Raw genomic sequence first — 113,031 nt, forward strand, 5'->3', positions numbered from 1 at the left:
CGGTGTGGCGAAGCTGAGAACTTAAGCGCCAGTAAACGGCGGTGGTAACTATAACCATCCTAAGGTAGCGAAATTCCTTGTCGGGTAAGTTCCGACCTGCACGAATGGCGTAACGACTTCTCGACTGTCTCAACCATAGGCCCGGTGAAATTGCACTACGAGTAAAGATGCTCGTTTCGCGCAGCAGGACGGAAAGACCCCGGGACCTTTACTATAGCTTGATATTGGTGTTCGGTTCGGCTTGTGTAGGATAGGTGGGAGACTTTGAAGCGGCAGCGCCAGCTGTTGTGGAGTCGTCGTTGAAATACCACTCTGGTCGTGCTGGATGTCTAACCTCGGTCCGTGATCCGGATCAGGGACAGTGTCTGGTGGGTAGTTTAACTGGGGCGGTTGCCTCCTAAAGAGTAACGGAGGCGCCCAAAGGTTCCCTCAGCCTGGTTGGCAATCAGGTGTTGAGTGTAAGTGCACAAGGGAGCTTGACTGTGAGACTGACGGGTCGAGCAGGGACGAAAGTCGGGACTAGTGATCCGGCGGTGGCTTGTGGAAGCGCCGTCGCTCAACGGATAAAAGGTACCCCGGGGATAACAGGCTGATCTTCCCCAAGAGTCCATATCGACGGGATGGTTTGGCACCTCGATGTCGGCTCGTCGCATCCTGGGGCTGGAGTCGGTCCCAAGGGTTGGGCTGTTCGCCCATTAAAGCGGTACGCGAGCTGGGTTTAGAACGTCGTGAGACAGTTCGGTCCCTATCCGCTGCGCGCGTAGGAATATTGAGAAGGGCTGTCCCTAGTACGAGAGGACCGGGACGGACGAACCTCTGGTGTGCCAGTTGTCCTGCCAAGGGCATGGCTGGTTGGCTACGTTCGGAAAGGATAACCGCTGAAAGCATCTAAGCGGGAAGCCTGCTTCGAGATGAGTATTCCCACCCCCTTTGAGGGGTTAAGGCTCCCAGTAGACGACTGGGTTGATAGGCCAGATGTGGAAGCCCGGTAACGGGTGGAGCTGACTGGTACTAATAGGCCGAGGGCTTGTCTAACTATTTTTGCTTCGCGTCCACTGTGTAGTTCTGAAGTAACGAACCGTGATAATACCCGGTTGGTTAATTTCATAGTGTTTCGGTGGTCATAGCGTTAGGGAAACGCCCGGTTACATTCCGAACCCGGAAGCTAAGCCTTTCAGCGCCGATGGTACTGCAGGGGGGACCCTGTGGGAGAGTAGGACGCCGCCGAACAATTTTTGAGAAGAAGCCCCCAGGCTATTGCCTGGGGGCTTCTTTGCGTTGTCGATACCGGCGTTCCCTACAGTGGTGCCATGCGCTACGACCTGATCATCTTCGACAACGACGGCGTCCTCGTGGACAGTGAGCCGATCTCCAACCGGATCCTCGCCGGCCATCTCACGGAACTCGGCCACCCCACGTCGTACGAGGAGTCGATCCGCGACTACATGGGCTCCGCGATGCACCGGGTCCACGAGCTGGTGTTGGAGCAGTCCGGGCAGAAGTTGCCGGCGGACTTCAACGACGTCTTCCATGCTCGGGTGTTCGAGGCGTTCCGGCGGGACCTCCAGCCGGTGCCCGGGGTCGGGGACGTCCTGGGGAAGCTGACGGCGGAGGGGGTGCCGTACTGTCTCGCCTCGTCGGGGAGCCATGAGCGGATCCGGGTGGCGCTGCACAAGACCGGGCTCTTCGAGCACTTCGGTGAGGAGCGCATCTTCAGCTCGCAGGACGTCGGGCGCGGGAAGCCGGCACCGGACCTCTTCCTGCACGCGGCACAGGTGATGGGAATCGCTCCCGGGCGGTGCGCGGTCGTCGAGGACAGCCCGCTGGGAGTGCAGGCGGCCGTGGCGGCCGGGATGGACGTGTACGGGTTCACCGCGATGACTCCCGTGGCCAAGCTCGGGGACGCCAATGCCCTGTTCAGCGAGATGCACGAGCTCCTGGATCTGATCGTCTAACTTGTGACCCGCAACACCTACTCATCCGTAGCTTCGGGATCTACGCTGCTCGCTCATGGACGCATCTCTGCGGCATGGCCGGGCCTCGCTGGCGGTCAGCTTCTTCAGCCAGGGCGTGGTTTTCGCTCTGCTCGTGACCCGTATCCCGGCGATCCAGGATCGCTACGGCATCAGTGACGGGCTGCTGCCGGTCTTCCTCGCCGCGGTGCCGATCCTGGCCGGGGCGGGCAGCGTTGCGACCGAGCACCTGGTGAAGCGGGTGCGGCCCAGTGTCGTACTGCGGTGGGTCCAGCCGTTGGTCGCGCTGGTCCTGGTCGCGGCGGGTTCCGGGAACGCCATGTGGCAGATAGCCGTGGCGCTGGGCCTGTTCGGCATCTGTGTCGGCGGGCTCGACGCCTCCATGAACATGCTGGGTGTGAGCCTGCAGCGCACCTACGGCCGGAGCATCATGCTCGGCTTCCACGCCGCCTACAGCCTCGGCGGCATCACCGGCGCCTCGCTGGCGTGGGCCGGGGCGCACTGGCATCTGTCGCTCGCGGTGCTCTACGCGCCGGTCGCCGTCGTGCTGATCCCGCTCGTTCTCATCGGGAGCCGCTGGTACGTGGACCAGCGGCCGGAACCGGTGGCCGAGGGCGCGGCGGCTCCCGTGGCGACACCCGTGGTGATGCGGCTGCTGCTGCCGCTCTGCCTGGTGATGGCCTTCGCGTACATCGGGGACTCGACGGTCTCCAACTGGAGCGCGAAGTACCTGCAGGACACGCTCGGGAGCTCGGAGCAGCTGTCCACCGTTCCGTACAACATCTACATGGTGACGACGCTGCTCGGCCGGGCGGCCGGGGACCTCGGGGTGCGGCGCTTCGGCGGGGCCGCCGTGGTGCGGGCCGGTACGGTGCTCGCCGCGGTCGGGTTCGGGGTGGTCGCGGCGGCGCCGGGCCCGTGGGCCGGGATGCTCGGGTTCACGCTGCTGGGGTTCGGGCTGTGCGTCATCGTGCCGACGACGTTCGCGGCGGCGGGACGGCTGTTCCCCGGCGCCTCGGACACGGCCATCGCGCGGCTGAACATCTTCAACTACGTCGGTTTCCTGATCGGCGCCCCGCTCGTGGGTGCGATCGGTGACGCGTGGAGCTACCGGGGCGCGATGCTGATCCCCATGGTGCTGGTGCTGGCGACTCTGCTCTATGCCAAGTCGTTCGACACCGGCGAGGCCCGATACCGTGTCGGCCATGAGCGGCCGCGCACAGCTGATGTGGGATGAGCAGGTAACAGGTTACGACTTCGGCCCCGGGCATCCGATGGACCCGGTGCGGCTGTCGCTCACGATGCGGCTGGTCGAGGCTTTCGGGCTGGACCAGGCGCTCAAGGTGACCTCCGCGCCGGCCGCCGGGGACTCCACGCTGGGGTTGGTGCACCGCGCCGACTACGTGGCCGCGGTGCGGCGGGTCTCCGCCGATCCGCACTCGGTGGAGCTGGACTACGGCCTCGGTACCGAGGACAACCCGGCCTTCGCGGGCATGCACCGGGCCTCCGCGCTGATCGCCGGGCAGTCCGTCGGGGCGGCCGAGGCGGTGTGGAGCGGTGACGTTGCTCACGCGGTGAACTTCGCCGGCGGCCTGCATCATGCGATGCCGGGCTCCGCCGCGGGCTTCTGCGTCTACAACGACGCGGCGCTGGCGGTGGCGCGGCTGCTGGAGCTCGGTGCGGAGCGCGTGGTCTACGTGGATGTCGATGTGCACCACGGGGACGGGGTGCAGGCCGTCTTCTGGGACGATCCACGCGTTCTGACGATCTCGCTGCACGAGCACCCGCGGACGCTGTTCCCGCAGACCGGCTGGCCGGAGGAGACCGGTGGCGCCGGCGCGGAGGGCGGGGCGGTGAACATCGCGCTGCCGGCCGGGACGGGCGACGCGGGGTGGCTGCGGGCGTTCCACGCCGTCGTACCGGAGCTGATCGCGGCCTTCCGGCCGCAGGTCGTCGTCTCGCAGCATGGCGCGGACACCCATTTCGAGGACCCGCTGGCGCATCTCGCGGTGAGTCTGGACGCGCAGCGCGCGGTCGCCGAGGCGTGTCACGAGCTGGCGCACGAGCACGCGGAGGGCCGCTGGGTGGCGCTCGGCGGGGGCGGCTACGCGGTGACGGACGTCGTACCGCGCTCCTGGACGCATCTGGTGGCGATCGCCGCGGGCACGCCGATCGATCCCGCCGCCGAGACGCCGGAGGCGTGGCGGCACGAGGTGTACCGGGCGGCGCGGGCCGTGGCGCCCGCGCGGATGACGGACGGCCGTCACCCGGTCGTCTGGCGGAGTTTCGAGGAGGCGGGGTACGACCCGGCGGACCGCCTCGACCAGGCGGTTCTGGCGACCCGGCGCGCGGTGTTCCCGCTGCACGGCCTGCTGGCCTGAGCCGGCCGAACGGGCGGGCAGGAGAAGCGAGCGGGATGGGTGGTATTGAGCACCAATCACCCGCAAGGGGTGCGTTTTCCGGTTTCGGGTGGATGACGGCGGCATGGACGGCAGTATCGAAGGCGTGCTGAGTGTCGGCGCGCTGCGCGCGCATCTGCTGGCGGCCCGGCTGGCCGGTCCCGTGGCGACGCCCCGGGAGAAAAGTCTGCTCAGTTATCGGATGTTCGCGGCACGCGATCCGCGCCAGACGCTCGGCCTCGACCCCGAAGGGGCGTGGGGTACCGCGGAGTTGTTGCGGCTGATGGCCGAAAGATGCGGGGTTTCCCCGGATCCCGGACACACTTCGGGGCAGGATGTGATCGACCCCGACTGCACGGTGGCGGCACTCGACGCTTTTGCGGAACGATTGGCGCGGGCGGCTGTTGACCGGGTTCCGGTGCTGATCGGAACAGGTCATCCGCACCGACTCCTGGGCTTCTACGCCGGATTGGCTGCCGCGTTGTCGGCGGCGGGATGTCCTGTCCTCACCTCCGCGCATGGTCGACGTATCGACATTCTGACCCGATTCGGGCTACGCCAGCACAACCTTTGGTACGTAGGCGGAGTCGCGATGGTCCGCACCGTGGACGCGCTCCCCACCTCGGGTGAGCCCGGGGCGCACACGCACTCCCCCCTCCCGGTTCGTACCGCACTGGCCGCCGCGGCCGGCCGTGGGGGGCAGCTGCCGGGACTGGTGGTCGGTGATCACGGGTGGGTCTGCGGGGCTGGTCAGCTGGGCATCGAGGCGATCGGGCTGGCGGACGCCGACGATCCGGCGGTCTTCGTGGCCGAGGCGGAGGGGCGGGTTTCCGTCGCCGTTCCGCTTGATGACGCTGTGCGGTCCGATTACTACCGGCCGCTTACACGCTATGTACTCAATCGAGCGTGTCTGTCACAGTAGTCAACCGATCGCAACTCCTCTTCCCCACTTGCATCACCCGCACCTAATCTGGGGAGGAGCGCACGTGCCTGCTGGAGTCACCGGAGGGGAAGCCGGTGGCCGTCATGTGCGGAAGGTTCAGGTGTGTCATGGCTGCTAGCGACAGGCCTCTCAACGAGGTCGTTTTCCTGACTGTGGCGGAGGTCGCCTCAGTGATGCGTGTGTCCAAGATGACCGTGTACCGACTGGTACACAGCGGCCATCTGCCGGCGATCCGGGTGGGCAGGTCCTTCCGGGTGCCAGAACAAGCCGTCCACGACTATCTGCGTGAGTCCTACGTGGGGGTGGGGGAATCTGCTTGACGGCCTTCTCGGTCGCCTCGGTTCTACCCGCCCCCTCGGGGCGGGTAGGCTTGGCCGACGTAGGTCGTGTGGGCTCGGACGCCCCGCACCGAGTGAAAACGAAGCGAGGGTAGTCGTGGGCTCTGTCATCAAGAAGCGGCGCAAGCGTATGGCCAAGAAGAAGCACCGCAAGCTGCTGAAGCGTACGCGTGTGCAGCGTCGCAACAAGAAGTAAGCGAGCCACTCGCTGCACTTCCTGCCCTCCCACCACCGTGCTCCGCACGGCGGTGGGAGGGCAGCTGCGTTTCCGGGGTACCTCGGCTACCCGGGGGTAGCCGAAGGGGCGGGGCGCCCGCCGTACGGGGGTCGTTCCGGTGCGGCCGCCGTGGCCAACGGCCCGGAGGCCGTCATCACAGCGCAACATCGAACCGATACGGTGCGTACATCCCTGACGGAAGGCGCTGAATCGTGGGCAAGGTGGTGCTCGTCACCGGAGTCGCGCGAAAGCTCGGCAGCCGGTTCGTCCGCCGGATCCAGCATGATCCGGAGGTCGACCGGGTGATCGGCGTGGACGCCGAGGTGCCCGAGCACCAGCTGGGCAACGCGGAATTCGTCAGGGCGGACATCCGGCACCCGATGATCGCCAAGGTGCTGGCCCAGCACGCCGTCGACACCGTCGTCCATATGGACGTCAGCGGCACCCCGCTGGGCTCCGGCGGCCGGGCGCAGGTCAAGGAGACCAACGTCATCGGCACGATGCAGCTGCTGGGGGCGTGCCAGAAGGCCCCGACGGTGCGCCGCCTCGTGGTGAAGTCGACGACCAGCGTCTACGGCTCCGCGCCCCGCGACCCGGCGGTGTTCACCGAGACCATGCCGCCGAAGTCGCTGCCCAGCGGTGGCTTCGCCAAGGACGCGGTCGAGGTCGAGGGCTATGTGCGCGGCTTCGCGCGCCGCCGGCCGGACGTGGCGGTGGCCGTCCTGCGGTTCGCCAACATCCTCGGCCCGCAGGCCGACTCCCCGCTCGCGGAGTACTTCTCGCTGCCGGCGCTGCCGACCGTGTTCGGCTACGACCCGCGGCTGCAGTTCGTGCATGAGGACGATGTGACCGACGTACTGGTCCTCGCCTCCCTCGACGCCCGCCGTGGGACGCTCAACAGCGGCACGTTCAACATCGCGGGCGACGGCGTCCTGCTGCTGTCGCAGACCGCCAGGCGGCTCGGCCGCCCCACCGTCCCGGTGCTGCTGCCCGCCGTCACCTGGGTCGGACAGATGCTGCGCACGGCGGGGGTCACCGACTTCTCGCCGGAACAGATCCGGCTGCTGACGCACGGCAGAGTGGTGGACACCACACAGATGCGTGAGACGCTCGGTTTTGCGCCGCGCTACTCGACGGCCGAGACCTTCTGCGACTTCGCCCGCAGCCGTGGCCCCGGCCTGCTGCCGCCCGACCGGCTCGCCCGCACGGTCGACGCGATCGCCGCCGCACTTCCCGCGGGCGCCAACCGGACGTGAGAGCACCGACGAGGAGGAGCCGCAGCATGGCGGACGCCAAGGTCATCCCGTTCGACGAGGACACCCGTGCCCGTCGGGGGCCGGGTCGGCCGCGCGGACGGGCGGGGTCCCGCAAGAAGAACGAAGGGGCCGCGTCGGCGACACCGCTGTCCGCCGTCCCGGCGGAGTTCCCGAACGAACCGGCCGGCGCACCGGAGCCGCGCGCTCCGCGCGACGACGCCGACCCCGCGGGCGCTCCCGCGACCGCCCCTGAGGGCGTGCAGCAGGGCCAGGACGGCCCCGCGGGCGACCCGGGGGCAACGGGAGGCACCGGAGTCGCCGACGGCGGTGGCGCGCCGCGCACGGCGCCCGCCTCGGGAGTCGCCGAGGCCCTGGCCGACGCGCTCGGCGGTGCGGCCGAGCGGCTGATGGGCGCCCGCTGGGACCGGAAGGTCGCGCACGGGCTGTCGTTCCTGCGGCGCCGGATCACCGGCGACTACGAGGTCGACGAGTTCGGTTACGACGAGCAGCTCACCGACCAGGTGCTCATGTCGGTGCTCCGGCCGTTCTTCGACCAGTACTTCCGGGTCGAGGTCAAGGGCATCGAGAACATCCCGGCCGAGGGCGGGGCCCTGGTGGTCGCGAACCACTCCGGGACGTTGCCGCTGGACGGGCTGATGGCGCAGGTCGCCGTCCACGACCACCACCCGGCCGGCCGGCATCTGCGGCTGCTCGCCGCCGACCTGGTCTTCGTGCTGCCCGTGGTGAACGAGCTGGCCCGCAAGGCGGGCCACACGCTGGCCTGCACCGAAGACGCGCAGCTGCTGCTGGAGCGCGGTGAGGTCGTCGGGGTGATGCCGGAGGGCTTCAAGGGTCTCGGCAAGCCCTTCGCCGACCGCTACAAGCTGCAGCGCTTCGGGCGCGGCGGCTTCGTCGCGACGGCGCTGAAGACCGGGGCGCCGATCATTCCGTGCTCGATCGTGGGCGCGGAGGAGATCTACCCCATGGTCGGCAACTCCAAGACGCTGGCACGGCTGCTGGGCGTGCCGTACTTCCCGGTCACACCGACGTTCCCCTGGCTGGGGCCGCTGGGCCTGGTGCCGCTGCCGACGAAGTGGACGATCCAGTTCGGCGAGCCGATCAGGACCGACCACTACCCGCCGGAGGCGGCGGAGGACCCGATGCTGGTCTTCAACCTGACGGACCAGGTCCGGGAGACCATCCAGCACACGCTGTACAAGCTGCTGGTGCAGCGGCGGTCCGTGTTCTTCTGAGTTCTCGCGGGACGTCAAAGGGGTGGGTCCTGGCCGATGGCCAGGACCCACCCCTTTCACCTGCACGACCGCCGGTTACTCCTTGGCGTCCTCCGCCCCGAGGCCGAGGCCCGGGAGCAGGCCGGGGAGCAGCGGGGGCAGGTTGACGGACGGCGGCGTGGAGGCCGCCGGATCGGACGGGTTCTCGCCGCCGGTGCCCGGTGACGGGGGCAGCAGTCCGTCCGTACCGCCGAGCAGATGGTCCTTGCCGGCGCCGGCGCTCGGGCTGTCGGTGGTGCCCGGTGTGCCGCTGTGGCCTTCCGCGGTGGCGGGGGCGTGCGGCGCCGGCGTCGCTGTGCCGCTGTGACCGGTACCGACCGAGCCGGGTTTGCCGGCCTGACGGTGCGCGGGGCCTTCGCTGCCCTGGGGTTTGGGGAGCTTGCCGGCCAGCGGCGCGACATCGTGCTCTATGGCGTCGAAGACCGACGTGACCTGGCTGCTCACATCACCGAGCTGGCTGGGCAGCCGGTCGCGCAGCTGGCTCCAGCCTTCGCGGTGCGAGGCGTTGAACTCGTTCAGCAGCTCCATCGGCTGCAGCGAGCCGTCGCGCTGGTACGCCTCGGTGAGCAGCCGGTGGCCTTCCGCGGCCTCCTGGTGCATACCGGAGAGCGCCCGGCGGACCTCGCCGACCGATTCGCTGTCGAGCTCGCCGGAGCGACCCCGCTCCATGAGGCGCCGGGCCTCCTGCATGCGGGTCGCGGCCATGTCCAGATAGACGCTTCCCCGGGAGGCGTCGTTGTTGGCCATGTCCAGCTTGAGATCCTCCATGCCCCGTTTGAGGCCGTAGAGGGTGTCCCCTGGCAGTGCGTTCGTACTGGCCGCCGCGACGCCGCCGAGGGCCCCGGCCGCGACGCCCACGGAGAGCCCGCCGGCGGCGAGCCGGCGGGACCAGCGGGATCGTGGCCTGAGCTTCCCGAGCCCGGTGGCGCGGTGCGCGCCGCCGGTGCGTTGCTCGGGGACCTTGGGGGAGACCTCAAGGCTGCCGTCGGCAAGCGCGGTCTCCATCGCGGCGATCAGTTGGGCACGTTGCACCGTCTTCGCCTCGGCGCTCAGCACCGGCGGCTGCCGGTTGCCGATGGCGCCGACCAGTGCCAGCAGCCGCCCCTGATCGGGGTCGGCGTGCCGGTCCGTGGCATGGGCGCCGTGTTCGCCGGTGGGCTCCTGGGGTGCGCTGTCGGAGTTCCGGGGGTCTTTCCCCGGAAAACCGGCAGTCTCAAGGGCCTGGGCGAAGGCGTTCGCCCGACGGTGTGCCGTTGCTTGTCCGATCATGGGCGGCACCTCCTCTCGTCATCCACACTCGACTCCCGAAGCCGCCCGGAAGGTTGCATTCCTTGTTTCTGTCCACCCAATCGAGTGACTGGAAGCGGCCAGAGCGCGGCAGAGAGGTGTCTGCATGTGGTGCAACGAGCGCCGCGCCAGTTGGGTTACGCGGTCATGATGATCGGACCGGAGCGGCCGGAAAAAAGGCCGGAGAGGGTGGGGAAAAAGGGACAACTCAGTCTCACCGGGCGTCTTCGGGGAGAAGCCTGGCCAGGGTTCGCACGGCTCGGTACTGAAGGGTCTTGATCGCCCCTTCGTTCTTGCCCATGATGCGTGCGGTCTCGGCGACCGACAGGCCCTGCAGGAAGCGCAGCGTCACGCACTCCTGCTGCTGGGGGTTGAGCTTCCTGACGGCGACGAGAAGCGCCTCGTTGGACAGCGATTCCAGCACCGAGTCCTCGGGGCTGCGCTCGACCTCGTTGGCGTCGAGCATCTCGCCGGTGGTGACCTCGAGCCGGAAGCGGCTGGACTTGAAGTGGTCGGCGACCAGGTTGCGGGCGATGGTGACGAGCCACGCGCCGAAGTCGCGGCCCTGCCAGGTGAAGGTGCCGATCCGGCGCAGGGCGCGCAGGAACGTCTCACTGGTCAGGTCCTCGGCGGTCGCCTTGCCGCCGACGCGGTAGTAGATGTAGCGGTAGACGGTGTCGGAGTAGTGGTCGTAGAGCCGGCCGAAGGCCTCGGTCTCGCCGGCCTGGGCCCGCTCGACGAGGTCCATCATCCGGCCGCTGTCACTGTCCGCGGCGGGACGTCGAGCGGTGGGGCCTCCGGCAGCGTTGCTGCCCGAGCCGCTCTGCGGGTTGTTCCGGGTGCGTCTGCCTGCGGCGGTGCTGACTTCGGCCAGTGCGTACGCGGGGCCGGCGGGAAAGGGCGTGGCGAGGGCGGGCTCGGCGAACGCGGGGACGACACGCAGGCAGTCGTTCACCAATGCGCGCAGCGTTGCCAGGCCGGAGGTGTCAACCCCGTCGTGTGGGTACACGGGACTCCCAGAGGCAGAACTTCCATCACGTGCAGTACGGGACCGTGCACCCGCCGTGGTCGACGTGTGGGTTCCGATTGCGTCTGAGGAGAATAACGCTTCGTACAGGCGGCGCTACACCGTGTTGCCTAAATCGCCGGTTACGTCGGTTCCTTGGTGCATTGGTGATCGATCAATTATCGAACACTGAACCGAAGTTGACCGCATCTGTTCGTGAATTGCTCGCGGGGAGTGCGTGTTGTGGCTGTGTGGCAGTGCTGCGACTGCGGTGGGTCCAGAGGGGGGTACGACGGGCCGTCGGCGTGCCGGATCTAGGGCGTGTTGCGGAAAGTGGCGCCGTTCGCCCGTGGGCCAGGCGGGACTTTCGCAACACGCCTTAGCGGCGGCGTCGGTGGATCGCGACCGCGGCGACCGCGCCACCCGCGACGGCGCCGACCCCGGCCGCGGCCGGGATGCCGATCTTCGCGGCCTTGCGGCCGGTGCGGTAGTCGCGCAGCCGCCAGCCGTGGGCGCGGGCGTGCTTGCGCAGCCGGGTGTCGGGGTTGATCGCGTACGGGTGTCCGACCAGCGACAGCATCGGGATGTCGTTCGCCGAGTCGCTGTACGCGGCGCAGCGGGACAGCTGAAGTCCCTCGGCGCCGGCGAGCGCCCGGACCGCCTCGGCCTTGGACGGGCCGTGCAGCGGTTCTCCGACCAGCCGGCCGGTGTAGACACCGCCGACGGATTCGGCGACGGTGCCCAGCGCGCCGGTCAGGCCGAGCCGGCGGGCGATGATCGTCGCGGTCTCCACGGGCGCGGCCGTGACCAGCCAGACCCGCTGGCCCGCGTCGAGGTGGGCCTGGGCGAGTGCCCGGGTGCCCGGCCAGATCTTCTCGGCCATGTACTCGTCGTAGATCTCCTCGCCGATCGCCATGAGCTCCTCGACGCGGTGCCCCTTGACGATCGACAGCGCGCTGTCCCGCGCGTCCTGCATGTGCTCGGGGTCCTCGGACCCGGCGAGCCGGAACCAGGCCTGCTGCCAGGCGAAGCGGGCGAGCTCGCGCTTGTGGAAGAACTTCCGCTTGTACAGGCCGCGGCCGAAGTGGAAGATCGCGGCGCCCTGCATCACGGTGTTGTCGAGGTCGAAGAAGGCGGCGGCGTGCGGATCCCCCACGACGGGGAACTCGGGCGCGGCGGATTCCTTCTCCGCTTCCTTCTCCGGCGCCGCGAGTGCGGCCTCGGCCGCGGCCTCGCCTGCCAGCACGCTGCGCGCGGTGGCGGAGCGCCTACGGGGGGTGAGCCATTGCAGAGCGGCCATGCGGCGAGCATAGCCATTTTGTTCGGCCGGTCCGCGCCGCGTAAGGAGCGAAGGCGTGAACTCCTCGCGACGTACGTGTTACCCGCCGGCCGGCTGCGCCGGTGGCGGTCGGGGGCACAATGTCTCGAATGAGTCCTCTCCTGCGCCGTAGCGCCCGCAAGGATCCCGCCGACCGCACCGTGACGCTGATCGGCAAGCCCGGCTGCCATCTGTGCGACGACGCCCGTGCCGTGATCGAGAAGGTCGCGGGGGAGCTCGGTTCCCGGGTCGAGGAACGGGACATCACGCAGGACGAGGAGCTGTACCGCAAGTACTGGGAGCAGATTCCGGTGGTGCTGGTCGACGGCGAGCAGCACGACTTCTGGCGGGTCGACGAGCAGCGGCTGCGTACCGCGCTCACCGGCTGAGGCCGGGTCGACACGGATCCGGCTGCGTCGCAGGTGGGAGGCGTTCCTGGCCGACGGGTGATTTGAGCGCGTTACTCGTGGTGCGCGTATTCGATTACCATCGAGTTCGTTTTGTACACCCGGGGGCTAGGCGTGAGGAGTGTGGGCGCGTGCTCTCCGGACGGTTCCAGGGGTCTGGCGGCTATGCCGTCGTGGACCTGGAGGCCACCGGGTCCAGTTCACGACGGCACCGGGTGATCGAGGTGGCGGTCGTGCTGCTCGACCGGGAGTGCGTCCCGCAGGGTGAGTTCAGCACGTTGATCGATCCCGAGGGGCTGGTCGGCCCGACCCACATCCATGGCATCGAGGGGCCCGACCTCGGCGGTGCCCCGACGTTCGCGGGCATCGCGCCGAAACTGCTGGGGCTGCTGCGCGGCAGGGTGCTGGTGGGGCACAACGTGGGCTGTGACCGGGCATTCCTGGTCGCGGAGTACGCGCGGCTCGGGGTGACGCTGCCGGCCGTGCCGGAGTTGTGCACCATGCGGATGGCCATCTCCCGGGTGCCCGCTCCGCGCGGATTCTCGCTGGGGGCTTGCGTAGCGGACGCCGGACTGGGTGACTGGGCGGCGCACACGGCGCTGGGTGACGCGCGGGCCACCGCGCGGCTGTTCGCCCATTACGCGGCGGACGCACCGGACCGGGCCGGCGTGCCCGGAGCGGTGGAGGCGGCGGCGGGAGTGGAGTGGCCGGTGATCGCGCATATGCCGGAGGCCGACGCGCTCTGGCTGGGGCGGCGTTCCGTTGATCGTCCGGTGGTTCGGTCGGCGGAAATACCGAACGACCCGAAGGGGTGGAACGATTCGGCACAGCAAATGGTTCCTAATGTCCGGAATGGGAGTGCGTGATGCCGGTCACTTCCCCTGGACAAAGCGGACACTATCTTTGTGCACGCGTTCACAAAGACATAGCCTGGCAAGCACGGGGCGGCCCCGGGGACTGTGGTCCCTGGACGTCTACGCTCTATCCGCAGGAGCATCGTGGCAACTAGCCGTTCTCACCGACCGGCGACCCGCAGCCGAGGTATCCCCGAGGCCACCGTCGCCAGGCTTCCGCTGTACCTGCGGGCTCTCACCACGCTCTCCGAGCGTTCGGTGCCCACGGTGTCGTCGGAGGAACTCGCGACCGCCGCGGGCGTCAACTCCGCGAAGCTGCGCAAGGACTTCTCCTACCTGGGCTCCTACGGGACCCGCGGCGTCGGCTACGACGTCGAGTACCTCGTCTACCAGATCTCCCGTGAGCTGGGCCTCACCCAGGACTGGCCGGTAGTGATCGTCGGTATCGGTAACCTCGGCGCCGCGCTCGCCAACTACGGCGGCTTCGCCTCCCGCGGTTTCCGCGTCGCGGCCCTCATGGACGCCGACGCCGCCCTCGCCGGGAAGCTGGTGGCCGGACTCCCGGTCCGGCACATCGACGAGCTGGAAGCGATCGTCGAGGACAACCAGGTGTCGATCGGTGTCATCGCGACCCCGGCCGGCGCCGCGCAGGAGGTCTGCGACCGCCTCGTCACCGCGGGCGTCACCTCCATCCTGAACTTCGCGCCGACCGTGCTGCAGGTCCCCGAGGGCGTCGACGTCCGCAAGGTCGACCTCTCCATCGAGCTGCAGATCCTCGCGTTCCACGAGCAGCGCAAGGCCGGCGAGCAGGGCCAGGGCCCGGACGGGGACGTGCCCGCCGTGATGCCGGCATGAGTGTTCTCGTCGTCGGCCTGAGCCACCGCAGCGCCCCGGTCAGCTTGCTGGAGCGGGCCGCGCTCACGGATGAGGCCAAGGCCAAGCTGCTGCAGGACGCGCTGGCCGCCGAGCCCGCGACCGAAGCGGCGGTGCTCGCCACCTGCAACCGCATCGAGCTGTACGCGGACGTGGACAAGTTCCACGCGGGCGTCGCCGAGCTGTCGATGCTGCTGTCGCTGCACAGCGGCGTCGGCCTCGAAGAGCTCACTCCCTATCTTTATGTGCACTACGAGGACCGGGCGGTCCACCATCTGTTCTCGGTCGCCTGCGGCCTGGACTCCATGGTGGTCGGCGAGGGCCAGATCCTCGGCCAGATCAAGGACGCGCTCGCCCTCGGCCAGGAGCTGCACACCGCGGGACGGCTGCTCAACGACCTGTTCCAGCAGGCCCTGCGGGTCGGTAAGCGCGCCCACAGCGAGACCGGCATCGACCGGGCCGGGCAGTCCCTCGTCACCTTCGGCCTCGACCAACTGGCCGCCACCACCGGCCCGCTGGCCGGCAAGCGCGTGCTGGTGGTCGGCGCGGGCTCGATGTCCTCGCTCGCCGCCGCGACCCTGGCCCGCGCGGGCGTCACCGAACTCGTCATCGCCAACCGCACCGCCGACCGCGCGGAGCGGCTCGCGGCGCAGCTCGGCGGCCGGGCCGCCGACTTCGACGCCGTCGCCGGCGAACTGGCCTCGGCCGACCTCGTCGTGTCGTGTACCGGCGCGACCGGGCTGGTCCTGGACCATGCCACCGTCGCCGCCGCCGTCGCCACCCGCACCGCGACCGGCGCCGACGCCGCACCGCTGGCCCTGCTCGACCTGGCCATGCCGCGCGACGTCGACGCCGCCGTGCACGGCCTCGAAGGCGCTCACCTGGTCGACATAGAGTCGCTCGCCGAGGCCTCCGCGGACGCCCCGATGGCCGCCGACGTCGACGAGGTCCGCAAGATCGTCGCCGCCGAGGTCGGTGCCTTCGGCGCCGCCCAGCGCGCCGCCCGCATCACCCCCACCGTCGTCGCGCTGCGCGCGATGGCCGCCGACGTCGTCACCGGTGAACTCACCCGGCTCGACGGCCGGCTCCCCGACCTGGACGACAAGCTGCGCTCGGAGATCACCCAGACCGTGCGCCGCGTCGTCGACAAGCTCCTGCACGCGCCCACCGTGCGGGTCAAGCAGCTCGCGGGCGAACCCGGCGGCGCCGGGTACGCCGACGCGCTGCGTGAACTCTTCGACCTCGACCCGCAGGCGGTCGCCGCCGTCAGCAGGGCCGACGACCCGAATCGAGGGCGGCCATGAACGGCCCCACCGCATTGAAACTGGGCACCCGGCGCAGCAAGCTGGCCATGGCGCAGTCCGGCATGGTGGCGGAGCAGGTGCGCCAACTGACCGGCCGGCCGGTCGAACTCGTCGAGATCACCACGTTCGGGGATGTCTCCCGCGAGCAGCTCGCGCAGATCGGCGGCACCGGAGTCTTCGTCTCCGCGCTGCGGGACGCGCTGCTCGCCGGTGAGATCGACTTCGCCGTGCACTCGCTCAAGGACCTGCCGACGACTCCCGCCGAGGGCCTCACGCTCGCTGCGATCCCGGTCCGCGAGGACCCGCGCGACGCGCTCGTGGCCCGCGATGGGCTGACGTTCGAGGAGCTCGTGGCGGCCGCCGCCGCGCTGGGCCGGCCGGCCCGCGTCGGCACCGGATCGCCGCGCAGGATGGCACAGTTGAACGCCTGGGCCCGCAGCCTGGGCGGAGCGGTCGAGACGGTGCCGATCCGTGGCAACGTCGACACCCGCATCGGCTTCGTCACCTCTGGCGAACTCGACGCCGTCGTCCTGGCCGCCGCCGGGCTCAGCCGTCTCGGCCGCCTCGCCGAGGCGACCCAGCTGATCCCCGTCGAAGCCGTCCTGCCCGCCCCCGGACAGGGGGCGCTGGCCGTCGAATGTGCCGCCGGTAACGCGGCGGGACCGGCACTGGCCGCACAGCTCGCGGAGCTCGACGACCCGTTCACCCGGGCCGCCGTCACCGCGGAACGATCACTGCTCGCCGCCCTTGAGGCCGGCTGCTCCGCCCCTGTGGGCGCGCTCGCCGACCTGGTGGCCGACGGGCAGATTTCCGAGCTGCGCCTGCGGGGGGTCGTCGGCACGACCGACGGCACCCAGCTGGTGCAGATGTCCATCACTGGTGCAACCCCTGAGTCCGCGGATGACGCCGCGGTTCTCGGTCGCGAACTCGCGGCCGAGATGCTCGCCAAGGGCGCAGCCGGTCTTATGGGGGAGCGCGTACTTTGAGCCCCACCGCCGTCAATCACTCCGGCCTCGGCCACGTCACCTTCCTCGGTGCCGGGCCCGGTGATCCCGGGCTGTTGACCCTGCGCGCCGTCGAGGCGCTGGCTCATGCCGACATGCTGGTCGGCGAGCCGCACGTGCTGGAGGTCGTGCGTACGCACGCCCGAGCAGATGTGGGCACGGCTGAACCAGCGGTAGGCGAGGGCGCGTTGGACGCCTCCGCTGCCGCCACCCAGCTTGTCATGACGTCCGCACGCACCGGCAAGCGGGTCGTCCGTGCGGTAGCGGGTGATCCCGGCCTGGACAACTGCACGGCGAGCGAGATGCTCGCCTGCGCGGCGGCCGGCATCCCCTTCGAGGTCGTACCGGGCGTCTCCGCGGCGATGGGCGTACCCGCCTACGCCGGGGTCCCGCTCAGCGCCGACGTCCGTTTCGTCGACGCCGCCACCGCGTCCGACCGCTGCTGGAGCGAGGTCGGGGCGAGCGATGCCACGCTGGTCCTCACCACCACGCTGCAGACCGTGGTCGCCACCGCCGCCGAACTGATGGCGGCGGGCCGCAAGCCCGACACCCCGCTGTCGGTCACGGTCGCCGGTACGACGACCCGGCAGCGCACGTGGACCGCGACACTGGCCACGATCGCCTCCGAGCTCAAGGCCACCAAGGCCCTGCCGACCCCGGAGGGCCCGATCGCGGCGATAGCCGTGGTGGGCCAGCGCAGTCTCCAGCGCGCCCAGCTGTCCTGGTTCGAGACCAAGCCGCTGTTCGGCTGGCGCGTCCTGGTGCCGCGCACCAAGGAGCAGGCCGCCTCGCTGTCGGACCAGCTGCGCTCGTACGGCGCGGTCCCGCACGAGGTGCCGACGATCGCCGTCGAGCCGCCGCGCACCCCGCAGCAGATGGAGCGGGCCGTGAAGGGCCTGGTCACCGGACGCTACGAATGGATCGCCTTCACCTCCGTGAACGCGGTCAAGGCGGTGCGGGAGAAGTTCGAGGAGTACGGGCTCGATGCCCGCGCCTTCGCGGGGATCAAGGTCGCAGCGGTCGGCGAGCAGACCGCCCAGTCGCTGGTCGAGTTCGGCGTGAAGCCGGATCTCGTGCCGAGCGGTGAGCAGTCCGCGGCCGGACTGCTGGAGGACTGGCCGCCGTACGATCCGGTCTTCGACCCGATCGACCGGGTCTTCCTGCCGCGCGCCGACATCGCCACGGAGACGCTGGTGGCGGGCTTGGTGGAGCTCGGGTGGGAGGTTGACGACGTCACCGCCTACCGGACGGTGCGCGCCTCGCCTCCGCCTGCGGATACTCGGGAAGCGATCAAGGGCGGCGGGTTCGACGCGGTGCTCTTCACGTCGTCGTCGACGGTGCGGAATCTGGTGGGGATCGCCGGTAAGCCGCACAACGTGACCGTGATCGCCTGTATCGGGCCGGCCACGGCGAAGACCGCCGAGGAGCACGGGCTGCGGGTCGACGTGATGTCGCCGGAGCCGTCCGTGCATGCGTTGGCGCAGGCGCTGGCCGATTTCGGTACGGCGCGGCGGGTGGCGGCGGAGGACGCGGGCGATCCTGTGACGCGGCCCAGCGAGCGGCGGCCGGGGTCGCGGCGGCGGGCGCGCGTCTGACGCGTTTTTTTGGGACGAGGGGTACGGTGCGGTCCGCTCTGACAGGGCGGGGCCGCGCCGGGGTATCTCCTCGGACGACGAACGCTCGTGTCCGTTGCAAGGTGACGGCCCGATTCGTTCGTCGTCCTGCGGGGACACCCCGCCACGTCCCCTCCGGTCGGTGGGTGGGTGTGCCCCACGTCCCCCCTCCGTTCGCTCCGGCCGACTTTTAGTCGGGAAGAGCATGCTGGGACCAGGCGTAGCGTGGACGTCTGGAATGGCTCCGGTGTTGGAGGAAGGCACGGACATGACTGGCTACGGTGATTTTCCCGGAGCGCGCCCCCGCAGGCTGCGCACCAGTCCGGCGATGCGGCGCCTGGTCGCCGAGACCCGGCTGAACCCCGCTGAGCTGATCCTGCCGATGTTCGTCCGTGAGGGCATCAGTGAGCCGGTGGCGGTCTCCTCCATGCCCGGCGTGTTCCAGCACACCCGCGACACGCTCCGTAAGGCGGCCCTGGAGGCGGCCGAGGCGGGCGTCGGCGGGATCATGCTGTTCGGTGTGCCGGCGGTGAAGGACGCGCTCGGCACGCAGGGCACCGAGCCGGACGGCATTCTCCAGGTCGCCATCCGTGACGTGGTGGGTGAGGTCGGGGACGCGGTGGTGGTGATGTCCGACCTGTGTCTGGACGAATTCACCGACCACGGCCATTGCGGGGTGCTCGACGCGCAGGGCCGGGTCGACAACGACGCGACGCTGGAGCGCTACGCCGAGATGGCGCAGGTGCAGGCCGACGCGGGCGTTCATGTGGTGGGGCCGTCCGGGATGATGGACGGTCAGGTCGGCATCGTGCGCGACGCGTTGGACGCGGTCGGGTTCGAGGACGTGTCCATCCTGGCGTACACGGCGAAGTACGCGTCGGCCTTCTACGGGCCCTTCCGCGAGGCCGTCGACTCGTCGCTGACCGGCGACCGCAAGACCTATCAGCAGGACCCGGCGAACTTCCGCGAGTCGCTGCGCGAGCTGGCGCTCGACCTGGCGGAGGGCGCCGACATGGTGATGGTCAAGCCCGCGCTGCCGTATCTGGACGTGCTGCGGAAGGTCGCCGACACGGTCGACGTACCCGTGGCGGCCTACCAGGTCAGCGGCGAGTTCGCGATGGTCGAGGCGGCGGCGGCGAACGGCTGGATCGACCGCGACCGCACCATCATGGAGACCCTGACGTGCGTGCGGCGGGCGGGCGCGAACATGATCCTCACGTACTGGGCGACCGAGGTCGCCCAGAAGCTTTCGCGCTAGCGCTGGGCCGAGTGGCTTGCCGCGAAGGCGGCGAAGTCCGCCCAGGCGGCGGGCGTGAACGTGAGCGCGGGTCCGTCCGGGTCCTTGGAGTCCCGGACGTGGACTGCGGCCGGGTGGGCGGCGACTTCTACGCAGTTGCCGCCCTCGTCGCTGCTGTGACTGGACTTGCGCCAGGCGTAGGCGATCTCGACGCAGTTGCCGCCTTCTTCACTGCTGTAGCTGGATGTGAACCACGTCAGGTTGTTGGTGGCGGAGGTGGTGGTCGGTGCGCCGTTCATGCGTCTCCTAGCAGCCGATCCAGCAGGCTCCTGGTGTCCTCAGGATTGAGAGCCTGGGTTCGCAGCATCGCATATTTCCGAGCGAGGATGCTGACCTCATCGGGGTTGGAGACCAGGTGACTGCCGCGCTGGGCCTCGGTGTAGGCGAGGTGGTCGTGGTCGGGTGTCTCCAACAGGACGAAGGGGCCCGCGAGCGCGGCATGGGTTCTGCGGCCGAACGGCATCACCTGGAGCGAGGCACCGGGGAGGTCCGTCAACTCCCCTAACCACCGAAGCTGTTCGCGGAACACCGCTGCACTTCCCAGCCGGTCCATGAGAACGGCCTCGGAGATGATGAAGCTGGCGCTCGGTGGGTCTGTGCGGTGCAGGACCGCCTGACGTTCGATCCGCGACGTGACGCGTTCCTCGATCGCATCCTCACTGAGCGAGGGGACGTTGCTCCGGAAGGTCGCGCGGGCGTAGTCCTCGGTCTGGAGCAGCCCGGGCAGAACCTGGTTCTCGTATGACGAGAGGGTGATGGCCTCCCGCTCGTACGTGATGAACTCCGCCGCCCAGACCGGGTACTTGTCCCGCTCCGGCAGGTGTTCCACCGCTACCGCGAGGGCGCCCTTGGTGTCGAGGGCGCGGTCCATGTCGGTGGCGAGGTCGGGTTGGAGGGCGCGTCTGCCCTGTTCGATGGAGGCGATGGTCTCCTCGTGGACGATGAGGCGCTCGGCCAGTTCTCGTTGGGTGAGTCCGGCGACCTTGCGGAACATGGCCACCTGGGCGCCCACGAGCCGCAGTGCGGACGCGTTCTTCTTCGGCTTCTGCCAGGGGTGCATGGTGACCAACTCCCCACCCGGGTCCGTACGTGACCGGCGACGCGCCCGTACGCGCGATCCGTACGGGTTGACGCTCTGGTCCACCGTAGTCACTGAGCGCAACCCTTGCCGCATGAACGACGACATCCGACCGACCGGTTCCCGTGCGTGTTTCTACCCACGTGAGAGGCGATCCGTGCCCGCTGCACGGGAGTTCGCCCGGCAGGCCCTGGTGGGGTGGGGACTCGGGGAGCTCGCGGACGCGGTGTTGCTCTGCGTGAGCGAACTGGCCACCAACGCACTCCTGCACGGCGTCCCCGCCGGACGCGGGTTCCTGCTCCACCTCGCCGTCACCGGTGACGGTCCGCTGCGCATCGAGGTCCACGACAGCGGGGATGGTCACCCGCACCTCGTTCCGGACTCCGGCGCGGGCTGCGAGTCGGGGCGCGGGCTGCTGCTGGTGCAGGCGCTCTCCGAGAAGTGGGGCGAGGCCCTGCGGGAGCCCGGCAAGATCGTCTGGTGCGAGTTCGCGTGCGGCGATGCCGAGGCCGTAGAGACGCAGTTCGCCGGGATCGACCGGGTGATCGTCGAGGCCACGGCGGGGGCAGATGTGCTTCCGGCGCTGCCCGGGGTCTCGGACGATCAGCTCACGGAGGCGGAGCGGCGTGAAGTACGGGATGCCATGGAACTGATCTACGGGTGCGAAGACCTTCCGGAACTCGACGCACAGGACGTACACGTGGTGCCCGTCTGAGCCCGGGCCGGGCCCTGCCGGGTTGCCGGTGAAACGGTGCCACGGGAACCGGCCGGGCGAGGCAGTATGGAGACGCCACCCGAGCCGAAGGAGACGAGCCGACCATGAGCGCAGAACGAGCGAGCAGCCCCGGTCAGGTGCCGCAACCAGCCGCTACGCCCGAGGCGCTCCGTTCGGCTCTGGCGATAGTGGCTCCTGTCCGGCTTCCTGCGTTCGACCAGGAAAGAATCGCCGCCACCGACGCGGCCCGTGCCGCTGTCTCAGCCGCGCCGCTGCGGCGTTTTGTCGAGCAGTGGGCCGTGTACGTCGCGATCGAGCGGCACCCCGACCGCGCGGCAAGACTGCGCGAGCTGGAAGCGCGGGCAGCGACCGTGGATGACCTTGACGAGGCCCGCCGCGTGGCCGCTGAAGTAGGCGCGATCCTTGCCACTGCTGCGATCGAGGCCGGGCTCGACCGGGGCGAGGACGGCACATGAGCGACGGTGACGGATGGCGGTGGGACTACGTTCCCGACGAGCAACTGACCAATGGCGTGCCCGCGCACGTCGTGGCCGAGGCCGAGCACATCGCGGCCGAGCTGTAGCCCTCGCCGGGTTGGCTATTGACGTCAGCGATCTGGGATCCGGGCCCCGGCCAGGTCAGCCCGGCGGCGTTCGCAGGTTCGAGCTGGCGAGCGGGGGATGGGTGGATGTGCTCGTGCTGCCTCGGTCCTGCCTGGTGGCGATCGTGCTGATCATGCCGCCCGTCCAGCACCTGTAGCCCTGCAAACACGGCAGCGCCCGGCCCTCCACACGGGGGCCGGGCGCTGCCGTGGCGGACAGAACCTAGAGCTGCTCGGGGGTGTGGATGCCCAGCAGCGTCATTCCCTGGCGCAGCGTGCGGCCGGTCAGGGTGCAGAGGAAGAGCCGGTTCTCGCGGACGTCCGCGGGGGTCTCGGGCTTGAGGACCGGGCACTGCTCGTAGAACGTCGCGAAGGCCGAGGAGACCGCGTAGAGGTAGGACGCCAGCTTGTGCGGCTCGTAGGTGTCCGCGACACCCGCGAGGGCGTCACCGAACTCGTCCAGCAGCAGGCCCAGCGCGCGCTCGGCCGGGGCCAGCGGCAGCTCCGGGCGGGCGACGGCCCGGGCTTCTCCGGCCTTGCGGAGAATGGACTGGGTCCGGGCGAACGCGTACTGGATGTACACGCTCGTGTCGCCGGTCAGGGACACCATCCGGTCCAGGTCGAAGACGTAGTCGCGGCCCAGGGACGTCGACAGGTCCGCGTACTTGACCGCGCCGATGCCGACCTCGGCGCCGCGCTCCGCGACCTCCTCGTCGGAGAGCTCCTCGTTCTTCTCCCGCACGACGACGGCGGCCCGCTCGACGGCCTCGTCGAGCAGGTCGACCAGCCGGACGGTCTCACCCTCACGGGTCTTGAACGGCTTGCCGTCCTTGCCCAGCACCGTGCCGAACGGCAGGTGCTTGACGGTGACCTCTTCGGTGAGCCAGCCGGCCCGCCGGGCGGTCTCGAAGACCATGCGGAAGTGCAGCGCCTGCCGGGCGTCCACCACGTAGAGGAGGGTGTCGGCCTTCAGGTTGCCGGTCCGGTCGCGGATCGCCGACAGGTCGGTGGCCGCGTAGCCGAAGCCGCCGTCCGCCTTCTGCACGATGAGCGGGACCGGCTCGCCGTCCTTGCCCTTGATCTCGTCGAAGAAGACGCAGAGCGCGCCGTTGGAGCGCACCGCGACGCCGGTGTCCTCGAGGATCCGGCAGGTCTCGACGAGCATGTCGTTGTACGCGGACTCGCCGACGATGTCGTCGTCCTGGATCGCGATGTCCAGCTTGTTGTAGACCGAGTAGAAGTAGATCTTCGACTCGTCGACGAACCGCTGCCAGAGCGCCAGCGTCTCCGGCTCCCCGGCCTGCAGGTCCACGACCCGCTTGCGGGACCGGTCCTTGAACGCCTCGTCGGCGTCGAAGAGCGTCCTGGCTGCCTTGTACGTCCGGTTGAGGCGGGACATCGACGCCTCGCCGTCGGTGTCGGCGGGGGAGTGGTCCAGCTCGTGCGGGTGCTCGATCAGGTACTGGATGAGCATGCCGAACTGGGTGCCCCAGTCGCCGATGTGGTGCCGGCGGATCACCGTCTCGCCCTCGAACTCCAGGATCCTGGCGATGGCGTCACCGATGACGGACGACCGCAGATGGCCGACGTGCATCTCCTTGGCCACGTTCGGCTGGGCGTAGTCGATCACCGTGGTGCCGGGGTCCGCGGTCAGCGGCACGCCGAGCCGGTCGTCGGCGGCGCGGGCGGCCAGCGTCGTGGTGATCGCCGCGTCGGAGATGGTGATGTTGAGGAAGCCGGGGCCCGACACCTCGATCTCGGAGATCAGCTCGTCGGTGGGCAGACCGGCGACGACCTGGGCCGCGAGCTCCCGCGGGTTCGCCTTGTTCTTCTTCGCCAGGCCCAGCACACCGTTGGCCTGGAAATCGGCCCGGTCGCTTCGGCGCAGCAGCGGGTCGGCATCGACGGCCGACGGCACGGCGGCCGCCAGGGCGGCCGAGACACGCTGCTGGACAGAGGCGGAAAGGGATGCGACCGAGGCCATGGGGTGGGTGCCATTCCGGTTGGGGGAGTGGGAAACCCTTTGAGTATCCCACGGGAGCGCATCCCCTTTTCGGTCCCTGAATCCGGCTGATCGCGAGCCGCGGGCGAGCCGCCGGTAATCCGTGCGCGACGCCGCATTGCGGTCTGTGAGAATGGGTGCGACATGCTGTCGAGGAAGGAAGTGCCGATCGTGGCTCAGAGCCCCGAGACCGACTGGGTCTCCCGTTTCGCGGACGAGGTCATTGCCGAGGCGGACCGTCGCGCCCCCGGCAAACCGATCGTCTGCGCATCGGGTCTCAGCCCGTCCGGCCCGATCCACCTCGGCAACCTGCGCGAGGTCATGACGCCGCACCTGGTGGCCGACGAGATCCGCCGCCGCGGTCGTGAGTGCGTCCACATCATCTCGTGGGACGACTACGACCGGTTCCGCAAGGTGCCCAACGGCATCGACCCGTCCTGGTCCGAGCACATCGGCAAGCCGCTGACCGCGGTCCCGGCGCCGGCGGGCAGCGAGTACGGCAGCTGGGCCGAGCACTTCAAGGCGCCGATGATCGCCGCGCTCGGCGAGCTGGGCATCGAGTTCCACGGCATCAGCCAGACCGAGCAGTACACGGCCGGCGCCTACCGCGAGCAGATCCTCTTCGCCATGCGCGAGCGTGCCGCCATCGACGCGATCCTCGACCGGTACCGGACGAAGGACAAGCCGGCGACCGGCAAGAAGCCGCAGCAGAAGCAGCAGAAGCCGCTCGACGAGGCCGAGGTCGAAGCCGCCGCGGGCTCCGGCGCGGCCGACGAGGACGACGGCACCGGCGGCGCGGGCTACTACCCGTACAAGCCGTACTGCTCGGTCTGCAACAAGGACCTCACCACGGTCACGTCCTACGACGACGAGACCACCGAGCTCTCCTACACCTGCGCCTGCGGCCACGCCGAGTCCGTGAAGCTCTCCGAGCACAACCGCGGCAAGCTGGTCTGGAAGGTCGACTGGCCGATGCGCTGGGCGTACGAAGGCGTGATCTTCGAGCCTTCGGGCGTCGACCACTCCTCGCCGGGCTCCTCCTTCGTCGTCGGCGGTCAGATCGTCCGCGAGATCTTCGGCGGTGAGCAGCCCATCGGCCCGATGTACGCCTTCGTCGGCATCAGCGGCATGGCCAAGATGAGCAGCTCGGCCGGGGGCGTCCCCACGCCGTCCGACGCGCTGGAGATCATGGAGGCGCCGCTGGTGCGCTGGCTCTACGCCCGCCGCCGCCCCAACCAGTCGTTCAAGATCGCCTTCGACCAGGAGATCCAGCGCACCTACGACGAGTGGGACGCGCTGGAGCGCAAGATCGCCGACGGCTCGGTGCAGGCCGCCGACGCCGCCGCGTACAGCCGCGCGACCCGCACCGCCGCCGGTGAGCTGCCGAGGACGCCGCACCCGCTGCCGTACCGGACGCTCGCCTCCGTCGTCGACATCACCACCGGCGACGAGGAGCAGACGCTGCGCATCCTGCGCGACCTCGACCCCGCCAACCCCGTCACCTCGCTCGACGCCACCCGGCCGCGGCTCGACCGCGCACAGGCGTGGATCACCACCCACGTCCCCGCCGACCAGCGCACCCGGGTCCGCACCGAGCCCGACACCGAGACCCTCGACGCGCTCCCGGCCACCGACCGGGCCGCGCTCGACCTGCTCATCGACGGACTCGACGACCACTGGTCGCTGGACGGCCTGACGACCCTCGTCTACGCCGTGCCGAAGCTCCAGGCCGGCCTGGACGCCGACGCCAAGCCCACGCCCGAACTCAAGGTCGCGCAGCGCTCGTTCTTCGCGCTGCTCTACCAGCTGCTCGTCGGCCGGGACACCGGCCCCCGGCTGCCCACCCTGCTGCTCGCGGTGGGCGCGGACCGCGTCCGTACGCTGCTGGGCGCCTGACGATCACAACGATCCCCCGGTTGCCGGATTCTCCGGCGGCCGGGGGATCAGGCGTTTACGGGACCTGTTCCGAGTCCCACTCGGTCCGGTACTGCGACTCGAACTCCGTCAGATAGCGGCGCAGCGTCCCCTCGCTGAGCGGGCCGCCGGTGCGTCCCGTGACGCCGTAGTTCTCCAGCAGATAGCGGCCGAACTGACGCGGGTTGGGAAACTCGTTGACCTCGACGACATAGCGGCGGAACGCCCCGTAGTACTGCTCCTCGCGCGGCACGTCGGGCTCGATGTGCGGCGGGCGGTGCAGGGCGGGTTCCGCTTCCGGCTCCGGGTCGGGTTCGGGCTCGGGGTCCGGTTCCGGGATGTAGCTGTTGACGTTCACGGAGCCGTAGCCATTGGCGAGAGTACGGACGCGGCCGGGGGAGACAGGGACCATCGGGCGGCCGTCGGACCCCGGTGCCGGCTCCGGTACGGGTTCGGGTGCGGGCGCCGGTATTCGAGCGCGTGCGGGCTCCCGGACCGGCTCCTGCCGGGCCACGGGCCGCGGCGCGGGCTCCGGCTGCGCCTGCCGCTGCTGCTGTGGTTCCGGCTGAAGCTGCTCCTGCTCCCGCTGTTCCTGCTGGGCGGCCGGGTGCACCGTCTCCAGGGCCAGGGCGGCCACGGGTACGGGCGGCTGGGCCGGTACCGGTTCCTGGACGGTGATGCCGGCGGCGGCGAGGCCGAGGGTGGCGGTTTCGGCGAGGGGGATGCCGTAGCGGGCCAGCCGCAGCGGCATGAGGGCCTCGATGGGTGCTTTGCGGCGCCAGGCGCGGCCGTAGCGGGCTTGGAGGCGGGCCTGGTAGACGAGGCGGTCCTGCTCGAGGCGGATGACCTGGTCGTAGGAGCGCAGCTCCCACAGCTTCATGCGGCGCCACAGCTTGAAGGTGGGGAAGGGGGCGAGCAGCCAGCGGGTGAGGCGGACCGATTCCATGTGCTTGTCGGCCGTCAGGTCCGCGACCCGGCCCACCGCGTGCCGGGCGGCCTCGACGCAGACGACGAACAGCACCGGGATGATGCCGTGCATGCCGACCCCGACCGGGTCGGGCCAGGCGGCCGCGCCGTTGAACGCGATGGTCGCGGCGGTCAGCAGCCACGCGGTCTGGCGCAGCAGCGGGAACGGGATCCGCATCCACGTCAGCAGCAGATCCAGCGCCAGCAGCACCACGATCCCGGCGTCCACCCCGATCGGGAAGACGTTCGCGAACCAGCCGAAGCCCTTGTTCTGCGCGAGCTCCCGCACCGCGGCGTACGATCCCGCGAAACCGATCGCGGCGATCACCACCGCACCGGCGACGACCACACCGACAAGAATCCGGTGCGTCCGGGTCAAACGTATCGCGGGCACCCGCGACCCCTCCCACCCTCGGCAACTGGACGGCCCAGCCTGTCATATGGGGGCGCGGCCAGGTCGTACAAAGGTGCTGAAACCGGTGCAGGTGCGACCGGAGTTGTTACGTGTTCGCCGCCGCGTTCGCCGCCGCGACCGAAGCCACGGTCTCCTTCGCCGCCGCGACCGCGTCCTTCTGCAGCTGATCGGCCGCCGGGGTCTTCGCGCCCTCGAAGCCCGCCCCGTTGTGGGAGAGGATCACGATGACGTTGCCGGTCCGCACGACGACCGTCTCGTCCTGGTAGTTCAGCTTGTCCTTCTCCACCAGCGCGCTCACCAGGGTCGCCTCGTCGCCGACGCCGTCCGCCTTCGCGGACGTGGCGCCCTTGACCTGGGTCGCCGTGGCGACCTGCTCCGCGAAGCGCTTCTTGGCCTGCTCCTCGCCGCTGCCGACACCGTTCGCCGAGTCGAAGCGCTGCAGGCTCACGTCCAGCCAGCGGAACTGGTAGCCGTCGAGCCCGTTCCAGGAGCAGCCGCCGCGCTGGTCCTGGACCGAGGACTTCGCCGCCGTGCCCGCCGCGGACTTCACCTTCGGGACGAGTCGCGCCACGGTGGCCTGCGTCACCGACTTGCAGGCGTCGGGCAGCTTCGCGAACTTCGCGGCGGCGGCGGGAGCCGCCGAAGCGGACGTCTTGCCCGAGCCCGCGCCGTCCGGCTTCTTGGACGAGTCCGACCCCGACGAGCAGCCGGCGACGAGCAGTACCGGCACGGCGGCACAGGCGAGAACTCGGGCGATTCGCGGTGCTGAACGGTGCATGGGTCCTTCGCTCACTTCGTTGCTCCGACGGGGCGGTGGGCCGGCCGGGGCCGGGAAACGGACAGCCTACGGGGCGTCCGTTATCGGACGATCCGCTGTCACTTGATCGTCTTGACGAGCACGTCCGCCACTTGCTCCGCGCCCTGCTGCAGGTCAGCGCTCTGCGGAGCGGTGGCCTTGTCCGCCGACCACTGCGCGTACGAGACGGTCACGAGGACATTCGCCGTACGGAAAACGAGAGTGATGTCACGGTGCACCCCCGAGTCGCGGGTCATCAGCTCGTCGTCGAGGAAGGCCGCGTCGCCGACATCGGTGAGCAGTCGCGGTGCGAGATCGGGGGAGGTCACCGGAGAGGTCGCCGGAGAGGCCGGCGCGGTGGTGGGCGTCTGGCCCGGCAGACCGGCCGGGCTGCCGGGCGGCGCCACGGGCGGCGTCGTCGCCGGAGCGCCCGGAGCGCCCGGAGCGCCCGGAGTGCCCGGGGTCGTCGGGATGCCGGCCTGCAGCACCTTGGTGTCGTAGTCGGACTCGGCCTGCGCCTCGTCGCTCACCCCGGGGTCGTACGACACGACCCGCTCGAAGTCGATCTGCAGATAGCGGTTCCCCTGCGACGTCTCACCGGTCCAGGTGCAGCCGACCCGCCGGTTGGTGTCGTAGGTGAGCTCGGCATCACCCGTGTAGTCCGGTGCGTTCGGCACCAGCTTCTTGAGCGTGTCGGGTCCGAGCGAGCCGCACGGCTCCGGCAGCTTGCGGTACTTGCCGGGCGGCGCGGGGACGATCGTCTGGTCACCGGTCGCGGACTTGGCGTCCACCGCCGCCGGGTCCGCATCGCCGTCCGCGGTGCAGGCACTCAGCCCCGAGACGGCCAGTACGGCCGCGCAGACGATGCCCAGCAGTCCTCGCGATGGCTGCACTGGCCAGGCTCCTTCCGCCGGGGGGTGCCCCGAAATCCCTTGGCGCGCGCGTGCGTGCCGTGGACACAATGTCTACCGCACCTGCTGACGCGGCTGCGTGGCCGCCTGTGGTTATCGGGCGTTTCGTCCACATTATTGATGTCGTCACGGCGTGATTTCGTTGTGCCCATTTGTCCGTTCGAGAAGGGGGATGGAGATGTCCTACACCGAGGTGCCCGGCGTCCGGGTGCCGATCCGCATGTGGACCGACCCGGCTTCCGTCGAGGACGGCGCGATGCAGCAGCTCCGCAACGTCTCGTCGCTGCCCTGGATCAAGGGCCTCGCCGTGATGCCGGACGTCCACTACGGCAAGGGCGCGACGGTCGGCTCCGTCATCGCCATGCACGGCGCGGTCTGCCCCGCGGCGGTCGGCGTCGACATCGGCTGCGGCATGAGCGCGGTGAAGACCTCCCTCACGGCCAACGACCTGCCGGGCGATCTGTCCCGGCTCCGCTCGAAGATCGAGCAGGCGATCCCGGTCGGGCGTGGCATGCACCAGGAGATGGTCGACCCGCGCCGTATGCACGGCTTCCCGACGGCGGGGTGGGACGAGTTCTGGGCGGGCTTTGACGGGCTGGCGAAAGAGGTCAAATTCCGTCATGAACGGGCCACGAAGCAGATGGGAACGCTCGGCGGAGGCAATCACTTCTGCGAAGTAACGATCGCCGATGACAACTCCGTGTGGCTCATGCTGCACTCCGGCTCCCGCAACATCGGCAAGGAGCTTGCCGAGTACCACATCGGCGAGGCGCAGAAGCTGCCGCACAACCAGGACCTGGCCGACCGCGACCTCGCGGTCTTCATCTCCGACACCCCGCAGATGGCGGCCTACCGGAGCGACCTCTTCTGGGCGCAGGAGTACGCCAAGCGCAATCGCGCGATCATGATGGCGCTCTTCCAGGACGTGGTCCGCAAGGAGTTCAAGAAGGCCAAGGTGACCTTCGACGACGTGATCAGCTGCCACCACAACTACGTGGCGGAAGAGCGTTACGACGGCATGGACCTGCTCGTCACCCGTAAGGGCGCGATCCGGGCCGGCTCCGGTGAGTTCGGCATCATCCCGGGCTCGATGGGCACCGGCTCGTACATCGTGAAGGGCCTCGGCAACGCCGACGCGTTCAACTCCGCCTCGCACGGCGCGGGCCGCCGGATGAGCCGGGGCGCGGCGAAGAAGCGGTTCACGACGCGCGACCTGGAGGAGCAGACGCGGGGCGTGGAGTGCCGTAAGGACTCCGGCGTCGTCGACGAGATCCCGGGTGCGTACAAACCGATCGAGAAGGTCATCGAGCAGCAGCGGGACCTGGTCCAGGTCGTGGCGAAGCTGAAGCAGGTCGTCTGCGTCAAGGGCTGAGACACGTCGGTACGGCGGTGGGGGCGGGTGTGATCACCTGCCCCCACCGGCATGTCCTGCTCAGAGCTCGCGGTGGACCTTGTAGTTGGAGGCCTGGGCGCGGGGGCGGACGACGAGGAGGTCGATGTTGACGTGCGCGGGGCGGGTGACGGCCCAGGCGATGGTGTCGGCGACGTCGTCGGCGGAGAGGGGTTCCGCGACGCCCGCGTAGACCTTGGCGGCCTTGTCGGCGTCGCCGCCGAAGCGGGTGACGGCGAACTCGTCGGTCTTCACCATGCCGGGCGCGATCTCGATGACGCGGACCGGGTCGCCGCACAGTTCGAGGCGGAGGGTCTCGGCGATGACGTGCGCGCCGTGCTTGGCGGCCACGTAGCCGCCGCCGCCCTCGTAGCTGGCCAGGCCGGCGGTGGAGGAGAGCACGACGACCGTGCCGTCGCCACTGGCGGTGAGGGCCGGGAGCAGGGCCTGGGTGATGTTGAGGACGCCGAGCACGTTGACCTCGTACATCGCGCGCCAGTCGGCGGGGTCCGAGGTGGCGATGGTGTCGGCGCCGAGGGCGCCGCCCGCGTTGGCGACGAGGACGTCGCAGCGGTCGAGGGACGCGGCGAAGGCGTCGACGGCGGCGCGGTCGGTGACGTCCAGGGCGTGCGCGGCGGCCGAGTGGCCCGCGGCGGTGAGCTCCTTGGCGAGCGCTTCGAGGCGGTCGGCGCGGCGGGCAGTGAGCAGCACGTGGTAGCCGGCGGCGGCGAGCTTGCGGGCGGTCGCGGCACCGATGCCGCTGCTCGCCCCGGTGACCACTGCGGTACGGATGCTCATGTCACGGCGCCTTTCGACTGCGGATGGCTTGCCCATCGAGCATAAGTGGCGGGTCGGTGGCGTCCGCCGTCCGGATCGGATCTTCATTAGCATCGTCGTGCCCGGGTGTTCCGGCCGGGCCGGATCGTTCATGGAGGAATCAGTTCAGTGGTCGGCACGGGCACGGACGCCGCTGCGGCGCGGGTGGCGGAAGCGGGGGCGCGCCCGGCGCGGCGGCGGTTGCTGTGGCCGGTGGCCGTATGGCTGCTGACCCGGCTGGTGCTGGTGTCCGCGGCGCTGCGGCTCGGCCCGTTCAGCAGCAAGGACGGCCCGGACGTCTCGGTGTCGAAGGTGTACCGCGGCTGGTACGACGTGCTGAGTTCGGGCAGCTTCCCGCACGACGACGTGTCCTGGCAGTACCCGCCGGGCGCCGCGCTGCCGATTCTCGCCCCGCGGCTGGTGCCGTTCCTGGACTACTCGCACGCGTTCATCGTGCTGTGCGCGGTGTGCGACGCGGCGGTGCTGGCGGCGCTGGTGTACGCGGCCCGGTACCCGGACGGCCGGCGCAGTGTCGCCGGCGTCTGGATGTGGGTGGCGGGGCTGCCGCTGCTGAGCACGGTGCCGTGGAGCCGGTTCGACGTGATGGTGACGGCGGTCGCGGTGGGGGCGCTGCTGGCGGCCGGTACGCGGCGGGTGTGGGCGGACCGGGTGTTCGGGGTGCTGGTCGGGATCGGCGCGGTGGTGAAGGTGTGGCCGGTGCTGCTGCTCGTGGGTACGGCGCGCGGGCGGCGCACCCGGCACGCGTGGGTGGCGGCGGCGGTGTCGGCGGTGCTGGTGACGGTGGTCTTCCTGCTGGCGATGCCGGGCGCGCTGTCGTTTCTGACGTATCAGGGGGACCGCGGCATCGAGGTGGAGTCGCTCGGCGCGCTGCCGTTCCATCTGGCGCGGCACTTCGGCTGGTCGGGGCACTGGGCGCCGCGCGACGGTTCGATGGAGTTCATCGGCCCGTATGTGCAGGTGGTGGCGCGGGTGAGTGCGGCCCTGACGGTCGTCGCGTTCGGCTGGCTGCTGTTGTGGCGGGTGCGGTCGCGGGTGGGGCGTACGGAGGCCTGGGTGCTGCCGGACGCGGCGCTGACGGCCGTTCTGCTGTTCGTGGTGACGAGCCGGGTGATCAGCCCGCAGTACATGGTGTGGCTGGTGGGCCTGGCGGCGGTGTGCCTGCTGCACCGGGGGACGACGCAGCGGCCGGTGGCGTGGCTGGTGCTCGCCGCGTGCGTGCTGACGACGGCGGTGTTCCCGTACCTGTTCCGGGATCTGCTCGGCGGCTCGGTCCCGGCGGCGCTGCTGCTGGCGGCGCGCGATCTGATCCTGCTGGGGGCTGCGGTGCTGTCCGCGGCGCGGCTGTGGCGGGGAACGGTGCCGCCCCGGCGGACGGTCAGCGGACCTTGAAGCCCTGCTCGGTGAGCCAGCGGAAGACGTCGGGGACCTGGGACTTCCAGACGGCGGTGCCGTGGCCGCCGGCGCCCTCCGCGATCTGCACGACCTTGACCTTCGTCGGGGTCTTCGCCGCCTTCCGCAGGGCCACACCGTCCTGGTAGCCGTCGCCCGAGGCGCCGGAGATGTAGAGCGCCGTGTGCGGCGGGTGCGCGGCGTGCTGCAGCATGAACAGCGGGTTGGCCTTCTCGCGCAGCACCGGGTCCTTGGCGGTGAGGGAGTCCTTCTCCGCGGCGGGGTTGTTGTACCCGGACAGGCTGACGCCGGCCGCGTACCGGTCGGGGTGCTCGATGGCGAGGCGCGCGGCGCAGTGGGCGCCGGCGGAGTATCCGACGACGGCCCAGCCCGCGGCGTTGTCCTGGACGCGGAAGTTGTCGGTCACCATGCGGCGGACGTCGACGCTCAGCCAGGTGTCGGCGTTGACCTTGCCGGGGATGTTGGCGCAGCCGGTGTCCTGGCCGCCGAGCAGCGTGGTGCGCGGTGAGATGAGGATGAACGGGGCGACCTTGCCGCTCGCCATCAGGGGCTTGAGCTGCGACTGGACCTTGAGGGTGCCGTACCAGGCCTTGGCGGAGCCGGGGTAGCCGGGGAGCATCTCGACGACCGGGAACTGCTTGTCCTTGAAGGCGGGGTCGTTGTACTGCGGCGGCAGCCAGACGTAGACCTCGCCCTGGACGCCGGACACCCGGCCCTTGAGGTCGGCCTGCTGGACGTCGTCCATGTTCGGGCCCTTGGCCTGCTTGAACTTCTGCTCGATCTTCGGCTCGCGCTTGGCCTGCGCCGCGCCTCCGTCGGGACCGAGGTCGGCGGTGGCCTGGACGTGGGTGCCGGTGCCGAGGAGGTCTTCCCAATTGTCGTACAGGTTGTTGGAGTTGTTCACGATCACGAAGACCATGAGCACCGAGGTCACCTGGCAGAGCAGCAGCATGCCGAATCTGGCCGCGTGCCGTACCGCCCGCGGTCCGCGCAGCCGGCTCCACAGGGTGAGCGGCAGTGCCAGGGCGACCAGCACGAAGAGGATCGTGCACAGGAAGAACGGGGTCCCCGTCAGGCTCATCACAACTCTCGATTCCCAATCTTGGGCGCAGTGCCCCGGCCCAGCGTTCCGCCCGCGTGTGAGCCTCTCGCCATGACGAGACGGAATTCGGGCTGTCTGGGTTGCCCGGCTTCTCCCCGGTAATTGGGACGAGGGTCACGCCGGTTACGGGCAACGGCGGCGGTGTGATCCACGGCACCCCGGCGGGCCGGAACGGTGGGTGGAGATCCGGAATCACAACAGGCGTAAGCGTCGCTTCGCCCTGTCGGGCCGGATGAAGAGGGGGACAACCCCGTGAAACGTTGGCCCATGGCAGCGGCCGCCGTCCTGGTGCTGCTCCTCTTCGCCGGTTACGGTTCGCGGCCTGTTCCGTTCAGCGGCAGCGGTCCGGACTTCCCGCACAGTTCGGCGGGGACGGCCGCGTCGGTCCTGACCGGCACGCACGCACCGTTCACGGAGCAGCGGACGACGCTGGCGAGCGGTACCAAGATCGGTGTGACGACGTACCGGGGGAAGAAGTCCGGGTTCACGGGCAAGGTCTGGGTGTGGGCGCCGCCGCAGTACTACGACCCGAAGTACGCGAAGAGCGCGTTCCCGGTGCTGATCGCGCTGCCCGGGGCCTACGGCTTCCCGGAGAACTACTGGACGCGCGGCAGCCTGGGCCTTCAGGAGGACGTGGCGCGGTGGACGTCGCAGGGCAGCAGCCTGCCGTTCATCATCGTCATGCCGGTGATGAATCCCGGGCCGCACTATCACGACTGCAGTGACATCCCGGGTCAGCAGAAGATGGGGACCTGGATGACGAGCGATGTCCCGGACCTGGTCCGGGCGAACTTCCGTACGTTCAAGGACCGCGACGGCTGGGCCTTCATGGGCTCGTCGTCGGGCGGTTTCTGCGCGCTGAAGAGCGTGCTCCAGCACCCGGAGACGTTCAAGGCGGCCATAGTGAGCGGCCCCGACATCGTGCCGGACTCGTCCCTGTGGCGCGGTCACCTCGACGCGAAGCAGGCGAACAACCCGCAGGTCCTGGCGCAGCGGCTGATCGACCGGCACGGGCCCGAGGTGTACCTCGCGTTCCAGGTCGGGACCGAGGAGAGCCGCGGGGAGCTGGCGAAGGTGAAGCAGTTCATCGCCGGCTACGGGACCGGCCCGGTCAGGACCCGCCTGCAGGTCATAGTGGGCGGCGGCCACAACGGGCTCTCCTACCTGCGGGGCATGGGGCAGGGCTCCATGAAGTGGATCAGCGACCATCTGCGGGGCCCGGCACCGGCGGCGTGACGGCCCTGCCGGTCCGGACCGGACGTGGCGTCGGCCTCAGCGCCGGAAGGCGAGGACGCGCCGGAGCAGTGCGGTGGCCCGCCAGTACGCGTCCAGGGCGAATCCGGCGGCGGCGGCGAGCGCCAGCACGGGCCGGGCGAACGGCGGGGCGGTGAGCTGACGACCGGTCGCCATCGTGCTGGATGTCGGAAATGTAGCCATATTTGGACGGTAGCGACTGGTCCGGCGCATGTCCTGCCAGACGCACCCGAACCGCGCCAATGCCTTCCGATGGACGTTACTCGCTGCGCGAGGCCAGATACGCCCTTGCTTTCACCAGTACGGCCGCACGGGCGCCGAACGCCACGCATTCCCCCCGGCCCGGAGATCCGCACCCGCATTCCGCCGTCCGGGTTCCGTTCCAGCGCGACGACGTCCTTGGGCGCGAACGTCCATCCGTCGATCCTCAGGTCGGACACACCCGTGAACGACAGGAACATCTCGAACGCGTTGAGCCCCTTCTCCGTCCATTCGGGCAGCGGGTGATCGGGAAGCCGGTCCAGTGCGAAGCCGAGGGTGACGCGGGCAGGGCCCCCGGTGGTTGCCGAGCGCTACGCGGCGGGTGTGGCGGGTGTGGGGAGGAGGGTGCGCAGATCGGCGATCTCGTAGCCGCGGGCGCGGACCGCGTCGATGATCAGCGGGAGGGCCAGGGCGTCGAGGATCGGGCCGCGGCCGTTCGGGTCGCCGACGTGCATCTGGATGATCTCGCCCGGCGCCAGGGAGTTCAGGGCACGGTTGACGGCCTTCTGCACGGTCATCCCGCCCGCCGTGCCGAGGTAGCCGTTGGTGTCGTCGGTCCACTCGATGTTGGCGAAGCCCATCGCGTTGACCTCCGCGACCTGCTGCGCGTTGGTCTCGCCGTAGGGGAAGCGGAAGAACGGCAGCGGCGCCGTCCCGATCGCCGCGCGAAGGGCCTGGTCGGCGAGGCGCACCTCGCGCTCCCGGCCCGAGCAGGTCAGGTCGGCGAAGTGCGGGTGGCTGTAGCTGTGGCTGGCGATGCCGTGTCCGGCCGCCGCCATCGACCGGGCCGCGGCCGGGTGCAGTTCGGCGAACTGGCCGGTGAGGAAGAAGGTGGCCGGCGCCTGGTAGTCGTGCAGCACCTTCAGGACGGTGTCCAGGCCCGTCTCGTCCCACGCCGAGTTGAACGTCAGCGCGACCACCTGACGATCGGTGGGCATCGTGCGGACCGTCCTGCCGAGGAGGTTCGACGGCAGCGCGGCTGTCGGCGTCGTGCCTGTCGTGCCTGTCGGGCATACGGCTGCCGGTGCGGGTGCCGCGGCGGCCACGACGGCGAGCCGGTCGGGCCGGTCGGGCCGGTCGGGAGGAGTCAGGCCGGTCGCGGGGACGGCGGCCGACGCGACGATCGCGGCCATGGCGGCGACGGTGGTCAGCACCCGGCCGAGGATCCGGGGCGGCTGTGAGCTCGGGAGAGCGGTGCGCTGGTTCATATCGCGGTCAGCGTAGGAGCGTCCGGCACGGTGGACAGGACGGCGCGAGGCGGGGCGCGTGTCGTTCGCCGGGGTGGCCCATCCCGGGGCATGCCGGGCCGCCGGTACGGCGGACTGATCCATCCGTGTGAGGGTCCCGTCCTTGACGCGAATTGCCGTGCGACGGCGCACTACGTTGCTGGTCCAGGCATATGCCGTAGGGCCGAGGCGAGGATGAAACGGGCATGGTTGCGACACCGGTTGACGGCACGGGGGACGGTCGGCCGGCGCGACCGCGCTCGGCCTCGCAAGCCGGAGCCCCGCCCGCGCCGACGCGCCGCCCGCCGGCCCGCACCGTGGGATGCCCCGTCCGGCGGTCACCGGTGCCTTCGCGCGCCGGGACTTCAAGTGGCTGCCCATCACGGATCAGAAGGCGGCGCTGACCTTCGACTGCGGCGCCGGCCCGGACGGCGCCGAGATGATCCTCAAGACGCTGCGGGACCGGCGGGTACCGGCGACCTTCTTCATGACCGGACGCTTCGCCGCGGACAACCCCGCGCTGGCCCGGTACATCGCGCGCCGCTACCCGGTGGGCAACCACTCCATGACCCACCCGTCGTTCCCCACCATCACCCCGCAGCGGCGGGCCGAGGAAGTCCAGTCGGCGGCCGACGCGATCGAGACGGCCATCGGCAGGCCGTCCGAGGCGCTGTTCCGCTTCCCCTTCGGGCTCCGCACCCGGCCGTGCATCACCGAGGTCAACGCCGCCGGCTACGTCCCGGTCAAATGGACGGTGGACACCGCGGGCTGGAAGGGCACGATCGGCGGGGCGAGCACGGCGACGGTCGTCGACCGGACCCTGCAGGCCCTGCGGCCGGGCGCGATCGTCCTGATGCACCTCGGTGCCACGCCGGAGGATCACTCCGCAGTCGACGCCACCGCGCTGCCCGACCTCATCGACGCCATCAGGACCCGCGAATACGGCTTCACCACCCTCCGGGGCCTGCTCGCCGCGCGTTGACCTCCCGCTCACCCGTCCGGCAGAAAGCGATCATGGGCCAGATCTCCCGCAGGACCCTGACCACGGCCGCCGCGGCCGGGGCGGTGACGGCCGGGTCCGTCACGATCGGCGGCGGCACGACGTCGTACGCGGCGTCCGGGCGCCGCGACGGAGCACAGAACGGGCGCCGGCAGTTCCGCGGCATGTGGCTGACCACCGCGTTCAACCGCGACTGGCCGTCCCCCGGGCTGTCCCCTGCCGGGCAGCGGCGGGAGTTGGCCGGGCTGCTGGACATCGCGGTCACCCGCCGGTTGAACGCGGTCGTTCTCCAGGTCAGAGGGCTGGCGGACGCGCTGTGGCCCTCGCCGTACGAGCCGTGGGCGAAATGCCTCACCGGTGTTCAGGGACGCGATCCGGGCTGGGACCCGCTGGACTTCGCCGTACGCGAAGCGCACCTGCGCGGGCTGGAGTTGCACGCCTGGTTCAACCCGTACCGGATCGCCACACACCCTGACCCGACACGGCTGTCGGCCGCCCACCCGGCGCGGCTGCACCCCGAGTGGGTGGTGCCCTACGGCAAGGCGCTCTTCTACAACCCCGGGCTTCCCGAGGTCCGCCGCTTCGTCCAGGACGCGATGCTCGACGCCGTCGCCCGCTACGACGTGGACGGCCTGCACTGGGACGACTACTTCTACCCGTACCCGATCCCCGGGCAGACCTTCGACGACGACGCCGCGTACGCGCGGTACGGCGGGGACTTCCCCGACCGGGCCGCCTGGCGGCGCGACAACATCGACCTTCTGGTGCGCGAGACCGGGCTGCGGATCGAGGAGCTGAACCGGTCCCCGCTGGGCGGCGGTTCACCGCGCGAGCGGCGGGTGCGCTTCGGCGTCAGCCCGTTCGCGATCTGGCGCAACCGGACCACGGACCCCGAGGGTTCCGACACCCAGGGCGCCGCCGAGTCCTATGACGGCATCTACGCCGATACGCGTACCTGGGTGCGGCGGGGATGGATCGACTACATCGCGCCGATGATCTACTGGCATATCGGGAACGATGTGGCCGACTACGCCCGGCTTGTCTCCTGGTGGGCGGAAACATGCCGTGGCACGAACACGCATCTGTACATTGGTGAGGCTCTGTACAAAGCGGGCAACCCGGCTCAGTTCAGCGCCTGGCAGGATCCGGCGGAACTCTCCCGGCATCTCACTTTCGGCCACCGCTTCCCCGAGGTGCGCGGCAACATCTACTTCGCCTCGAAGGAAGTGGCGGCCGACCGGATCGGGGCCATGCGGCGCGTAGTGGCCGACCACTATCCGACCCGGGTGCGGACCCCGCGCTGACCCCGGCCGGCCCCGCGCCGATCCGGTGAACGACGATCGCGCGGACCCCGGTCGAAGCGGTCCGCGCGATCGGAGGGTCACATCCGGCGGTCTTGTCCGACCGCGCCGACGGCCGTGATCACTCGACCGAGACGCTCGAATCGGCGTCGACCGAGGCTTCCGCGCCCGGCTGGATGGTCGAAACCTGATCGTTCGCGTCGGTGTTGCACTCCCAGGTGTCCCACACCACGACGACCTTGTCCGTGTTGTTCTTGACCGGCATGGGATCCGGCGTGGCACTCGAACCGCCATTGGACGAGTCGGGGGGAGTGAGGTCGAAGCAGCCCACCGGGTCGACGTGGTCGACGCCGTTGATGGTGAGGGTGCCGGTGGCAGCCTGCGCGGAACCAGGCACCGCCACCATGAGCAGGGCGGCGGAGGCGAGAGCGCCCAGAATCGTAACCATGTGTGACCGCATCATGACTCCCTGTCAGGGGGAGTCGACCTTATCCCGCCGAGGTGGGCATATTCGCCCCGAAAGTGCGCATTCGGGCGTACGGGCGAAATCGGGCGAAGCGTGGCAGGTCAGGGCCAGACCAGGCAGTACAGCTGGTGGCCGGCCTCATGGCAGCGGGACGCGAAGCCCTGCCATTCATGGAGCATCTGGTAGATGACGAAGGCATCTCGGGGGCCGCGCCGGTCCGGGACGGTGGACCAGATGAAGGCGGCGGCGCCGAGTTCCTCTTCGCCGGCCTTGCGGAGGGGTTCCACAACGCTCATGGGGAGCTTGACGACGGCGTAGTCCGGGTGGAGGACGACGAGTTCCAGCGGCGGGACCTTGGCCGGGGGTATGCCCTCGATGCCGGTGAGCACCATGGCGGCCATGGTCTCCGGCTTGACCTTGGTGTACATGCCGTTGCCGAGCTCGTCACCGCCGAGCTCCTCGGGGCGCATGGAGATCGGGACCCGGGCGGCTGTGGCGCCATCGGGTGCCCCGAAGTACTTGTAGGTCACCCCCACTCGGCCACCCCTGCTCCCACTCTCCGCGGCTGCTCTGCGATCGCGATCGGCGGACCGACGACGCCTGCCGGTGGGCCGGGCGTGTTGGGGCTCGTGGTCGCCCGTTCCCTCGCCCAGTTCGCCACCGCGCTGCATTTCACTACCCGACCATTCACAGACCCAACCGCGCAACCCGATCATCGTCTCAGATGCCGGGTCGAGACCTGCGCGCGCAACGCCCGGCGTTTGAGAGCATGTGCCTGTGAGCTATCCGTACGAAGCCCCAGTTTCGCAGGTTCTGTTCGACCGAGCTGCCGCCGTGACGCCCGGAGGTGTGAACTCCCCGGTCCGCGCCTTCCGCGCGGTGGGCGGTACGCCCCGGTTCATGGTGTCCGGGAAGGGTCCGTACCTCACGGACGCCGACGGCAGGGAGTACGTCGACCTCGTGTGCTCGTGGGGTCCGATGATCCTCGGCCACGCGCACCCGGAGGTGATCGGCGCCGTACAGGAGGCCGTGACGCGCGGTACCTCCTTCGGCACCCCCGGTGAGGGGGAGGTGCTGCTGGGCGAGGAGATCGTGGCGCGGATCGGCCCGGTGGAGCAGGTCCGCCTGGTGTCGTCCGGGACCGAGGCGACCATGTCGGCGATCAGGCTGGCGCGTGGCTTCACGGGCCGGGCCAAGGTGGTGAAGTTCGCTGGTTGCTACCACGGTCATGTGGACGCGCTGCTGGCGGCGGCCGGTTCCGGGGTCGCCACGTTCGGGTTGCCGGACACGCCCGGGGTGACGGGCGCGCAGGCCGGCGACACGATCGTGCTGCCGTACAACGATCTCGAGGCCGTGCGGGCGGCGTTCGCCGCGCACCCCGGCGAGATCGCGTGTGTGATCACCGAGGCGTCGCCCGGCAACATGGGTGTGGTGCCGCCCGCGGCGGGCTTCAACGCCGGGCTGAAGAGCCTCTGTGCGGAGAACGGCGCGCTCTACATCTCCGACGAGGTGATGACGGGCTTCCGTGTTTCGAAGGCCGGCTGGTTCGGGCTCGACGGTGTCGAACCCGACCTGATGACCTTCGGCAAGGTCATGGGCGGCGGCTTCCCGGCCGCCGCATTCGGTGGCCGCGCGGACGTCATGGGCCATCTCGCACCGGCCGGTCCGGTCTACCAGGCAGGCACGCTGTCGGGTAATCCGGTGGCGACCGCGGCGGGTCTGGCGCAGCTGCGGCTCTGCGACGACGCGGTGTACGCGACCGTGGACGCGGTGTCCGAGCGGGTGTCGTCGCTGGTCAGCGAGGCGCTCACCAAGGAGGGCGTCGCCCACCGGCTGCAGAAGGCCGGGAACATGTTCTCGGTGTTCTTCACCGACGAGCAGGTGACCAACTACGACGAGGCGAAGCGGCAGCAGGCGTTCCGCTTCACCGGGTTCTTCCACTCGATGCTGGCGCACGGCGTCTACCTGCCGCCGTCGGCCTTCGAGTCCTGGTTCGTTTCGGCGGCCCACGACGACGCGGCGATCGAGCGGATCGCCGCCGCGCTGCCGGCCGCGGCGCGCGCCGCGGCCGAGGCGACGGAATGAGCGGGGACGACGGAAAGATGAGCGGCATGACTGACGACACAGAGATCACCGTGGTCCACCTGATGCGGCACGGCGAGGTGGAGAACCCGTCGGGTGTGCTCTACGGGCGGCTGCCCGGCTACCACCTGTCGGAGCTGGGCCGGAAGATGGCCGACCGGGTCGGCGAGCACCTGGCGGGCCGCGACATCACGTATGTCGTGTCGTCCCCGCTGGAGCGGGCGCAGGAGACGGCGGTGCCGATCGCGGCCCCGCACGGGCTGGAGATCGCCTCGGACCCGCGGCTGATCGAGGCGGAGAACGTCTTCCAGGGCAAGACCTTCGGCGTCGGCGACGGGGCACTGAAGAACCCGTCGAACTGGAAGCACCTCACCAACCCGTTCAAGCCGAGCTGGGGCGAGCCCTACGTCGACCAGGTCGTGCGGATGATGGCGGCGCTCGGCGCGGCCCGGGACGCGGCGCGCGGCCACGAGGCGGTCTGCGTCAGCCACCAGCTGCCGATCTGGATCACCCGCAGCTTCGTCGAACGGCACCGGCTGTGGCACGACCCGCGCAAGCGGCAGTGCACGCTCGCCAGTGTGACGAGTTTCACATACCAGGGCGACAAGATCGTGTCGGTCGGCTACGCGGAACCGGCCCGCGATCTGGTGCCCTCGCATCTGCTGGCGGGCGCGAAGCCGGTGAAGGGCGGATCGAAGGGCTTCGGGGCGTAGGCAGGTCCGGGCCGGCGCCGCCGCGGCCCTGGTCATCCGCCGGGGCGGCCTGTTGGATTGGCCGAAAGGGTCGATCCAATGGGTCAATCCGGTGTTCCTGAGGGCGCTTACGTGCGCCAATTGAGCTAACCGGTGGGATTTTTCTGACTTTTCGGTAACCGTACGGCTGTGACAGCCGTCCTGGATGGTGGCCACCTTTTTCGTGATCGCCATCCATGAGGCCCGAGAAATGGGGATGTACATGCGCGCCATGACCCGTAGGAGTCTGCTCACGGCCACTGCCGGAGTCGCGGTCGGTGCGGCTGCGGCCGGATGCTCCTCGGGGGGCGACGGAGGCAAGACCGGCGGCAACGGGACCAAGCCGGGCGGGGCCACCGGCCAGAAGGAGCCCGAGAAAACGGTTCAGCTGATCGGGGACGGCTCCACCGCGAACACCGGACCCCAGCCGGGCCAGCCGAAGCCGGAGCGGATGGAGCCGGGCCAGACGCCGCCGCAGTTCGTGATCTTCTCGTGGGACGGCGCGGGCGAGGTCGGGAACGGCCTGTTCCCGCGCTTCCGCAAGCTCGCCAAGGACAACGGCGCGTCGATGACGTTCTTCCTGTCCGGGCTGTACCTGCTGCCCGAGTCGAAGAAGCGGCTGTACGACCCGCCGAACAACAACCTGGGCGCGTCGGACATCGGCTACCTGACCGACGAGCACGTCAAGATGACGCTGGACAACATCCGTGAGGCCTGGACCGAGGGCCACGAGATCGGCACGCACTTCAACGGGCACTTCTGCTCGGGCCGCGGCACCGTCGGGAACTGGACGCCGACCCAGTGGCAGAGCGAGATCGACCAGGCCAAGTCGTTCGTCAAGAACTGGAAGACCAACACCGGGCTCAAGGACGAGGCCCCGCTGCCGTTCGACTACGACAAGGAGCTCGTCGGCGCCCGCACGCCGTGCCTGCTCGGCCAGGACAACCTGCTGCCGACCGCCCACAAGCTCGGCTGGCGCTACGACGCGAGCTCGCCGGGTGGCCGGCAGGTCTGGCCCGAGAAGCGTGGCGGGCTCTGGGACCTGCCGCTGCAGCTCATCCCGTTCCCCGGCCACTCCTTCGAGGTCCTCTCCATGGACTACAACATGCTCGCGAACCAGTCGAAGAACGCCACCCAGAGCGACCCGAGCAACTACCCGGGCTGGCAGCGGCAGGCCGCCGCCTCGTACATCGCGGGCTTCCAGCGCGCGTACGAGACGAACCGCGCGCCCTTCTACATCGGCAACCACTTCGAGAAGTGGAACGGCGGCATCTACATGAACGCCGTCGAGGAGGCGTTCAAGCACATCGCCGGCCAGGAGAAGAAGGACGTCCGGCTGGTCTCCTTCCGGCAGTACGTGGACTGGCTCGACGCGCAGGACCCGAAGGTGCTCGGCAAGCTGCGCCGGCTGGACGTGGGGCAGAAGCCGGCGGGCGGCTGGAAGGCGTACCTCGCGCCGGAGGGCGCGGCCGGTACCCCCGCCTCCCCGACGACGGCGGCCACCACGTAGGCACCCCGTAGGCAGCGCGTGGTCAGGGGCGGCGCGGCCGGTCCCGCTACCTGATCCTTACTTGGGGCAATTGCCGCTTTTGGCGTCAGTGTCGGGGGCGCGAAAGATCGCCGGACGACGCATGCGAAACTTTTCACATGAGTCCTACGCGTGCCCGCCGACGCCGCCCGCTCCGCCGTGCCGCGGCACTGGCAGGAGTCGCCGCGCTGGCGCTGGCGCTCTCGGCCTGTTCCAGCAGCGGCTCGTCCTCCGGCGGCAGCGGTACCAACTTCGTCGGCGGCTCGGGTGAGATCTCCCGGGTGGCCAAGGGCGACCGGCTCGCCGCCCCCGCCATCTCCGGGGAGTCGGTCGACGGCAAGCAGTTGAACCTGGCCGACTACAAGGGCAAGGTCGTCGTCCTCAACGTCTGGGGCTCGTGGTGCGACCCCTGCCGCGCCGAGGCTCCGCACCTGGTCAAGGTGGCCAACGCCACCAAGGCCGAGGGCGTCGAGTTCCTCGGGATCAACATGCGCGATGCCACGAAGGTCAACGCGAACGGCTTCGAGACGCAGTTCGACATCCCGTACCCGAGCTTCTACGACCCCAACGGGAAGCTCATGCTGAAGTTCCCCAAGGGCAGCCTCAACCCGCAGGGCATCCCGAACACCCTGATCATCGACCGGGACGGCCGGATCGCCGTGCGGATCCTCAAGGCCGTCGGCGAGGACAGCCTGCGCCAGGCGCTCGACCCGATCGTCGCGGAGAAGTGACGTGACCGAGACGGTCTCCTCCGGGGCGCTGCTCCTCGCGATCCCGATCGCGATGCTCGGCGGCCTGGTCTCCTTCTTCTCCCCGTGCGTCCTGCCGCTGGTGCCCGGCTACCTCTCCTACGTGACCGGCACGTCAGGCGCCGACCTGGCCGAGGCCAAGCGCGGCCGGATGGTCGCCGGCGCGTCGCTGTTCGTCCTCGGCTTCACCGCGGTCTTCGTGTCCGGCGGGGCGCTCTTCGGCTACTTCGGGCTGCGGCTGCAGGAGCACAAGGAGATCATTTCCCAGGTGCTCGGCGTCGCCACGATCCTCATGGGCCTCGCCTTCATGGGGATACTGGGCGGTCTGACCCAGCGCGACCTCCGCTTCCACCGCAAGCCCGCGATGGGGCTGGTCGGCGCGCCCCTGCTCGGTGTGCTCTTCGGCGTCGGCTGGGCGCCGTGCGTCGGTCCGACGCTGGGCGCCGTGCAGGCGCTGGCCTTCAACGAGGCGAGCGCGGGGCGCGGGGCGCTGCTCACCGTCTTCTACTGCGTGGGCCTCGGCCTGCCGTTCATCGTCGCCGCCGTGGCCTTCCGCCGCGTACTGGGCGCGTTCGGCTGGGTCAAGCGGCACTATGTGTGGGTCATGCGGATCGGTGGCGGCATGCTCGTCGTCGTCGGTGTGCTGCTGCTCACCGGCGTATGGGACGACATGGTCTTCTCCATGCAGACCTGGTCCACCAACTTCACCCCTGGGGTCTGATTCATGAGTACGGAATCCGGGCCGAAGACCGCCCGCGACGCCGAGGCACGCGAGGTCGAGGAGCGTGACGTCGAGGAGCGTGACGCGGCGGGCGCGCAGCTGTCGACGGCGCCGGTCGAGGAACTCGGCCAGGTGGTGCCCGGCTCCTTCGGCGGTGTGCGCAGGCCAGGCTGGCGCGGCACGGTCGGCTGGACGCTGCGCGAGTGCTTCGGCTGGGTGCGCTGGATGTGGCGGCAGCTCACGTCGATGCGGATCGCCCTGATCCTGCTCTTCCTGCTGTCCATGGCCGCGATCCCCGGCTCGCTGGTCCCGCAGACCAGCGTCGACGAGGTCAAGGCGCAGGCGTGGAAGGACGTGCACCCCAACGCCACCCCGGTCTACGAGACGCTCGGGCTGTTCCACGTCTACAGCTCGCCGTGGTTCTCGGCGATCTACATCCTGCTGTTCATCTCGCTGGCCGGCTGCATCCTGCCGCGCAGCTGGCAGTTCGTCGGGCAGCTCCGCTCCCGGCCGCCGGCCGCGCCGCGCAATCTGACCCGGCTGCCGGCGTACACGACCTGGCGCACCGCGGCAGGTGAGGACGAGGTGCTGGACGCCGCGCAGCAGCTGATGCGCGGGCGCCGGTTCCGTACCCACCGGGTCGGCGGCGCGGTCGCGTCCGAGAAGGGCTTCCTGCGCGAGGCCGGCAACCTGATGTTCCACCTGGCGCTCTTCGGGCTGCTGATCTCCTTCGCGGTCGGTTCGCTGTGGAAGGGCGAGGGCGGCAAGCTGATCGTCGAGGGCGGCGGCTTCTCCAACAACCTCACGCAGTACGACGACTTCAAGCCCGGCACCTTCTACACCGCCGACGACCTGGACCCCTTCGGCTTCTCGCTGGACAGCTTCGAGGCCACGTACGCGCGGACCGGCCCGCAGAAGGGCACCCCGCGGACGTTCCGCGCCAACATCCACTACTGGAAGGGCGCGGACGGCAAGCCGGTCAAGTCCTCGATCGAGGTGAACAAGCCGCTGGAGATCGACGGTGAGACGGTCTACCTGATCGGGCACGGCTACGCGCCGGTCGTCACCGTGAAGGACGCCCGCGGCACGGTCGTCTACCAGGGGCCGACGCCGTTCCTGCCGAGTGACGGCAGTCTCACCTCGCGCGGCGTCGTGAAGGTCACCGACAACTACCGCAACAAGGCGGGCGGCAAGGACCAGCTGGCGTTCAGCGGGATCTTCGCCCCGACGATGGTGATCGACAACATCCAGGGGCCGCACTCGGTGTTCCCCGCGCTCGACCGCCCCGCGCTGATCCTGACCGCCTACCACGGCGACCTGGGCATGGACAGCGGCCTGCCGCAGAACGTGTACCAGCTCAACGACAAGAAGATGAAGCAGTACAAGGCCGCCGACGGCCAGCCGCTCCGCCAGGTGCTAGCCGTCGGGCAGGTCCTGCAACTGCCGGACGGCGGCGGCTCCATCCGCTTCGACGGCGTCAAGACCTGGGCCAGCTTCCAGGTCTCCCACCAGGTCGGCAACGGGTGGGCGCTCGGCAGCGCGGTCGCCGCGATCCTGGGTCTGGCCGGCTCGCTGTTCATCCAGCGCCGCCGGGTGTGGATCCGGGCCACCCCGGGTGCGGACGGGGTGACCGTCGTGGAGCTGGCCGGACTCGGCCGCAGCGAGTCCGCGAAGATCGCCGACGAGATCGGGGACCTCGCCTACCGGCTGCTGCCCGAAGCGCCCCAGCTACCGGACCCCGGCCCCGGCGGCGGCACAGCCACAGACCCCTCGGAAGAACCTCTCCTGCCAGACGAAGGAGCGCGCGCGTGACTATCGCGGCCGCGGTCAATGAGAACTTCGCGAACTACAGCAACTACCTGATCTACTCGGCCATGACGGTCTACACCCTCGCCTTCCTCGCGCACATGGCCGAGTGGGTGTTCGGCAGCCGCAGCCGGGTCGCGATCACCGCGGCGGCGCTGACCGCACCCGCGGCGGCTCCCGCGATCGAGGTCGTCCAGCGCGGTGGCGGCACCGCCACCCTGGAGCGTCCCAAGGTCGTCACCCGCTCCACGGCGAGCGACCGCGGCATCCCGGACGGCCCCGGCGCCGCCGGCACCGACGCGGACGGCGACAAGTACGGGCGGATCGCGGTCTCGCTGACCGTGCTCGCCTTCGTGTTCCACCTGGCCGCCGTCGCGTGCCGCGCCGCCTCCGTGCAGCGGGTGCCGTGGGGCAACATGTACGAGTTCTCGACCACGTTCGGCATGGTCGCGGTCGGCATGTACCTGGCCCTGCTGGCGCTGAAGAAGCGGGTCCGCTGGATCGGGCTCTTCCTCGTCACCTCGGTGCTGCTGGACCTGGGCCTGGCCGTCGCGGTGCTCTACACCGACAGCGACCAGCTGGTCCCGGCGCTGCACTCGTACTGGCTGTGGATCCACGTCTCGTGCGCGATCATCTCCGGCGCGGTCTTCTACCTCGCGGCGGTCGGCACGTTCCTGTTCCTCTTCCGCGACTACTACGAAGCCGCGCTCACCGCCGGCCGCAGGGTGAACCCCACCTGGGCCAACATCATGGACCGGCTGCCTTCCGCGGCGACGCTCGACAAGTTCGCGTACCGGATGAACGCGCTGGTCTTCCCGCTCTACACGTTCACCGTCATCGCGGGTTCGATCTGGGCGCAGGCCGCCTGGGGCCGGTACTGGGGCTGGGACCCCAAGGAGACCTGGTCGTTCATCACCTGGGTCGCGTACGCCTGCTACCTGCACGCCCGCGCGACCGCCGGCTGGAAGGGCCGCAAGGCCGCCGCGCTGGCGCTGGTCGCCTTCGCGTGCTTCATCTTCAACTACTACGGCGTGAACATCTTCATCACCGGCAAGCACTCGTACGCCGGGGTCTGACGCCACAGGGTCCTGGTCCGGCCGGCCGCTCCCCCCGGGGCGGCCCGGCCGGCGCTCAGCTGCCGGACGGCGGGGTGTCGTCCTTCAATCCCTTGAGGAAGTCCGGGTTGTCGTCCGGCGCGACCCACTGCGGGCGCGCGGGCGCGCGGCGGCGGTTGCGGCCCGCGACGAGCCAGGCGATCGGTCCGACGAGGACCTCGCCGAAGAGCAGGATGATGATCACCCACACCACCTTCGGCAGCCCGCGGACCTCCTCCTCCGGAGTGTTCAGGCAGTCGATGAACGCGTAGATCCACAGCGCGAGCACCAGCAGGAACGGTAGATACCTGACCATGGCGGAAGAGCCCCCCTGAGCCGGAAGACGGGCCGCGACAGGGGCCCGGTGACGGGTACAGGGTAGTGCGTGGCGGATACTGGACGGCATGGCTTACGACGATCTTCGATCCTTCCTGAGGGCCCTGGAGAAGGACGGCGACCTCAAGCGGATCAAGGCCGAGGTCGACCCGTATCTGGAGGTCGGCGAGATCACCGACCGCGTGAACAAGGCGGGCGGCCCCGCGCTGCTCTTCGAGAACGTGCGCGGGTCGTCGATGCCGCTCGCGATGAACGTGTTCGGGACCGACCGGCGGATGCTGAAGTCCCTCGGGCTGCAGGCGTACAGCGACATCAGCGACAAGATCGCCGGGCTGCTGAAGCCGGAGCTGCCGCACGGCTTCACCGGCGTGCGGGAGGCGTTCGGCAAGCTCGCCGGGATGACGCACGTGCCGCCGAAGAAGGTGAAGTCCGGCGACGCGCCCGTGCAGGAGGTCGTGCTGCGGGGCGACGACGTGGACCTGGACGCGCTGCCCGCGCTGTTCACCTGGCCGGAGGACGGCGGCTCGTTCTTCAACCTCGGGCTGACGCACACCAAGGACCCGGAGTCCGGGGTGCGCAACCTGGGCCTGTACCGGTTGCAGCGGCACGACCGGAACACCATCGGGATGCACTGGCAGATCCACAAGGACAGCCGCAACCACTACAAGGTGGCCGAGCGGCGCGGTGAGCGGCTGCCGGTCGCCATCGCCTTCGGCTGCCCGCCCGCGGTGACGTACGCGTCGACCGCGCCGCTGCCCGGCGACATCGACGAGTACCTGTTCGCGGGCTTCGTGCAGGGCAAGCGGGTGGAGATGGTGGACTGCAAGACCGTCCCGCTCCAGGTCCCGGCCAACGCCGAGGTCGTGCTGGAGGGCTGGCTGGAGCCCGGGAAGACGCTTCCCGAGGGGCCGTTCGGCGACCACACCGGCTTCTACACCCCGCAGGAGCCGTTCCCGGCGCTGACCATCGACTGTGTGACGATGCGGAAGCGGCCGCTGCTGCAGTCGATCGTGGTGGGCCGGCCGCCGACGGAGGACGGGCCGCTGGGCCGGGCCACCGAGCGGTTCTTCCTGCCGCTGCTGAAGATCATCGTGCCGGACATCGTGGACTACCACCTGCCGGAGGCGGGCGGCTTCCACAACTGCGCGATCGTCTCGATCGACAAGAAGTACCCGAAGCACGCCCAGAAGACGATGCACGCGATCTGGGGCGCGCACATGATGTCGCTGACGAAGCTGATCATCATCGTGGACGCCGACTGCGATGTGCACGACCTGCACGAGGTCGCCTGGCGCGCGCTCGGCAACACCGACTACGGCCGCGACCTGACGGTCGTCGAAGGGCCGGTCGACCACCTCGACCACGCCTCCTACCAGCAGTTCTGGGGCGGCAAGGCGGGCATCGACGCGACCCGTAAGCTCCCCGAGGAGGGGTACACGCGCGACGGCGGCTGGCCCGAGATGGTGGTCTCCGATCCGGAGACGGCCGCGAAGGTCGACCGGCGCTGGAAGGAGTACGGCCTCTCGTGACCACGGATTCCGCAACCCCGGACCTCTTCGCGCCGGAGCCCGCGCCGCCCGGCAGGATCAGGGCGTTCCTGCGGCTCGTCATGATCGAGCACTCGATCTTCGCGCTGCCCTTCGCGTACATCGCCGCGCTCAGCGCGATGTTTCACCTGGACGGCTCCGTCCACTGGTGGCGGCTCGTCCTGATCACCGTGGCGATGGTGGGGCTGCGCACCTTCGCGATGGCGTGCAACCGGATCATCGACCGGGAGATCGACGCCCGCAATCCGCGGACCGCCCAGCGCGAACTGGTCACCGGGGCGGTGTCGGTGCGCTCCGCGTGGACCGGTGCGCTGGTGGCCGTGGTCCTCTTCCTGGGCGCCGCGGCGCTGCTCAATCCGCTGTGCCTGGCGCTGGCGCCGATCGCCGTCATCCCGATGGTGGTCTACCCGTACGGCAAGCGGTTCACGAACTTCCCGCACGCGATCCTCGGCCTCGCGCAGGCGATGGGCCCGGTCGGTGCGTGGCTCGCGGTCACCGGTGAGTGGTCGTGGGACGCGGTGATCCTCGGGCTGGCCGTCGGGGTGTGGATCGGCGGCTTCGACCTGATCTTCGGTTCGCAGGACGTCGCCGCCGACCGGGCGGACGGCGTCAAGTCCGTCCCGGCCCGCTTCGGCGTCGCCGCCGCCCTGTACGGGGCGCGCGGCTGCCATGTCGTCACGACGGTCCTGCTGGCCTGGTACGGGGTCGCCACCGGCGCGGGCGCGTTCTGGTGGGTGGGTCTGACGATCGTCGCGGGTGCGTTCCTGTACGAGCACTCGATCGTGCGGCCGCACGATCTGAGCCGGCTGAACCGGGCGTTCTTCCAGGTGAACGGGTTCATCGGCATCGCGCTGTTCCTGTGCGCGCTGCTCGACCTCGCGGTCCGCGGCCTCGGTATCTGAGAACACGGCCCGGCCCCGGTATCCATCGGATACCGGGGCCGGGCCGTGGCTGTCGAGGGTGTCGGGCGTTACGCGCCGAGGTCCGCCTGGTCCAGGCCGCTGAGGTCCAGGCCCTTGACGTCCATGTCCTTGAGGTCCAGGTCCTTCATGTTCATCGCACCGAACATGAACAGGCCCATGAGGTCCTGCGGGGTGAGCGCCCTCGCGCCGGCCGGGGCCGTGACCGGGTCGCTGCCGCCCTGGAGGCCGATGGTCAGCGGGAGCTTGCCCTGGGGCTTCTCGTCGAACTGGGCGACGTCCAGGGCGATCCCGGACAGCATGCCGTCCTTGATCGACAGGTCGACGGCGAGATCCTTCGCCGGGACCTTGCTGACGTCCGGCGCCTTGAAGCCCGGGATCTGCTTCTCCAGCGGGGCGAAGCCCTTGGCGAGCTCCTTGGCCGTCTGACCCGCCGGGACCGTCATGGTGACGTGGTCCACGCCGTTGCTGCTGCCCTTGTCGGTGAACTTCGCGTTGTGCGCGACCGCGCTCTTGACGGCGTCGATCAGCTGCTGCTGGGTCTTCGCGTCGAAGGACGACGCACCCGGCATCGGCACCGGCAGCGGCGACTTGCCGAGGCCCTTGTCGCCGCCGAGGGTCTTGCCGAGATCGGCGAACGCCGCCGGGTCGATCGAGATCCACTTGCCGGCCAGCGCGTCCTTGACGACGCCGAGCGACGACGGCAGCTCGTCCGCCTTGGGGAGGAACTGGTCGAGCGGCGAGTGGTCGCCGCCCTTGGCGGCGCCGCCGAGCGCGGTCAGCGCCTTGATGTCGGCCCGCAGGTAGAGCTTCTTGCCGATGGACCGGATCTCGACTAGGTTCTGCTTTCCCTCGGCGTCCGAGGACAGCTGGAAGGAGAAGGAGGACGTGTCGCTCGGGGCGTCCTTCGCGTCCTTGGTGGCCGCGGCGTCCTTGAGTGGCTTGTCCGAGCTCAGCCCGAGCTTGGCGTGCAGACCCGCGAGCATCTTCGCGTTGTCCTTGGTGAAGCCGTCGGAGCCCTTCATCGCGGTCCAGATCTGGTCCGCGGTGGCGTCGAAGGAGACGGTCGCGGTGACCGCCTTCTGCGCGCCGAGCTTGTCCACGGCGTTCTTGACCTTCGCCGCCGCGCCGGCCTGCTGGACGGTGCCGCAGGCGGCGGAGGCGCCGGCTATGAGGGCGACGCAGCCGATGGCGGCCAGACCCTTGTGTGCGGTGCTGATGTGGTGACTCCCGTAGAACAAGCGGGCCTTCGGCCGGTGGCCTTCGACGCCGGGTGAGATCTGAAGATTAGCTGTGGATGCCGCTCGGCCCGAACGGGTTTTCCGGCGGATCGACCCGTCGTCGCATGCATCCGTCGGGGCGCGGGGATCCGTCAGGGCGCGTCGATCCGTCATCGCATCAATCCGTCGGGCGTGCGCGCGCGGAAGAAGAAGGCGGAGGCGACACCGCCGAGCAGCCCGAAGAGGTGGCCCTGCCAGGAGACGCCCTGGGCGGTGGGCAGCACGCCCCACAGGATCGACCCGTAGAGCACCGCGACGCCGAGCCCGACGGCTATGTCCAGCAGCCGCCGGTCCACGAACCCGCGCACCAGCAGATAGCCGAAGAGGCCGAAGACGACGCCGGAGGCGCCCGCCGTGTTGGTGTGGGCGGGTGCGACGAGCCAGACGCCCAGGCCGCTGGCCAGGATGATGACGAAGGACACACTGAGGAAGCGGCGGATGCCGCGCAGCGCGGCGATGAACCCCAGCACGAGCAGCGGCAGGCTGTTGGCCGCGACATGGGCGAAGCCGAAGTGCATGAACGCGGCCGGGATGATGTCACGCAGCTCGCCGGTCTCGCGCGGCACGATGCCGAAGGTGTCGAGCGAGTGGTTCGTCGCCACGTCGACGGCTTCGAGCAGCCACAGCAGCCCCACCCAACCCAGCATGAGCGCGGCGGCCGCCGTGACCCTCGCTCCGCCGCGCGGCGGCGCCAGACCGATACTCGCCTGCGCGGATCGGTCCGCGGTCGGTTCGTAGCTGTGACTCACCGAGGCCCCCCTCAGATCCATGTGTCCCTACCGTAGACAACGCCACCGACATCCGGAGTGGTTCCCGGCGAGAGCCCTCTCCCGCCGCCGGCCGTCCCGGGCGGCCGGATAGGCTCGCCGGGTGGACACGAGCCTGCGCAAACCGTGGATCGTCGGGGTCTCCGGAGCATCCGGGACGCCGTACGCCGCCGCCGTGCTCCGGGGGCTGCTGAGCGCCGGCGAGGCGGTGGACCTGGTGGTCAGCCGGGCCGCCCGGCTGACGCTGCTCGACGAGACGGGACACGCGTTCCGGGACGCGCACTGGCGCGAGGACCTGCGGACCTGGCTGGCGCGCGGCGCCGACGGCAAGGACGGGCAGTTCGATCTGTCGGACGCGGAACTCTCGGACGTCCGGTTCTGGGCCGCGGGTGATCTCGCGGCCGGACCGTCCTCCGGTTCCTACCCGGTCAAGGGGATGCTCATCGTGCCGGCCAGTACCGCCTGTGTGGCGGGGGTCGCGCTCGGGCTGTCGAAGGACCTGCTGCAGCGGGCGGCGAGCGTCACCCTCAAGGAGCGCAGGACCCTGGTGGTCGCGGTCCGCGAGACACCGCTGAACGGCCAGACGCTCAAGCACCTGGTGACGCTCGACGAGGCGGGCGCGGTCGTCCTGCCCGCGTCACCCGCCTTCTACGCGGGCGCCCGGCACATCCAGGACCTGGTGGACTTCGTCGCCGGGCGGGTGCTGGACGCGGCTGCGGTGCCCCACCAGCTGTACCGCAGGTGGGAAGGCGAGCTCGGATCGGCCGGTTCCGCCTGACCGGCGCGCTGATGCGCAGGCCGCAGGGTCGCGGATGCCTTAGATTCTTGTTCGCACGGCGCAATCGATGCATGAACGGGAGGGTCCAGGCATATGGACGCGGTGGACAGGCAGCTCATCCAGGCGCTGCGCGAGAACGGGCGGGCCTCGTACGCGGAGCTGGGACGGCTGGTGGGGCTCTCCGGGCCCAGCGTCACCGACCGGATCAACCGGCTGGAGCAGGCCGGGGTGATCACCGGCTACCGGGCCACCGTCGCGCCCGTGGCGCTCGGCCTCGGCGTGACCGCCCTGGTCGGGCTGCAGCTCAGCGACGCGGCGGACCATGAGGACGTGGCGCACCGGCTGCGCGACCTGGACGAGATCGAGGACTGCTGGTTCATCGCCGGCGACGACTCGTACATGCTCAAGGTCAGGGTCGGCGACGTGGACGGCCTGGAGCGGACGATCCGCCGGCTGTCCGGGACGAAGGGCGTGGCCCGTACCCGGACCACGATCGTGCTCTCCACGAAGTGGGAGAACCGGGTCGGCTCGCTCCCCGAAGAGGTGTGAGCGGGGGCTGCTCGCCGTCGTGAACCGGGGGAGTAGTTTTGGTCGGGTCGAATGCAACTAGGAGGCGGCAGCATGGACGCTGGACTCAAGCGTGAGCTGGAGGAGAAGGTCTACGCGGGTGAGCGGCTGACCCGTGAGGACGGAATCGCCCTCTACGAGTCCGACGACCTCGCTTGGCTGGGTGGTCTCGCACACCACGTACGGACGAAGAAGAACGGCGATGTCGTTCACTTCAACGTCAACCGGCACCTCAACATGACGAACGTGTGCACCGCGTCGTGCGCCTACTGCTCGTTCCAGCGCAAGCCGGGCGAGAAGGACGCGTACACGATGCGCATCGAGGAGGCCGTCCGTCTCGCGAAGACGATGGAGGGCGAGAACCTCACCGAGCTGCACATCGTCAACGGTCTGCACCCGACGCTGCCGTGGCGCTACTACCCGCGCTCGCTGAAGGCCCTCAAGGAGGCGCTGCCGTCCGTCTCGCTGAAGGCGTTCACGGCGACGGAGATCCACCACTTCGAGACGATCTCCGGTCTGTCGGCCTCGGACATCCTGGACGAGCTGATCGACGCGGGCCTGGAGTCGCTGACCGGCGGCGGCGCCGAGATCTTCGACTGGGAGGTCCGGCAGCACATCGTGGACCACCGCACCCACTGGGAGGACTGGTCCCGGATCCACCGTCTCGCGCACTCCAAGGGTCTCAAGACCCCCTCGACGATGCTCTACGGGCACATCGAGGAGCCGAAGCACCGGGTGGACCACGTGCTGCGACTGCGCGAGCTGCAGGACGAGACCGGCGGTTTCCAGGTCTTCATCCCGCTGCGGTACCAGCACGACTTCGTGGACATGAAGGACGGCAAGATCCGCAACACGCTGCAGGCCCGCACCACCATGGCCAGCGGCGCGGACGCGCTCAAGACGTTCGCCGTCTCCCGGCTGCTCTTCGACAATGTGCCGCACGTCAAGGTCTTCTGGGTGATGCACGGGGTGCAGACCGCCCAGCTGGCGCTGCAGCACGGCGCGGACGACATGGACGGCTCGGTCGTCGAGTACAAGATCACCCATGACGCGGACGACTTCGGCACGCCGAACAAGCTGAACCGGGACGACATCCTCGAGCTGATCCGCGACGCCGGGTTCCGGCCGGTCGAGCGCAACACGCGCTACGAGATCATCCGCGAGTACCCGGGGCCGAACGCCGAACGGCGCGAGTCCCCGCAGCCGATGCGCCTCTGACGTCATCTCTGTTCGCCGAAGGCCCCGGTGCCACGCGCAGGTGCGTGGTGCCGGGGCCTTCGCGCTGTCCCAAGCCGTGGAAGCCCGTTGCCGGGCCGCCGGAGTAATGGCTAGCATTGACCTATGACCCTTACCTTTGCGCGTGACCCCGAGCTGTCCACCGGCCTCCGCGAAGAGATCCTCCGGATCTGGACCGACGCCTCCAACGCCGGCGGCGCGGTCGGCTTCGTCCCGCCGGTCAAGGCCGAGGACGTACGCCCGGTCGCCGACGGGCAGTTCGAGTCGGTCGGCGCGGGGACCCAGCGGCTGCTCGTCGCGTACGAGGACGGGCGGGCGGTCGGCACGGTCTTCCTGAAGCTCAACACCCACCGGCTGATGCGGCACTGGTGCACGCTGGTCACCGTCATGGTCGACCCGGTCCTGCAGGGCGGCGGGCGCGGCCGGCGGATGCTGGCCGAGGCCGTCGACTTCGCCCGCGACCTGGGCTTCGACGCGCTCCGGCTCGGGGTGCGCGGCGGCACCGGCGTGGACGCCTTCTACGCCGCCTGCGGATTCAAGGAAGTCGGCCGCGTACCGGACGCGATCCGCGTCGCCGCCGACGACTTCCGCGACGACATCACTATGTGGCTCCCCCTGCACTGATCGTCGGGGGGCCGTGCTTCACTGGAAGCATGTTCCGTTACACCGCCATGCGTTTTGGCCTCTTCGTCGGCTGCTTCGCGGTCATCTGGGGTCTGGTCTCCCTGCGGATCCTGCCGGCCGGGCTCGGTGGCTCCAACCTCCTGTGGGTTGCGCTGCTCGCGCTCGTCATCTCCGCGCCGCTGAGCTTCGTGCTGCTGCGCGGCGCCCGGGATGCCGCGTCGGCCCAGGTCTCCGCGCGCGTCGAGCGCAGCCGGGCGAACTTCGCCAAGAGCCAGAGCGCGGAGGACGCGGCGGACGACGCCGCGCGCACCGCGTAAGGCCAGTTGGGCCGTAGGTCCGCACGACCGCCCGGGGGTCGGTGGGTAACCCTCGTCACACGCTTCGTCATGCCCCGCCGGAACACCCCGTTCCCGGCGGGGCTTTGTGCTGTCCACGCGCCGGCCCGAACCGTTTCCGGCCGTCCACGTCATGAGAACCCAAAGAATGACTTTGAGTTTCCCAAAGCTCCGGTGTTAGCGTCCGGAACATGTCTCCTACATCCAGTCGCGTACGCATACCCAAGATCCCGTTCTGGGCGCAGATCCTCGGCGGCCTCGTCCTCGGTGTGTGTCTCGGCTGGATCGCCCGCAGCGGCGACATCGCCTGGCTCGGCAAGACCCTCGACGAGATCGGCTCGATCTTCGTCCAGCTGCTCAAGCTGGCCGTCGCGCCGCTGGTCTTCTTCGCCATCGTGGTCTCCATCACCAACCTGCGGAACGTCTCCAACGCCGCCCGGCTGGCCACCCGCACGCTGCTCTGGTTCATGATCACGTCGCTGATCGCGGTCTCCATCGGCCTCGCGATCGGCCTGCTCACCAACCCCGGCTCCGGCAGCGGCCTCACCCCGGCCGACGGCGCCAAGCCGAAGCACACCGGCTCCTGGCTCGACTTCCTCACCGGCATCATCCCGACCGACGTCATCTCGCCGTTCACCGAGCTGAACGTGCTGCAGATCGTCTTCATGGCGGCCGTCGTCGGTATCGCGCTGCTCCAGCTCGGCGAGAAGGCCGAGCCGATCCTCACCCTCAGCTCCGCGGTTCTCGAACTGCTCCAGAAGGCCCTGTGGTGGGTCATCAAGCTCGCCCCGCTGGGCACCCTGGGCCTGATCGGCAACGCCATCAACACCTACGGCTGGAACCTGATCAAGCAGTACGCGACCTTCACCGCCGATGTCTACGTCGGCTGCGCCCTCGTCCTGTTCGGCGTCTACCCGCTGCTGCTCGCCACCGTCGCCAAGGTCAGCCCGCTGCAGTTCTTCCGCGGCGCCTGGCCCGCCATCCAGCTCGCCTTCGTCTCGCGCTCCTCGGTCGGCACCATGCCGGTCACCCAGCGCGTCACCGAACGCCTCGGCGTCCCGCGCGAGTACGCGTCCTTCGCCGTCCCGTTCGGCGCCACCACCAAGATGGACGGCTGCGCCGCGATCTACCCGGCCCTCGCCGCGATCTTCATCGCCGAGGTCTTCGACGTGCACCTGGGCATCGGCGACTACCTGCTGATCGTCTTCGTCTCGGTCATCGGCTCCGCCGCCACCGCGGGCCTCACCGGCGCCACGGTCATGCTCACCCTGACCCTCTCCACCCTCGGCCTCCCCCTCGAAGGCGTCGGCCTCCTGCTCGCGATCGACCCCATCCTCGACATGATGCGGACCGCCACGAACGTGGCCGGCCAGTCCGTCATCCCGATCATCGTCGCGGCCCGCGAGAACATCCTCGACCGCGACAAGTACGCCACCGCCCACGGCGCGGACCTCGACAGCCTGATGGACGACGACGCGAACACGGACCGCGAAGAGCGCGTCCCGGTCGCCGCGTAGTCGTATACGCGGAAGCGCCCCCGACCTTCGCGAGGACCGGGGGCACTGCCGCGTCTCGCCGAGGGGGCTGGTGTCTCAGCCGTCCAGGGGAGAACCGGGGTCGTCGAGCCAGAATCTCTGTTCCTCTGCCGTGACGGTGATGCCGAAACGAGCGGGCGTCGGGCGGTCGTGGTCTCGCCACCAGCGGCTTGCTGTCTCTACTTCGTCCCAGAGGCGACGTGGGCCGTGCTGCCAGACGGTGAACTGGTCGTCGTGCTCGCCGTCGTAGTCGACCGCGGCCCATGAGGTGGCGTCGGTGGTGGCGACCCACAGACGTGTCAACACGCCTTTCACGTCGGGGTTCTGCTGGCGCGAGTACCAGACATCGCGCAGCCGAACTCCGATCGCGAACTGTGCGTCGATGTCCGGGCCGGTCACGTCCCACGGCGCCAGACCGGTCCTGGACTCGTCGGGCTGGTGCTCGTCGCGGACGACATCCCGGTAGATCCGTAGGTCGGTCCGCTGGTCGCGCATCAGCATGAAGGCGCTGTGCGGGCTGAACCGGCCTTCGCCGACCCCTGCGTTCACCTCCAGCCGCAGCAACCCGTACGTGATCCACGGGTTGTCCCACGCTGTGACGATCACCCCTCCGGGCCGGGACTGCTTCACCCATGCGTGCGGCACGCGCCGCACCGAGCAGGTGCAGATGATCCGGTCGTACGCGGCCTGCGGCGGCCAGCCCTTCTCTCCGTCGGCACAGACCACTTCGGGGTACAGGCCTGCGTTGTGGAGTGCGGTACGTGCCCTGGCGGCCACCGCGCCGTCGATCTCCAATGTGGTCACGTTGGCCTCGCCGACCCGGTGTGCGAGCAGCCCGGCGTTCCAACCGGTTCCCGCGCCGATCTCCAGCACGTGCGCGCCGTCGTGAACGTCGAGGTCTTCCAGCATGCGCAGCACGATGGAAGGTGCAGAAGCCGAGGAGGAGGCCCACACATCGCTTTCCTCGGGCTCAGCACCGTCGTTGACCTGCGTCACTACGGGCGCATCGGCGTAGGCGGCGGTGTACCACCGCTCAGCGTCGCTGTGCTGGTCGCAGAATTCGTATCCGCCCTCGCCGTCGTCCAGCCAAATCCGTTCGGGCAGGAAGTGGTGTCGCGGAACGGCGTCCATGGCTTTCACCCACTCCGGGGCCGGCGCATGGCCGAGGTCCGCTTCGATCGCGCGGAGCAGGTCGCGTTGTGCTGCGTTCTGCTCCGCCTGGTGCGCGTGCGTCACTTCTTGTCACCGCCCTTGTGCTTGGGCTCCGGAGCGGGCCGTGACCCGTCCGGAGACGGCTTGCTGGTGCCCGGGTCCTTCCCTCCGGAGTGCTTGCCGTCGCCTCCGCTACCGCCCTTGCCGGTTCCCCATCCCATGGCTGGTCTCCTTCGTCTCATTGCTGATCTTGAGGGTGTGTGGTCCTACGCGGCGGTGCGGCCGTGGGCGGGGATCGGGTTCGGGTCCGGAGGTCGGGGTGCCGGTGCCTGCGGTCGGCGGGGTGCTGGCGGGGGTGGCTTGGCCATGAATTGTCCTCTCTGGGCATGCTGCCGCTCGGCGGACTGCCGCGCGGGGCATTTCAGGGATGCGGCGCCCGGCTCCTGCTGTCACGGTCGGGGGAGCCGCTATCCCGAGACGGCTGGAGCCGGGCGCGCTGGTACCGGACTCCGACGGAACGAGTCATCGACGGAGACCGGAGATCAGAGGCCGGGCGGCGGAGTGTCCGAAGCGGCCGCAGCGAGACTTCGAGCGGGCGGGGCGGCGGGGTGCCCGCGGCCGAGTTGCACGGCGACCGCGGGTGCGCCGAGCACATTCAGGAGCATCAGGAGTGCGCCTGCGGTGCGGCCGTCGCTGGAGGGGCAAGGCGGGCGGCGGTGGCGTGGCCGGTCGACCACGGACCGGGTCACGGGGTGTCATCCACGGGTTCGAGAGCGGCCAGGGGGGCGCTCCATTCGACGCCGCCACCCGGTGGCCGCAGCCACGCGAACTCCTCGGGACTTGCGCCGGTGGGGTAGGCCGACCCGATCTGTTGGACCTCGCCGACCTGGTGCGTGGCAGTGTCCAAGACGAGGGCGTCCTGCTTGATCCAATCCAGGTCGGTACCGGTCTGGCGGTCGGCTCCGGTCATGGTGTCGTCTCCGTAGCGGTGGGGAGCCGCTGCCGGTGCTCCGAGGCTTCACGGGCTACCGGTCGCGGTGGGACGTGGGCCGCACGGCGGGGGTTGGGTAGGAGAGGGATTGTTCGTAGTGCGGCTGATGTTGAGTGAACTCGGGTACGCCGTCCGGGAGAACGGGGAATGCTGGACGGGACCGTGAATGCCGTGAACGCTGAGGGGAGTCATCGCATGGCACCACGCACGCGCACACCGAATACCGCCCTTCGCGCCCTGATGACGGAGGCCCAGTGGACAAGAGGCCAGCTGGTGAGGGCGATCACGCGGGTCGGGATCGAGTCGGGAACGGTGCTCAGCTACGACGACTCGACCGTGTCGCATTGGCTCAAGGGCTCGTTACCGGGCCCTGAGGCCAGGCCGCTGATCTGCGAAGCGTTCTCCCGGCACCTGCGCCGCCCAGTAACGTCCACCGACGCCGGGTTCGGCAATGAGACTGGGGCCGGCGCCGTTGATCTGGTGGCCGGAGTGGTGGACCTCGGAAGGGCAGACATGGATCCGTCACGGCGTGGGGTCTTGGCCGCAGGACTGTATTCGGCCGCCTTGATGGTGCCGCGCTATACGGAGCTGTCGACCAGGCTGGAAGCGTCCACGACCGGCCGCACCGTACGGATCGGAGCCGGCGAGGTCGCCACCGTCCGCACCATGACCGACCGCATCGCCGACATCCTCGATGAACTCGGCGGCGGCCATGCGCGGCCGATGGCGGCTGCTTTCCTGGTGAACACCGTCTCGCCGTACCTGCGGGCGGACGGCTCGGAGTCGGTGAAGAAAGACATGCTGTCCGCAGCATCCGACCTCGTGTACCTCACCGGGTGGATGGCGATGTACGAACGCGAGCACGGTTTGGGCCAGCGCTACTACGTCCAAGCACTCCAACTGGCCGGCAGCGCGGAAGACCACCTCACCTACTGCCGCACCCTTCGCGGCATGGCCCTGCAAGCCTCTAACCTCGGGCACGGCACCAAGGCACTGGAGCTCGCCGATTCGGCGGCCGAAGCCTCTCCGAAAGCGGGGCCGCGCCTCCAGGCGTTCCTGGCCGGGCAGCAGGCGCACGGCGCTGCGATGGTCAAAGACCAGCGGCAGGCATTCGCCCGGCTGTCAGAGACCGAAGCCGCCCTGTCCAAGGCCGATGGAAGGAACGACGCGGTGGGCGGTTACGACCAGGCCGCCTACCAATTCCATGTCTCCCACGTGTTGTACGAACTGGGTGATTTGCCCGGATCGGTCAAGGCACTCCAGCAGTCCAACCGCGCCCGCCCCTCGCAAGAGCGGCAGGGGCGTGTCCACGCGAACGGGCTTCTGGCACAACGGCAGCTGGAGATGGGCCACGTGGAAGCCGCGTGCGCCACCTGGGAAGCGTTCCTCGACGACTACGCCGCGATCTCCTCAGCCCGAGGTGACGACCACTTCCGCACGATGCGCCAACGCATCCGACCCCATCAGAGCAACCGAGCCGCGAAGTCGCTGATCCAGCGAGCCCGCACGGTGGCCCACCAGAAGGTGTGACGCACGTCGGCGCGATTGCTCAAGCATGGGACATTTCATATCCCCCAACGAGACCCGCATCGAAGCGGAGCGACCGCTCCGGCCTCTGCCGCATCGCGGCAGCAGCTGCTCCCCGCCCGCCCATTCCCGGTGGCGCGGTCGCCTCGCGCGCCTGTCATGCGTGACGGCTGGGGTACGGCACCACGCGGAGCCGGCAGAGGGTCAGCCACGCAAGGCGGGCCACCCCTCCCTCGCTGCCGGCCGTCTTTGGCACCCCGTCCCGGCGGCAGTCGGCAGCGCTCCCGGCCGCGCGTGCCATGTGACGTTTGCCGCGTCTGAACGCCCGCCTGACCTGCTCTGGGCTCGGGAAGGAGGTCCAGGACGCCCACGAAGCGTGGGAAGCCGGCGGCGGTACAGGGCCGGATCAGCCGGAGGCGAGGCGGAAGTTGAGGCTGCCGAAGGCCACGTGGTCGCCGGGGTGGACGCGGACGGTGCCGGTGATGCGGAGGCCGTTGACGTGGGTGCCGTTGAGGGAGCCGAGGTCGGAGAGGAGCCAGGCGTTGTCCTGGTAGCGGAGTTCGGCGTGGGTGCGGGAGACGGAGTCGTGGCCGAGGCGGAGGTCGCACACCGGGGCGCGGCCGATGCGCAGGGGCTGGGGGCCGGGCTCGGGCAGCCGCAGGCCGGGGAGCTGCTGGGTGCGCCAACTGCCGCGCAGGCGTACGGAGAGCGCGGAGAGGCGGGCGACGGTGCGCAGCAGGAGTTGCGGGGCGCGGCCTCGGGAGGGGAGGTCGGCGAGGGCGCCGTCGACCTCGGCGCGGCTGCGGGCGGTGAGCACGATGTGCATGCGGTGCATGAAGGTGTCGTGGGAGAGCCGGCCGTCGCCGGTCCCGGCACGGAGCACCTCGAGTGCGTGGTCCCGCTCGTTCTCCGACGGCCGTACGCCCTGGGCGCGGAACTCGGGGGACGTCATGGTGGGATTGTCGGCCCGTCAGTAGGGCTCTGTCCAGATTCCCGAGGGGTGGCCGGTTGTCCGGAACCCGCCACGGGCCCTGTCCCGGGCGGCAGGCCGGGCGGAGACCCGCCCCGTAGGCTTACTTTCGGGTAGGGCTACGCGAGAGGTGGCACGGGGTGGGCGGGAAGACCAAGCGGGTGCCGCGGCAGGTGCGGGAGCAGCAGATGCTCGACGCGGCGGTGGCGACGTTCGCGCGGCGGGGGTACCGGGCGGCCTCGATGGATGAGATCGCCGAGCTGGCGGGGGTGTCGAAACCCCTCGTCTATCTGTATCTGAATTCGAAGGAAGAGCTGTTCACCGCGTGCATCCGGCGGGAGGCGGCGGCGCTCACCGAGGCGGTGATGGCCGGGGTGGAGCCGGGGGCGGCGCCGGACCGGCAACTGTGGTGCGGGCTGCGGGCGTTCTTCACGCATACGACGGAGCGTCCCGACGGCTGGACCGTGCTGTATCAGCAGGCGCGGACCCAGGGGGAGCCGTTCGCGGACGAGGTCGCGAAGATGCGCGCCGAGATCGCCGAGTTCGTCAGGGAGCTGATCGCCGCCGCGGCCCGGGAGGCCGACTGCGCCGGGGAGCTCGCCGAGCGGGAGGTCACGGCGCTGGCGCACGCCCTGGTGGGCGCGGCGGAGTCGCTGGCGGGCTGGGGCTGCGAGCAGCCCGGCCAGTCGGGGAAGGACACCGCGGCGACACTGATGAACTTCGCCTGGGCCGGCCTGGACAACCTCATGAACGGCCGGCGCTGGGAACCACCTCGCCCGTGAGGTGGACGCGGCCGTCGCCGCGCAGCTGGAAGCGGGATCTCGTCCCGGGAGTGGTCTCGGACGTGGTCTCGGACGTGGTCTCGGCCGCGTAGGTCACCGTGCCGGGGAGCAGCACCGGTGCTCCGAACGTGGCCCGCAGGGTGATCCGGTCGGCGTTCAGTGGCACCGCTTCGGCGGCGCAGCGGGCCACGGTCCACATGCCGTGGGCGATGGCGCGGGGGAAGCCGAGGGGCTTCGCGGTCCAGGGGTGGAGGTGGATCGGGTTGTAGTCGCCGGACACCCGCGCATGGCGGCGGCCCAGGTCCGCGGTGAGCCGCCAGGTGGCGACGGCGGGCAGCGTGGACCCCGCGGGCTCCGGCGCCTCGTCGGGGCGTGGGCCCGTGGCGCCGCTGTGCCGGGCGAGGTACGTACTGCGGTCGGACCACACGAGTTCGCCGTCGAGACGGGCCTCGGTCACGAGGACGGCTTCGGTGCCGCGGTGGTGCGGGCGGAGCGCCGAGGTGTGGACGGTCAGTTCAGGACGGTCGGTCGTGCGCAGGGCCCGCACCTGGGTGATCTCGATCGAGGTGTGCACCAGGCCGAGCAGCGGCAGCGGGAACGCGCGGTCCGCCATCAGCTGCGCGGCCAGCGGGAACCCGAGGATGTGCGGGTAGGTCAGCGGGACCGCGCCGGACGCGTTGTCGGGGTAGCCGCAGACCCGCGCGTACGCGGCGAGCCGGCCTGGGTCGATGCGCGCGGCGGGCAGGACCAGCCGGTCGGTGGGCGCCGCCAAGGCGCGCGGCCGCCCGCGCTTGCGGCGCGAGCCGAGCGCGCCCCGGGCCAGGACCAGGGGCAGCCGCGGTGGCGCGGCGAGGGTGCGGGTGGGCACGTCGGGTTGTCCCTTCCATTCGGCGATGCGGGATTCGGGCCACGCGGTGCGAGCCACGCGGTACGGGCCACGCGGTGCGGGTCACGCGCCCAGCAGGCTCTGGCCGCAGACGCGCACGACCTGCCCCGTGACACCGCCCGATCCGGGATCCGCGAACCAGGCGATGGTCTCGGCCACGTCGACCGGAAGCCCGCCCTGGCCGAGGGAGTTCATCCGGCGGCCCGCCTCGCGGATGAACAGCGGGACCGCGGCGGTCATCTTCGTCTCGATGAACCCGGGGGCGACGGCGTTCACGGTGATGCCGTGCCCGGTCGTGCGCGGATCCGTCGCGAGCGCGCGGACGAAGCCGATGACGCCGGCCTTCGAGGCGGCGTAGTTGGTCTGGCCGGCGTTGCCCGCGATGCCGCTGATCGAGGCGGTGGCGACGATCCGGCCGCCGTCCCGCAGGGTGCCGGACTTCAGCAGGTGGTCGGTGGTGCGGATGACACTGCCGAGGTTGACGTCGAGGACGGAGTCCCAGCGGTCGGCGGCCATGTTGGCGAGCTTGCGGTCGCGGGTGATCCCGGCGTTGTGGACCAGCACGTCCAGGCCGTCGGGGAGCGCGGCGGCGATACGTTCCCCGGCGTCCGGCGCGGTGATGTCCAGGGCGAGCGCGGTGCCGCCCAACCGCCGCGCGACATCGGCCAGGGCCTCTTCGGCCTGCGGGACGTCGAGGCAGACGACATGGTGGCCGTCACGGGCGAGCGTGGCGGCGACGGACTCGCCGATGCCGCGCGCGGCGCCGGTGACGAGCGCGGTCCGGGTGCCGGAGGCGGGAGCGGTGGCGGGGACGACCGGGCCCGCCGGGCCGACCTCGATGACCTGGCCGCTCACGTACGCGGACCTGGGGGAGAGGAGGAAGCGTAGCGTCGACCCGGAGTCCGCGCCGGGCGCCAGGCGCAGCAGTTGGACGGTACGGCCGCGGCCGATCTCCTTGCCGAGGGAGCGGACGAGGCCTTCGAGCGCCTGCTGGGCGGCGGCCTGGTGGGGGTCGGCCGGATCCGGGACGGCGCCGAGAACGACCAGCCGGCCGCAGGGCGCGAGCGAGCGGACGACGGGGTGCAGTGCCGCGTACACGTCGTGCAGAGCCCCCGGTTCGCAGATGCCGGTGGCGTCCAGAACGACAGCGGCAGGTGCGGCGGCCGCAGGCGCGTCGGGTGCGCCGGACACCGGCTCCGTACCGGTCGCGTCGTCCGGGCGCGGGGCGCCGGCCGTCAGGCGCAGGACCGGTCCTGCCAGGTCCGGGTGTTCCGGGGACCAGCGGCGGAGCGCGGTGGGCTGGGGGAGTCCGAGGCGGCCGGAGAGGAAGCGGCCGGGGGCCGTACCCGTGAAACGGAGATAGCGATCGGCCATTGGCCTTCTCCTTACTCTGGAGTAAGTTTACCGCCGGTAAGGCTACTGGTGAGTCAGCGCCCAGCCAAGGGAGAGCCAGCCGATGAGTGACCGCAGGGACAGTCCGCGCCGGGTCGCGGTGGTGGCGGGCAACCGCATACCGTTCGCCCGCTCCGACGGCCCGTACGCCACCGCGTCCAACCAGGACATGCTGGGTGCGGCGCTGGCCGGACTGGTGGAAAGGACCGGGCTGGCCGGTGAGCGCGTCGGGGAGTTCGTGGCCGGGGCCGTCCTCAAGCACAGCCGTGACTTCAACCTCGCCCGCGAGACCCTGCTCGGCAGCACCCTCGACCCCGCCACCCCCGCCTACGACATCCAACAGGCGTGCGGCACCGGATTGCAGGCGATCATCGCCGTCGCGAACAAGATCGCGCTCGGCCAGCTCGACTGCGGCATCGCGGGCGGCGCCGACACCGCGAGCGACGCACCGCTCGGCGTCAACGACCAGTTGCGGCGGATCCTGCTGGAGACGCGCCGCGCCAGGTCCGCGGGTGCGCGCGCCAGGGCGCTGGCGCGCATCCGGCCACGTCATCTCGTACCGGAGATCCCGCGCAACGCCGAGCCGCGCACCGGTCTGTCGATGGGCGAGCACGCCGCGCTCACCGCCAAGCGGTGGGACATCGCGCGCGAAGCGCAGGACGTCCTGGCCGCCGCCAGCCACCAACGCCTCGCCGCAGCGTACGAACGCGGCCTGTTCGACGACCTGGTGACGCCCTTCCGGGGCCTGGACCGCGACCAGAACCTGCGCCCGGACTCCACCGCCGAGCGGCTCGCCCGGCTGCGGCCGGTCTTCGGCGTGCGGGAGGGCGGCGCCACCATGACGGCCGGCAACTCGACACCGCTCACGGACGGCGCGGCCGTCGTCCTGCTGGCGAGCGAGGAATGGGCGGCCGACCGCGGGCTGGAGCCGCTCGCCTTCCTCACGGCGTACGAGACGGCCGCCGTCGACTTCGTCGGCAACCCCATGGGCGACGAGGAAGGGCTGCTCATGGCGCCCGCGTACGCCGTGCCGCGCCTGCTGGAACGGGCCGGGCTCGCCCTCGGCGACTTCGACCTCTACGAGATCCACGAGGCGTTCGCCTCGCAGGTGCTGGCCACCCTCGCCGCCTGGGAGGACAAGGAGTTCTGCACCGGACGGCTCGGCCTGGAACGCCCGTTGGGAACGGTGGACCGGGAGCGGCTGAACGTGGCCGGCTCGTCGCTCGCCACCGGGCACCCCTTCGCGGCGACCGGCGCCCGCATCGTCGCGACCCTCGCCGCGCTGCTCGCCGAACGCGGCGGCCCCGGGCGCGGGCTGGTCTCCATCTGCGCGGCAGGCGGCCAGGGGGTCACGGCCGTGCTCGAATGCCCCTGAACCGCCTCCCGCCCCGCCGCTCGGCCCCGTGAAGCGCTCGTCCAACACGTTGCCCTGAAACCGACCTCGTCCCCGCCCGATGCCGCCCTGAACGCCGCCGATCCGCGTAGCGCGAGCCGCCGTACGATTCCGCGAACCAGGAGAGCCCCTGATGTCCCGTAAGAGCCCGATACCGTCCCAACTCGTCGCCGTGGAACCGGATCTCGTCGTCTCGGGCGGTTCGGTCCGGCAGGCGTCCGTGCCGGCTCTCGTACCGCCCGAGAGCGCCGGGAGCCTCGCGGACATCCCGTTCCGCAACGCGGTGGAGGCTCCGCAGGAGGCCGTCCTCAGCCGTAAGGACGAGCGCGGGGCCTGGCGCGACATCACGGCCACGGCGTTCCGCGACGAGGTGGTCGCGGTGGCGAAGGGGCTGATCGCCTCCGGGCTGCGCCCCGGCGACCGGCTCGCGATCATGTCGCGGACGACCTACGAGTGGACGCTGCTGGACTTCGCGGCCTGGGCCGCCGGCCTCATCACCGTCCCCATCTACCCGACGTCCTCCGCCGCGCAGGCCGCCTGGATCCTCGCGGACTCCGGGGCGGTGGCCTGCGCGGTGGAGAGCGTCGAGCAGACCCGGCTGGTCAGCGGGCGGCGCCGCGAGCTGACCGGGCTGCGGCATCTGTGGCAACTGGACGCGGGCGGCATCTCCCAGCTGATCTCCGAGGGGCGGGAGCTGCCGGACATCCTCATCGAGGGGCGGCGCGGCGGCCTCCGACCCGACAGCGTCGCCACCCTCATCTACACGTCGGGCACCACCGGACGCCCCAAGGGCTGCATCCTCACGCACGCCAACTTCTTCGCCGAGGTCGACAACTCCATCGAGCTGCTGAACCCCGTCTTCAAGTCGGTGAGCGAGGAGCCCGCCTCGACGCTGCTCTTCCTGCCCCTGTCGCACGTCTTCGGGCGGATGGTCGCCGTCGGCTGTCTGCGGGCCCGGGTCAAGCTCGGCCACGCGCCCAGCATCGCCACCGACGATCTGCTGGCCGACCTCGCCGGCTTCCGGCCGACGTTCCTGCTCGCGATCCCGTACGTGCTGGAGAAGGTCTACAACACCGGCCGCGCCACGGCCGAGTCCATGGGCCGGGCCGCCTCCTTCGACCGAGCCGCCTCGATCGCGCGGCGGTACGGCGAGGCCCTGGAGGCGCAGCAGTCCGGCACCGGGCGCGGGCCCTCGCTCGGGCTGCGGGCCGCCCACGCGCTCTACGACCCGCTCGTCTACCGGCGGATCCGCGCCGCCCTCGGCGGCAAGGTCCGGTACGCGATCTGCGGCGGCTCACCACTCGGCCGCCGCCTCGCCGCCTTCTACGCGGGCGCGGGCGTCGTGGTCTTCGAGGGCTACGGGCTGACGGAGACCACGGCCGCCGCCACCGTCACCCCACCCCTGCGGCCACGGCTCGGCACCGTCGGCTGGCCGCTGCCGGGTGCCGCCGTCCGGATCGCCGACGACGGCGAGGTGCTGCTCAGCGGCGGCATGGTGTTCGGCGGCTACTGGAACGGCCGGGTCGGGGCGTATCACCCGGTGAACGGCGGCTGGTTCGCCACCGGCGACATCGGGGAGCTCGACGCCGAGGGCTATCTGACGATCACCGGCCGCAAGAAGGAGATCATCATCACCGCGGGCGGCAAGAACGTCGCCCCGGCTCCGCTGGAGGACCGGCTCCGGGCGCACCCCCTCGTGGGGCAGTGCATGGTCGTCGGCGACAACCGCCCCTACGTGGCCGCGCTCATCACCCTCGAACCGGACGGCCTCAGCCACTGGCGCCGGATGCACCACCGCGACGGCGTCCGTCCGGCGCAGCTCGCCGAGGACCCGGAGCTCCTCGCGGAGATCCAGCACGCCGTCGACGACGCGAACGACTCGGTGTCACGGGCCGAGTCGATCCGGCGCTTCCGGGTGCTGCCGGTGGAGTTCACGGAGGAGTCGGGGCATCTGACGCCGTCGATGAAGCTCAGGCGGGCGGCGGTCGCGAGGGACTTCACCAAGGAGATCGAGGATCTCTACCGCAAGCGGTGACGGCCGTGGTGATGTGCCGGCGCCGGCCGGACCGGTTCCCCGGTCCGGCCGGCGCCGGCGTGTGAACGACCCCGGTCAGCAGTTGCCCGCCGTGGGGTGGCCGGCGAAGCGGTCGGCGAGCCAGGCCATGGCGAAGGGTGAACCCGCGATGGCTCCGGTGATGTGGCCGAGCGGCATCGACTGCCACTGGACGTCGACGCCCTTCGCGCACCAGTCCGCGCGCAGCTGCTGCCCCACGGTGTAGGGGATCAGCTCGTCGATGACGCCGTGGTAGAGGTAGACCGGGGCGTCGGGCGCGTGGGTGCCCAGCGCGTCGGCGCGCAGCGCGCTCTGCCAGTCGGCCTGGTAGAGCGGGTTGCTGACGGTCACCTGGTCGATGCGCTGGAAGAGACCGGCGATGGCGTCTATGGCGACGCACTGCGTCTTGACGATGTTCACCACCGACCGGCCGTTGTCGTTCAGGTACTTGGCGAGGTCGAGCGCCGGGTACGCGGCGTCGTGGCCGACGGCCGCGGCGAGGATCAGGCCCGCGCCGACGCCGCCGTTGTTGAAGTCGGCGACCTTGAGGAGATCGGCGGGGACGCCGCCGGTGGCGGTGCCCCTGACGTTCAGGTCGGGTGCGTAGGAGTCATGGATCTCGGCGGCCCAGCTGGAGGCCTGGCCGCCCTGCGAGTAGCCCATGATGCCGACGGGCGTGTCGGCGTTCAGGCCGGTGCCGGGCAGCCGTTCGGCGGCGCGGGCCGCGTCGAGCACGGCCTGCCCCTCGGCCCGGCCGACGGTGTACGTGTGGGTGCCGGGGGTGCCGAGCCCTTCGTAGTCGGTGACCGCGACGGCCCAGCCGCGCAGCAGCGCCTGCCAGATGAGGCTGCCCTCGGCGGTGGTCCCGGTGGGGAAGCCGCGGGAGGGAGCGCAGCTGTCGGCGAGGCCGACGGTGCCGACGGCGTACGTGACGAGGGGGCGCTGTCCGGTGCGGCCGTCGTCGGGGACGAGGACGGTGCCGGAGACGACGTTGGGGGCGCCGGTGGCGGTGGTGGACCGGTAGCGGATCTTCCAGGCCCTGGTGCTGGTGAGGACGAGGGGGTTGGGCATGAAGCGGCTCGGCTCGGCGCTGACGATGTCGCCGGGCTGCCCGGTGGACGTGGCGGACGCGGCGGCATGGGCCGCCGTTGTCGTTGCTCCGGCCGGGGCTGCGGCGGCGGTCAGTGCGGTCGTCAGTGCCAGGGCGGCCAGGGCCGCCAGGACGGTGTGCCGGATGCGTCGTACGGTGCTCTGCACTGCGGCTCTCCCATCAATACGGTGGAAGGTGTGGGGTACAGGGACCGTAGTGACTTGCGGGTAGCCCCGGCGTTGACCACGCCGCTCACCTTTGCTGACCCGGAACCGCATTCATCCCAAAGGATTCACTCCGGGCGCTCGCGCCAGGGGACCCGGCGCGGGAGCCTCACTCCGAGGGATGCGCCCCGAGGGCCGCATGGCGGTACGCGCCGGGGGTGGTTCCGGTCCAGCGGCGGAAGGCCCGGTGGAAGGCGGTGTCCTCGGAGAATCCGAGCCGCGCCGCCAGTTGGGCGATCGGTTCGTGCCCCTCGCTGAGCCCGGCGATGGCCGCGTCCCTGCGGACGGAGTCCTTGAGCCGCTGGAAGGACGTGCCCTCGGCCGTCAGCCGGCGGCGCAGGGTCGCGGGGCTGACCGCGAGCCGCGCCGCGATCTCCGGGGCCTCCGGCAGCCGGGTGCGGGTGATCAGGGCGCGGGCCATGGTGCGGCGGATCTGTTCGGTGACGGTGGTGCCGTAGTCGCGCCGGCTGAGCAGGTCGGCGGGGGCCCGGCGCAGCAGCTCGCCGAGCGCCGACTCGTCCTGGATGAGCGGGGCGTCGAGCCAGTGCGCGTCGAAGGAGGCGCCGGTGTGCTCCGCGCCGAAGCGGACCGGGCAGCCGAAGAGCAGGTCGTACTCGGCCCGGTGCGGGGGCGCCGGATAGGCGAACTCGGCGCGCAGCAGCGGGATGCGGCTGCCGACGAGCCAGCTGGAGAGCCGGTGCCAGATGACGACCAGGCACTCGGAGAGGAAGTGGTCCGGGTCGTCGGTGAGCTCGCCGCGCACGGTGAAGCGCGCGACACCGTCCGACGCGCCGACGGCGAGGGCGGGGCCGCTCGGGAACAGCCCGTAGAACCGCACCGCCCGGTCCAGCGCGGCGCCCAGGTCACGGCCGCCCAGGGCCGTGCAGCACATCATGGCGAAGGTGCCGCGCGGGCTGGGCGCGGGGCCGAGGCCGAGGAACTCGTCGTTCGTGGCCCGGTGCAGTTCCTTGACGAGGCAGGTGAACTGGGCGTCGGTCACCCGGGCCCGGTCGTCGCCGAGCAACAGGGGTGCGATCTGGGCCCGTTGGAGCAGCGGGGCGGTGTCGATGCCGAGCCGCTGGGCACCGCGTAACGCCGCTCTGACCCGGTGCACCGTGATCGTATGCGTGCCCATGACACTCAACGGTGCTCCCGCTGAGCGGCAGGGTCAACCCGTGTGACGGTTCGTGTCATCTTCGTGGGGCCCCGTGCTTCATAGCGTCATGGCTACACGACCAAGGGAGGCGCGCGATGGGCACCATGGCACCGCAGACCGATCGGCCAGGGACGCTGGCGTTGACAGCGGAATGGGTGGCGGAACGGCACGGCGACAGTCCCGCACTGCGCTTCCGCGCCGGCGGCGGCTGGCGCGACATCACCTATACGCAACTGCGCGACACCGTACGGCGGGCCGGCTGCGGGCTCGTCGCGCTCGGCGTCGAGCCCGGTGACCGGCTGGCGATCCTGTCCGAGACCCGGCCGGAGTGGACGTACGCGCACCTCGCCGCGCTGGCGGCGGGCGCGGTCATCGTGCCGGTCTATCCGACGGCCGGCGACGAGGAGGTCGCCTGGGTGCTGAGCGACTCCGGTACCTCCGTGATCCTCTGCGAGGACGACCGACAGGCCGCCAAGGTGGAGCGGCTGCGGGACCGGCTGCCGCAGCTCCGGCAGGTCCTGGTGCTCAGCGAGCTCGACGGGCTGGCGGCGGGCACTGCGGCTCAAGGCGCTGCGGCTGAAGGCACCGCAGCCGAAGGCACCGCGGCGGGCGGCATCGCCGCGGAGGACACGGTGGCGGAGGGCTCGGCCGGGACGCCCGCCCCGCTGGACGACGATCTGCTCGCCGAACTGCTGGCCCGTGCCGGGGCGCGCAAGCCCGAGGACCTGGCGTCCATCGTCTACACCTCCGGCACCACCGGGATGCCCAAGGGGTGCCGGCTCACCCACGGCAACTTCGGCGCCGTGCAGGACGCCACCGTGCCGCACATCGAGGGCGGCCTCCCCGGCGACACCACGTATCTGTACCTGCCGCTCGCCCACATGCTGGCCCAGCTGATCCAGTTCACGACGCTGCTGGTCGGCGGTGCGCTGTGCTTCTTCGGCGGGCGGATCGAGAGCATCGTCGCCGAGCTCGCCGAGGTCAGGCCCACCCATCTGCCGTCCGTGCCGCGACTGTTCGAGAAGGTGCACTCCCAGGTGCTGTCGCTCGCGGAGTCGCAGGAGGGCGGCCGGGAACGGTTCGGGGCGGCCGTCGCGCTCGGCGTGCGGGCGGCCGAGCTGCGGGACCGGGGCGAGGAGCTGCCGCCGGAGCTGCGCGAGGCCTACGACGCCGCGGACGCCGCGCTCTTCAGCCTGGTCCGCGCCGTCTTCGGCGGCCGGCTGCGCTGGGCGACCACCGGAGCCGCGCCCATCGCCCCGCAGACCATGGACTTTCTGCGGGCCTGCGGGCTGGCCGTCCTGGAGGGGTACGGCATGACGGAGTCCGGCGGCATCATCGCCGTCAACCACGCCACCGACTTCCGGCACGGCACGGTCGGCCGGCCCATCGACGGCTGCGAGGTGCGGATCGCGGACGACGGGGAGGTGCTCGCGCGGGGCGCCAACGTCTTCCCCGGCTACCACGGCGACCCGGACGCGACGTCCGAGGCGCTGGACTCCGACGGCTGGCTGCACACCGGGGACCTCGGCGCGTTCGACGCCGACGGCTATCTGACAATCACCGGCCGGAAGAAGGACATCGTCATCACCTCGGCCGGCAAGAACCTCACCCCGACCCAGATCGAGTTCGCCATCCAGCAGTCCCGCTACGTCTCCCGGGCGGTGATGATCGGCGACCGCCGCCCGTACCCGGTCGCGGTGCTCACCCTGGACCCGGACGAGATCATCGGCTGGGCGTCGCGCACCAAGAAGATCCTGGGCGCCCGCCCGACCCGGCACCCGGAGGTGCACGCCCTGGTGCAGGAGATCGTGGACGCGGCCAACGAGCAGGTCGCCCGGCCGGCGCGGATCCGGGCGTTCGTGATTCTCGACGAGGATCTGTCGGTGGAGGCGGGTGAACTCACCCCGACGCTGAAGCTCCGCCGCTCGGTGGTCGCGGAGCGGTACCGGGACCGGATCGACGCGCTCTACGCGGAGCTGGCGGAACGCCCGGAACACGTGGAAAGTGCGGAACGCGGAGAAAGCACAGAACGCGATGAAAGCGGGGAAGGCCGGGAAACTCCGGAACCCGTGCCGGGCCCGCGGTAGCGGCGGGAAAGGCAGGAGCCCCGCACAACCGGTGCGGGGCTCCTTGGCAATGCTGTGAGGCGATCCCGTCGATCAGACCGGGGTTACGTTCTCCGCCTGGGGGCCCTTCGGGCCCTGGGTGACGTCGAAGTTGACCTGCTGGTTCTCCTCGAGGGAGCGGAACCCAGCGGCGTTGATCGCGGAGTAGTGAACGAAGACGTCGGGGCCCCCGCCGTCCTGGGCGATAAAGCCGAAGCCCTTTTCAGCGTTGAACCACTTCACGGTTCCGGTAGCCATAAAGCCCTCCTTGGGCCCAAAGGGTTGCCCTGCTCCAGAACCTGCAACTGCGAAGTCTGAAAACTACAAAAGCCTACGGGGTCACATGCTCCGCAGGCTCTGTACTGCAAGGGAAACCAAACTGCAACTTGCGAGGAGAGTAGCACGCAGGTTCAGGGGTGGGGAAGGGTCTCAAGATCGGCCTTTCGAGGCCCTTCCAGGGGCTGTTCCGCCGCCCGGCCACAAGATCCGCAAGGACCAGGACTAGCCTCCTGATGTGGACAAATCTGCACCTGACGCCGAAAGCGGCCGGACCCGTCCGCGGGTCGGCCACATCCAGTTCCTGAACTGCGTGCCCCTGTACTGGGGGCTTGCCAGGACAGGAGCCCTCCTCGACCTGGAACTCACCAAGGACACCCCGGAGAAACTCAGCGCCCAGCTGGTGCGCGGGGACCTGGACGTCGCTCCCGTCACGCTCATGGAGTACCTGCGGCACGCCGACGAACTGGTGGCGCTCCCGGACATCGCCGTCGGCTGCGACGGCCCCGTCATGTCCTGCGTCATCGTGAGCCAACTGCCGCTCGACCAGCTCGACGGCCAGCGGGTCGCCCTCGGCTCCACGAGCCGGACCTCCGTGCGCCTCGCCGAGCTGCTGCTCACCGAGCGGTACGGGGTGCGCCCCGAGTACTACAGCTGCCCGCCCGACCTGTCGCTGATGATGCAGGAGGCACAGGCCGCCGTCCTCATCGGTGACGCGGCCCTGCGGGCCTCCCTGCACGACGCGCCCCGGCTCGGCCTGCAGGTGCACGACCTGGGCCAGATGTGGAAGGACTGGACGGGGCTGCCGTTCGTCTTCGCCGTCTGGGCCACCCGCCGCGACTACTTCGCGCGCGAGCCGGAGGCCGTCCGCGAGGTGCACCGCGCGTTCCTCGCCTCGCGTGACCTCTCGCTGGAGGAGGTCGACAAGGTCGCCGAGCAGGCCGCCCGCTGGGAGTCCTTCGACTCCGAGCTGCTGAGCCGGTACTTCACGACGCTCGACTTCTCCCTCGGCGCCGGGCAGCTCACCGGCATCGCCGAGTTCGCCCGTCGCGTCGGCTTCCCCGAGGAGGCGCGCGTCGAACTGCTCTGACCACGCGCCTCCCGGGACCGGAGCGACCGCTGTCGCCCGGAGTGACCGGTGCTCCCCGAGCGACCGCTGTTACAGGGCGGTCAGCGGGACCTGGACGGTGCGGACCTCGCCGTCGCCCAGGTGCAGCAGGCCGCGGCCGGGCTGGATGGCCTGGCCGATGGAGCCGCGCTGCAGCCGGACGCCGACCAGGTCGCCGTCCGACATGTTCTGCGGGGACAGGAGAAGGCCGCGGCGGGCCTTCTTCATCTCGACCTGCCAGCCGTTGAAGCCGCCGCAGATGTCGTCCGCGTCGCCCGCGATGACCAGACCGATGTCCTTGCCGGTCGCGTTGCGCACCACGGACTGGAAGACGTCCCCCGCCTCGCAGTTACGCAGCAGCTCCGCATCGTCCACGATGATCACGCCGGGGCCGCTGAAGCGGGCCAGCGCCTCCTGGAGTTCCGCCGTGGTGATCTCGTCGGTGCCGAAGAAGCCCACGACGCCCGGGGCGTGCTTGAGACGGCGCAGCGGTGACTGGCGGCGCGGGGTGGCCAGGATGATCTGGGTGCCCGCGGTGAGGAACGAGCGCGTCATCGTCAGCAGCGCGGTGCTGCGCCCGGAGCGGGCCGGGCCCGCGATGACGAAGGCGGGCGTGCCCTCGGCGAGGTTCGGGCCCAGCACGGTCAGCTGGTCGCCGCCGATGGCCGCCATCGACCAGAGCCGGCCGCCGCCGCGCATGGCCTGCATCTCCTGCGGGTCGCGCATCTCCCACGCCTCCTCGAACTCGATCCGGGAGGGCAGCACATCGACCCGGAACGGCCGGCGGGAGCGCGGTACGGCGCTGTCCCGGTCCTTGGCCGCGGCGCCGATGGCGTGCAGGGCCGCGGACTGGGCCTGGCCGCTGGGGTCCTCGGTGAGCAGCGCCACATGGGTCTCGGTGGCGCCCTGCGCGCGGAACGCCCGGCCCGGCGGGATCTTCGCGGGGATCTTGCGCGGGTTGAGGCCGATCAGGGACAGGTCGCCCGAGTCGCTGAGCTGCAGCGCGATCTTGTTCTCGGTGAGGGTGGAGATCCGGCCGAGCAGCAGCGACCGGTCGCCCGTCATGATCACGTGGATACCGACGGACGCGCCCTCGCGCATCAGCTGGAAGATCGTGTCGGTCAGCGAGCCGTTGTTCAGATCGCCGAGCGACGGGGTGAAGCCCTCCCAGCGGTCCAGCAGCAGCACGATGTGCGGCAGCCGGTCCGCCTCGGCGACGCCCGTCCGCTGCTCGTTGATGTCGGTGAAGCCGCCCTCGCCGAGCAGCGCCATCCGGCGCTGCACCTCGGCGGCGAGCTTGCCGATCAGCCGGACCGCGCGGTCCGCCTCGTTGGAGCGGACCACGGCGCCGCAATGCGGCAGCGCGGACAGCGCCAGCAGCGCGCCGTTCCCGCAGTCCAGCGCGTACAGGTGCACATCGGCGCAGGAGTTGGAGCGGGCCAGCGAGCCCGCGATGGTGCGCAGCGTCTGCGAGCGGCCCATGCGCGGGGCGCCCGCGATCATCAGGTGACCGAAGGTCGTCAGATCGATGGAGGCGGTGCGCCGCGCCTGCTCGCTCGGCAGGTCGTCGACCGCGTACGGGGCCGGCAGCAGGCCGTCGCGGGAGACGTTGACCGGGGTCTCCAGCTCGTCGATGACCATCCGCTCGGTGAGCGCGGGCAGCCACGGGCTGTGCTGCGGCGGCAGCCCCAGCTGCTCGTTGGCGCCCTGGATGGCCTCGACGAGGACGGCGAGGTCGGTCAGCAGGTCGTCGTCGTTGGTACGGGGACCGGACGGCCGTTCGGGGACCGGGCGGCCGAGGCCGTCCCAGCCGATCTGCACGGTCCACGGCGCGGGCGCCTTGGTGGCGACCTGGCCGGGGCGCCGGCCACCGACGCGTCCGGACTGGAACGGCAGCAGCGAGGAGGCGCCGAGCCGCACATACGCCCGGCCCGGGGTGGACTTGGCGATGTATCCGGCGTCGGGGGCGTCGATGACGTCGGACGATTCGCTGGCGTCGGTGACGCGCAGCGCGATGCGGAGGTTGGTGTTGGCGCGGATCTCGGGGGAGACCACACCCGAGGGCCGCTGGGTGGCGAGGATGAGGTGGATGCCGAGCGAACGGCCTCGCTGGGCGATGTTGACCAGGCCGGTCACGAAGTCGGGCAGCTCACGGGCCATGGACGCGAACTCGTCGATGACGATGAGCAGCCGGGGCATCGCCGCGAGCCCCGGGTTGGTGCGCATCGCGATGATGTAGTCCTCGAGGTCCTTGGCACCGGCGGCCGCGAGGGTGTGTTCGCGGCGGCGCAGCTCGGCGCCGAGCGACTCCAGGGCCCTTTCCACCAGGTGCGTGTCGAGGTCGGTGACCATACCGACGGTGTGCGGCAGCTTCACGCAGTCCTTGAAGGCCGCGCCGCCCTTGTAGTCGACGAGGACGAACGTCATCGCGTCCGGCCGGTTGGCGACCGCCAGCGACGCCACGATGGTCTGCAGCAGCTCGGACTTGCCGGAACCGGTGGTGCCGGCGACCAGGCCGTGCGGCCCGTCGCGGACCAGGTCGATGGCGAACGCGCCGTCGAAGGACGAGCCGACCACGGCCTGGGTGGAGCGGCCGCCCATGCTCCAGCGGGCGGCGATGCCGCCGACGGTGGGCGGCTCCATCTCGATCACGTCGAGCAGCCGGCAGGAGTCCGGCAGGGCCGCGCCCTCGTCACCGCTGACGTCGCGGATCGGGGCCATCGCGCGGGCCATCTGCTCGCCCCACGCGGCGGTCACACAGTCGGGCCGCACCCCGGAGACCGGCTCGACGCCGGCCATCGAGACCTGCAGCAGCCCGTAGTAGTCCTCCTCGACGAGCGCACGGCACTCCTCGGGGAGCAGCCGGCGGTCGGCGTCGAGGCAGATGAGGTGGATGCCGACGCGGGGGCCGTCGCGCAGCACCTGGGTGAGGCCGGGCAGTGCGCGCAGCCGCCGGGAGCCGTCGAGGACGACGAGGATCGTGGGGCCGCCCCAGGCCTGGTTGGGCTGGGAGCCGGCCTCGCGGGCCGCGTCCTGGCGGGAGGTGACCTGGGCGAGCAGTTCGCTGATCCGGCGGGCGACGCTGTCGGCGTCGGTGCCGATCAGGGCCAGTGCGGACTGTCCCTCGCGGGCCCTGGCGTGCGGCAGCCAGCGCACCCACTCCCAGCCCTCTCGGCCGCTGGGGTCGGTGAGCACGCAGATCTGCAGATCGGCGGGGGAGTGCAGGGCGGCGGCCTGGGCCACCAGCCAGCGGCCGATGGCGCGCGGCAGTTCACCGCGGCCCGCGACGCCGAGCACACCGTGCTGCTGCATGGGGACGGTCACCGGAACGTCGGACAGCTTCCGGGCCTCGTTGCGCTTGTGCTCCTCCTGGGCCGGGTCCGAGACCTGGACCTCGGTGGGGAGGGTGCCGGTGCCGACGCGCAGCATCCCGTAGTCCGGGTCGGAGCGCCGCCGTTCCCACAGCCGCTGGCTCGGCCCGGTCGCGGCGACCAGCACCTCGGCCGGGTCCGGGGCCTGGGTGCGGCGGGCGGCGGTGTCGGCGGCCATGGCCTTGCGGGCCTGCCGCTCGATCGACTCCTTGTGCGTCTCGTAGTCGGCGTTGGTCTGGCGGAACGACTTCTTGCCGTGCTTCTTGTCGTTCATGTAGTTGCCGACCATGGCGACCGGGCTGAGCACCGCCATGAAGAGGAAGCGCGGCTGGTGCATCATCATCGCCATGAGCACCGCGCCGAACAGCGGCACGATCGCCATCAGCCAGGGCATGGGCCGGTTCTCGGACTGCTTGGGCTTGCTCGGCAGCTGGAAATTGGTCGGCCGCGGCGGCGGGGTGATGCGCGGCGGCCGGTTGTAGTCGAGGCCGGTGCCGTCCTCGGAGGGCTTGAGCGCGGTGTCGGGGAAGCTCGGCAGGCTCAGTTCCAGCAAGGTCTGTCCGGCGGCGACGACGCTGCGCGGCCGCCAGGGGCTCGCGTCGGTGAGCGGCTTGCCGTCGATGGTGGCGGAGCTGCCGAAGGACGGGTGGACGGTGACGGTCCCGTCGACCGCGACGTCCACCTCCACCGCGGAGTGCGGCAGCGCCGGGTCGTTGAGCCGGATCCACGCGTCGGGCCCGCTGCCGACGACCGCGACGCCGGGACCGAGCCGGTGCACGCCGCCCGCGTCGGGACCGCCCACGATCCGTACTTCCACCGTGCCCTGGGCGTCGGGCGCCGGGCAGGCGTCGGGCGCGGCGACGCTGACCACCGCGCCGTCACGCACCGGCGAGGCGTCCAGGCTCAGCTCGGGGTCGATCTGGAAGCCGTTGATGTGCAGGGCGGGCGGGCCCTGTCCGTCGTCCGGACGTCCGAGCAGCCGGCCGATCTCCGCCGCGAGCGCGCCGACGGGCGCCGCGGGGTCGGCGTCGACCAGCATGTCCGCACGGTCGTCACGGACCGGGTCGATCACGCTGAGCTGGAGTTCCACTGCCGTCCCCCTGCACCACTGAGCACCACTGGTATTTGCTGTTGACCATCATGCAACAGGTGCCCGACAACGCACCGGCCGCATCGGCCGGAACCGGGCCCACGCCAGGAGGTGTCCTGACGGTAGGTGGGTCAAGAGTGAGAGAATTGACGGGCATTGGACGCGGAAGCCGCGTGCGGCGGGCGGCAGCAGAACCGACGGGGGAAGTATGGGTAGTCCTGACCGATTGAAGGTGGATCTCGGCGGTTTGGAGGATTTTGCCTCCAACCTCGATGCCGTGCGGACCACGATGAACGGCACACGCAAGCTCTTCGAGTCCTACGAGGCGAAGCTCGGCTCCGGGAAGGTCGCGGACGCGCTGGACAGCTTCGAGCACAACTGGAAGGACGGCCGGAAGGAGATCGACGGGCACCTGGAGGGGCTGGCCAAGATGGCCAACACCGCGGTGCGCGAGATCCGGAAGGCCGACAAGCAACTCGCCGACGACCTGGCGAAAGCGGCAAAGGGTGAGGGCGGCAAGTAGTGAGTGCAACTCCGCGGGTGATGCCGGTCGAGCGGGAGGGCTTCTCGCTCACCGTGCCGATGACATGGTGGGAGTTCGACCTGCACCCGGCCAGCCGGGACGAGAGCGTCCGCAAGCTGATGGCGCAGCGCGTGCAGGAGAACCCGGCGATCGGCGAGCACCGTGACGTGCTCGCCAAGTTCCTGCGCAGGGCGGCGCGTGAGGCGTACGACAGCGGGGCGGTGTACATCGGCTGCATGGCGCAGAACTTCGGCGGGATACCGCTGACCGCGTCCGTCACCGTGTCGCTGGTGGGGGCCCGGACGCCCGAAGGGCAGCTGCTGGCCACGGATCCCGCGTCGATCGTCGCGGGACTGCGGGAGAAGCCGGCCCGGCGCGAGGGGGACGCGTGGCGGAAGGTGACGACGGTGGAGATCCCGGAGACCGGAGCCGCCGCCCGTACGTACGGGATCGAGGACATCGAGATCCCCGGTGACAGCAAAACCGTACGCACGGTGCTGATGCAGACATTCATCCCGCTGCCGGGCGGCGGGGACCGGGTCGCGCTGGTCGCCTGCAGCAGTCCGGTGCTCGATCTCGCGGACTCGTTCTTCGACGTATTCGACGCTGTGACCTCGACGTTCCGCTACCGGGAACCGCAGGCTGCACCCGCGCCGTCCTCACCCGTAAGCTGAGGCTTCCGCAGACCATCACATCAATCTGCGACTCAAAGGCCACGGGGGTCGGCCCTGCGGCAAGGCCAATGGAAGGTATTTCCTCTATGTCTAATGTGAACGTTACATACCAGGACATGCGTGACGCGGCCAGCAAGCTCAAGACGGGCCAGGCCGAGATCACCGAGAAGCTGAACACGCTGCACAAGTTTGTTCAGGGCCTGGTGAACGGCGGCTATGTGACCGACCGTTCCTCGAAGCAGTTCGACCAGTCGTACACCGAGTTCAACACCGGTGCGACCAAGACCATCGAGGGTCTTGAGGGCATGGGCAAGTTCCTCGAGAGTGCCGCGCAGGCGTTCCAGTCCGCGGACGAGGAGCTCGCCAAGGGCCTCGGCCACTGATCGAGCGGCAACGGATGCGCCGCAGCGGATCACCGCTGCGGCGCATCGTGCGTCACGGGCGCCGCCCGGGGGCACACTCCGCTCAGAGGAGGCTCTGATGCAGCCGTTGGCTACGACAGATCCGTCGTCGATCGGCCCGTACCGTCTGCTCGGACGGCTCGGAGCGGGTGGGATGGGCCGGGTCTATCTCGGCCGCAGCCCCGGCGGGCGCACGGTCGCGGTGAAGGTGGTCCGTTCCGAGCTCGCCGAGGACACCGAGTTCCGCACCCGCTTCCGCCGTGAGGTGGACGCCGCCCGGCTGGTGGGCGCGGCCTGGAGCGCTCCGGTGCTCGACGCGGACACCGAGTCGCCGGTGCCGTGGATCGCCACCGGCTACATCGCGGGACCCACCCTCGCCGACGCCGTCACCGAGTTCGGGCCGCTGCCGCCGAGCGGAGTGCGGACGCTGGGCGCCGGGCTCGCCGAGGCGCTGGACGCGGTGCACCGGCTCGGCCTGCTGCACCGTGACATCAAACCGTCCAACGTGATGCTCTCGCTCGACGGTCCGGTACTCATCGACTTCGGTGTCGCGCGCGCCATGGACGCCTCCGGCGCGTCCGTCACCGGCAGCGGGGTGGTCGTCGGCTCGCCGGGCTACATGTCGCCCGAGCAGGTGCTCGCCCGGCCGCTCGGCGCGGCATCCGACATCTTCGCGCTCGGCGCCGTGCTCGCCTTCGCGGCGACCGGACACGGCCCGTTCAGCGGGGACAGCGCCGCCTCGCTGCTCTACAAGGTCGCCCACGAGGAGCCGGAACTCGACGGTGTGCCCGATGAGTTGCGCGACGTGGTGGAGTCCTGCCTCGCCAAGGCCCCGGCCGTCCGCCCCACTCCCGCCCAGCTCGCGGCCCGGCTGTCGCCCGACGGGGCCGCCGCGCTGGTGCGCCAGGGCTGGCTCTCCCGGCCGCTGATGGCGCAGCTCGGCCGTCATGCGGTCGAACTGCTGGACCTGGAGGCGGCTCCGCTGTCGGCCCGCTCCGAGGTGACGCCCGCGGGCGCGCACCTCGGGTCGGCCTACGGCTCGTTCGGCCCGCCGCGGGCGCCCTCGCACTCCTTCGGCATGGAGGCGTCGGGGCCGCGCGACGCGGTACCGGGCGCCCTGGCCCCCGGTGCGCGCTCCGCGCCGGAACCTTCCGTACGCCGCGGGCGCCGCCGGCTGCTGGCCGCGGTGGCCGTGCTGCTGGTCGCCGTCGTCGCCGCGACCGTGGTGGTCCTGCTGCGGCCGGAGGACAAGCCGGGCGGCGCCACCGGCGGCGGGCCGGGGAGCAGCACGCCGTCCAGCGACGCGAACACCGGCGCGGTCACCGGATCCGTGCCCGCCGCGTTCATCGGCACCTGGCAAGGCAACACCGTCTCCACCAACGGCGTCCCCAACGGGGTCCTGACGGTCACCGTCAAGGCGGGACGCATCGGCGAGAACGTCGGTGACAGCACTGTGGACCTGCTGGGCGTCCTCAACTGCGGAGGCACCTGGAAGCTGGTGTCCGCGACGACCAAGGTGCTGGTCTTCGACTCGACGGCCGGTGATCCGGGCGCGACGAGCGGCTGTTCCAAGGGCGCCACGGCGGAACGGCTGACCCTCAAGGACCCCACGACGCTGACCTACACCACCAACGACGCGGGGGCCGGCCGGCCCAGCGGCGACCTGAAGAAGATCAAATAGCCGCCGATGGCGCAGGGCCGGACGGTCCTCAGCCGGTCGTCCTGCAGAGCTCCTTGGACGGCGCGAACTGGAACTTCCCGTCCACCGAGATCACCGCGTTGACGGTGTAGCAGGTGTCGGCCGTCACCGACCCGGCCGTGAACACCACCGCGGGCTCATTGCCGTTCGGCGTCTTCTGCAGCGGCTCGCCGCCACCGGGCACCACGGCCCGCACGACATAGCCGGCGACCTGCGCGGCCTGCTTCGGCGGCTTCCACGTGATCTGCACATTTCCGTTGGCCTTCACGGCCTGGACGTTCAGTGGCATCAGACCCGCCAGCTTGTCCGACGGCACCTGCACCGGGGCGGCGCTCGACGTCGGGCCGGGAGCCGTGGAAGCGCTGGAGGAAGCTTTCGGCTCGGGCTTCGAGCCGCGGTCGCGCAGCACCAGCGTGGCCGCGGTCCCCGCCGCGGCGAACACCACCAGCGCGGTGGTCGCCGCGAGCAGCCGCTTGCGCGACTGCCGCTTGGCCTCGTCCTGCGCCCGCGCGCCCGCCTGTTCGACGGCCGCCTGCTCCTCCGGCGTCAGATCGTCCGCCGGGTCCCAGCCCGGCAGCGGCGATTCCATCGCCGGTTCCGGCTCCAGCGCGGGCACCTTCGTCGCGGACGACGGCGACAGCAGCGACCGCAGGGAGCGGTGCACCTCCGTCAGCGGCGGGCGCCCTTCCGGGTTCGCCGACATCATCCTGCGGACGAGGATCAGCAGCGGGTCCGGTATGTCGTGGCGGTGGGCGGGGTACGGCAGTTCGCCGCGCAGCACCTCCGCGTAGAGCGCGGACCACGAGGTGCGGCCCGCGTCCGCGTACGCCGGTTCGCCGTTGAGCAGCGCGTAGAGCGTCGCGCCGAGGGAGTACACATCGGCCGCCGGGCCCGGCTTCTCCCAGCCGAAGAGCTCGCGCGGCACGAACATCGGGTCGAAGACCGCGCCCAGTTGCGGCGCGGAGCGCTGCAGGACGCGCGCGAGACCGTGGTCCGCGAGCAGCGCGTCACCGTTCTCGTCGAAGAGGATGTTCGCCGGGCGGACGTCCAGGTGCAGCACCCCGCGGCGGTGCGCGGAGTGCAGGGCCAGCGCCAGGCGGGTGCCGATGACGATCGTCTCGTCGACGGGGAACGGCCCGGAGTTGGCGAGCTTCGCCTGCGCGTTGCCGCCGCGGCAGAACTGCTCCACCAGGTACGGGCGGTGGTCGGCGGTGAAGCCGGCGTCCTCGACCGTCACCGAGCAGGGGTGCCGCGCGGCGGCGCCCGCCGACAGGAGTTCGGAGTGCGCGGCAAGCCGGGTGCTCTCGCCGTCGACCGTGACGGCGAGCAGCTTGACGGCCACCTCGGCGCCGGTCGCCTCCTCGGCGCACAGCAGAACGGAACTGTGGCGGCCGGTGCCCGCCTGCCGGAGCAGCTTGTAACCCGGCGGGAGACGGTATCCCTCCGCCGACGTCTGCTGGGGTACGGCGACGGAACCCTCGTCACTCTCCGGGTTCTCCGTCGCGCCCTGGCCGCGCCTTCCCGGCGTCCGGTCCACCGTTGTCCTCCCGTGCCTCACCCGTTTCACGACAACCTACCGCCTCCGCCCCTCTGCGGGGTCGGCGCCTGTACCCCCTGCGGCCCGCCGGCCGGAGGCGGTCAGCCCCTCCGCAGCCGCAGGGCACGGCCGATCCGGTCGCGTCTGGGGATGGTGCGGAGCACGACGCGTTCGATGGCGTCGCAGTGCGCCCAGGCGGCGTCGGCCGACGCCGGGTCGGGGGTGCGGCCGGCGTAGCCGACCTCGTTCACCAGGCGGGCGAGATCGGGGAGATGCTCGCCGGCGGCGCCACCCACCCGGGTCGCCCCGAAGGCGGCGACCTCCTCCGCGGTGTGCGCCCCGGTGGCGGGCAGCCCGATCTCGGTGAGCCGGTCGACGATCTGCTGCCAGGCGCCGAGCACCCGCTGCCGTACGTCGGCGGCGCCGCGCCGCCTGGCCCGCCGCCGCCAGGGCAGCCAGGCCGCGTAGAGCAGATAGCCGAGGACGAGCAGCAGGGCGCCGGCCGGGGCGTAGATCCACCAGGGGGTGCCGGCCGCCGGGGCGGCCGTCGGCTGCGGGGTGCCGGCGGCCTTGGGCGGTGCGGACGGCCGCGGCTGGTCGGTGATCTGCTGGTCGACCGTCTTGCGGTCCTTCGTCTGGCCGGCCGGGGCGACCGAGCTGCCGTCCTTCGACGTGGTGCCCGGGGTCGGGTAGAAGGGGACCCAGCCGATGCCCTTGAACTCCACCTCGGGCCAGGCCAGTACGTCCTTGCCCGTCACCTGCCAGGTGTCGTCGCCGGTCTTCGTGCCGGGCCGGAAGCCGACCACCACCCGGGAGGGCAGCCCCAGGGTGCGGGCGAGCACCGCGAACGACGCGGCGAACTGCTCGGACGTGCCGCGCTTGCCGTCGGTGAGGAAGAACTCCAGACCGCGGTAGGTGTGACCGGGGATGGCCCGCGGGTCGAACTGGTAGGACTCACGCAGCCAGTCGGCGAGCTTCACCGCCTGCTCGTACGGGAACGAGCTGCCCTCGGTTGCCTTCGCGGCGATCTTCGTGAAGGACGCGACGGACGGGATCGGCTGGTCGGCCGCGTCCGTGCGCGGGAGTTCGACGAGCGCCGGGTCGTCGGCGGCCGGCGCGTACTGCAGCCGCTGCACGTCGTAGACCGGCAGCTGGGACACGGCCGTGTAAGTGAAGCCGCTGGGTGCCGTCCGGTCGGTGGCCAGTACACCGGCGGCCGGGTCCACCGACAGGTCGGTGTGGTCCGGCAGCGTCACGGCCGACGGCCGGTCGGCGGCGGGCAGCCAGATACCGGGCAGCGACTGGACGGTGAAGCGCTGGGTGACTTCCTGCCGCTTGCCAGGATCGACGCCGTGTTCCGCGGGGACCCGGCCGCCGGTGCGCGCCAGCTTGGCGGTGCTGGACCACGTGGTGCCGTTGTACGCGTCCAGCACGGCCAGCCGGTAGTTGCTCTCGGCGGTGGAGCGGACGGTGAAGACCTTGGCGTCGCCGCTGCGCATCAGCGCCGCGACCTGGTCCAGCGGACTGATGGACTCCGGACGGACGGTGGGCGGGGTGATCGCGTCCCGCGGGTCGTACGAGGCGCCCATCCCCGGGAGGCCGGTCCCGGCCAGCACGGCGATGAGGGTGAGGCCGAGGACGACCGGCAGCCCGAGCGCCAGCCCGCGGACGGACAGGCTCACCCGCGACCGGACCAGCGCCAGCAGCGCGGTGAGCGCGGCCAGCGCGGCGACCACCGGGTGGTTGGACCCCGGGCCGTCCACGCCGAGCACCAGCGGGAAGCCGAAGGCGAGCACCGCGGGCAGCGCCGGGAGCAGCGGGGTGCGGGTGCGCAGCGCCAGTTCGGCGGAGGCGAACGCGGCGAGCCACAGCACCGCGTGCGGCAGCACCAGCAGCCGCGCCTCACCGGGGACCGGAAGGATGGTGGTCAGGACGGCGTGCGGGGCGTCGAGCAGCGCGGGCCAGATGGCGCGCGGCCCGCCGTCCCGGAACATCGTCAGCCAGACCGTGCCGGTCCAGGCGGCGACCGTCAGCACGACGGACGGCCAGAGCGGACCGGTGCGGCCCTTGCGGGACAGGGCGCCCGACAGCAGCGCGGACAGGGCGATCGGCGCGAGAACGGACACCGCGAGCACCGGCAGCAGGTCGTGGGTGCTGAACACCCGGTGCCAGCCCAGGCCGGAGGCGGCGAGCAGCGCGGCGACCGGCAGCAGCGACCACAGGCGGCGGGCGCGCCCGAGGCCGTCGCCGCGGGTCGCGACCGGGGTCTTCGGACGGTCGGTGCTCGGCCCGGTGGGCGCGGGCGCGGCCCAGTCCCAGTTCGGGCCGCCGCCCTGCGGCGGCAGCGGCGCGGTACGTGCGGGACGTGTGGTGGCGCTCAACGGACGGCCTCCCAGCGCCAGCCGGCCAGCAGCGCGTCCAGGGACGCGATGTGCAGTTGCGGTACGTCGACGGTGGCGCTCGACACGCCCTGCGCGTCGGGCGCGGTCCTGTCCTCACCGGCGCGCAGCATCGTCACCCGGTCGAAGCGCCGCCGGACCCGGCCGAGCGCCGTCAGTCCGTCGGTGTCTCCGGTGCCGGTGACGACGACGAGCGAGCCGCCGCCCCGGTGGTGCTCCAGCCCGTCGAAGGCGGACGCCGCCGACGTCCGGTCGGAGCGGCCGATGAGCGCGAGCCGGTCGAGGAGCGCGTCGGCGTCGTTGCCGGAACCGTCGGTGTGCAGGATCGGGCCCGCCTCGCTGAGCACGTGCACCGGGAAGTTGGAGCGGGCGGCGGCGTACGCGATGGACGCGGCCGCGTCGACGGCCAGCTCGAAGTCGTCGTCGGAGACGTACGCGCCGGGCCGGGTGTCCAGCACCAGCGTGGTGTGCGGCAGCGACACGTCGACCATCTGCCGCACCATGAGCGTGCCGGTGCGGGCGGTGGACCGCCAGTGCACCCGGCGCAGATCGTCGCCGAGCACGTATTCGCGCAGCGCGTGGAAGGTCAGCGACCCGTCGTCGGCGGTGTCCGAGGTCGGGCCCTCGACATGGTGCGCCTTGCCGGACGGCAGCACCGGCAGCAGACAGATGCGCGGTCGGACGACGAGGGTGTCGGCGGCGCCGTAGGACCGGATCCGGCGCGCGAGACCGAGCGGGTCGGTGCGCTCCAGCCGCAGCGGGCCGACGGTGATCCTGCCCCGCCGGGCGGTCGGCAGCGCGTAGTGCAGCTCCTGCGAGCCGCCCGCGCGCAGCACCGGCACGTCCATGGTGAGCGGCTGGTCGCCGCACAGGTCGGTGGCGCGCAGCCCGCGCCGGGTGCGGGTGCCGGTGTTGGTGAGGGTGACGATGCCGTCCGCCGGGTCGCCCCGGCCGACCTTGCGCGGCGCGATCCGGCGGTCCGCGGCCAGTTGCGGCTTCGGCACCGTCCAGATCACGGCCGTGACGACCGCGGCCAGGCAGGTCAGCCCGAGCGCCGCGGCCTCTCCGTACCCGTACCCGTAGCCGGCGCCCAGCAGGGCGGCACCGGCCAGCAGCGTGCCCCAGCCGGTGGCGGACAGCGGGCCGGCGCCCGAACGGCGGGTGGCGTCGGCCGCGGGCATCAGATCCGCGCCCCGCCGGCCGCCTGCGGCACCGGCACCGTCGCCAGGACCTCGGCGATGACGTCCGCGCCCGTACGGCCGCTCAACTCGGCCTCCGGGGTCAGGATCAGCCGGTGCGCGAGGACGTGCACGGCGAGCGCCTTGACGTCCTCGGGCAGCGCGTAGCCGCGCGACTGGGAGGCGGCCCGCACCCGGATGGCGCGCAGCAGCGCGACGGATCCGCGCGGGGACGCGCCCAGCCGGACGTCGGGCAGCGTCCGGGTCGCCGCGACGACCCGCACGATGTAGTCGTAGAGCTGCTCGGCGACCTGCACCTGCGTCGCGACCTGGATGAACTCCGCGATGTGGTGCGAGGAGGCGATCGTCGAGAGGGAGTCGGGCGAGGTGTTGGCGGCGGAGCCGGTGAGCACCGCGACCTCCGAGGCGTGGTCCGGGTAGCCGACCGTGACGCGCATCAGGAAGCGGTCCAGCTGCGCCTCGGGCAGCGCGTAGGTGCCGCCCATGTCCACGGAGTTCTGCGTGGCGAGCACCATGAAGGGGCGCGGCACCGGGTGGGTCTTGCCGTCGGCGGTGACCCGGCGCTCCTCCATGACCTCCAGCATCGCCGACTGCGTCTTGGGCGAGGCGCGGTTGATCTCGTCACCGAGCACGATGTTCGCGAAGACCGGGCCGGGCAGGAAGTCGAACGTCCCGGTGTTCTGCCGGTAGATCGTCACGCCGGTGATGTCGGACGGCAGCAGGTCCGGGGTGAACTGCACCCGCGCGAAGTTCGCCTCGATCGATGCGGCCAGGCAGCGCGCCAGCGTCGTCTTGCCCGTCCCCGGCACGTCCTCGATGAGCAGGTGCCCCTCCGCGAACAGGCAGGTCAGCGCCAGCTCGACGGTGTCGCGCTTGCCCTTGACGACCCGCTCGATGTTGTCCCCGAGCGCGTGGAAGCACTGGGCGAAGAGCGCGACGGCGTCGTTCTGCTGGTACTGCGGGGGAACGCTCATGACGTGCTCGCACTTCGGTTGTCGGTGGGGAGGAGGGGGGTCACTGGCATTCCCAGACGGCGGAGTTGAAGCGTGAGTCCAGATAGACGTCGGCGACATAGCCGTTTCCGTAGCTGGACGAGATCTTGCCCCAGACGTCGCTGGTGACGTGGTCGTAAGGCTGGGTCTCCGAGCTGCCGGTCGTCCGGCAGTGCACGGCGACGGAGCCCGTGTAGTTCGCCGGGAACTGATTCACCCGGGTGCCGGTCTTGGTGCTCGGGTCGCTGCGGATCGCCAGCGGGTCCGGGTCGTTGCTGTTGTGCGTGATGTTCATCGCCACGTCCGGCGGCGTCAGGTCGATCGTGCCGCTCGTGGACGCGCCCGAGCCCGCCGCGTTGCTGCTGCTCACCGTGACGTCGTACCGCTTGCTGTTCTCCAGGCCGGTGACCGACTGGCTGGTGCTCTGCGTGGACTCGCTGCCGCCGGGCCAGGTCACCTTGTAGGTGACACCGGATCCGCCCGAGGGCGCCTTCCAGCTGACCTTCGCGCCGTGCCCGCCGCCGTTGTTGCTGATCTTGAGGCTCTGCGGGGCGCCGGGGGCGACACAGGGGCGGACCGGGGCCGAGGACTTCGACTCCTTGCTCGCCGCGCCGCCCGCGTACTCCGCGACGACCGTGTAGCTGAACTCCGTGCCGCAGGCGCCGCCGTCGACCTGGAAGGTGAAGGGCCCGTTCGGGCCGACCTCGGACGGCGTCGCCGTCTGGCCGCTGCCCACTCCCTTGAGCAGATAGCGCTTGGGGGTGAGCCCGGAGGCGGGCTGGAACGTCAGCGTGATGGAACCGTCGCCGGACTGGGCCTGCGGGGTGCCGGGGGTCTGCGGTTCCGGGCAGCCCGCTTCCCAGTTGATGGCGCAGTTCTTCGTCGGGGTGGTCGGCGGCGCCTGGGTCGGCGGCGGCGTGGTGGCCGGCGCGTGCGTCGGCGGCCGGGTGGTGCCGCCCTGGCCCTTGCCCGGGCGGGTCGGCTGCTGCGCCTGGTGGGTCGGCCGGGAGGACGGCACGTTGTCCTCGACGGGCTTGTCGTTCTTCTTCCGGGCCGTCGGCACCTTGTCCGTGTACTTGCCGATGGTGTGGACGTCGCCGCCCGCGTTGATGACGGCGGCGGAGCTGTTGTTCTGGTCGTTGACCCACAGCAGGCCGTTGCGGACGAAGAGTTCCAGGTTGCCCGGCTTCTTCGTCACGTTCACCGAGTCCTGGAACGCCGAGGTCGCGGTGTCGTAGACGAGCAGGCTGCCGGTGGTCCCGTCCGGGATGTACACCTTCTTGCCCAGCACCTGCGGCGCGCCCAGCGCGTGCCCCTGGATCGGGACCTTCGCGTTGATGGACTGGCCGCTCGTGACGTCGACGAGCGCGAGCGCGCCGCTGTCGGAGGCGAGGATCGGCACCATCGGGCTGTCGGTCGTGGCGGGCACCAGGATCTTCACCGGGGCGGAGTCGTTGATCCCGCCCTGCAGGTTGAAGGTCTGCTGGGTGCCGGCGACGGTCAGCACCTTGGTGACGGCGTCCGTCCGGTCGGTCACCACCGGCCGGCCCTGCGCCAGGGTGAGGACCAGGTCGTGGTCCGGGGCGGCGACCTTGACCTCGGCGCTCTTCGCCCCGTTCACGAACGGGACGACGGTGCCCTTGGCGGGCTGCGGAACCCAGAGCGTGCCCTGGGAGTCGACGGCCGCGGTGCCGAGCCCCGGGCCCAGCTGGACCTTGTCCCCGGTCGGGGTCGTCAGCGCCGGGTCGATCCGCTGGACCGTGCCCTTCGCGGCGTCCACGACGTAGGCGTACGTGCCGCCGGAGACGAGCTGCAGTCCGCTGGTGCCGTAGTTCGTCGACTGCTCGGCGGTGAGCTGCGAGGGGTCGATCCGGACGACCTTGCCGGTCTTCCGGTCCAGCACGAGGACGGTCCTGCCGTCCTGCGCGATCGTCACGGAGTGGCCGTTCATGCCCGGCAGCTTGACCTTGCCGTCCACATCACCCGTCAGGCCGTTGGCGTGCGAGGCCTCGCTGGAGCCGCTGCTGCCCAGCCAGGCGCCGATGTCCGCGAGCCGCGGGATCGAGCCCGCGGCGCCGACCCCGACCGCGACGGAGGTGGCGATGAGGGCGCCGACCGCGCCGATCGCCAGATAGCCGGTACTGCGGTTACGGGTGGGGCGCATCGTCGCCCACAGGGTGGTGGCGGCGGAGCCCGCTCGCTGTCTCAGCACCGCCCCGCGACCCGGCGCCGGCGCCGCGGCGAGTGTCTCTTCGCTGAGCCTGCGCGGACGCAGTCCCCTCGTCGATCCGGCCCCCGACATATCCAACCCCGTCCCGCACCACAAGCCGTCGTCACCGAGCATTTGTCTTGAGACTGCAGATTATCCGGCCCGCGAGGGCGATGTCCCGGGCGCAGGGCACCCCGTGACAAGCATGTGACGCTCCGGACACCCGGCGGCCCGGCCAGGGGCTTGTCCGACGCCTGGCGTACGCTGAGCTGGTCCGTCTTGTACCCCTTCGGAAGGGACAGCACCGGTGAGCGATTACGCAGCCGTCCTCGATCGCGCCGCCGCCGGCGGCCGCATCACCCCGGAGGAGGCGCTGGACCTGTATCGCTCCGCCCCGCTGCACGCCCTCGGGTCGGCCGCCGACGCCGCGCGCCGCCTCCGGTACGCGGGTACCGAGCACATCGCGACGTACATCATCGAGCGGAACATCAACTACACGAACTCGTGCGTCACCGCGTGCAAGTTCTGCGCGTTCTACGCCGCGCCGCAGAGCGACAAGGTCTGGACGCGCGACATCGCGGACATCCTGCGCCGCTGCGCGGAGACCGTCGAGCTGGGCGGTACCCAGATCATGTTCCAGGGCGGCCACCACCCGGACTACGGCGTCGAGTACTACGAGGAGCACTTCGCCGCGATCAAGAAGGCGTACCCGCAGCTGGTCATCCACTCGCTGGGCGCGTCCGAGATCGAGCACATGTCCCGCATCTCCGGGGTGACGGCCGAGGAAGCGATCCGGCGGATCCACGCCGCGGGTCTCGACTCCTTCGCGGGCGCGGGCGCCGAGCTGCTCCCGGCCCGGCCGCGTACCGCCATCGCGCCGCTCAAGGAGTCGGGCGAGCGCTGGCTGGAGATCATGGAGATCGCGCACAACCTGGGCGTCGAGTCGACGTCCACGATGCTGATGGGCACCGGCGAGACCAACGCCGAGCGCATCGAGCACCTGCGCATGATCCGTGACGTACAGGACCGTACGGGCGGCTTCCGCGCCTTCATCCCGTACACCTACCAGCCGGAGAACAACAAGCTGAAGGGGCAGACGCAGGCCACGATCTTCGAGTACCTGCGGCTGATCGCCGTCGCCCGGCTCTTCCTGGACAACGTCGCCCACATCCAGGGCTCCTGGCTCACGGTGGGCAAGGAGGTCGGCCAGCTCTCGCTGCACTACGGGGCGGACGACCTCGGCTCGATCATGCTGGAGGAGAACGTGGTCTCCTCGGCCGGTGCCAAGCACCGCTCGAACCGGATGGAGATCATCCAGCTGATCCGCTCGGCCGGCCGGGTGCCCGCGCAGCGCGCGACCACCTACGAGCACCTCGTCGTGCACGACGACCCGGCGAACGACCCGGTCAACGACCACGCCGTCTCGCACCTGTCGTCGACGGCGATCGAGGGCGGCACGGCGCACCCCGAGCTGAAGCTGCTCGCCGCCAACTGAATGCTCACGATCCACAGCGGAGACAGCGGCACCGGACGGGCGGTCGCCGTCTCCGGCGACCGGATCGTGGCGGTCGGCACGGCCGATGAGCTACGCGTGCAGTTTCCGCAGGCGAGGGTGCGGGAATGGCACGGGGCCCTGGGCCCCGCGCTGGTGCACGCGGCACCGGTACCGGACGCGCCGAGCCCGCGGGAGCGGATTCACGCCCTCTTGCGGCTCGGGGCGACGGCGGTGGTGGACGGGTATCTGACGGATCCCGCCCTGCGGGCCGCCGCCGCCCGCGGCGGTCTGACGCGGGTGCCCGCCGGATCCGTGCCGCCCGCGCTGGTCCCCGGCGGCCGGGCGGACCTGGCGGTGTTCGACGCCGGCGGCGCCTGTGTGGCGACCGTGGTCGGCGGACGGCTCGTGCACCGGCGCGCATGACCGCCGCGGGCGTGGTGCACCAGCGCGATCAGGCTGAGCTGCAGCCGTGAGACACCGCCGAGCTTGAAGCGCAGGCTCGCGACGTGCAGCTTCACCGTACGTTCGGTGATGCCGAGTTCCTCGGCGAGCTCCCGGTTCGAGGCGCCGTCCCGCAGGCTCATCAGCACCTCGTGCTCACGGCCCGTCAGATCGGGGATCAGCCGCAGCCCCGCCAGGACCGCGCTGCCATGAGGGTGGGGATCGTCTCGCAGTCCGGTCCCGCAGACCTCGCACACCGGGCAGAGCAGATGCACGGATTCCCCCCGGAAGCCTGGACTTGAGCAACGGAAGGCTATATCAGCCCGACTCAGCCGGACAGCGAATCGGCCAGGCGCATCCGCGCCTGCTGCTGATCCTTGAAGTTCTTCAGGACTTCCGCGTTCTTCTCGATCAGCACCTTCTGGTACGCGGACTCGACGGCGTACCAGACGCCCACCAGGTTCACCTGCTGCTTGCAGGCGACGTCGGCGGTGGCGGTGGTGACCGCCCGCGCACCCGACAGATCGGTCAGCCCCAGCGCCGCGGGGACGCCCAGCGGCGACGGGACGCGGTAGCCGTGCCCGGCCATGCACGCCGACCAGTCCCGGATCACCCGCACCACCCGGGAGTCCTGCCGTGAGCGCTCGTTGGCCTCGGCGTTGAGGTTCTGCGGGAAGGTGATGTCGACGGCGGCGGCGTCGGGCGCGTAGAGCCTGAGCCCCGATTCGCCCGTGCAGCCCGCGACGGGGATCTTGATGCCGTTGACGACCCCGGTGTTCTTGTCGGAGGTCCTGGCCTTCTCCGCCTCCTCCAGGTTCGCGGGGAGGGACTTGGGGTCCAGATCGGGCGGTCCGTCCAGGACGAGGGACTCATTGGTCCCCCTGGCCGGGCGCGGGGCGCGGACCGGCGCCTGCTGCGGCGGGTCGCCGTAGCCGTACTTGGCGGCCAGGGACGGGCTGGACACGCCGTAGCGGCGGCCGTTCTCACCGTAGACATCCGTGCCGACGGTGGATTCCGGTGCGGTGTAGCGGAAGCCGTAGCGCCGCATGCACTGGTCGATGAGGACGTCCTGGGCCTTCTGCAACTCCTGCCGCTGCTCCGCCGGGACGAGGTAGACGTCCATCGGGAACGTCAGCCCGTTGCTGTCGAGCAGCTGGGGCGGCGCGCCGACCGCCGGCTCCGCCCGGTCCCCGGGCGCACCGGACTTCGCCTCCTCGGAACCCGCGCCGGAAGCGGATCCGCAGCCCGTGAGGCCCGTCAGGAGAACGGCGAGCAGGGCGAGGCGGACGGCGGGGGCGGTGGCACGGCGGCTGGGCATCGGCGGACTCCGGGGGACGCGAGGTGCGGGCGGCGCGGATCGGCGCAGGTCGGCGCACGGGCTCCGCCGCTCCCGCCCGCGGTGCGGACGGAGCGGCGGGACCGCGGATCAGCCGGGGTTGGCGGACGAGATCTTGTTCTTGAAGTTGGTGCTGGCGTTGCTCCACGTGTACGCCGGGATCCACCCGTGCACCCCGGCGCGGTAGGCGTCCGTCCAGACGCTCCACGTCTGCGCGTCCCGGTTCCAGTACGACTCGGTGTTGTCGTTGGGCGAGATGCTGAAGTTGGCGGCGTACCGGTCACCGGCGAAGTTGTTACCCGCGTAGAACAGGTCGAACAGCAGGTTGGTGCGGTTCTGGGCGTAGTAGAGGCCCAGTTCACCCGGCTCCAGGTTGCCGTCCTTGCCCAGCGCGTCGGCCGGTCCCGCGCAGACGAGCGAGGCGGTGCCGAGCGCGGCCAGTGCCAGGGTCGTGGCGAGAGTCCGGCGGAGAGTGGTGCGGTTGACGGGCGTCATGCGGCGTTCCTCCCTGATGCGTGGTGCGTGAAGCCGCGACGGCGGCGCACTATGCGACCAGAGGGAATGTCGTTGTATCTACTGTCCTTTGGGACAGTAGAGCGGCTGTTCGACCGCGGCTACGCTGGTCGATCGTGCACAGCGCAGACCGGACCTCGTCCCGTACTCTCCGTACCTCCTGCCGCCCGATCCCGCTGCTCCTGCCCGTGCTGCTGGCCGCGGCGCTGGGCGCCGGTGGCTGTTCGGTGGACTCCGGGCCCGGGACACCCGGCAACTCCGGCGGGAGCGAGCAGGTCAAGGGCAACACCACGACGGTCGACCCGGTCCCCGCGGCGTTCCTGGAAGCGATGCGGCAGGAGACGAAGTGCATGCGTGAGCACGGGATCACGGACTATCCGGACCCCAGCCCGGCGACCGGTGAGTTCCAGTACCCGGCCGAACTGGGGCAGCGTCTGAAGCAGGATCCGTCGACCGCCGCCATCTGGCACACCTGCCAGGCGAAGTCCGGCGGCGACGGGATCCAGGGTGGCTGACGCACCGGTCCTCGCACGGCGCCGGATCTGGGTGATCGCCGTCGCGGTGGGCGCGTTGGCGCTCTCGGGCACGGCCGCCGGGGCGTCGCTGGTCATCAAGTCGCCCGCCCAGGAGGCCGCGGAGCGCGCGGCGCCGGCCCCCGACCTGCTGACCGCGCCGGTGGAACGCCGGGTCCTCAAGGACTCGGTGATCCTGCGCGGCACGGTGCGGGCCGGCCAGTCGGTGGACGTCTCGCCCTCCGTCACGCCGGGGGAGGGCGCCGCCACACCGGTCGTGACGAAACTGCTGGTGGCTCCCCGCGCGACGGTGACCGACGGCAAGGTGCTGCTGGAGGTGTCCGGGCGGCCGGTGTTCGCGCTGCGCGGCGCGCTGCCGGTGTACCGGGACCTGAAGCCGGGCGCGACCGGCGGCGACGTCGCCCAACTGCAGCGCTCGCTCGGGGAACTGGGCCACCGGTCGGGCGACGACCCGCCCGGGACCTTCGGGCCCGGGACGAAGGCGGCGCTGACGGGGTTCTACGCCTCGATCGGCTACGACCCGCTGCCGGCCCACGCGGACGGCGGCGAGGCACTGAAGGCGGCGCGGGACGCGGTGACCGCGGCCGAACGCGCCCTCCAGGACGCGCAGGACGCACAGGACGAAATGGACGCGGCGAACGAGCCGTTCCTGTCCCCGACCGGAAACCCGTCGACCGGAAACCCGTCGACCGGAAATCCGCCGGCCGGGAAACCCGCCACCAGCAAGGCCGCCAAGCGCGCCGTGCAGCGGGCCCGGGAGGATCTCGGCAGCGCGCGGACCGACCTCGCCGCGGTCCTCGCCACCGACGGGCCGATGCTGCCGGCGGCCGAAGTGGTCTACCTGGACGGCTTTCCGGCCCGGGTGGACTCCATACCCGCGCACGTCGGATCGAAGGTGTCGGGAGCCGCGGTCATGACCGTGTCGGCCGGCGCGCTGGTGGTGCAGGGCACGCTGCAGGAGTACCAGAAGGGGCTGGTACGGCCGGGGCAGCGGGTCCAGATCCTGTCGGAGGTCAGCGGGGTGACCGCGGCGGCGACGGTGGCCTCGGTCGCCACGGCCGTCGACGGCGGACAGGCGCCGGGGCAGACGTCCGAGGGGCAGCAGGACCAGGATCAGGGACGGGGGCAGGACCAGGGCGGGACCTCCGGGCCGCGCGGATATCCGATGGTGGTCCGCCCCGACCAGCCGCTGGATACACAACTGGCAGGTCAGGACGTCCGCTTGACCGTGGAGGCGGCTTCCACCGACGGGGTCGCGCTCGTCGTCCCCGTCACCGCGATCTCGGCGGGCGCGGACGGCCGCACCGTCGTCACGGTCGTCGCCAAGGGTGGCGCGCAGCGCCGGGTGGAGGTCAGGCCGGGCACCACCGGGGACGGTTTCGTGGAGGTCGTCCCGCTGGGGGGCGGCGTGCTCGCGGAAGGCGACCGGGTCGTCACCGGAGTCAGGGACACCTCCTCCGGAACTCCGTCCAAGGACGCTGCCGGGGACGTCTCCAAGGACGCGTCCAGTGGTCGCTGAGGTCCCAGCAGTCGAGGCCCCCGCGGTCATCGAACTGCGGCAGGCGGGGCTCACCTATCCCGGCCCGCCGCCCGTCGCCGCGCTCACCGCATGTGAACTGACGGTCGGAGCAGGCGAGTTCGTGACCGTCGTCGGCCCCTCCGGCTCCGGCAAGTCCACCTTCCTGAACATCGTGGGCCTGCTCGACGTGCCCACCTCCGGCAGCTATCTGCTCAACGGCATCGACACCGGCGCGCTCAAGGACGCCGACCGCACCGCACTGCGCGGCCGGCGCATCGGCTTCGTCTTCCAGTCCTTCCATCTCCTGCCGTACCGAAGTGCCGTGGAGAACGTCCGGCTCGCCCTGCTGTACGGCGCCGTGCCACGCGCCGAGTCCCACGAGCGGGCCCGCGAGGCACTGGCCAGGGTGGGTCTCGGCCACCGGCTGGACGCCGTGCCCACCCGGCTGTCCGGCGGCGAGCAGCAGCGGGTGGCCATCGCGCGGGCCCTGGTCTCCCGCCCGTCGCTGCTGCTGTGCGACGAGCCGACCGGCAACCTCGACACCGCCACGGCGGGCGCGATCCTGGGCCTGCTCGACGAACTGCACGCCGACGGCATGACGATCGTCGTCATCACCCACGACCCGCTGGTCGCCGCCCGCGGCGCGCGCACCGTCTCGATCCGCGACGGCGTGCTGACCGAACGGGCCACGGTGTGAGGTTCCGCCGGCGCGCTGCGCGCGGGGGGAGTCCCGTCGAGCCGTCCGTCCTCCCGCTGCGCGAGCTGCTCTCCGAGTCGCTCGCCGGGATGCTGCAGCGCCCCGGCCGCTCCGCGCTCACCGCGCTCGGCACCGTCCTCGGCGTCGGCACGTTCGTGGCGATCCTCGGGCTGACGGCCACCACGTCCTCACAGATCGACTCCCGCTTCGACCTGCTCACCGCGACCGAGGTGACGGTCGAGGACACCAGCGTCCAGCAGAACGCGTTCGCCGGTCCGGTCTTCCCGGCCGACGCCGACGAACGCATCGGCCGGCTCGGCGGCGTGGAGCACGCCGGCGTCTACTGGACGGTGCACCCCGCCGGCAGCGCCACCGTCCGCTCCTCGCCGGTGGGCGCCGACTCCGGCGGCGAGGAGATCGGCATCGTCGCCGCGTCCCCCGGCGCCCTCCTCGCGGCGGACCCGCACCTCGCGCAGGGCAGGCTCTACGACGCCTACCTCTCGCGGGGCGCGCAGCCGGTCGCCGTGATCGGCTCGGGCATCGCCGCCCGCCTCGGCATCACCACCCTGGAGACGTATCCGGCGGTGTTCATCGGCGACCAGCCGTTCACGGTGGTCGGGATCATCGACGACACCCGCCGCAAGGCGGACTTGCTGCTCTCGGTGATCGTGCCGCGCACCACCGCCGAGCGGATCTGGGGCCCGCCGAAGGGCGGCGACGCCAGGATGCTGATCGCCACCAGGGTCGGCGCCGCCGGACAGATCGCCCATGAGGCCCCGACCGCGCTGCGCCCCGACCACCCCGAATACCTGAAGGCCGTCCCGCCGCCCGACCCCCGCACGCTGCGCGGCACCGTCACCGGCGACCTCAACCAGCTGTTCCTCCTGCTCGCGGCGATCTGCCTGGTCATCGGCGCCGTCGGCATCGCCAACACCACCCTGGTCGCCGTCCTGGAACGCACCGGCGAGATCGGGCTGCGCCGCGCCCTGGGCGCCCGGGGCCGGCACATCACCGCCCAGTTCCTGGCGGAGTCCGGCGCCCTCGGAGCGCTGGGCGGGCTGGTGGGCACCAGCCTCGGCGGCCTCACGGTCGTGATCGTCGCCCTCGTACGGGACTGGACGCCCGTCGTCCATCCGGCGACGATCGCCGCCGCCCCGGTGATCGGGCTGCTCACGGGCCTGCTCGCCGGCCTCTACCCGGCGCTGCGGGCCTCGCGCATCCAGCCGGCGGAGGCCCTCCGCCGCTGATCGCCGCCTGATCGTCGCCTGATCCGCGTCGGAAAAGGGGATCCGCCGGTGACCCCGGGCCGGGGTGGCGGGCGCGGGGTGGAGAATGGGCCCGTGACCCGAGCCTCCCTGGAAAAGCAGCCGCACGAAGTCGCCGCGATGTTCGACGACGTAGCCGCCAAGTACGACCTGACGAACGACGTGCTGTCACTCGGCCAGGCCCGGCTGTGGCGCAAGGCCGTCGCGCAGGCCCTCGACGTCCGGCCCGGCGAGCGCGTGCTCGACCTCGGTGCCGGCACCGGCACCTCCTCGCTGCCCTTCGTCGCGGCCGGCGCCCAGGTCGTCCCGTGCGACTTCTCCGTCGGCATGCTGCGCGAGGGCAAGAAGCGCCACCCGTCCCTGCCGCTCACCGCGGGCGACGCGACCAGGCTGCCGTTCGCCGACGGTGTCTTCGACGCGGTCACCATCTCCTTCGCGCTCCGCAACGTGCACGACACGGACGCCGGGCTGCGCGAGATGCTGCGCGTCACCAAGCCGGGCGGCCGCGTCGTGATCTGCGAGTTCAGCAGCCCGACCTTCAAGCCGTTCCGCACCGTCTACACCGAGTACCTGATGCGGGCCCTGCCGCCGGTCGCGACCGCCGTGAGCAGCAACCCGGACGCATACGTCTATCTCGCCGAGTCCATCCGCGCCTGGCCCGACCAGGCGGCGCTCGCCTCCCGGCTCCAGGAGGCCGGCTGGGCCAAGGTCGCCTGGCGCAACCTCACCGGCGGTGTCGTCGCGCTGCACCGGGCAGCGAAGATCGGTCAATAACCGGGCAGTTGTGAGGGCGGTGACAATAAACTCCGGGGTCTGAACGAGGACGGCCGTTCCCGACGGCCGTTCCCCGACACACGATCCCGACACCCGGAGTGCCCCATGCCGTTCTGCCCCGCCTGCGGCAACGCGTCGTCGGACGATGCACGTTTCTGCATGAAATGCGGCCGTGAACTGGGGGCGCTCCCGATACCGGCCCAGCCGCCGGCCGAGGGCCAGGAGCCTCCCGAGCGGCAGGAGCCGCCGGTGAGCGGCCAGGCCCCGCCGCCCCCGGGCAGCCGCCCGCCCGCCGACCGCACCGCCCACGTACGGCGGGCCGCCCTACGGGCCCCCGGCGTCCGGGCCGCCCGTCTACGCCCCGCCCGCCTACGCGCCACCTCCGTACGCCCCGACCGCGTACGCCCCCGCGCCGCAGGGGCCCTCGCCCATCGCCCTGTTCCTGCGCCGCACCGTCTCCGGCGACTGGACCGGACCGCTCAAGGCGGGCCTGTGGCCCACCGCGGTGCTGCTGGCGTTCGCCGCGGTGATGGCGACGCAGTCCAACCGGCAGACCGACGCGGCCGACCTCGGTTACGGCGACCGGCTGCGCGGCTACCTCGCCATGGTCCTCACGGGCGTCGGCGGCATCTTCGGCGCCAAGGTCACACCGGGTGACGGCGGTTCGTCCTACGACGACTACGACGGCAGCACCGCCGCCCCTTACCTGAGATCGTCGACCCAGGACACCCTCACCCTGTCGATCGTGCCGCTGGTGGTCACCATCCTGTGGGGCCTCGCCCTCGTCCTGGCCCTGCGCCATCTCCGCCGCACCCAGACCGGCGCCGAGGCGGCGATCCGGGTGGCGGCGGTGTGCACCGCCGGCGCCCTCGTCCTGGCGCTCGTCGGCCAGCCGGGTCTCACGGTGACGGACGGGGAGTCCGGGGACCGGATCGACATCACGTCCGGGCCGTTCACCGTGCTCCTGTGGACCTTCGTGCTCAGCCTGCTGGTGGGTCTGTTCGTGCTGTGCCGCGACCGGCTGGACGGACACCTGGCGACCAGCCCGGGCCTGGCCGCCGCGACCCGCGCCCTGCGGGCCGCGATCCTGGCGCTCGGCATCGGGGTGGGCGTGTGCGCGCTCATCGCCCTGATCGTCCTGGCCGACCACTCCGACGAGATGGACAACGGGAGCTGGATGGGCGTCTCGTTGCTGATCGTGAACGGGGGGCTCTCGGCTCTGGGCCTCGCCTGGGGAGTGCCGGTCGAAGCGACGCGGTCGGGATCGGGCTACGACAGCGAGCGGTTCGGCCTCTCCGACCTGGGGCAGTTCGGTGACGGCTGGCCCATTCCCGGCGCCCTCGCCGCCGGTGCGGTCTGCGCGCTGATCCTCGGTGTGGTGGCCGTCCGCCGCTGCGCCGACCGGCGCGAGCAGTGGCTGGCGGCCGGCTTCTACGCGGGGCTCTTCGTGCTGCTGATCGCGATCGGCGGCACGAAGGGCGAGTACACGGAGGGCAGCAGGTCCGCGACGGTGGAGGCCGCCTCCAGCGTTCCGGAAGCGCTGCTCTTCGGGCTCTTGTGGGCCTTCGGCGGGGTGCTCGCCGTGACGTTCATCCTCCGGGTGCGCGCGGGAGGGCCGGGCGGTCAGGGCGGCCCCGGCGGTCAGGGCGGGATTCCCGGCTACCCGCAGGGTTGCCCGCCCGCCTACCCGCCGGGATACGGGCAGCCCTCGCAGCCCTCCCAGCCCTCCCAGCCCTCCCAGCCCTCCCAGCCTTCGCAGCCTTCGCAGCCGGGCTTCGTGCCGCCGCAGGGCCTGCCGGCACAGGACCTGCCGTCAGAGGGACTGCCGTCCTATGGCGGACAGCCGTACGACGCGCCGTCGGCCGGGGGTTTCACGGAACCCGAGCTGCTGCTGAACCTCAACGCCTCGCCCGAGAAGCCGGCCAGGGCGCCCCGCAACCGGCTGCTCGTGGTCGGGCTGATCATGCTCGGCGCGTTCGCGATCGGGGGTGTGGCCACCGCGGGCGTGATCATGTTCAACCGGAACGACGACAAGCCGGCGAATCCGTCCTCCTGCCCGTCCGCGCCCGCCTCCTCCGGGGACCGCACGGAGCTGTGCGCCGAGTCCCCGTCCCCCGGCGACGACGGCACCCCGTCCGACGAGCCGAGCCCGTCCGACAGCACGTCCGACGCTCCGTCCGACAGCGCGACCAGCGACCCCTTCGGCAGTCCGACGGAGGAGTCGTCCGACACTCCGTCCGACACCCCGGCCGACGATCCGTTCGGCAGCACGTCGAACGCCCCGGCCGGCCTCCCGAGCGGCTCGGTCTGAGGCACACGGGGAGCTCGGGGCGTCCCGCACCGAGAGCCGCCGCCCGCACCCGGGCGGCGGCCTCATAGACTCGGCAGGAGCCAAGACCCCTCGCCGAAACCGGAGAGCCCACCGTGACCGACACAGCCCTGTCCGAGAACAGCGCCGATGTGATCGTCGTCGGCGCCGGGCCCGCCGGTTCGACGACCGCGTACTACCTGGCCAAGGCGGGACTCGACGTCCTCCTCCTGGAGAAGACCGCGTTCCCGCGCGAGAAGGTCTGCGGCGACGGGCTGACCCCGCGCGCCACCAAGCAGCTCGTCGGCATGGGCATCGACATCTCCGAAGAGGCCGGCTGGCTCCGCAACAAGGGGCTGCGCATCATCGGCGGCGGCGTCCGCCTCCAGCTCGACTGGCCGGACCTCGCCTCGTACCCGGACTACGGACTCGTCCGCAAGCGCGAGGACTTCGACGAGCTGCTCGCCCGCCAGGCGCAGAAGGCCGGCGCCCGGCTGCACGAGCGCTGCAACGTCGGCGCCCCCATCCGTGACGAGCGCACCGGCCACATCATCGGCGTCGAGGCCAAGCTCGGCGAGGAGAAGACCCCGGTCACCTTCCACGCCCCGCTGGTCGTGGCCGCCGACGGCAACTCGACGCGGCTGTCCCTGCACATGGGCCTGCACCGCCGCGAGGACCGCCCGATGGGCGTCGCGGTCCGTACGTACTTCACCTCGCCCCGCCACGACGACGACTACCTCGAATCCTGGCTGGAACTCTGGGACAAGCGCGGCACCGAGGACCGGCTGCTGCCCGGCTACGGCTGGATCTTCGGCATGGGCGACGGCACGAGCAACGTCGGCCTCGGCATCCTCAACTCGTCGAAGGCCTTCCGGGAGCTGGACTGGCGCGAGGTCCTCAAGACGTGGTGCGCCTCCATGCCCGCCGACTGGGGCTACACCGAGGAGAACCAGGTCGGCCCCATCCGCGGCGCGGCCCTCCCGATGGCCTTCAACCGCCAGCCGCACTACACCAAGGGCCTGCTGCTCGTCGGCGACGCCGGCGGCCTCGTCAACCCGTTCAACGGCGAGGGCATCGCCTATGCGATGGAATCCGGCCAGATCGCCGCCGACGTCATCGTCCAGGCGAACGCCCGCCAGACCCCCGCCCAGCGCGAACTGGCGCTGCACAACTACCCGCGCATCCTGAAGGAGACGTACGGCGGTTACTACACGCTGGGCCGCGCCTTCGTGAAGCTCATCGGCAACCCGCGGGTCATGAAGGTCATCACCGAGCGAGGTCTCACCCACCCGGTCCTGATGCGCTTCACCCTCAAGATGCTCGCCAACCTCACGGACCCGACCGGCGGCGACGCGATGGACCGCATCATCAACGGCCTGAGCAAGGTAGCCCCGAACTCCTAGCCGTTGGGGAAGCCCTTGCCCTTGGGGTTGCCCTGGGGATCGGCGGCGTAGCGCGCGGGCGTGGTGCCCACGTGCCGCCGGAAGTGCCGGTTCAGGTGGGCCTGGTCGTAGAACCCCACCTCGGTGGCGACGTCGGCCGGGCGCCCGCCCGCGAGCAGCAGCCGCCGCGCCCGGTCGATGCGCAGCCCGGTCAGATAGACGTGCGGCGGCAGACCGTACGTCTGCTTGAAGCAGCGGATCAGATGGGTGGGGTGCGAGCGCAGCAGCGCGCTCGCCTCGTGCAGGGCGATGCCCTCCGACACCCGGGCGTCCAGCAGTTCCCGCAGCGCCACCGCCAGCCGGGCCGCCTCGCGGCCGGGCCGGCGGGTGCGGGCGGCGGCCAGATGGACATTGAGCCGCTCCCGCACGAAGGCCAGCCGGGACTCGCCCTCGAAGACGTCGGGAGCGTCCCCCGCGGCTCCTGCATGCCCTGCGTCTCCGAGAGCGTCGTGCAGCTGTCCGATGCGGTGGCGCAGCAGCCCGTCGATGAGCACCGGGCGGTCGACGGCCGTCCCCGTCAGGTTCTCGGGTAGCACGCTCCGGTCGAGGTACAGCACCCGCTTGCGGAATCCGGCGGGAGTCGCCGTCCGGCCGTCGTGGAAGACCCCGGGCGGCAGCAGCAGCGCCGCGGTGTCGGTTCCGGAGACGCCGTGCCGGTGCCGGTCGAGGCCGAAGTCCACCGACCCGTCGTCGACGATCATCAGCGTCCACGTGTCATGTGTGTGCGCGGGATAGGCGTGGTCCAGGAAGTGCGCGTGGAAGACCTCGGCGATGCCCGGAACCGCCGGCCGCCAAGCGGTGATGCGTGAGTCCGTTCGCTCTCCGCCCATGCGAGGAACGTACAAGACCGGTGGGCGCGCGCCGGGACACGCTCAGGGGGACCAGTCGGCCGGCCGGGTCGGCCGGACCGGTCAGCCGCATCAGGAAGGGTTTTCTCATGACCACCCCGATACCCGTTGTTGTGCCCGCCGTGGTGAACATCTCCGACGCGCTCGCCCGGTTCAGCGACCACTGGGCGCAGCGGAAGATCGCCGGCATCAACGACTACGAGGTCAAGATCGCCAAGCTGCACGGGGAGTTCGTCTGGCACACCCACGAGGACACCGACGAGTTCATGCTCGTCATCAGCGGCCGGCTCACGGTCCGGTTCCGCGAGGGTGACCGCATTCTCGACCCGGGCGAGTTCGTCGTGGTCCCGCGCGGGGTGGAGCACTGCACGGCCGCGGAGGAGGAGACGTCCATCCTGCTGCTGGAGCCCGCCGGGGTCGTCAACACCGGCGACGCGGGGGGAGAGCTGACGAACGCCGTGCGCGAGCTGGAGCCGAGCTGAAACGACGCCTGAAGGCCGACGCGCGCCGGGAGGCGGGTCCCGCCGCCCCGGCGCGTACGTCAGTCATGCCAGGTCAGGCGCCGACGACTCCGGAGTCGGAGATGGTGACCTTGGCGGAGGTCTTACCGCTCCGCGAGCCGAAGCCCTCGATCTTCGTGACCAGGTCCTGGCTGGCCTGGTCGGCGACCTCGCCGAAGACGACGTGCTTGCCGTCCAGGTGCGGCGTGGCCACGGTGGTGATGAAGAACTGCGAGCCGTTGGTGTTCGGCCCGGCGTTCGCCATCGACAGCAGACCCGGCTTGGAGTGCTTGCGGGTGAAGTTCTCGTCGGCGAACTTCGCACCGTAGATGCTCTTGCCGCCCGTGCCGTCACCGCGGGTGAAGTCGCCGCCCTGGAGCATGAAGCCCGGGATGACGCGGTGGAACGAGGACCCCTTGTAGCCGAAGCCCTGCTCGCCGGTGGCCAGCGCGCGGAAGTTCTCCGCGGTCTTGGGAGCCACGTCGTCGTACAGGTTGAAGGTGATGCGCCCGGCGGGGGCGTCGTCGATGGTGATGTCGAAGTACACGCTGATCGTCATGCCCCCATCCTGACACCCCGAGCCGCCACCGGCCGATTCCTGGGGGTCCGGCCCGCCCGCCGACCGCTCTGACCTGGCCTTTCACAGTTCGAACCAGACGGCCTTCCCCGGCCCCGCCCCGGCCGGCCGCACCCCCCAGTCGATGGCACAGTCCCCGATGAGCGCCAGCCCCCGCCCCGACTCGTCACCCCCTTCGGCCGCCCGCCCGGCGGGCAGGCCGGGCGCGAAGTCGTGCACGAGGACGCGCAGGGTCGCGCAGGAGTCGGGGGCAGCGGGGCTGGGGCCGGGATTGGTGCCGTGGGTGGTGGCGGTGACGGCTCCGGTTCCGGTGACGGCTCTGGTTCCGGTGTCGGTCGGGGTGCGGCGACCGGTCCACTCGGCCGAAAGCGTCACCGGTATCGAACAGCCGCTGCTGTGGCACGCGTTGACCGCGTTCGTCACGGCCTCGGACGTCAACAGCAGCGTCGTATCGGTGAGATCGTCCCGCCGCGCACTCCGCAGGAGTGCGCGAACGGCTTCACGAGCGGACCGCACCCAGACGGGGTCGGGCGGGAAGACTAGGGTGCGTCAGCCTTGGATTTCGCCGAACTGGAGACGTCATCCGCAGCGATCAAGACCTTCCAGGTGATGTTCGTGCCGGGAATGCTCCAGACCGCTGCGTACACCAGAGCCCTGTTCGCGGCTGGTGAACCGAACGCTGAACCGGCGCTCTTCGATCGATACGTGCAGTTCAGGCAGCGGCGCAAGCAGGTGCTGACCGGGGACTCTCCGCCGCAGTTCCATGCAGTGATCCATGAGACGGCGATCCGCATGTCCTTCGTAGGGGTCGACGTTCTGCGTGAGCAACTGGAGCACCTCATCGAGATGGCGCTCATGCCGCACGTCCACATCCAGATCATGCCCCTCGCGGCGCCGGTCTTCCCTGCGGTGGACAAGCCCTTTGTGATCTACGATCCGGGGTTGTCCGAATTGAGTACTGTGCATGTGGAGCATCCGGTCTCCACCGCCTTCCTCAGCGAGCAGTCCTACTTGGCGCAGTACGCCGATGCCTTCGACCGGCTTACCAGCTCCGCCTTGGCGCCGCTCGATCCCAAATCGGAGCCCGGGGTCTTCGCCAAGCGGGACTCGATCGGTCTCATCCAGCACTTGCTGTACCTCTTGTGAAAGGCACACCAATGTCGGAACTCATCTGGCGGAAGTCGAGCTTCAGCGGGTCAGGCGGCAACGGCAACTGCCTGGAAGCGACGGCAACCCCCACCGGCCTCGTCCACTTCCGTGAAAGTGACCGCCCCGGCGAGGTCCTCAGCACCACCCCCGCCCACTGGGCGGCGTTCCTCCGCGCCATCAAGGGCGGCGAAGCCGGGCAGTTGTAGCAGCGACAGCGGTTCAAGCCCGAGCGCTGGTTGTCAGGGGCCGCCGCCGGCCCGGAGGGTCGTTACGCGGCGTGTGCCTCGAACCACAGCGAACCTAGTTCGTGTCCCGGGGTGAGGCGGACGTCGGAGTCCAACGCAGCGGCCAGCGTACGGAGCAGCAGTATCGTCGGCTCGGTGCCACCCTCTTCGATGCACTCGATGGCGTCCTGTGTCATTCCGGCCCGTTCCGCCAGCTCCGCCGTGCTGAGACCGAGGGCCACGCGTCGGTCGTAGAGGGCTTTGCCGAACGCCAGGGACTCTCGGATCGCGATCCGCTCGGGGTCCTCCGTATCAAGGCTGGAGGGAACCCAGCGGGTGTGCCGGCCTGCCATTACGCCTCCCGCTTGTACGACTCGTTCACAGGTCCATGATGCTCGCTGTCACAGACTTTCTGCGCGCGCACAGCCCGATCAATCTGCGCCTGCTCGTGCTGCTTGGTCTTGCGGAACACGGTGAGTAGCACGATCGTCCTGCTCGGCGTGATCCAGTAGGTGATGCGGGCGGCAATGCTCCGCAGGCGGATGCGAAGCTCTCGAACCGGCCCCTCAAGGTGGTCGGACCAGGGGCCTCCGATTCTTGTACCCAGTTCCGCCAGCAGGCTGACGACCTCGTCCACACGCTTGAAGTCGTGATCGCTGAGGCTGTCGAGCCACGCGCGGACTTCCGGTTCGATTTCGACGCGGTACAACTCGCTCACCGGCCGTTCCTTCCACCCCATGCTCCGCACCCGCCGTCGCTCGATGAACAACGGTGTCGTCGTCGCGGGAGTCACGGCATGACGAGTTCAACGGCTCGGATGAGCTCGAACCACGTCGTCTTGCCGTTGCCAGCGTGGAGTTTGGACCACCTTCTTCGTCGGGATGTGGTGCGGGTGTGACGGGGGATGTCCTGCGGGCCCTGAGGGGCGGTCTTTTGGTGGGTTCGGATCACTAAGGTCGGCCAAAACTCAATATGGCGGGGGTCCGGCCACACAGATTGATCCGTTGGAGGTTGGGCGGGGTTCGAGAGCCGAGGCTCGATCGTCATTCCGCTGCCCGCCCGCCGGAGCCGGCCCTGGCGCCCGCCCCCAGAAGCCGCGCTGCCTCACCGGCCGAACCAATCCCTGACCCCGCTCGGGGAGCGCAGCGAGCCGTTCTCACTGGCAGGCGCACAGCGCCGACGCCCGTTCCTCCGCCCGGTCAAGGCGCGAAGCGACGCAGAAGGACACTTCGCGATCTTTGAGTTCAGCCACTGCCTGGCCCGCGCCGCCCCACAGGCCGCTCCACCGCCCACGAACACTCACACGGAACATACGGAAGGGCCGCCGGCCCGAGCGGGGGACGGCGGCCCTACGTGGGGGGAAGCGGGGGAGCTGGGGGTTGGACGTCAGACCACGCGGGTGGCGAAGTCCGGCATGGACCAGCTCATGTCGTGGACGCCGATGCCCGTGCTCGGGTTGGCGGCGTCGAGGTACTGGTCGCCGCCGATGTAGACGCCGACGTGGTACGCGCTGCCCTGGCCGCCCCAGAAGACCAGGTCGCCGACCTGGAGGGAGCTGATGGAGACCGGGGTGCCGGTGTTCGACTGCTCCTGGGAGGTGCGGGGGAGGTCCACGCCGATCGTCCTGAACGCCGCCTGGACCAGGCCCGAGCAGTCGTACGAGGACGGGCCGGTGCCGCCCATGACGTAGGCCTTGCCGACCTGGGCCTGCAGGAAGCTGATGACGCTCGCGATGCTGCCGCTCGCCTTGGAGGCGGTGGAGGACACCTTCGAGGACGAGGAGCTGGACGAGGACGACACCGAAAGCTTGGTGCGCTCCGAGGAGCGGGACGCGGCCTGGGTGGCGGCCTCGCGCTCGTCAGCGGCCTTGGCGGCGGCAGCCTTGGCGTCGGCGGCCTTCTTCAGCTCGGCCCGCTTCGTCGCGGCTGCGGCCTTCCTGGCCGCGGCGGCAGCGGCGTCCTCGGCGGCCTGCAGCTTCAGCTGGACGACCGTCTGGTCGATGGCTGCGGCGGCCTGCGCGGCGGAGGCGGTGGTGCTCAGTGCGGGCGTCTGCTCGGCGGTCGTCGCGGTTCCGACCGGAGCGGGCGTGTGGTTCGAGTGGTCGGCCATGGCCGGAGCGGCCGCACCACTGAGGGCGAGCGCACTGACGACGCCGCCGACGATTCCGGCCCGGCGGACCCAGTTCGGGTTACCGGGGGCGGCGTGCCGTCGGCGGCGTATATGCGATTCGGATTTGGTGGTCCGGTTCAGGTTTGGGGACATGGAGTCCTGGCTATCAGGATGCGCCGGTTCCGTTCAACAAAGGTGGGATGCGACACAGTTGTCGTGTGCACGGCCGAATGTCCTTATTTGGATCTTGCTCACCCGGACCATATGTCCGACTCGTTCCCGAGCCGCCGCGGAGCGCTCGTGAGTGGGTTCACGTGCGTCAGCGGGACCTTCGTCCCGTTCACCCCTAAGGGGGCGGCCGTCGCTATCACGCCATTCGGTCCAGGGCGAATTTGCGTCTCGCGAGGGGCCCTTGATAATGCGCGCGTCGCTGTGACCAGGGGTAACGTAGATGAATGTGACGTCAAGTGATTGTTTGTGCCGCATGCGGTGCAAGATCACCGCTCATCAGCCTTCATGATCATTCGTCAGGTGGTGGAGATCACAAAGCCGTTGGCCCACCCCGTGTCGCAGATCACAGACCGCCGGGCATAAGATGCAGGCGGCTTGGGCTTGTGAACTGCCTCACATAGACGCGATCTTCACATGAACGCGATCTTCGTGAGGCGGGCACGACCCGAGCGCATGGTCCCTCCCCCGGCGGGGGGACCCCCACGCAGTCATCGGCGACTGGAAGGAGCGGGGGACGATGAACGCCTATGCGCCCATCCTCGTGTTGGGCGGCCTCGGGGCCGGCTTCGCGATCTTCTCCGTGATCACGGCCTCGATCGTCGGACCAAAACGGTACAACCGGGCCAAACTGGAAGCATATGAGTGCGGCATCGAGCCCTCTCCGCAGCCCATCGGCGGCGGGCGCTTCCCCATCAAGTACTACCTGACGGCGATGCTCTTCATCGTCTTCGACATCGAGATCGTCTTCCTCTATCCCTGGGCCGTCACGTTCGACTCCCTGGGGATTTTCGGGCTCGTGGAGATGCTCCTCTTCGTGCTCACCGTCTTCGTCGCCTACGCATACGTGTGGCGGCGCGGCGGCCTGGAATGGGACTAGGGGACAAGGGGCCAACGCATGGGTATCGAAGAAAAACTGCCGAGTGGATTTCTGCTGACCACGGTGGAGTCCGCCGCGGGCTGGGTGCGTAAGGCGTCGGTCTTCCCGGCCACCTTCGGCCTGGCCTGCTGTGCCATCGAGATGATGACGACCGGGGCCGGGCGCTACGACCTGGCCCGTTTCGGTATGGAGGTCTTCCGTGGCTCGCCGCGGCAGGCGGACCTGATGATCGTGGCCGGCCGGGTCAGCCAGAAGATGGCGCCGGTGCTGCGGCAGGTCTATGACCAGATGCCGAATCCCAAGTGGGTCATCTCCATGGGGGTCTGCGCTTCTTCGGGTGGAATGTTCAACAATTACGCCATTGTGCAGGGTGTTGACCACATTGTCCCCGTTGATATCTATTTGCCCGGCTGTCCGCCCCGGCCCGAGATGCTCATGGACGCCATCCTCAAGCTCCACCAGAAGATCCAGGGCGAGAAGCTCGGCGTGAACCGTGAGGAGGCGGCCCGCGAAGCGGAGTCCGCCGCACTCAACGCGCTCCCGCTGATCGAGATGAAGGGGCTGCTGCGGTGACAGACGCCAACGGCACCAACCCCGACCGCGACCTGCAGACCGACAACCTCCCCGGCCAGCGCGACGACGCCGGCGAGGTCATCGGTCACCGCAAGGGCATGTTCGGTGCCAACAACGGTGGCGACACCTCCGGCTACGGCGGCCTCGTCAGGACCGTCCGGCTGCCAGGCCCGGCCCACCGCCCCTACGGCGGCTGGTTCGACGAGGTGGCCGACGAGCTGGAGGGCGCGCTGGAGGAGCAGGGACTGCTCCCCTCCAACGCGATCGACCGGACCGTCATCGACCGTGACGAGCTGACCTTCCACATCGCCCGCGAGCACCTCGTGCAGGTCGCGAAGACCTGCCGCGACGATCCGGCGCTGCGCTTCGAGCTCTGTACGGGCGTGAGCGGGGTGAACTACCCCGAGGACAAGGGCCGTGAGCTGCACGCCGTCTACCACTTGCGTTCGATCACGCACAACCGGCTGATCCGGCTGGAGGTGAGCGCCCCCGACAGCGACCCGCACATCCCGTCGATCGTCCCGGTGTACCCGACGAACGACTGGCACGAGCGTGAGGCGTACGACTTCTTCGGCATCGTCTTCGACGGCCACCCGGCCCTCACGCGGATCATGATGCCGGACGACTGGCCCGGCCACCCGCAGCGCAAGGACTACCCGCTCGGCGGCATCCCCGTCGAGTACAAGGGCGCCCAGATCCCGGCTCCCGACCAGCGGAGGTCGTACTCCTGATGAGCACTCACCACGCACCCGCTCAGGCGGAAGAACGCGACACCACCGAAGGCCGGGTCTTCACCGTCACCGGTGGCGACTGGGACGAGCTGGCCGAGACCGTCGGCAGGTCCGACGACGAGCGCATCATCGTCAACATGGGGCCGCAGCACCCGTCCACCCACGGTGTGCTCCGGCTGATCCTGGAGATCGACGGCGAGACGGTCACCGAGGCCCGGTCGGGCATCGGCTACCTGCACACCGGCATCGAGAAGAACATGGAGTACCGGACGTGGACCCAGGGGTCCACGTTCGTGACGCGCATGGACTACCTCACGCCGTTCTTCAACGAGACGGCGTACTGCCTCGCGGTCGAGAAGCTGCTCGGCGTCACCGAGCAGGTGCCGGACCGGGCCAGCGTCATCCGCGTGCTGCTGATGGAGCTGAACCGGCTCTCCTCGCACCTGGTGTGCATCGCCACCGGCGGTATGGAGCTCGGCGCCACCACGATCATGATCTACGGGTTCCGCGACCGTGAACTGATCCTGGACGTCTTCGAGCTCATCACCGGGCTGCGGATGAACCACGCGTACATCCGGCCGGGCGGCCTCGCCCAGGACCTGCCGCCGGGCGCGGTGGACCAGATCCGCGAGCTCGTGAAGAAGATGCGCAAGAACCTTCCCGAGTACGACAAGCTCGCCACCGGCAACCCGATCTTCAAGGCCCGGATGGAAGAGGTCGGCTACCTGGACCTGGCCGGCTGCATGGCGCTCGGCGCCACCGGCCCGATCCTGCGCGCCGCCGGCCTGCCGCACGACCTGCGCAAGGCGCAGCCGTACTGCGGTTACGAGAACTACGACTTCGAGATCCCGACGGCGGACACCGCCGACTCCTACGGCCGCTTCCTGGTCCGCCTGGAGGAGATGCGGCAGTCGCTGCGCATCGTCGAGCAGGCCCTGGACAAGCTGGCCCCAGGACCGGTGATGGTCGAGGACAAGAAGATCGCCTGGCCCGCGCAGCTCGCGCTCGGCCCGGACGGCCTGGGCAACTCCCTGGACCACATCAAGAAGATCATGGGCACCTCGATGGAGTCCCTGATCCACCACTTCAAGCTGGTGACCGAGGGCTTCCGGGTTCCGCCGGGCCAGGCGTACACCGCGGTGGAGTCGCCCAAGGGCGAGCTGGGCGTGCATGTCGTCAGCGACGGCGGCACCCGCCCCTTCCGGGTCCACTTCCGCGACCCGTCCTTCACCAACCTGCAGTCCATGGCGGCGATGTGCGAGGGCGGCCAGGTCGCCGACGTCATCGTGGCCGTGGCGTCCATCGACCCCGTGATGGGAGGCGTCGACCGATGACCGACGTGTCTTTGGGCATCCCGCAGATGCCCGCGCCCGACTATCCGGCCGATGTACGCGCCAGGCTGGAGGCGGACGCGAAGGAGATCATCGCCCGCTATCCCGGCAGCCGCAGCGCGCTCCTGCCGCTGCTGCACCTGACGCAGTCGGAGGACGGCTACGTCACCCGCACCGGCGTCCGGTTCTGCGCGGAGCAGCTCGACCTCACCACCGCCGAGGTCACCGCGGTCGCGACCTTCTACTCCATGTACCGGCGCAAGCCCAGTGGCGACTACCAGGTCGGGGTCTGCACCAACACGCTCTGCGCGGTGATGGGCGGCGACGCCATCTTCGACGAGCTGAAGGAGCACCTCGGGGTCGGCAACAACGAGACCACCGAGGACGGCAAGGTCACGCTGGAGCACATCGAGTGCAACGCGGCCTGCGACTTCGCCCCGGTGGTGATGGTGAACTGGGAGTTCTTCGACAACCAGACACCGGGCTCCGCCAAGCAGCTGGTCGACGACCTCATCGCCGGCCGCGAGGTGCGGCCGACCCGTGGCGCACCGCTGTGCACGTACAAGGAGACCGCCCGCATCCTCGCAGGCTTCCCCGACGAGCGCCCCGGCGCCGTCGAGGCCACCGGCGGAGCCGGCCCCGCGTCGCTCGCGGGACTGCGGCTGTCGCGCGGCGAGGCACTGCCCGGCCCGGACGC

At 70.6% G+C, this 113,031-nt stretch carries 106 protein-coding genes, 2 rRNA genes and 1 pseudogene (2 of these 109 running past the window's edge); 66 read left to right on the top strand and 43 right to left on the bottom strand.

The window, feature by feature from the left end:
* The 10 genes from C8250_RS24585 to C8250_RS24630 all read left to right on the top strand — a co-directional run.
* A 23S ribosomal RNA gene (locus tag C8250_RS24585) occupies window positions 1-1,035 on the top strand (it extends 2,090 nt beyond the left edge of the window).
* A gap of 78 nt (window positions 1,036-1,113) precedes the next feature.
* Window positions 1,114-1,230, top strand: a 5S ribosomal RNA gene (gene rrf, locus C8250_RS24590).
* Between the two features lie 80 nt (window positions 1,231-1,310).
* Entirely contained in the window at window positions 1,311-1,955 is a 645-nt protein-coding gene (locus C8250_RS24595) for an HAD family hydrolase (RefSeq protein WP_138355120.1), read from the top strand.
* A gap of 55 nt (window positions 1,956-2,010) precedes the next feature.
* Complete coding sequence (locus C8250_RS24600) at window positions 2,011-3,210, top strand: MFS transporter (protein WP_187144971.1); 1,200 nt, start codon at window positions 2,011-2,013, stop codon at window positions 3,208-3,210.
* Entirely contained in the window at window positions 3,179-4,354 is a 1,176-nt protein-coding gene (locus C8250_RS24605; RefSeq protein ID WP_138355121.1) for an acetoin utilization protein AcuC, read from the top strand. Before C8250_RS24600 ends, C8250_RS24605 begins: the two co-directional genes overlap by 32 nt.
* Before the next feature lie 124 nt (window positions 4,355-4,478).
* Window positions 4,479-5,294, top strand: coding sequence for a phosphatase (locus C8250_RS24610; protein WP_138355193.1), 816 nt, complete (start codon window positions 4,479-4,481; stop codon window positions 5,292-5,294).
* Between the two features lie 128 nt (window positions 5,295-5,422).
* On the top strand, window positions 5,423-5,635 hold the full coding sequence (locus C8250_RS24615) for a helix-turn-helix domain-containing protein (protein WP_164297503.1): 213 nt from the start codon (window positions 5,423-5,425) through the stop codon (window positions 5,633-5,635).
* 115 nt (window positions 5,636-5,750) lie between these two features.
* Window positions 5,751-5,849: an AURKAIP1/COX24 domain-containing protein gene (locus C8250_RS24620; protein ID WP_003948845.1), complete on the top strand. Its 99-nt coding sequence runs from the start codon at window positions 5,751-5,753 to the stop codon at window positions 5,847-5,849.
* Window positions 5,850-6,082: 233 nt separating this feature from the next.
* Complete coding sequence (locus tag C8250_RS24625; RefSeq protein ID WP_138355123.1) at window positions 6,083-7,126, top strand: NAD-dependent epimerase/dehydratase family protein; 1,044 nt, start codon at window positions 6,083-6,085, stop codon at window positions 7,124-7,126.
* A 26-nt stretch (window positions 7,127-7,152) separates the two neighbouring features.
* Complete coding sequence (locus C8250_RS24630; protein ID WP_187144972.1) at window positions 7,153-8,379, top strand: lysophospholipid acyltransferase family protein; 1,227 nt, start codon at window positions 7,153-7,155, stop codon at window positions 8,377-8,379.
* A gap of 75 nt (window positions 8,380-8,454) precedes the next feature.
* Here C8250_RS24630 and C8250_RS24635 read toward each other — a convergent pair whose 3' ends face one another.
* The 3 genes from C8250_RS24635 to C8250_RS24645 all read right to left on the bottom strand — a co-directional run bounded on the left by C8250_RS24635 (window position 8,455) and on the right by C8250_RS24645 (window position 12,011).
* Window positions 8,455-9,687 carry a DUF5667 domain-containing protein gene (locus C8250_RS24635; RefSeq protein ID WP_138355124.1) on the bottom strand — a complete coding sequence of 411 codons (1,233 nt, stop codon included), beginning with the start codon at window positions 9,685-9,687 and terminating at the stop codon, window positions 8,455-8,457.
* Between the two features lie 232 nt (window positions 9,688-9,919).
* Window positions 9,920-10,714: an ECF subfamily RNA polymerase sigma factor, BldN family gene (locus C8250_RS24640; protein WP_138355125.1), complete on the bottom strand. Its 795-nt coding sequence runs from the start codon at window positions 10,712-10,714 to the stop codon at window positions 9,920-9,922.
* 376 nt (window positions 10,715-11,090) lie between these two features.
* On the bottom strand, window positions 11,091-12,011 hold the full coding sequence (locus C8250_RS24645; protein ID WP_138355126.1) for an HAD-IB family hydrolase: 921 nt from the start codon (window positions 12,009-12,011) through the stop codon (window positions 11,091-11,093).
* Window positions 12,012-12,139: 128 nt separating this feature from the next.
* Between C8250_RS24645 and C8250_RS24650 the strand changes: the two genes are divergently transcribed.
* The 7 genes from C8250_RS24650 (at window position 12,140) to hemB (ending at window position 19,342) form a co-directional block, all read left to right on the top strand.
* On the top strand, window positions 12,140-12,418 hold the full coding sequence (locus C8250_RS24650) for a glutaredoxin family protein (RefSeq protein ID WP_138355127.1): 279 nt from the start codon (window positions 12,140-12,142) through the stop codon (window positions 12,416-12,418).
* 149 nt (window positions 12,419-12,567) lie between these two features.
* Complete coding sequence (locus tag C8250_RS24655; RefSeq protein ID WP_138355128.1) at window positions 12,568-13,302, top strand: 3'-5' exonuclease; 735 nt, start codon at window positions 12,568-12,570, stop codon at window positions 13,300-13,302.
* Window positions 13,303-13,434: 132 nt separating this feature from the next.
* Window positions 13,435-14,145 (top strand): redox-sensing transcriptional repressor Rex, encoded by a 711-nt coding sequence (locus C8250_RS24660; RefSeq protein WP_138355129.1) that lies wholly within the window; start codon window positions 13,435-13,437, stop codon window positions 14,143-14,145.
* Window positions 14,142-15,467 carry a glutamyl-tRNA reductase gene (locus C8250_RS24665; protein WP_138355130.1) on the top strand — a complete coding sequence of 442 codons (1,326 nt, stop codon included), beginning with the start codon at window positions 14,142-14,144 and terminating at the stop codon, window positions 15,465-15,467. Before C8250_RS24660 ends, C8250_RS24665 begins: the two co-directional genes overlap by 4 nt.
* The gene (gene hemC, locus C8250_RS24670; RefSeq protein ID WP_138355131.1) at window positions 15,464-16,453 is read left to right on the top strand and encodes a hydroxymethylbilane synthase; all 990 of its coding nucleotides are present in this window, start codon (window positions 15,464-15,466) and stop codon (window positions 16,451-16,453) included. The genes C8250_RS24665 and hemC overlap by 4 nt, the downstream gene beginning before the upstream one ends.
* Entirely contained in the window at window positions 16,450-18,066 is a 1,617-nt protein-coding gene (locus tag C8250_RS24675) for a uroporphyrinogen-III synthase (protein ID WP_138355132.1), read from the top strand. The genes hemC and C8250_RS24675 overlap by 4 nt, the downstream gene beginning before the upstream one ends.
* Before the next feature lie 286 nt (window positions 18,067-18,352).
* Window positions 18,353-19,342: a porphobilinogen synthase gene (gene hemB, locus C8250_RS24680; protein WP_138355133.1), complete on the top strand. Its 990-nt coding sequence runs from the start codon at window positions 18,353-18,355 to the stop codon at window positions 19,340-19,342.
* Here the strand turns inward: hemB and C8250_RS24685 are convergent.
* Together C8250_RS24685 and C8250_RS24690 are read right to left on the bottom strand one after the other, a co-directional pair.
* Window positions 19,339-19,620: a DUF397 domain-containing protein gene (locus C8250_RS24685; protein WP_138355134.1), complete on the bottom strand. Its 282-nt coding sequence runs from the start codon at window positions 19,618-19,620 to the stop codon at window positions 19,339-19,341. The genes hemB and C8250_RS24685 overlap by 4 nt on opposite strands.
* The gene (locus C8250_RS24690; protein WP_187144973.1) at window positions 19,617-20,441 is read right to left on the bottom strand and encodes a helix-turn-helix transcriptional regulator; all 825 of its coding nucleotides are present in this window, start codon (window positions 20,439-20,441) and stop codon (window positions 19,617-19,619) included. The genes C8250_RS24685 and C8250_RS24690 overlap by 4 nt, the downstream gene beginning before the upstream one ends.
* Window positions 20,442-20,616: 175 nt before the next feature.
* Between C8250_RS24690 and C8250_RS44900 the strand changes: the two genes are divergently transcribed.
* Both C8250_RS44900 and C8250_RS24700 read left to right on the top strand, forming a co-directional pair.
* Window positions 20,617-21,174: an ATP-binding protein gene (locus C8250_RS44900; protein WP_307811595.1), complete on the top strand. Its 558-nt coding sequence runs from the start codon at window positions 20,617-20,619 to the stop codon at window positions 21,172-21,174.
* Window positions 21,175-21,278: 104 nt separating this feature from the next.
* A complete protein-coding gene (locus C8250_RS24700; RefSeq protein WP_138355136.1) occupies window positions 21,279-21,650 on the top strand; it encodes a hypothetical protein in 372 nt (123 codons plus the stop codon).
* A 348-nt stretch (window positions 21,651-21,998) separates the two neighbouring features.
* Here C8250_RS24700 and argS read toward each other — a convergent pair whose 3' ends face one another.
* Complete coding sequence (gene argS / locus C8250_RS24710) at window positions 21,999-23,759, bottom strand: arginine--tRNA ligase (RefSeq protein ID WP_138355137.1); 1,761 nt, start codon at window positions 23,757-23,759, stop codon at window positions 21,999-22,001.
* Between the two features lie 162 nt (window positions 23,760-23,921).
* Here argS and lysS point away from each other — a divergent pair, with 162 nt between their 5' ends.
* The gene (gene lysS, locus C8250_RS24715; protein ID WP_138355138.1) at window positions 23,922-25,673 is read left to right on the top strand and encodes a lysine--tRNA ligase; all 1,752 of its coding nucleotides are present in this window, start codon (window positions 23,922-23,924) and stop codon (window positions 25,671-25,673) included.
* A gap of 55 nt (window positions 25,674-25,728) precedes the next feature.
* On the opposite strand, the gene C8250_RS24720 is transcribed toward lysS, so the two are convergent.
* From C8250_RS24720 to C8250_RS24730, 3 genes are all read right to left on the bottom strand, one after another.
* Window positions 25,729-27,051 carry a DUF2637 domain-containing protein gene (locus tag C8250_RS24720; protein WP_138355139.1) on the bottom strand — a complete coding sequence of 441 codons (1,323 nt, stop codon included), beginning with the start codon at window positions 27,049-27,051 and terminating at the stop codon, window positions 25,729-25,731.
* Between the two features lie 106 nt (window positions 27,052-27,157).
* Complete coding sequence (locus C8250_RS24725) at window positions 27,158-27,850, bottom strand: DUF3558 domain-containing protein (protein ID WP_138355140.1); 693 nt, start codon at window positions 27,848-27,850, stop codon at window positions 27,158-27,160.
* A gap of 98 nt (window positions 27,851-27,948) precedes the next feature.
* Window positions 27,949-28,761, bottom strand: coding sequence for a hypothetical protein (locus tag C8250_RS24730; RefSeq protein ID WP_138355141.1), 813 nt, complete (start codon window positions 28,759-28,761; stop codon window positions 27,949-27,951).
* Window positions 28,762-28,957: 196 nt separating this feature from the next.
* Here C8250_RS24730 and C8250_RS24735 point away from each other — a divergent pair, with 196 nt between their 5' ends.
* A complete protein-coding gene (locus tag C8250_RS24735; protein WP_138355142.1) occupies window positions 28,958-30,151 on the top strand; it encodes an RtcB family protein in 1,194 nt (397 codons plus the stop codon).
* A gap of 60 nt (window positions 30,152-30,211) precedes the next feature.
* On the opposite strand, the gene C8250_RS24740 is transcribed toward C8250_RS24735, so the two are convergent.
* Complete coding sequence (locus C8250_RS24740) at window positions 30,212-30,967, bottom strand: SDR family oxidoreductase (protein WP_138355143.1); 756 nt, start codon at window positions 30,965-30,967, stop codon at window positions 30,212-30,214.
* 147 nt (window positions 30,968-31,114) lie between these two features.
* Between C8250_RS24740 and C8250_RS24745 the strand changes: the two genes are divergently transcribed.
* The gene (locus C8250_RS24745) at window positions 31,115-32,395 is read left to right on the top strand and encodes a glycosyltransferase family 87 protein (protein ID WP_244809342.1); all 1,281 of its coding nucleotides are present in this window, start codon (window positions 31,115-31,117) and stop codon (window positions 32,393-32,395) included.
* Here C8250_RS24745 and C8250_RS24750 read toward each other — a convergent pair.
* Complete coding sequence (locus C8250_RS24750; protein ID WP_187144974.1) at window positions 32,382-33,497, bottom strand: alpha/beta hydrolase-fold protein; 1,116 nt, start codon at window positions 33,495-33,497, stop codon at window positions 32,382-32,384. The genes C8250_RS24745 and C8250_RS24750 overlap by 14 nt on opposite strands.
* Window positions 33,498-33,785: 288 nt before the next feature.
* Here C8250_RS24750 and C8250_RS24755 point away from each other — a divergent pair, with 288 nt between their 5' ends.
* Window positions 33,786-34,754: an alpha/beta hydrolase-fold protein gene (locus C8250_RS24755; protein ID WP_138355144.1), complete on the top strand. Its 969-nt coding sequence runs from the start codon at window positions 33,786-33,788 to the stop codon at window positions 34,752-34,754.
* A gap of 36 nt (window positions 34,755-34,790) precedes the next feature.
* Here the strand turns inward: C8250_RS24755 and C8250_RS43680 are convergent, their stop codons facing one another.
* The 3 genes and pseudogenes from C8250_RS43680 to C8250_RS24765 all read right to left on the bottom strand — a co-directional run bounded on the left by C8250_RS43680 (window position 34,791) and on the right by C8250_RS24765 (window position 36,241).
* Window positions 34,791-34,955: a hypothetical protein gene (locus tag C8250_RS43680; protein ID WP_232484687.1), complete on the bottom strand. Its 165-nt coding sequence runs from the start codon at window positions 34,953-34,955 to the stop codon at window positions 34,791-34,793.
* 155 nt (window positions 34,956-35,110) lie between these two features.
* Window positions 35,111-35,308, bottom strand: a pseudogene (locus C8250_RS44905) (hypothetical protein); the annotation flags it as partial.
* A gap of 36 nt (window positions 35,309-35,344) precedes the next feature.
* Window positions 35,345-36,241: a polysaccharide deacetylase family protein gene (locus C8250_RS24765; protein WP_244809343.1), complete on the bottom strand. Its 897-nt coding sequence runs from the start codon at window positions 36,239-36,241 to the stop codon at window positions 35,345-35,347.
* 340 nt (window positions 36,242-36,581) lie between these two features.
* On the opposite strand from C8250_RS24765, the gene C8250_RS24770 reads away from it, so the two are divergent.
* Complete coding sequence (locus C8250_RS24770; protein ID WP_138355145.1) at window positions 36,582-37,241, top strand: polysaccharide deacetylase family protein; 660 nt, start codon at window positions 36,582-36,584, stop codon at window positions 37,239-37,241.
* Between the two features lie 32 nt (window positions 37,242-37,273).
* Window positions 37,274-38,563, top strand: a complete 1,290-nt coding sequence (locus C8250_RS24775) for a family 10 glycosylhydrolase (protein ID WP_138355146.1) — start codon at window positions 37,274-37,276, stop codon at window positions 38,561-38,563.
* Window positions 38,564-38,681: 118 nt separating this feature from the next.
* On the opposite strand, the gene C8250_RS24780 is transcribed toward C8250_RS24775, so the two are convergent.
* The gene (locus C8250_RS24780; RefSeq protein ID WP_138355147.1) at window positions 38,682-39,008 is read right to left on the bottom strand and encodes a hypothetical protein; all 327 of its coding nucleotides are present in this window, start codon (window positions 39,006-39,008) and stop codon (window positions 38,682-38,684) included.
* Window positions 39,009-39,127: 119 nt separating this feature from the next.
* A complete protein-coding gene (locus tag C8250_RS24785) occupies window positions 39,128-39,697 on the bottom strand; it encodes a hypothetical protein (protein WP_187144975.1) in 570 nt (189 codons plus the stop codon).
* A 106-nt stretch (window positions 39,698-39,803) separates the two neighbouring features.
* Between C8250_RS24785 and hemL the strand changes: the two genes are divergently transcribed.
* The 7 genes from hemL (at window position 39,804) to ccsB (ending at window position 47,719) form a co-directional block, all read left to right on the top strand.
* Complete coding sequence (gene hemL / locus C8250_RS24790) at window positions 39,804-41,111, top strand: glutamate-1-semialdehyde 2,1-aminomutase (RefSeq protein WP_138355148.1); 1,308 nt, start codon at window positions 39,804-39,806, stop codon at window positions 41,109-41,111.
* A 26-nt stretch (window positions 41,112-41,137) separates the two neighbouring features.
* Window positions 41,138-41,821, top strand: a complete 684-nt coding sequence (locus C8250_RS24795) for a histidine phosphatase family protein (RefSeq protein WP_138355149.1) — start codon at window positions 41,138-41,140, stop codon at window positions 41,819-41,821.
* Between the two features lie 241 nt (window positions 41,822-42,062).
* The gene (locus C8250_RS24800; protein ID WP_138355198.1) at window positions 42,063-43,349 is read left to right on the top strand and encodes a hypothetical protein; all 1,287 of its coding nucleotides are present in this window, start codon (window positions 42,063-42,065) and stop codon (window positions 43,347-43,349) included.
* Between the two features lie 137 nt (window positions 43,350-43,486).
* Window positions 43,487-44,098, top strand: coding sequence for a TlpA disulfide reductase family protein (locus C8250_RS24805; protein ID WP_138355150.1), 612 nt, complete (start codon window positions 43,487-43,489; stop codon window positions 44,096-44,098).
* 52 nt (window positions 44,099-44,150) lie between these two features.
* Window positions 44,151-44,837, top strand: coding sequence for a cytochrome c biogenesis protein CcdA (locus tag C8250_RS24810; protein WP_138355199.1), 687 nt, complete (start codon window positions 44,151-44,153; stop codon window positions 44,835-44,837).
* Window positions 44,838-44,840: 3 nt separating this feature from the next.
* Window positions 44,841-46,649, top strand: coding sequence for a cytochrome c biogenesis protein ResB (locus C8250_RS24815; protein WP_138355151.1), 1,809 nt, complete (start codon window positions 44,841-44,843; stop codon window positions 46,647-46,649).
* A complete protein-coding gene (ccsB, locus tag C8250_RS24820; RefSeq protein WP_138355152.1) occupies window positions 46,646-47,719 on the top strand; it encodes a c-type cytochrome biogenesis protein CcsB in 1,074 nt (357 codons plus the stop codon). The genes C8250_RS24815 and ccsB overlap by 4 nt, the downstream gene beginning before the upstream one ends.
* Before the next feature lie 55 nt (window positions 47,720-47,774).
* Here the strand turns inward: ccsB and C8250_RS24825 are convergent, their stop codons facing one another.
* On the bottom strand, window positions 47,775-48,053 hold the full coding sequence (locus C8250_RS24825) for a PLD nuclease N-terminal domain-containing protein (protein ID WP_138355153.1): 279 nt from the start codon (window positions 48,051-48,053) through the stop codon (window positions 47,775-47,777).
* Between the two features lie 88 nt (window positions 48,054-48,141).
* Here C8250_RS24825 and C8250_RS24830 point away from each other — a divergent pair, with 88 nt between their 5' ends.
* Complete coding sequence (locus tag C8250_RS24830; protein WP_138355154.1) at window positions 48,142-49,602, top strand: menaquinone biosynthesis decarboxylase; 1,461 nt, start codon at window positions 48,142-48,144, stop codon at window positions 49,600-49,602.
* Complete coding sequence (mqnP, locus tag C8250_RS24835) at window positions 49,599-50,522, top strand: menaquinone biosynthesis prenyltransferase MqnP (RefSeq protein WP_138355155.1); 924 nt, start codon at window positions 49,599-49,601, stop codon at window positions 50,520-50,522. Before C8250_RS24830 ends, mqnP begins: the two co-directional genes overlap by 4 nt.
* Before the next feature lie 68 nt (window positions 50,523-50,590).
* On the opposite strand, the gene C8250_RS24840 is transcribed toward mqnP, so the two are convergent.
* The gene (locus C8250_RS24840; protein WP_138355156.1) at window positions 50,591-51,781 is read right to left on the bottom strand and encodes a hypothetical protein; all 1,191 of its coding nucleotides are present in this window, start codon (window positions 51,779-51,781) and stop codon (window positions 50,591-50,593) included.
* A 149-nt stretch (window positions 51,782-51,930) separates the two neighbouring features.
* Window positions 51,931-52,467: a rhomboid family intramembrane serine protease gene (locus C8250_RS24845; RefSeq protein ID WP_232484780.1), complete on the bottom strand. Its 537-nt coding sequence runs from the start codon at window positions 52,465-52,467 to the stop codon at window positions 51,931-51,933.
* Between the two features lie 223 nt (window positions 52,468-52,690).
* Between C8250_RS24845 and C8250_RS24850 the strand changes: the two genes are divergently transcribed.
* The 6 genes from C8250_RS24850 to C8250_RS24875 all read left to right on the top strand — a co-directional run bounded on the left by C8250_RS24850 (window position 52,691) and on the right by C8250_RS24875 (window position 57,644).
* Window positions 52,691-53,365 carry a UbiX family flavin prenyltransferase gene (locus tag C8250_RS24850; RefSeq protein WP_138355158.1) on the top strand — a complete coding sequence of 225 codons (675 nt, stop codon included), beginning with the start codon at window positions 52,691-52,693 and terminating at the stop codon, window positions 53,363-53,365.
* A 93-nt stretch (window positions 53,366-53,458) separates the two neighbouring features.
* Window positions 53,459-53,914, top strand: coding sequence for an Lrp/AsnC family transcriptional regulator (locus tag C8250_RS24855; protein ID WP_138355159.1), 456 nt, complete (start codon window positions 53,459-53,461; stop codon window positions 53,912-53,914).
* A 72-nt stretch (window positions 53,915-53,986) separates the two neighbouring features.
* A complete protein-coding gene (gene mqnE, locus C8250_RS24860) occupies window positions 53,987-55,150 on the top strand; it encodes an aminofutalosine synthase MqnE (RefSeq protein WP_138355160.1) in 1,164 nt (387 codons plus the stop codon).
* A gap of 123 nt (window positions 55,151-55,273) precedes the next feature.
* Window positions 55,274-55,792 (top strand): GNAT family N-acetyltransferase, encoded by a 519-nt coding sequence (locus tag C8250_RS24865; protein WP_138355161.1) that lies wholly within the window; start codon window positions 55,274-55,276, stop codon window positions 55,790-55,792.
* 29 nt (window positions 55,793-55,821) lie between these two features.
* Window positions 55,822-56,109: a DUF4229 domain-containing protein gene (locus tag C8250_RS24870; protein ID WP_138355162.1), complete on the top strand. Its 288-nt coding sequence runs from the start codon at window positions 55,822-55,824 to the stop codon at window positions 56,107-56,109.
* A gap of 209 nt (window positions 56,110-56,318) precedes the next feature.
* Window positions 56,319-57,644, top strand: coding sequence for a dicarboxylate/amino acid:cation symporter (locus C8250_RS24875; RefSeq protein ID WP_138355163.1), 1,326 nt, complete (start codon window positions 56,319-56,321; stop codon window positions 57,642-57,644).
* 75 nt (window positions 57,645-57,719) lie between these two features.
* On the opposite strand, the gene C8250_RS24880 is transcribed toward C8250_RS24875, so the two are convergent.
* The 3 genes from C8250_RS24880 to C8250_RS24890 form a co-directional block, all read right to left on the bottom strand.
* Window positions 57,720-58,898, bottom strand: a complete 1,179-nt coding sequence (locus C8250_RS24880) for a methyltransferase domain-containing protein (RefSeq protein WP_244809345.1) — start codon at window positions 58,896-58,898, stop codon at window positions 57,720-57,722.
* The gene (locus tag C8250_RS24885; protein WP_187144976.1) at window positions 58,895-59,035 is read right to left on the bottom strand and encodes a hypothetical protein; all 141 of its coding nucleotides are present in this window, start codon (window positions 59,033-59,035) and stop codon (window positions 58,895-58,897) included. Before C8250_RS24885 ends, C8250_RS24880 begins: the two co-directional genes overlap by 4 nt.
* Window positions 59,036-59,559: 524 nt before the next feature.
* Window positions 59,560-59,784, bottom strand: coding sequence for a hypothetical protein (locus C8250_RS24890; protein ID WP_138355164.1), 225 nt, complete (start codon window positions 59,782-59,784; stop codon window positions 59,560-59,562).
* A gap of 216 nt (window positions 59,785-60,000) precedes the next feature.
* Here C8250_RS24890 and C8250_RS24895 point away from each other — a divergent pair, with 216 nt between their 5' ends.
* Complete coding sequence (locus tag C8250_RS24895; RefSeq protein ID WP_138355165.1) at window positions 60,001-61,335, top strand: hypothetical protein; 1,335 nt, start codon at window positions 60,001-60,003, stop codon at window positions 61,333-61,335.
* 403 nt (window positions 61,336-61,738) lie between these two features.
* Here the strand turns inward: C8250_RS24895 and C8250_RS24900 are convergent, their stop codons facing one another.
* Window positions 61,739-62,284 (bottom strand): DUF1707 and FHA domain-containing protein, encoded by a 546-nt coding sequence (locus tag C8250_RS24900; protein ID WP_138355166.1) that lies wholly within the window; start codon window positions 62,282-62,284, stop codon window positions 61,739-61,741.
* Between the two features lie 206 nt (window positions 62,285-62,490).
* Between C8250_RS24900 and C8250_RS24905 the strand changes: the two genes are divergently transcribed.
* Window positions 62,491-63,084 carry a TetR/AcrR family transcriptional regulator gene (locus tag C8250_RS24905; protein ID WP_187145313.1) on the top strand — a complete coding sequence of 198 codons (594 nt, stop codon included), beginning with the start codon at window positions 62,491-62,493 and terminating at the stop codon, window positions 63,082-63,084.
* On the opposite strand, the gene C8250_RS24910 is transcribed toward C8250_RS24905, so the two are convergent.
* A complete protein-coding gene (locus C8250_RS24910; RefSeq protein WP_138355167.1) occupies window positions 63,047-63,952 on the bottom strand; it encodes a MaoC/PaaZ C-terminal domain-containing protein in 906 nt (301 codons plus the stop codon). The two genes, C8250_RS24905 and C8250_RS24910, sit on opposite strands and share 38 nt — an antisense overlap.
* 81 nt (window positions 63,953-64,033) lie before the next feature.
* Window positions 64,034-65,344, bottom strand: coding sequence for a 3-oxoacyl-ACP reductase (locus C8250_RS24915; RefSeq protein WP_138355168.1), 1,311 nt, complete (start codon window positions 65,342-65,344; stop codon window positions 64,034-64,036).
* Between the two features lie 82 nt (window positions 65,345-65,426).
* Between C8250_RS24915 and C8250_RS24920 the strand changes: the two genes are divergently transcribed.
* Both C8250_RS24920 and C8250_RS24925 read left to right on the top strand, forming a co-directional pair.
* The gene (locus C8250_RS24920) at window positions 65,427-66,737 is read left to right on the top strand and encodes an acetyl-CoA C-acetyltransferase (RefSeq protein ID WP_138355169.1); all 1,311 of its coding nucleotides are present in this window, start codon (window positions 65,427-65,429) and stop codon (window positions 66,735-66,737) included.
* Window positions 66,738-66,888: 151 nt separating this feature from the next.
* Window positions 66,889-68,790 (top strand): AMP-dependent synthetase/ligase, encoded by a 1,902-nt coding sequence (locus C8250_RS24925; protein WP_138355170.1) that lies wholly within the window; start codon window positions 66,889-66,891, stop codon window positions 68,788-68,790.
* Window positions 68,791-68,865: 75 nt separating this feature from the next.
* On the opposite strand, the gene C8250_RS24930 is transcribed toward C8250_RS24925, so the two are convergent.
* Together C8250_RS24930 and C8250_RS24935 are read right to left on the bottom strand one after the other, a co-directional pair.
* Complete coding sequence (locus tag C8250_RS24930; protein ID WP_244809346.1) at window positions 68,866-70,065, bottom strand: lipase family protein; 1,200 nt, start codon at window positions 70,063-70,065, stop codon at window positions 68,866-68,868.
* A 166-nt stretch (window positions 70,066-70,231) separates the two neighbouring features.
* Window positions 70,232-71,257, bottom strand: a complete 1,026-nt coding sequence (locus tag C8250_RS24935) for an AraC family transcriptional regulator (RefSeq protein WP_138355172.1) — start codon at window positions 71,255-71,257, stop codon at window positions 70,232-70,234.
* Window positions 71,258-71,373: 116 nt separating this feature from the next.
* Here C8250_RS24935 and C8250_RS24940 point away from each other — a divergent pair, with 116 nt between their 5' ends.
* Complete coding sequence (locus tag C8250_RS24940; RefSeq protein ID WP_232484685.1) at window positions 71,374-73,365, top strand: long-chain fatty acid--CoA ligase; 1,992 nt, start codon at window positions 71,374-71,376, stop codon at window positions 73,363-73,365.
* A gap of 72 nt (window positions 73,366-73,437) precedes the next feature.
* Here the strand turns inward: C8250_RS24940 and C8250_RS24945 are convergent, their stop codons facing one another.
* Window positions 73,438-73,641, bottom strand: a complete 204-nt coding sequence (locus tag C8250_RS24945; RefSeq protein ID WP_014144190.1) for a cold-shock protein — start codon at window positions 73,639-73,641, stop codon at window positions 73,438-73,440.
* A 256-nt stretch (window positions 73,642-73,897) separates the two neighbouring features.
* Here C8250_RS24945 and C8250_RS24950 point away from each other — a divergent pair, with 256 nt between their 5' ends.
* Window positions 73,898-74,749: a menaquinone biosynthesis protein gene (locus C8250_RS24950; RefSeq protein ID WP_138355173.1), complete on the top strand. Its 852-nt coding sequence runs from the start codon at window positions 73,898-73,900 to the stop codon at window positions 74,747-74,749.
* A 69-nt stretch (window positions 74,750-74,818) separates the two neighbouring features.
* Here the strand turns inward: C8250_RS24950 and C8250_RS24955 are convergent, their stop codons facing one another.
* Entirely contained in the window at window positions 74,819-79,228 is a 4,410-nt protein-coding gene (locus tag C8250_RS24955) for an FtsK/SpoIIIE domain-containing protein (protein WP_138355174.1), read from the bottom strand.
* Window positions 79,229-79,505: 277 nt separating this feature from the next.
* Here C8250_RS24955 and C8250_RS24960 point away from each other — a divergent pair, with 277 nt between their 5' ends.
* The 4 genes from C8250_RS24960 to C8250_RS24975 all read left to right on the top strand — a co-directional run bounded on the left by C8250_RS24960 (window position 79,506) and on the right by C8250_RS24975 (window position 82,507).
* The gene (locus C8250_RS24960) at window positions 79,506-79,751 is read left to right on the top strand and encodes a hypothetical protein (RefSeq protein ID WP_232484684.1); all 246 of its coding nucleotides are present in this window, start codon (window positions 79,506-79,508) and stop codon (window positions 79,749-79,751) included.
* A gap of 20 nt (window positions 79,752-79,771) precedes the next feature.
* Window positions 79,772-80,425: a hypothetical protein gene (locus C8250_RS24965; protein ID WP_138355203.1), complete on the top strand. Its 654-nt coding sequence runs from the start codon at window positions 79,772-79,774 to the stop codon at window positions 80,423-80,425.
* Window positions 80,426-80,511: 86 nt separating this feature from the next.
* Window positions 80,512-80,808 carry a WXG100 family type VII secretion target gene (locus tag C8250_RS24970; protein ID WP_138355176.1) on the top strand — a complete coding sequence of 99 codons (297 nt, stop codon included), beginning with the start codon at window positions 80,512-80,514 and terminating at the stop codon, window positions 80,806-80,808.
* A 97-nt stretch (window positions 80,809-80,905) separates the two neighbouring features.
* Complete coding sequence (locus C8250_RS24975) at window positions 80,906-82,507, top strand: serine/threonine-protein kinase (protein ID WP_138355177.1); 1,602 nt, start codon at window positions 80,906-80,908, stop codon at window positions 82,505-82,507.
* Between the two features lie 28 nt (window positions 82,508-82,535).
* Here C8250_RS24975 and C8250_RS24980 read toward each other — a convergent pair whose 3' ends face one another.
* The 5 genes from C8250_RS24980 to C8250_RS25000 all read right to left on the bottom strand — a co-directional run bounded on the left by C8250_RS24980 (window position 82,536) and on the right by C8250_RS25000 (window position 90,864).
* Window positions 82,536-84,062 (bottom strand): serine/threonine-protein kinase, encoded by a 1,527-nt coding sequence (locus C8250_RS24980; RefSeq protein WP_244809347.1) that lies wholly within the window; start codon window positions 84,060-84,062, stop codon window positions 82,536-82,538.
* Window positions 84,063-84,163: 101 nt separating this feature from the next.
* Entirely contained in the window at window positions 84,164-86,443 is a 2,280-nt protein-coding gene (locus C8250_RS24985; RefSeq protein ID WP_138355179.1) for a transglutaminaseTgpA domain-containing protein, read from the bottom strand.
* Window positions 86,440-87,642 carry a DUF58 domain-containing protein gene (locus C8250_RS24990; protein WP_138355180.1) on the bottom strand — a complete coding sequence of 401 codons (1,203 nt, stop codon included), beginning with the start codon at window positions 87,640-87,642 and terminating at the stop codon, window positions 86,440-86,442. The genes C8250_RS24985 and C8250_RS24990 overlap by 4 nt, the downstream gene beginning before the upstream one ends.
* On the bottom strand, window positions 87,642-88,634 hold the full coding sequence (locus C8250_RS24995) for a MoxR family ATPase (protein ID WP_138355181.1): 993 nt from the start codon (window positions 88,632-88,634) through the stop codon (window positions 87,642-87,644). Before C8250_RS24995 ends, C8250_RS24990 begins: the two co-directional genes overlap by 1 nt.
* A 40-nt stretch (window positions 88,635-88,674) precedes the next feature.
* Window positions 88,675-90,864 (bottom strand): hypothetical protein, encoded by a 2,190-nt coding sequence (locus C8250_RS25000; RefSeq protein WP_138355182.1) that lies wholly within the window; start codon window positions 90,862-90,864, stop codon window positions 88,675-88,677.
* 304 nt (window positions 90,865-91,168) lie between these two features.
* On the opposite strand from C8250_RS25000, the gene mqnC reads away from it, so the two are divergent.
* Window positions 91,169-92,356 (top strand): cyclic dehypoxanthinyl futalosine synthase, encoded by a 1,188-nt coding sequence (gene mqnC / locus C8250_RS25005; protein WP_138355183.1) that lies wholly within the window; start codon window positions 91,169-91,171, stop codon window positions 92,354-92,356.
* Window positions 92,357-92,556: 200 nt separating this feature from the next.
* Here the strand turns inward: mqnC and C8250_RS44910 are convergent, their stop codons facing one another.
* From C8250_RS44910 to C8250_RS25020, 3 genes are all read right to left on the bottom strand, one after another.
* On the bottom strand, window positions 92,557-93,072 hold the full coding sequence (locus C8250_RS44910; RefSeq protein ID WP_138355185.1) for a helix-turn-helix transcriptional regulator: 516 nt from the start codon (window positions 93,070-93,072) through the stop codon (window positions 92,557-92,559).
* A 53-nt stretch (window positions 93,073-93,125) separates the two neighbouring features.
* Window positions 93,126-94,115, bottom strand: coding sequence for a hypothetical protein (locus C8250_RS25015; RefSeq protein ID WP_138355186.1), 990 nt, complete (start codon window positions 94,113-94,115; stop codon window positions 93,126-93,128).
* A 108-nt stretch (window positions 94,116-94,223) separates the two neighbouring features.
* Window positions 94,224-94,628 (bottom strand): peptidase inhibitor family I36 protein, encoded by a 405-nt coding sequence (locus C8250_RS25020; RefSeq protein WP_138355187.1) that lies wholly within the window; start codon window positions 94,626-94,628, stop codon window positions 94,224-94,226.
* Window positions 94,629-94,762: 134 nt separating this feature from the next.
* Here C8250_RS25020 and C8250_RS25025 point away from each other — a divergent pair, with 134 nt between their 5' ends.
* From C8250_RS25025 to C8250_RS25055, 7 genes are all read left to right on the top strand, one after another.
* Entirely contained in the window at window positions 94,763-95,161 is a 399-nt protein-coding gene (locus C8250_RS25025) for a hypothetical protein (protein ID WP_138355188.1), read from the top strand.
* The gene (locus C8250_RS25030; protein ID WP_244809348.1) at window positions 95,154-96,698 is read left to right on the top strand and encodes a peptidoglycan-binding protein; all 1,545 of its coding nucleotides are present in this window, start codon (window positions 95,154-95,156) and stop codon (window positions 96,696-96,698) included. Before C8250_RS25025 ends, C8250_RS25030 begins: the two co-directional genes overlap by 8 nt.
* On the top strand, window positions 96,688-97,395 hold the full coding sequence (locus tag C8250_RS25035; RefSeq protein ID WP_138355189.1) for an ABC transporter ATP-binding protein: 708 nt from the start codon (window positions 96,688-96,690) through the stop codon (window positions 97,393-97,395). The genes C8250_RS25030 and C8250_RS25035 overlap by 11 nt, the downstream gene beginning before the upstream one ends.
* A 56-nt stretch (window positions 97,396-97,451) precedes the next feature.
* Window positions 97,452-98,642, top strand: coding sequence for an ABC transporter permease (locus tag C8250_RS25040; protein ID WP_232484773.1), 1,191 nt, complete (start codon window positions 97,452-97,454; stop codon window positions 98,640-98,642).
* A 93-nt stretch (window positions 98,643-98,735) separates the two neighbouring features.
* Entirely contained in the window at window positions 98,736-99,434 is a 699-nt protein-coding gene (locus tag C8250_RS25045) for a demethylmenaquinone methyltransferase (RefSeq protein WP_138355190.1), read from the top strand.
* Window positions 99,435-99,963: 529 nt separating this feature from the next.
* Window positions 99,964-101,745: an MSCRAMM family adhesin SdrC gene (locus tag C8250_RS43695; RefSeq protein ID WP_244809349.1), complete on the top strand. Its 1,782-nt coding sequence runs from the start codon at window positions 99,964-99,966 to the stop codon at window positions 101,743-101,745.
* 113 nt (window positions 101,746-101,858) lie between these two features.
* Window positions 101,859-103,145 (top strand): geranylgeranyl reductase family protein, encoded by a 1,287-nt coding sequence (locus C8250_RS25055; RefSeq protein WP_138357572.1) that lies wholly within the window; start codon window positions 101,859-101,861, stop codon window positions 103,143-103,145.
* Here the strand turns inward: C8250_RS25055 and C8250_RS25060 are convergent.
* Complete coding sequence (locus C8250_RS25060) at window positions 103,142-104,014, bottom strand: AraC family transcriptional regulator (protein WP_138357571.1); 873 nt, start codon at window positions 104,012-104,014, stop codon at window positions 103,142-103,144. The genes C8250_RS25055 and C8250_RS25060 overlap by 4 nt on opposite strands.
* 107 nt (window positions 104,015-104,121) lie before the next feature.
* On the opposite strand from C8250_RS25060, the gene C8250_RS25065 reads away from it, so the two are divergent.
* Window positions 104,122-104,514, top strand: a complete 393-nt coding sequence (locus tag C8250_RS25065; RefSeq protein ID WP_138357570.1) for a cupin domain-containing protein — start codon at window positions 104,122-104,124, stop codon at window positions 104,512-104,514.
* Between the two features lie 73 nt (window positions 104,515-104,587).
* Here C8250_RS25065 and C8250_RS25070 read toward each other — a convergent pair whose 3' ends face one another.
* A complete protein-coding gene (locus C8250_RS25070) occupies window positions 104,588-105,091 on the bottom strand; it encodes a peptidylprolyl isomerase (protein ID WP_138357569.1) in 504 nt (167 codons plus the stop codon).
* A gap of 81 nt (window positions 105,092-105,172) precedes the next feature.
* Entirely contained in the window at window positions 105,173-105,625 is a 453-nt protein-coding gene (locus tag C8250_RS25075; protein WP_138357568.1) for an ATP-binding protein, read from the bottom strand.
* A 39-nt stretch (window positions 105,626-105,664) separates the two neighbouring features.
* Here C8250_RS25075 and C8250_RS25080 point away from each other — a divergent pair, with 39 nt between their 5' ends.
* Window positions 105,665-106,255 (top strand): DUF5753 domain-containing protein, encoded by a 591-nt coding sequence (locus tag C8250_RS25080; protein ID WP_138357567.1) that lies wholly within the window; start codon window positions 105,665-105,667, stop codon window positions 106,253-106,255.
* Between the two features lie 11 nt (window positions 106,256-106,266).
* Window positions 106,267-106,464, top strand: a complete 198-nt coding sequence (locus C8250_RS25085) for a DUF397 domain-containing protein (protein WP_138357566.1) — start codon at window positions 106,267-106,269, stop codon at window positions 106,462-106,464.
* A gap of 62 nt (window positions 106,465-106,526) precedes the next feature.
* Here the strand turns inward: C8250_RS25085 and C8250_RS25090 are convergent, their stop codons facing one another.
* The 3 genes from C8250_RS25090 to C8250_RS25100 all read right to left on the bottom strand — a co-directional run bounded on the left by C8250_RS25090 (window position 106,527) and on the right by C8250_RS25100 (window position 108,744).
* Window positions 106,527-106,835, bottom strand: a complete 309-nt coding sequence (locus C8250_RS25090; RefSeq protein ID WP_138357565.1) for a helix-turn-helix domain-containing protein — start codon at window positions 106,833-106,835, stop codon at window positions 106,527-106,529.
* Complete coding sequence (locus tag C8250_RS25095) at window positions 106,835-107,200, bottom strand: type II toxin-antitoxin system RelE/ParE family toxin (protein WP_198357089.1); 366 nt, start codon at window positions 107,198-107,200, stop codon at window positions 106,835-106,837. Before C8250_RS25095 ends, C8250_RS25090 begins: the two co-directional genes overlap by 1 nt.
* A gap of 668 nt (window positions 107,201-107,868) precedes the next feature.
* Window positions 107,869-108,744, bottom strand: a complete 876-nt coding sequence (locus C8250_RS25100) for a C40 family peptidase (RefSeq protein WP_138357564.1) — start codon at window positions 108,742-108,744, stop codon at window positions 107,869-107,871.
* A gap of 595 nt (window positions 108,745-109,339) precedes the next feature.
* Between C8250_RS25100 and C8250_RS25105 the strand changes: the two genes are divergently transcribed.
* The 5 genes in view from C8250_RS25105 to nuoE are tightly spaced (at most 18 nt apart) and all read left to right on the top strand, a layout consistent with a single transcriptional unit that may run on beyond the window.
* The gene (locus tag C8250_RS25105; protein ID WP_138357563.1) at window positions 109,340-109,699 is read left to right on the top strand and encodes an NADH-quinone oxidoreductase subunit A; all 360 of its coding nucleotides are present in this window, start codon (window positions 109,340-109,342) and stop codon (window positions 109,697-109,699) included.
* A gap of 18 nt (window positions 109,700-109,717) precedes the next feature.
* Window positions 109,718-110,272: an NADH-quinone oxidoreductase subunit B gene (locus C8250_RS25110; protein ID WP_138357562.1), complete on the top strand. Its 555-nt coding sequence runs from the start codon at window positions 109,718-109,720 to the stop codon at window positions 110,270-110,272.
* A complete protein-coding gene (locus C8250_RS25115) occupies window positions 110,269-111,003 on the top strand; it encodes an NADH-quinone oxidoreductase subunit C (RefSeq protein WP_138357561.1) in 735 nt (244 codons plus the stop codon). Before C8250_RS25110 ends, C8250_RS25115 begins: the two co-directional genes overlap by 4 nt.
* Window positions 111,003-112,337, top strand: a complete 1,335-nt coding sequence (locus C8250_RS25120; protein WP_138357560.1) for an NADH-quinone oxidoreductase subunit D — start codon at window positions 111,003-111,005, stop codon at window positions 112,335-112,337. The genes C8250_RS25115 and C8250_RS25120 overlap by 1 nt, the downstream gene beginning before the upstream one ends.
* Window positions 112,334-113,031, top strand: partial view of an NADH-quinone oxidoreductase subunit NuoE gene (nuoE, locus tag C8250_RS25125; RefSeq protein ID WP_138357559.1) — the 5' portion only. Its footprint extends 178 nt past the window's final position; 698 of the gene's 876 nt are visible here — the first part of the coding sequence; it begins with the start codon at window positions 112,334-112,336; its stop codon lies off the right edge, out of view. Before C8250_RS25120 ends, nuoE begins: the two co-directional genes overlap by 4 nt.

It is taken from the genome of Streptomyces sp. So13.3 (assembly GCF_005860785.2).
Lineage (GTDB): Bacteria > Actinomycetota > Actinomycetes > Streptomycetales > Streptomycetaceae > Actinacidiphila > Actinacidiphila fildesensis.

What these genes read in the sequence shown, in the direction of transcription:
- lysS (WP_138355138.1), top strand. Translation starts at nt 23,922, where the DNA reads ATGCTGTCGAGGAAGGAAGTGCCGATCGTGGCTCAGAGCCCCGAGACC.
- C8250_RS24925 (WP_138355170.1), top strand. Translation starts at nt 66,889, where the DNA reads ATGTCCCGTAAGAGCCCGATACCGTCCCAACTCGTCGCCGTGGAACCG.
- C8250_RS24875 (WP_138355163.1), top strand. Translation starts at nt 56,319, where the DNA reads ATGTCTCCTACATCCAGTCGCGTACGCATACCCAAGATCCCGTTCTGG.
- C8250_RS24825 (WP_138355153.1), bottom strand. Translation starts at nt 48,053, where the DNA reads ATGGTCAGGTATCTACCGTTCCTGCTGGTGCTCGCGCTGTGGATCTAC.
- C8250_RS25100 (WP_138357564.1), bottom strand. Translation starts at nt 108,744, where the DNA reads ATGTCCCCAAACCTGAACCGGACCACCAAATCCGAATCGCATATACGC.
- C8250_RS25070 (WP_138357569.1), bottom strand. Translation starts at nt 105,091, where the DNA reads ATGACGATCAGCGTGTACTTCGACATCACCATCGACGACGCCCCCGCC.
- C8250_RS25110 (WP_138357562.1), top strand. Translation starts at nt 109,718, where the DNA reads ATGGGTATCGAAGAAAAACTGCCGAGTGGATTTCTGCTGACCACGGTG.
- C8250_RS25105 (WP_138357563.1), top strand. Translation starts at nt 109,340, where the DNA reads ATGAACGCCTATGCGCCCATCCTCGTGTTGGGCGGCCTCGGGGCCGGC.
- C8250_RS24890 (WP_138355164.1), bottom strand. Translation starts at nt 59,784, where the DNA reads ATGACCGGAGCCGACCGCCAGACCGGTACCGACCTGGATTGGATCAAG.
- C8250_RS24635 (WP_138355124.1), bottom strand. Translation starts at nt 9,687, where the DNA reads ATGATCGGACAAGCAACGGCACACCGTCGGGCGAACGCCTTCGCCCAG.
- C8250_RS24865 (WP_138355161.1), top strand. Translation starts at nt 55,274, where the DNA reads ATGACCCTTACCTTTGCGCGTGACCCCGAGCTGTCCACCGGCCTCCGC.
- C8250_RS24595 (WP_138355120.1), top strand. Translation starts at nt 1,311, where the DNA reads ATGCGCTACGACCTGATCATCTTCGACAACGACGGCGTCCTCGTGGAC.
- C8250_RS24845 (WP_232484780.1), bottom strand. Translation starts at nt 52,467, where the DNA reads ATGCTGGGTTGGGTGGGGCTGCTGTGGCTGCTCGAAGCCGTCGACGTG.
- C8250_RS24855 (WP_138355159.1), top strand. Translation starts at nt 53,459, where the DNA reads ATGGACGCGGTGGACAGGCAGCTCATCCAGGCGCTGCGCGAGAACGGG.
- C8250_RS24755 (WP_138355144.1), top strand. Translation starts at nt 33,786, where the DNA reads ATGGCAGCGGCCGCCGTCCTGGTGCTGCTCCTCTTCGCCGGTTACGGT.
- C8250_RS43695 (WP_244809349.1), top strand. Translation starts at nt 99,964, where the DNA reads ATGGCGACGCAGTCCAACCGGCAGACCGACGCGGCCGACCTCGGTTAC.
- hemC (WP_138355131.1), top strand. Translation starts at nt 15,464, where the DNA reads ATGAACGGCCCCACCGCATTGAAACTGGGCACCCGGCGCAGCAAGCTG.
- C8250_RS24690 (WP_187144973.1), bottom strand. Translation starts at nt 20,441, where the DNA reads ATGCACCCCTGGCAGAAGCCGAAGAAGAACGCGTCCGCACTGCGGCTC.
- C8250_RS24605 (WP_138355121.1), top strand. Translation starts at nt 3,179, where the DNA reads ATGAGCGGCCGCGCACAGCTGATGTGGGATGAGCAGGTAACAGGTTAC.
- C8250_RS25060 (WP_138357571.1), bottom strand. Translation starts at nt 104,014, where the DNA reads ATGGGCGGAGAGCGAACGGACTCACGCATCACCGCTTGGCGGCCGGCG.
- C8250_RS25065 (WP_138357570.1), top strand. Translation starts at nt 104,122, where the DNA reads ATGACCACCCCGATACCCGTTGTTGTGCCCGCCGTGGTGAACATCTCC.
- C8250_RS24800 (WP_138355198.1), top strand. Translation starts at nt 42,063, where the DNA reads ATGCGCGCCATGACCCGTAGGAGTCTGCTCACGGCCACTGCCGGAGTC.
- C8250_RS24945 (WP_014144190.1), bottom strand. Translation starts at nt 73,641, where the DNA reads ATGGCTACCGGAACCGTGAAGTGGTTCAACGCTGAAAAGGGCTTCGGC.
- C8250_RS24830 (WP_138355154.1), top strand. Translation starts at nt 48,142, where the DNA reads ATGGCTTACGACGATCTTCGATCCTTCCTGAGGGCCCTGGAGAAGGAC.
- hemB (WP_138355133.1), top strand. Translation starts at nt 18,353, where the DNA reads ATGACTGGCTACGGTGATTTTCCCGGAGCGCGCCCCCGCAGGCTGCGC.
- C8250_RS24615 (WP_164297503.1), top strand. Translation starts at nt 5,423, where the DNA reads ATGGCTGCTAGCGACAGGCCTCTCAACGAGGTCGTTTTCCTGACTGTG.
- C8250_RS24665 (WP_138355130.1), top strand. Translation starts at nt 14,142, where the DNA reads ATGAGTGTTCTCGTCGTCGGCCTGAGCCACCGCAGCGCCCCGGTCAGC.
- C8250_RS24785 (WP_187144975.1), bottom strand. Translation starts at nt 39,697, where the DNA reads ATGCAGCGCGGTGGCGAACTGGGCGAGGGAACGGGCGACCACGAGCCC.
- C8250_RS24935 (WP_138355172.1), bottom strand. Translation starts at nt 71,257, where the DNA reads ATGGGCACGCATACGATCACGGTGCACCGGGTCAGAGCGGCGTTACGC.
- C8250_RS24900 (WP_138355166.1), bottom strand. Translation starts at nt 62,284, where the DNA reads ATGACGTCCCCCGAGTTCCGCGCCCAGGGCGTACGGCCGTCGGAGAAC.
- C8250_RS24995 (WP_138355181.1), bottom strand. Translation starts at nt 88,634, where the DNA reads ATGAGCGTTCCCCCGCAGTACCAGCAGAACGACGCCGTCGCGCTCTTC.
- C8250_RS25090 (WP_138357565.1), bottom strand. Translation starts at nt 106,835, where the DNA reads ATGGCAGGCCGGCACACCCGCTGGGTTCCCTCCAGCCTTGATACGGAG.
- C8250_RS24650 (WP_138355127.1), top strand. Translation starts at nt 12,140, where the DNA reads ATGAGTCCTCTCCTGCGCCGTAGCGCCCGCAAGGATCCCGCCGACCGC.
- C8250_RS24990 (WP_138355180.1), bottom strand. Translation starts at nt 87,642, where the DNA reads ATGCCCGCGGCCGACGCCACCCGCCGTTCGGGCGCCGGCCCGCTGTCC.
- C8250_RS24870 (WP_138355162.1), top strand. Translation starts at nt 55,822, where the DNA reads ATGTTCCGTTACACCGCCATGCGTTTTGGCCTCTTCGTCGGCTGCTTC.
- C8250_RS24805 (WP_138355150.1), top strand. Translation starts at nt 43,487, where the DNA reads ATGAGTCCTACGCGTGCCCGCCGACGCCGCCCGCTCCGCCGTGCCGCG.
- C8250_RS24700 (WP_138355136.1), top strand. Translation starts at nt 21,279, where the DNA reads ATGAGCGCAGAACGAGCGAGCAGCCCCGGTCAGGTGCCGCAACCAGCC.
- C8250_RS24815 (WP_138355151.1), top strand. Translation starts at nt 44,841, where the DNA reads ATGAGTACGGAATCCGGGCCGAAGACCGCCCGCGACGCCGAGGCACGC.
- C8250_RS24775 (WP_138355146.1), top strand. Translation starts at nt 37,274, where the DNA reads ATGGGCCAGATCTCCCGCAGGACCCTGACCACGGCCGCCGCGGCCGGG.
- C8250_RS24795 (WP_138355149.1), top strand. Translation starts at nt 41,138, where the DNA reads ATGACTGACGACACAGAGATCACCGTGGTCCACCTGATGCGGCACGGC.
- C8250_RS24885 (WP_187144976.1), bottom strand. Translation starts at nt 59,035, where the DNA reads ATGGGATGGGGAACCGGCAAGGGCGGTAGCGGAGGCGACGGCAAGCAC.
- C8250_RS24940 (WP_232484685.1), top strand. Translation starts at nt 71,374, where the DNA reads ATGGGCACCATGGCACCGCAGACCGATCGGCCAGGGACGCTGGCGTTG.
- C8250_RS24630 (WP_187144972.1), top strand. Translation starts at nt 7,153, where the DNA reads ATGGCGGACGCCAAGGTCATCCCGTTCGACGAGGACACCCGTGCCCGT.
- C8250_RS24770 (WP_138355145.1), top strand. Translation starts at nt 36,582, where the DNA reads ATGCCCCGTCCGGCGGTCACCGGTGCCTTCGCGCGCCGGGACTTCAAG.
- C8250_RS25015 (WP_138355186.1), bottom strand. Translation starts at nt 94,115, where the DNA reads ATGCCCAGCCGCCGTGCCACCGCCCCCGCCGTCCGCCTCGCCCTGCTC.
- C8250_RS24810 (WP_138355199.1), top strand. Translation starts at nt 44,151, where the DNA reads ATGCTCGGCGGCCTGGTCTCCTTCTTCTCCCCGTGCGTCCTGCCGCTG.
- argS (WP_138355137.1), bottom strand. Translation starts at nt 23,759, where the DNA reads ATGGCCTCGGTCGCATCCCTTTCCGCCTCTGTCCAGCAGCGTGTCTCG.
- C8250_RS24895 (WP_138355165.1), top strand. Translation starts at nt 60,001, where the DNA reads ATGGCACCACGCACGCGCACACCGAATACCGCCCTTCGCGCCCTGATG.
- C8250_RS24915 (WP_138355168.1), bottom strand. Translation starts at nt 65,344, where the DNA reads ATGGCCGATCGCTATCTCCGTTTCACGGGTACGGCCCCCGGCCGCTTC.
- C8250_RS24645 (WP_138355126.1), bottom strand. Translation starts at nt 12,011, where the DNA reads ATGGCCGCTCTGCAATGGCTCACCCCCCGTAGGCGCTCCGCCACCGCG.
- C8250_RS24750 (WP_187144974.1), bottom strand. Translation starts at nt 33,497, where the DNA reads ATGAGCCTGACGGGGACCCCGTTCTTCCTGTGCACGATCCTCTTCGTG.
- C8250_RS24970 (WP_138355176.1), top strand. Translation starts at nt 80,512, where the DNA reads ATGTCTAATGTGAACGTTACATACCAGGACATGCGTGACGCGGCCAGC.
- C8250_RS25085 (WP_138357566.1), top strand. Translation starts at nt 106,267, where the DNA reads ATGTCGGAACTCATCTGGCGGAAGTCGAGCTTCAGCGGGTCAGGCGGC.
- C8250_RS43680 (WP_232484687.1), bottom strand. Translation starts at nt 34,955, where the DNA reads ATGGCTACATTTCCGACATCCAGCACGATGGCGACCGGTCGTCAGCTC.
- C8250_RS24780 (WP_138355147.1), bottom strand. Translation starts at nt 39,008, where the DNA reads ATGGTTACGATTCTGGGCGCTCTCGCCTCCGCCGCCCTGCTCATGGTG.
- C8250_RS24740 (WP_138355143.1), bottom strand. Translation starts at nt 30,967, where the DNA reads ATGAGCATCCGTACCGCAGTGGTCACCGGGGCGAGCAGCGGCATCGGT.
- C8250_RS25120 (WP_138357560.1), top strand. Translation starts at nt 111,003, where the DNA reads ATGAGCACTCACCACGCACCCGCTCAGGCGGAAGAACGCGACACCACC.
- C8250_RS24765 (WP_244809343.1), bottom strand. Translation starts at nt 36,241, where the DNA reads ATGAACCAGCGCACCGCTCTCCCGAGCTCACAGCCGCCCCGGATCCTC.
- mqnE (WP_138355160.1), top strand. Translation starts at nt 53,987, where the DNA reads ATGGACGCTGGACTCAAGCGTGAGCTGGAGGAGAAGGTCTACGCGGGT.
- C8250_RS24685 (WP_138355134.1), bottom strand. Translation starts at nt 19,620, where the DNA reads ATGAACGGCGCACCGACCACCACCTCCGCCACCAACAACCTGACGTGG.
- C8250_RS24905 (WP_187145313.1), top strand. Translation starts at nt 62,491, where the DNA reads ATGCTCGACGCGGCGGTGGCGACGTTCGCGCGGCGGGGGTACCGGGCG.
- C8250_RS24725 (WP_138355140.1), bottom strand. Translation starts at nt 27,850, where the DNA reads ATGCACCGTTCAGCACCGCGAATCGCCCGAGTTCTCGCCTGTGCCGCC.
- C8250_RS24920 (WP_138355169.1), top strand. Translation starts at nt 65,427, where the DNA reads ATGAGTGACCGCAGGGACAGTCCGCGCCGGGTCGCGGTGGTGGCGGGC.
- C8250_RS24600 (WP_187144971.1), top strand. Translation starts at nt 2,011, where the DNA reads ATGGACGCATCTCTGCGGCATGGCCGGGCCTCGCTGGCGGTCAGCTTC.
- C8250_RS24735 (WP_138355142.1), top strand. Translation starts at nt 28,958, where the DNA reads ATGTCCTACACCGAGGTGCCCGGCGTCCGGGTGCCGATCCGCATGTGG.
- C8250_RS25020 (WP_138355187.1), bottom strand. Translation starts at nt 94,628, where the DNA reads ATGACGCCCGTCAACCGCACCACTCTCCGCCGGACTCTCGCCACGACC.
- C8250_RS24975 (WP_138355177.1), top strand. Translation starts at nt 80,906, where the DNA reads ATGCAGCCGTTGGCTACGACAGATCCGTCGTCGATCGGCCCGTACCGT.
- C8250_RS24965 (WP_138355203.1), top strand. Translation starts at nt 79,772, where the DNA reads ATGCCGGTCGAGCGGGAGGGCTTCTCGCTCACCGTGCCGATGACATGG.